108 protein-coding genes, 1 tRNA gene, 3 pseudogenes and 1 riboswitch (1 of these 113 cut by a window edge) are annotated in these 115,343 nt (G+C 40.7%); of the genes and pseudogenes, 59 read left to right on the top strand and 53 right to left on the bottom strand.

Translation table 11 applies throughout. The annotated features are described in order from the left end of the window. A protein-coding gene (gene ribA / locus L0B70_RS06895; protein WP_235141094.1) for a GTP cyclohydrolase II crosses the window boundary here: on the top strand, positions 1 to 583 show its 3' portion. It extends 20 nt beyond the left edge of the window; 583 of the gene's 603 nt are visible here — the last part of the coding sequence; its start codon lies beyond the left edge, outside the window; it ends in the stop codon at positions 581 to 583. 47 nt (positions 584 to 630) lie between these two features. Here the strand turns inward: ribA and deoD are convergent, their stop codons facing one another. Both deoD and L0B70_RS06885 read right to left on the bottom strand, forming a co-directional pair. Further along, positions 631 to 1,338: a purine-nucleoside phosphorylase gene (deoD, locus tag L0B70_RS06890; RefSeq protein ID WP_235141093.1), complete on the bottom strand. Its 708-nt coding sequence runs from the start codon at positions 1,336 to 1,338 to the stop codon at positions 631 to 633. A 134-nt stretch (positions 1,339 to 1,472) separates the two neighbouring features. After that, complete coding sequence (locus tag L0B70_RS06885) at positions 1,473 to 1,985, bottom strand: hypothetical protein (RefSeq protein ID WP_235141092.1); 513 nt, start codon at positions 1,983 to 1,985, stop codon at positions 1,473 to 1,475. Positions 1,986 to 2,097: 112 nt separating this feature from the next. On the opposite strand from L0B70_RS06885, the gene L0B70_RS06880 reads away from it, so the two are divergent. The 3 genes from L0B70_RS06880 to L0B70_RS06870 are packed head-to-tail and all read left to right on the top strand — an operon-like array spanning position 2,098 to position 6,328. Next, positions 2,098 to 3,840: a glycoside hydrolase family 3 protein gene (locus L0B70_RS06880; protein ID WP_235141091.1), complete on the top strand. Its 1,743-nt coding sequence runs from the start codon at positions 2,098 to 2,100 to the stop codon at positions 3,838 to 3,840. A 28-nt stretch (positions 3,841 to 3,868) separates the two neighbouring features. Further along, on the top strand, positions 3,869 to 5,002 hold the full coding sequence (gene bshA, locus L0B70_RS06875; protein WP_235141090.1) for an N-acetyl-alpha-D-glucosaminyl L-malate synthase BshA: 1,134 nt from the start codon (positions 3,869 to 3,871) through the stop codon (positions 5,000 to 5,002). A 60-nt stretch (positions 5,003 to 5,062) separates the two neighbouring features. Then, complete coding sequence (locus L0B70_RS06870; RefSeq protein ID WP_235143536.1) at positions 5,063 to 6,328, top strand: DUF2851 family protein; 1,266 nt, start codon at positions 5,063 to 5,065, stop codon at positions 6,326 to 6,328. A gap of 23 nt (positions 6,329 to 6,351) precedes the next feature. Here L0B70_RS06870 and yajC read toward each other — a convergent pair whose 3' ends face one another. The 3 genes from yajC to nusB are packed head-to-tail and all read right to left on the bottom strand — an operon-like array spanning position 6,352 to position 8,116. Further along, positions 6,352 to 6,705 (bottom strand): preprotein translocase subunit YajC, encoded by a 354-nt coding sequence (gene yajC, locus L0B70_RS06865; RefSeq protein WP_235143535.1) that lies wholly within the window; start codon positions 6,703 to 6,705, stop codon positions 6,352 to 6,354. Between the two features lie 20 nt (positions 6,706 to 6,725). Further along, positions 6,726 to 7,202, bottom strand: coding sequence for a DUF1573 domain-containing protein (locus tag L0B70_RS06860; RefSeq protein WP_235143534.1), 477 nt, complete (start codon positions 7,200 to 7,202; stop codon positions 6,726 to 6,728). Between the two features lie 8 nt (positions 7,203 to 7,210). After that, the gene (nusB, locus tag L0B70_RS06855) at positions 7,211 to 8,116 is read right to left on the bottom strand and encodes a transcription antitermination factor NusB (protein ID WP_235143533.1); all 906 of its coding nucleotides are present in this window, start codon (positions 8,114 to 8,116) and stop codon (positions 7,211 to 7,213) included. 146 nt (positions 8,117 to 8,262) lie between these two features. Between nusB and L0B70_RS06850 the strand changes: the two genes are divergently transcribed. Together L0B70_RS06850 and L0B70_RS06845 are read left to right on the top strand one after the other, a co-directional pair. Beyond that, positions 8,263 to 9,924, top strand: a complete 1,662-nt coding sequence (locus tag L0B70_RS06850) for an ABC transporter ATP-binding protein (RefSeq protein ID WP_235143532.1) — start codon at positions 8,263 to 8,265, stop codon at positions 9,922 to 9,924. A 115-nt stretch (positions 9,925 to 10,039) separates the two neighbouring features. Continuing rightward, the gene (locus L0B70_RS06845) at positions 10,040 to 10,375 is read left to right on the top strand and encodes a DUF3276 family protein (protein ID WP_235143531.1); all 336 of its coding nucleotides are present in this window, start codon (positions 10,040 to 10,042) and stop codon (positions 10,373 to 10,375) included. Between the two features lie 155 nt (positions 10,376 to 10,530). Here L0B70_RS06845 and L0B70_RS06840 read toward each other — a convergent pair. The 19 genes and pseudogenes from L0B70_RS06840 to topA form a co-directional block, all read right to left on the bottom strand. Beyond that, positions 10,531 to 10,604, bottom strand: a tRNA-His gene (locus L0B70_RS06840). A 35-nt stretch (positions 10,605 to 10,639) separates the two neighbouring features. Further along, positions 10,640 to 11,359 carry a bacillithiol biosynthesis deacetylase BshB1 gene (gene bshB1, locus L0B70_RS06835; protein WP_235143530.1) on the bottom strand — a complete coding sequence of 240 codons (720 nt, stop codon included), beginning with the start codon at positions 11,357 to 11,359 and terminating at the stop codon, positions 10,640 to 10,642. Positions 11,360 to 11,613: 254 nt separating this feature from the next. Further along, positions 11,614 to 12,291, bottom strand: coding sequence for a hypothetical protein (locus L0B70_RS06830; protein WP_235143529.1), 678 nt, complete (start codon positions 12,289 to 12,291; stop codon positions 11,614 to 11,616). After that, positions 12,288 to 13,151 carry a dTDP-4-dehydrorhamnose reductase gene (rfbD, locus tag L0B70_RS06825; protein WP_235143528.1) on the bottom strand — a complete coding sequence of 288 codons (864 nt, stop codon included), beginning with the start codon at positions 13,149 to 13,151 and terminating at the stop codon, positions 12,288 to 12,290. The genes L0B70_RS06830 and rfbD overlap by 4 nt, the downstream gene beginning before the upstream one ends. Further along, positions 13,148 to 13,639: a thioesterase family protein gene (locus L0B70_RS06820; RefSeq protein ID WP_235143527.1), complete on the bottom strand. Its 492-nt coding sequence runs from the start codon at positions 13,637 to 13,639 to the stop codon at positions 13,148 to 13,150. The genes rfbD and L0B70_RS06820 overlap by 4 nt, the downstream gene beginning before the upstream one ends. A 62-nt stretch (positions 13,640 to 13,701) precedes the next feature. Then, positions 13,702 to 14,196, bottom strand: a complete 495-nt coding sequence (locus tag L0B70_RS06815) for an OmpH family outer membrane protein (RefSeq protein ID WP_235143526.1) — start codon at positions 14,194 to 14,196, stop codon at positions 13,702 to 13,704. A 32-nt stretch (positions 14,197 to 14,228) separates the two neighbouring features. Next, positions 14,229 to 14,873, bottom strand: a complete 645-nt coding sequence (locus L0B70_RS06810; protein ID WP_235143525.1) for an OmpH family outer membrane protein — start codon at positions 14,871 to 14,873, stop codon at positions 14,229 to 14,231. Between the two features lie 10 nt (positions 14,874 to 14,883). After that, entirely contained in the window at positions 14,884 to 17,421 is a 2,538-nt protein-coding gene (locus L0B70_RS06805; RefSeq protein WP_235143524.1) for an outer membrane protein assembly factor, read from the bottom strand. A gap of 23 nt (positions 17,422 to 17,444) precedes the next feature. Next, the gene (locus L0B70_RS06800; RefSeq protein ID WP_235143523.1) at positions 17,445 to 18,197 is read right to left on the bottom strand and encodes an isoprenyl transferase; all 753 of its coding nucleotides are present in this window, start codon (positions 18,195 to 18,197) and stop codon (positions 17,445 to 17,447) included. Between the two features lies 1 nt (position 18,198). Beyond that, positions 18,199 to 19,116, bottom strand: coding sequence for a DUF6089 family protein (locus tag L0B70_RS06795; RefSeq protein WP_235143522.1), 918 nt, complete (start codon positions 19,114 to 19,116; stop codon positions 18,199 to 18,201). A gap of 159 nt (positions 19,117 to 19,275) precedes the next feature. Further along, on the bottom strand, positions 19,276 to 21,762 hold the full coding sequence (locus L0B70_RS06790) for an exopolysaccharide transport family protein (protein WP_235143521.1): 2,487 nt from the start codon (positions 21,760 to 21,762) through the stop codon (positions 19,276 to 19,278). A gap of 1 nt (position 21,763) precedes the next feature. Continuing rightward, positions 21,764 to 22,612 carry a polysaccharide biosynthesis/export family protein gene (locus tag L0B70_RS06785; protein WP_235143520.1) on the bottom strand — a complete coding sequence of 283 codons (849 nt, stop codon included), beginning with the start codon at positions 22,610 to 22,612 and terminating at the stop codon, positions 21,764 to 21,766. Between the two features lie 35 nt (positions 22,613 to 22,647). Further along, positions 22,648 to 23,766 (bottom strand): glycosyltransferase family 4 protein, encoded by a 1,119-nt coding sequence (locus tag L0B70_RS06780; protein ID WP_235143519.1) that lies wholly within the window; start codon positions 23,764 to 23,766, stop codon positions 22,648 to 22,650. Positions 23,767 to 23,772: 6 nt separating this feature from the next. Continuing rightward, the gene (locus tag L0B70_RS06775; RefSeq protein ID WP_235143518.1) at positions 23,773 to 24,903 is read right to left on the bottom strand and encodes an EpsG family protein; all 1,131 of its coding nucleotides are present in this window, start codon (positions 24,901 to 24,903) and stop codon (positions 23,773 to 23,775) included. 13 nt (positions 24,904 to 24,916) lie between these two features. Further along, a pseudogene (locus L0B70_RS06770) lies at positions 24,917 to 25,905 on the bottom strand (glycosyltransferase family 2 protein). Then, positions 25,898 to 27,463 carry a hypothetical protein gene (locus tag L0B70_RS06765; RefSeq protein WP_235143517.1) on the bottom strand — a complete coding sequence of 522 codons (1,566 nt, stop codon included), beginning with the start codon at positions 27,461 to 27,463 and terminating at the stop codon, positions 25,898 to 25,900. Before L0B70_RS06765 ends, L0B70_RS06770 begins: the two are co-directional and overlap by 8 nt. A 23-nt stretch (positions 27,464 to 27,486) precedes the next feature. Next, positions 27,487 to 28,563: an arginase gene (locus L0B70_RS06760; RefSeq protein WP_235143516.1), complete on the bottom strand. Its 1,077-nt coding sequence runs from the start codon at positions 28,561 to 28,563 to the stop codon at positions 27,487 to 27,489. 109 nt (positions 28,564 to 28,672) lie between these two features. Continuing rightward, positions 28,673 to 31,747 carry a T9SS type A sorting domain-containing protein gene (locus tag L0B70_RS06755; protein ID WP_235143515.1) on the bottom strand — a complete coding sequence of 1,025 codons (3,075 nt, stop codon included), beginning with the start codon at positions 31,745 to 31,747 and terminating at the stop codon, positions 28,673 to 28,675. Positions 31,748 to 32,171: 424 nt separating this feature from the next. Continuing rightward, positions 32,172 to 34,745, bottom strand: a complete 2,574-nt coding sequence (gene topA, locus L0B70_RS06750; RefSeq protein ID WP_235143514.1) for a type I DNA topoisomerase — start codon at positions 34,743 to 34,745, stop codon at positions 32,172 to 32,174. Positions 34,746 to 34,871: 126 nt separating this feature from the next. Between topA and L0B70_RS06745 the strand changes: the two genes are divergently transcribed. The 8 genes from L0B70_RS06745 (at position 34,872) to L0B70_RS06710 (ending at position 42,104) form a co-directional block, all read left to right on the top strand. Then, positions 34,872 to 35,363: a DUF2062 domain-containing protein gene (locus tag L0B70_RS06745; protein WP_235143513.1), complete on the top strand. Its 492-nt coding sequence runs from the start codon at positions 34,872 to 34,874 to the stop codon at positions 35,361 to 35,363. 76 nt (positions 35,364 to 35,439) lie between these two features. Beyond that, positions 35,440 to 36,903: a sensor histidine kinase gene (locus L0B70_RS06740; RefSeq protein ID WP_235143512.1), complete on the top strand. Its 1,464-nt coding sequence runs from the start codon at positions 35,440 to 35,442 to the stop codon at positions 36,901 to 36,903. 78 nt (positions 36,904 to 36,981) lie between these two features. Further along, a complete protein-coding gene (ileS, locus tag L0B70_RS06735) occupies positions 36,982 to 39,849 on the top strand; it encodes an isoleucine--tRNA ligase (RefSeq protein ID WP_235143511.1) in 2,868 nt (955 codons plus the stop codon). Next, entirely contained in the window at positions 39,825 to 40,505 is a 681-nt protein-coding gene (locus tag L0B70_RS06730; RefSeq protein ID WP_235143510.1) for a DUF5915 domain-containing protein, read from the top strand. The genes ileS and L0B70_RS06730 overlap by 25 nt, the downstream gene beginning before the upstream one ends. 38 nt (positions 40,506 to 40,543) lie before the next feature. Continuing rightward, a complete protein-coding gene (locus L0B70_RS06725; protein WP_235143509.1) occupies positions 40,544 to 40,924 on the top strand; it encodes a TraR/DksA C4-type zinc finger protein in 381 nt (126 codons plus the stop codon). Between the two features lie 97 nt (positions 40,925 to 41,021). Further along, positions 41,022 to 41,264: a DUF6576 domain-containing protein gene (locus tag L0B70_RS06720; protein WP_235143508.1), complete on the top strand. Its 243-nt coding sequence runs from the start codon at positions 41,022 to 41,024 to the stop codon at positions 41,262 to 41,264. A 7-nt stretch (positions 41,265 to 41,271) separates the two neighbouring features. Next, entirely contained in the window at positions 41,272 to 41,466 is a 195-nt protein-coding gene (locus L0B70_RS06715) for a DUF2683 family protein (protein WP_235143507.1), read from the top strand. Then, positions 41,466 to 42,104, top strand: coding sequence for a lipoprotein signal peptidase (locus L0B70_RS06710; protein ID WP_235143506.1), 639 nt, complete (start codon positions 41,466 to 41,468; stop codon positions 42,102 to 42,104). The genes L0B70_RS06715 and L0B70_RS06710 overlap by 1 nt, the downstream gene beginning before the upstream one ends. A 98-nt stretch (positions 42,105 to 42,202) precedes the next feature. Here the strand turns inward: L0B70_RS06710 and L0B70_RS06705 are convergent, their stop codons facing one another. Further along, entirely contained in the window at positions 42,203 to 43,462 is a 1,260-nt protein-coding gene (locus L0B70_RS06705; RefSeq protein WP_235143505.1) for a T9SS type A sorting domain-containing protein, read from the bottom strand. 317 nt (positions 43,463 to 43,779) lie between these two features. On the opposite strand from L0B70_RS06705, the gene L0B70_RS06700 reads away from it, so the two are divergent. The 3 genes from L0B70_RS06700 (at position 43,780) to trpS (ending at position 47,434) form a co-directional block, all read left to right on the top strand. Then, complete coding sequence (locus L0B70_RS06700; RefSeq protein WP_235143504.1) at positions 43,780 to 45,261, top strand: AraC family transcriptional regulator; 1,482 nt, start codon at positions 43,780 to 43,782, stop codon at positions 45,259 to 45,261. A 3-nt stretch (positions 45,262 to 45,264) separates the two neighbouring features. Continuing rightward, positions 45,265 to 46,401 carry a tetratricopeptide repeat protein gene (locus L0B70_RS06695; RefSeq protein ID WP_235143503.1) on the top strand — a complete coding sequence of 379 codons (1,137 nt, stop codon included), beginning with the start codon at positions 45,265 to 45,267 and terminating at the stop codon, positions 46,399 to 46,401. Positions 46,402 to 46,465: 64 nt separating this feature from the next. Further along, the gene (trpS, locus tag L0B70_RS06690; RefSeq protein ID WP_235143567.1) at positions 46,466 to 47,434 is read left to right on the top strand and encodes a tryptophan--tRNA ligase; all 969 of its coding nucleotides are present in this window, start codon (positions 46,466 to 46,468) and stop codon (positions 47,432 to 47,434) included. A 68-nt stretch (positions 47,435 to 47,502) separates the two neighbouring features. Here trpS and L0B70_RS06685 read toward each other — a convergent pair whose 3' ends face one another. The 6 genes from L0B70_RS06685 to L0B70_RS06665 all read right to left on the bottom strand — a co-directional run bounded on the left by L0B70_RS06685 (position 47,503) and on the right by L0B70_RS06665 (position 52,168). Further along, the gene (locus tag L0B70_RS06685) at positions 47,503 to 48,198 is read right to left on the bottom strand and encodes a YjjG family noncanonical pyrimidine nucleotidase (RefSeq protein WP_235143502.1); all 696 of its coding nucleotides are present in this window, start codon (positions 48,196 to 48,198) and stop codon (positions 47,503 to 47,505) included. A gap of 27 nt (positions 48,199 to 48,225) precedes the next feature. After that, on the bottom strand, positions 48,226 to 48,360 hold the full coding sequence (locus L0B70_RS13395; protein ID WP_260089234.1) for a hypothetical protein: 135 nt from the start codon (positions 48,358 to 48,360) through the stop codon (positions 48,226 to 48,228). Between the two features lie 49 nt (positions 48,361 to 48,409). Further along, complete coding sequence (locus L0B70_RS06680) at positions 48,410 to 49,000, bottom strand: RNA polymerase sigma factor (protein WP_235143501.1); 591 nt, start codon at positions 48,998 to 49,000, stop codon at positions 48,410 to 48,412. A 178-nt stretch (positions 49,001 to 49,178) separates the two neighbouring features. Next, positions 49,179 to 49,667: a hypothetical protein gene (locus L0B70_RS06675; RefSeq protein ID WP_235143500.1), complete on the bottom strand. Its 489-nt coding sequence runs from the start codon at positions 49,665 to 49,667 to the stop codon at positions 49,179 to 49,181. 80 nt (positions 49,668 to 49,747) lie between these two features. Continuing rightward, the gene (gene metK, locus L0B70_RS06670) at positions 49,748 to 51,028 is read right to left on the bottom strand and encodes a methionine adenosyltransferase (protein ID WP_235143499.1); all 1,281 of its coding nucleotides are present in this window, start codon (positions 51,026 to 51,028) and stop codon (positions 49,748 to 49,750) included. Positions 51,029 to 51,220: 192 nt separating this feature from the next. Next, positions 51,221 to 52,168: a LysR substrate-binding domain-containing protein gene (locus tag L0B70_RS06665; protein WP_235143498.1), complete on the bottom strand. Its 948-nt coding sequence runs from the start codon at positions 52,166 to 52,168 to the stop codon at positions 51,221 to 51,223. Positions 52,169 to 52,291: 123 nt separating this feature from the next. Here L0B70_RS06665 and L0B70_RS06660 point away from each other — a divergent pair, with 123 nt between their 5' ends. The 6 genes from L0B70_RS06660 to L0B70_RS06635 all read left to right on the top strand — a co-directional run bounded on the left by L0B70_RS06660 (position 52,292) and on the right by L0B70_RS06635 (position 57,311). Then, a complete protein-coding gene (locus L0B70_RS06660; RefSeq protein WP_235143497.1) occupies positions 52,292 to 53,791 on the top strand; it encodes a catalase in 1,500 nt (499 codons plus the stop codon). A 93-nt stretch (positions 53,792 to 53,884) separates the two neighbouring features. Next, the gene (locus L0B70_RS06655; protein WP_235143496.1) at positions 53,885 to 54,652 is read left to right on the top strand and encodes an enoyl-CoA hydratase/isomerase family protein; all 768 of its coding nucleotides are present in this window, start codon (positions 53,885 to 53,887) and stop codon (positions 54,650 to 54,652) included. Between the two features lie 92 nt (positions 54,653 to 54,744). Then, a complete protein-coding gene (locus tag L0B70_RS06650) occupies positions 54,745 to 55,134 on the top strand; it encodes a dCMP deaminase family protein (protein ID WP_235143566.1) in 390 nt (129 codons plus the stop codon). Positions 55,135 to 55,149: 15 nt separating this feature from the next. Next, entirely contained in the window at positions 55,150 to 56,055 is a 906-nt protein-coding gene (gene xerD / locus L0B70_RS06645; protein WP_235143565.1) for a site-specific tyrosine recombinase XerD, read from the top strand. Then, the gene (locus L0B70_RS06640) at positions 56,056 to 56,568 is read left to right on the top strand and encodes an NUDIX domain-containing protein (RefSeq protein WP_235143495.1); all 513 of its coding nucleotides are present in this window, start codon (positions 56,056 to 56,058) and stop codon (positions 56,566 to 56,568) included. Positions 56,569 to 56,630: 62 nt separating this feature from the next. Then, positions 56,631 to 57,311 carry an RluA family pseudouridine synthase gene (locus tag L0B70_RS06635; RefSeq protein ID WP_235143564.1) on the top strand — a complete coding sequence of 227 codons (681 nt, stop codon included), beginning with the start codon at positions 56,631 to 56,633 and terminating at the stop codon, positions 57,309 to 57,311. A 47-nt stretch (positions 57,312 to 57,358) separates the two neighbouring features. On the opposite strand, the gene L0B70_RS06630 is transcribed toward L0B70_RS06635, so the two are convergent. Continuing rightward, positions 57,359 to 59,485: a TonB-dependent receptor domain-containing protein gene (locus L0B70_RS06630; RefSeq protein ID WP_235143494.1), complete on the bottom strand. Its 2,127-nt coding sequence runs from the start codon at positions 59,483 to 59,485 to the stop codon at positions 57,359 to 57,361. A 206-nt stretch (positions 59,486 to 59,691) separates the two neighbouring features. Further along, positions 59,692 to 61,968, bottom strand: a complete 2,277-nt coding sequence (locus tag L0B70_RS06625) for an aconitate hydratase (protein ID WP_235143493.1) — start codon at positions 61,966 to 61,968, stop codon at positions 59,692 to 59,694. A 139-nt stretch (positions 61,969 to 62,107) separates the two neighbouring features. On the opposite strand from L0B70_RS06625, the gene L0B70_RS06620 reads away from it, so the two are divergent. The 11 genes from L0B70_RS06620 (at position 62,108) to L0B70_RS06570 (ending at position 72,642) form a co-directional block, all read left to right on the top strand. Further along, on the top strand, positions 62,108 to 62,410 hold the full coding sequence (locus L0B70_RS06620; RefSeq protein WP_235143492.1) for a CD225/dispanin family protein: 303 nt from the start codon (positions 62,108 to 62,110) through the stop codon (positions 62,408 to 62,410). Next, a complete protein-coding gene (locus tag L0B70_RS06615) occupies positions 62,410 to 62,790 on the top strand; it encodes a DUF2752 domain-containing protein (RefSeq protein ID WP_235143491.1) in 381 nt (126 codons plus the stop codon). The genes L0B70_RS06620 and L0B70_RS06615 overlap by 1 nt, the downstream gene beginning before the upstream one ends. 39 nt (positions 62,791 to 62,829) lie before the next feature. Continuing rightward, a complete protein-coding gene (locus L0B70_RS06610; protein WP_235143490.1) occupies positions 62,830 to 63,588 on the top strand; it encodes a WG repeat-containing protein in 759 nt (252 codons plus the stop codon). 23 nt (positions 63,589 to 63,611) lie between these two features. Further along, a riboswitch (TPP riboswitch) is annotated at positions 63,612 to 63,704 on the top strand. A 149-nt stretch (positions 63,705 to 63,853) separates the two neighbouring features. After that, positions 63,854 to 65,911 carry a TonB-dependent receptor gene (locus L0B70_RS06605; protein ID WP_235143489.1) on the top strand — a complete coding sequence of 686 codons (2,058 nt, stop codon included), beginning with the start codon at positions 63,854 to 63,856 and terminating at the stop codon, positions 65,909 to 65,911. 96 nt (positions 65,912 to 66,007) lie between these two features. Continuing rightward, entirely contained in the window at positions 66,008 to 66,772 is a 765-nt protein-coding gene (locus L0B70_RS06600; protein ID WP_235143488.1) for a hypothetical protein, read from the top strand. Continuing rightward, the gene (locus L0B70_RS06595; protein ID WP_235143487.1) at positions 66,739 to 67,254 is read left to right on the top strand and encodes an acyl-CoA thioesterase; all 516 of its coding nucleotides are present in this window, start codon (positions 66,739 to 66,741) and stop codon (positions 67,252 to 67,254) included. Before L0B70_RS06600 ends, L0B70_RS06595 begins: the two co-directional genes overlap by 34 nt. Positions 67,255 to 67,346: 92 nt before the next feature. After that, positions 67,347 to 68,282 carry a 2-hydroxyacid dehydrogenase gene (locus tag L0B70_RS06590; protein WP_235143486.1) on the top strand — a complete coding sequence of 312 codons (936 nt, stop codon included), beginning with the start codon at positions 67,347 to 67,349 and terminating at the stop codon, positions 68,280 to 68,282. An 80-nt stretch (positions 68,283 to 68,362) separates the two neighbouring features. Next, complete coding sequence (locus L0B70_RS06585; protein ID WP_235143485.1) at positions 68,363 to 69,643, top strand: serine hydrolase; 1,281 nt, start codon at positions 68,363 to 68,365, stop codon at positions 69,641 to 69,643. A gap of 28 nt (positions 69,644 to 69,671) precedes the next feature. After that, entirely contained in the window at positions 69,672 to 71,360 is a 1,689-nt protein-coding gene (locus L0B70_RS06580) for an Ig-like domain-containing protein (RefSeq protein ID WP_235143484.1), read from the top strand. Continuing rightward, positions 71,360 to 71,818, top strand: coding sequence for a heme-binding domain-containing protein (locus L0B70_RS06575; protein ID WP_235143483.1), 459 nt, complete (start codon positions 71,360 to 71,362; stop codon positions 71,816 to 71,818). The genes L0B70_RS06580 and L0B70_RS06575 overlap by 1 nt, the downstream gene beginning before the upstream one ends. Before the next feature lie 101 nt (positions 71,819 to 71,919). After that, complete coding sequence (locus L0B70_RS06570) at positions 71,920 to 72,642, top strand: SDR family NAD(P)-dependent oxidoreductase (protein WP_235143482.1); 723 nt, start codon at positions 71,920 to 71,922, stop codon at positions 72,640 to 72,642. Positions 72,643 to 72,729: 87 nt separating this feature from the next. Here L0B70_RS06570 and L0B70_RS06565 read toward each other — a convergent pair whose 3' ends face one another. The 3 genes from L0B70_RS06565 to L0B70_RS06555 form a co-directional block, all read right to left on the bottom strand. After that, positions 72,730 to 73,059, bottom strand: a complete 330-nt coding sequence (locus L0B70_RS06565; protein ID WP_235143481.1) for a hypothetical protein — start codon at positions 73,057 to 73,059, stop codon at positions 72,730 to 72,732. Then, positions 73,059 to 73,874 carry a 3-methyl-2-oxobutanoate hydroxymethyltransferase gene (gene panB, locus L0B70_RS06560; RefSeq protein ID WP_235143480.1) on the bottom strand — a complete coding sequence of 272 codons (816 nt, stop codon included), beginning with the start codon at positions 73,872 to 73,874 and terminating at the stop codon, positions 73,059 to 73,061. Before panB ends, L0B70_RS06565 begins: the two co-directional genes overlap by 1 nt. Before the next feature lie 63 nt (positions 73,875 to 73,937). Then, entirely contained in the window at positions 73,938 to 74,651 is a 714-nt protein-coding gene (locus L0B70_RS06555) for a Crp/Fnr family transcriptional regulator (protein WP_235143479.1), read from the bottom strand. A 90-nt stretch (positions 74,652 to 74,741) separates the two neighbouring features. On the opposite strand from L0B70_RS06555, the gene L0B70_RS06550 reads away from it, so the two are divergent. The 9 genes and pseudogenes from L0B70_RS06550 (at position 74,742) to L0B70_RS06510 (ending at position 84,460) form a co-directional block, all read left to right on the top strand. Further along, positions 74,742 to 77,132, top strand: a complete 2,391-nt coding sequence (locus L0B70_RS06550) for a heavy metal translocating P-type ATPase metal-binding domain-containing protein (RefSeq protein WP_235143563.1) — start codon at positions 74,742 to 74,744, stop codon at positions 77,130 to 77,132. Positions 77,133 to 77,245: 113 nt separating this feature from the next. After that, complete coding sequence (gene ccoS / locus L0B70_RS06545) at positions 77,246 to 77,449, top strand: cbb3-type cytochrome oxidase assembly protein CcoS (protein ID WP_235143478.1); 204 nt, start codon at positions 77,246 to 77,248, stop codon at positions 77,447 to 77,449. 5 nt (positions 77,450 to 77,454) lie between these two features. Beyond that, the gene (gene ccoN, locus L0B70_RS06540) at positions 77,455 to 79,734 is read left to right on the top strand and encodes a cytochrome-c oxidase, cbb3-type subunit I (RefSeq protein ID WP_235143477.1); all 2,280 of its coding nucleotides are present in this window, start codon (positions 77,455 to 77,457) and stop codon (positions 79,732 to 79,734) included. A 17-nt stretch (positions 79,735 to 79,751) separates the two neighbouring features. Then, positions 79,752 to 79,943: a cbb3-type cytochrome c oxidase subunit 3 gene (locus L0B70_RS06535; protein WP_235143476.1), complete on the top strand. Its 192-nt coding sequence runs from the start codon at positions 79,752 to 79,754 to the stop codon at positions 79,941 to 79,943. A 22-nt stretch (positions 79,944 to 79,965) separates the two neighbouring features. Then, positions 79,966 to 80,845, top strand: a pseudogene (locus L0B70_RS06530) (cbb3-type cytochrome c oxidase N-terminal domain-containing protein). 100 nt (positions 80,846 to 80,945) lie between these two features. Beyond that, complete coding sequence (gene ccoG / locus L0B70_RS06525) at positions 80,946 to 82,394, top strand: cytochrome c oxidase accessory protein CcoG (RefSeq protein ID WP_235143475.1); 1,449 nt, start codon at positions 80,946 to 80,948, stop codon at positions 82,392 to 82,394. A gap of 6 nt (positions 82,395 to 82,400) precedes the next feature. After that, complete coding sequence (locus L0B70_RS06520; protein ID WP_235143474.1) at positions 82,401 to 82,856, top strand: FixH family protein; 456 nt, start codon at positions 82,401 to 82,403, stop codon at positions 82,854 to 82,856. After that, on the top strand, positions 82,847 to 83,590 hold the full coding sequence (locus L0B70_RS06515) for a sulfite exporter TauE/SafE family protein (protein WP_235143473.1): 744 nt from the start codon (positions 82,847 to 82,849) through the stop codon (positions 83,588 to 83,590). Before L0B70_RS06520 ends, L0B70_RS06515 begins: the two co-directional genes overlap by 10 nt. 81 nt (positions 83,591 to 83,671) lie before the next feature. Continuing rightward, the gene (locus L0B70_RS06510; RefSeq protein ID WP_235143472.1) at positions 83,672 to 84,460 is read left to right on the top strand and encodes a hypothetical protein; all 789 of its coding nucleotides are present in this window, start codon (positions 83,672 to 83,674) and stop codon (positions 84,458 to 84,460) included. A gap of 47 nt (positions 84,461 to 84,507) precedes the next feature. On the opposite strand, the gene serS is transcribed toward L0B70_RS06510, so the two are convergent. From serS to L0B70_RS06445, 13 genes and pseudogenes are all read right to left on the bottom strand, one after another. Further along, entirely contained in the window at positions 84,508 to 85,776 is a 1,269-nt protein-coding gene (serS, locus tag L0B70_RS06505) for a serine--tRNA ligase (protein WP_235143471.1), read from the bottom strand. A gap of 76 nt (positions 85,777 to 85,852) precedes the next feature. After that, a complete protein-coding gene (locus tag L0B70_RS06500; protein WP_235143470.1) occupies positions 85,853 to 86,350 on the bottom strand; it encodes a hypothetical protein in 498 nt (165 codons plus the stop codon). A gap of 15 nt (positions 86,351 to 86,365) precedes the next feature. Then, a complete protein-coding gene (locus L0B70_RS06495) occupies positions 86,366 to 87,289 on the bottom strand; it encodes a polysaccharide biosynthesis C-terminal domain-containing protein (RefSeq protein WP_235143469.1) in 924 nt (307 codons plus the stop codon). Positions 87,290 to 87,614: 325 nt separating this feature from the next. Next, complete coding sequence (locus L0B70_RS06490; protein ID WP_235143468.1) at positions 87,615 to 89,261, bottom strand: asparagine synthase-related protein; 1,647 nt, start codon at positions 89,259 to 89,261, stop codon at positions 87,615 to 87,617. Positions 89,262 to 89,323: 62 nt separating this feature from the next. Then, the gene (locus L0B70_RS06485; RefSeq protein ID WP_235143467.1) at positions 89,324 to 90,202 is read right to left on the bottom strand and encodes a glycosyltransferase; all 879 of its coding nucleotides are present in this window, start codon (positions 90,200 to 90,202) and stop codon (positions 89,324 to 89,326) included. Positions 90,203 to 90,261: 59 nt separating this feature from the next. Next, positions 90,262 to 90,447 carry a hypothetical protein gene (locus L0B70_RS06480; RefSeq protein ID WP_235143466.1) on the bottom strand — a complete coding sequence of 62 codons (186 nt, stop codon included), beginning with the start codon at positions 90,445 to 90,447 and terminating at the stop codon, positions 90,262 to 90,264. Positions 90,448 to 90,535: 88 nt separating this feature from the next. Further along, positions 90,536 to 91,027 (bottom strand): hypothetical protein, encoded by a 492-nt coding sequence (locus L0B70_RS06475; protein ID WP_235143465.1) that lies wholly within the window; start codon positions 91,025 to 91,027, stop codon positions 90,536 to 90,538. After that, positions 91,017 to 91,181: a hypothetical protein gene (locus tag L0B70_RS06470; RefSeq protein ID WP_235143464.1), complete on the bottom strand. Its 165-nt coding sequence runs from the start codon at positions 91,179 to 91,181 to the stop codon at positions 91,017 to 91,019. Before L0B70_RS06470 ends, L0B70_RS06475 begins: the two co-directional genes overlap by 11 nt. Before the next feature lie 11 nt (positions 91,182 to 91,192). Then, a complete protein-coding gene (locus L0B70_RS06465) occupies positions 91,193 to 91,975 on the bottom strand; it encodes a (Fe-S)-binding protein (protein ID WP_235143463.1) in 783 nt (260 codons plus the stop codon). A gap of 22 nt (positions 91,976 to 91,997) precedes the next feature. After that, on the bottom strand, positions 91,998 to 92,456 hold the full coding sequence (locus L0B70_RS06460; protein ID WP_235143462.1) for a GNAT family N-acetyltransferase: 459 nt from the start codon (positions 92,454 to 92,456) through the stop codon (positions 91,998 to 92,000). 52 nt (positions 92,457 to 92,508) lie between these two features. Beyond that, positions 92,509 to 93,837: pseudogene (locus L0B70_RS06455) on the bottom strand (4Fe-4S dicluster domain-containing protein). Between the two features lie 12 nt (positions 93,838 to 93,849). Then, positions 93,850 to 94,800: an MlaD family protein gene (locus L0B70_RS06450; RefSeq protein WP_235143461.1), complete on the bottom strand. Its 951-nt coding sequence runs from the start codon at positions 94,798 to 94,800 to the stop codon at positions 93,850 to 93,852. Positions 94,801 to 94,928: 128 nt separating this feature from the next. Continuing rightward, a complete protein-coding gene (locus tag L0B70_RS06445; RefSeq protein WP_235143460.1) occupies positions 94,929 to 97,082 on the bottom strand; it encodes a peptidylprolyl isomerase in 2,154 nt (717 codons plus the stop codon). A 235-nt stretch (positions 97,083 to 97,317) separates the two neighbouring features. Here L0B70_RS06445 and lon point away from each other — a divergent pair, with 235 nt between their 5' ends. The 11 genes from lon to L0B70_RS06390 all read left to right on the top strand — a co-directional run bounded on the left by lon (position 97,318) and on the right by L0B70_RS06390 (position 109,335). Further along, on the top strand, positions 97,318 to 99,723 hold the full coding sequence (lon, locus tag L0B70_RS06440; RefSeq protein ID WP_235143459.1) for an endopeptidase La: 2,406 nt from the start codon (positions 97,318 to 97,320) through the stop codon (positions 99,721 to 99,723). A gap of 80 nt (positions 99,724 to 99,803) precedes the next feature. Continuing rightward, complete coding sequence (locus L0B70_RS06435; protein WP_235143458.1) at positions 99,804 to 100,904, top strand: AI-2E family transporter; 1,101 nt, start codon at positions 99,804 to 99,806, stop codon at positions 100,902 to 100,904. 31 nt (positions 100,905 to 100,935) lie between these two features. Next, positions 100,936 to 101,313, top strand: coding sequence for a DoxX family membrane protein (locus L0B70_RS06430; RefSeq protein ID WP_235143457.1), 378 nt, complete (start codon positions 100,936 to 100,938; stop codon positions 101,311 to 101,313). Positions 101,314 to 101,497: 184 nt separating this feature from the next. Then, positions 101,498 to 102,412, top strand: a complete 915-nt coding sequence (locus L0B70_RS06425; protein ID WP_235143456.1) for a DUF4349 domain-containing protein — start codon at positions 101,498 to 101,500, stop codon at positions 102,410 to 102,412. Positions 102,413 to 102,518: 106 nt separating this feature from the next. Continuing rightward, positions 102,519 to 104,159 (top strand): glucose-6-phosphate isomerase, encoded by a 1,641-nt coding sequence (gene pgi / locus L0B70_RS06420; RefSeq protein ID WP_235143455.1) that lies wholly within the window; start codon positions 102,519 to 102,521, stop codon positions 104,157 to 104,159. A 29-nt stretch (positions 104,160 to 104,188) separates the two neighbouring features. Beyond that, positions 104,189 to 105,073, top strand: coding sequence for a bifunctional 5,10-methylenetetrahydrofolate dehydrogenase/5,10-methenyltetrahydrofolate cyclohydrolase (locus L0B70_RS06415; protein ID WP_235143454.1), 885 nt, complete (start codon positions 104,189 to 104,191; stop codon positions 105,071 to 105,073). Beyond that, positions 105,066 to 105,698 carry a 7-carboxy-7-deazaguanine synthase QueE gene (locus L0B70_RS06410; protein ID WP_235143453.1) on the top strand — a complete coding sequence of 211 codons (633 nt, stop codon included), beginning with the start codon at positions 105,066 to 105,068 and terminating at the stop codon, positions 105,696 to 105,698. Before L0B70_RS06415 ends, L0B70_RS06410 begins: the two co-directional genes overlap by 8 nt. A 36-nt stretch (positions 105,699 to 105,734) precedes the next feature. Continuing rightward, positions 105,735 to 107,102: an exopolysaccharide biosynthesis polyprenyl glycosylphosphotransferase gene (locus L0B70_RS06405; RefSeq protein WP_235143452.1), complete on the top strand. Its 1,368-nt coding sequence runs from the start codon at positions 105,735 to 105,737 to the stop codon at positions 107,100 to 107,102. 37 nt (positions 107,103 to 107,139) lie between these two features. Continuing rightward, positions 107,140 to 107,892, top strand: coding sequence for an ABC transporter permease (locus L0B70_RS06400; RefSeq protein WP_235143451.1), 753 nt, complete (start codon positions 107,140 to 107,142; stop codon positions 107,890 to 107,892). Beyond that, a complete protein-coding gene (locus L0B70_RS06395) occupies positions 107,892 to 108,713 on the top strand; it encodes an ABC transporter ATP-binding protein (protein WP_235143450.1) in 822 nt (273 codons plus the stop codon). Before L0B70_RS06400 ends, L0B70_RS06395 begins: the two co-directional genes overlap by 1 nt. Beyond that, the gene (locus L0B70_RS06390) at positions 108,697 to 109,335 is read left to right on the top strand and encodes an outer membrane protein (RefSeq protein ID WP_235143449.1); all 639 of its coding nucleotides are present in this window, start codon (positions 108,697 to 108,699) and stop codon (positions 109,333 to 109,335) included. Before L0B70_RS06395 ends, L0B70_RS06390 begins: the two co-directional genes overlap by 17 nt. 31 nt (positions 109,336 to 109,366) lie before the next feature. Here the strand turns inward: L0B70_RS06390 and L0B70_RS06385 are convergent, their stop codons facing one another. After that, positions 109,367 to 109,690: a hypothetical protein gene (locus L0B70_RS06385; protein WP_235143448.1), complete on the bottom strand. Its 324-nt coding sequence runs from the start codon at positions 109,688 to 109,690 to the stop codon at positions 109,367 to 109,369. A gap of 72 nt (positions 109,691 to 109,762) precedes the next feature. Further along, on the bottom strand, positions 109,763 to 110,572 hold the full coding sequence (locus L0B70_RS06380) for a M48 family metallopeptidase (protein ID WP_235143447.1): 810 nt from the start codon (positions 110,570 to 110,572) through the stop codon (positions 109,763 to 109,765). Positions 110,573 to 110,673: 101 nt separating this feature from the next. On the opposite strand from L0B70_RS06380, the gene L0B70_RS06375 reads away from it, so the two are divergent. Continuing rightward, positions 110,674 to 111,207 (top strand): DUF4251 domain-containing protein, encoded by a 534-nt coding sequence (locus L0B70_RS06375; RefSeq protein ID WP_235143446.1) that lies wholly within the window; start codon positions 110,674 to 110,676, stop codon positions 111,205 to 111,207. Between the two features lies 1 nt (position 111,208). On the opposite strand, the gene meaB is transcribed toward L0B70_RS06375, so the two are convergent. After that, a complete protein-coding gene (gene meaB, locus L0B70_RS06370) occupies positions 111,209 to 112,192 on the bottom strand; it encodes a methylmalonyl Co-A mutase-associated GTPase MeaB (RefSeq protein ID WP_235143445.1) in 984 nt (327 codons plus the stop codon). Positions 112,193 to 112,340: 148 nt separating this feature from the next. Here meaB and L0B70_RS06365 point away from each other — a divergent pair, with 148 nt between their 5' ends. From L0B70_RS06365 to L0B70_RS06350, 4 genes are all read left to right on the top strand, one after another. Then, a complete protein-coding gene (locus L0B70_RS06365) occupies positions 112,341 to 112,655 on the top strand; it encodes a cytochrome C (protein WP_235143444.1) in 315 nt (104 codons plus the stop codon). Positions 112,656 to 112,673: 18 nt separating this feature from the next. After that, positions 112,674 to 113,015 carry a tRNA-binding protein gene (locus tag L0B70_RS06360; RefSeq protein WP_235143443.1) on the top strand — a complete coding sequence of 114 codons (342 nt, stop codon included), beginning with the start codon at positions 112,674 to 112,676 and terminating at the stop codon, positions 113,013 to 113,015. Positions 113,016 to 113,047: 32 nt separating this feature from the next. Then, the gene (locus L0B70_RS06355) at positions 113,048 to 113,743 is read left to right on the top strand and encodes a 3'-5' exonuclease (RefSeq protein ID WP_235143442.1); all 696 of its coding nucleotides are present in this window, start codon (positions 113,048 to 113,050) and stop codon (positions 113,741 to 113,743) included. A gap of 89 nt (positions 113,744 to 113,832) precedes the next feature. Beyond that, the gene (locus L0B70_RS06350; RefSeq protein ID WP_235143441.1) at positions 113,833 to 114,159 is read left to right on the top strand and encodes an SUF system Fe-S cluster assembly protein; all 327 of its coding nucleotides are present in this window, start codon (positions 113,833 to 113,835) and stop codon (positions 114,157 to 114,159) included. 255 nt (positions 114,160 to 114,414) lie between these two features. Here L0B70_RS06350 and L0B70_RS06345 read toward each other — a convergent pair whose 3' ends face one another. Beyond that, positions 114,415 to 115,263: a hydroxymethylglutaryl-CoA lyase gene (locus tag L0B70_RS06345; RefSeq protein ID WP_235143440.1), complete on the bottom strand. Its 849-nt coding sequence runs from the start codon at positions 115,261 to 115,263 to the stop codon at positions 114,415 to 114,417. Between the last annotated feature and the right edge of the window lie 80 nt (positions 115,264 to 115,343).

Raw genomic sequence — 115,343 nt, 5'->3', positions numbered from 1 at the left:
AGCCAATGTTCCTACAGAATATGGTAATTTCCGGATGATAGCCTTCTCTGAAGATGAAAGTGACTGGATGCCGCACATGGCAATCATTGCCGAAAACACCGATTTTTCCCAACCCATCAACGTACGTTTTCATTCCGAATGTATTACCGGTGAGGTATTTCACTCCAAAAAATGCGAGTGCGGTCAACAGTTGGACGCTGCAATGAAATTCATGGAAGAAAATGGCGGAATGATTATTTATCTGCGCCAGGAAGGTCGAAATATCGGCATCATCAACAAATTGAAAGCCTATTCGTTACAGGAAAAAGGGTTCGACACGGTGGAAGCCAACTTAAAACTCGGTCTTCCGGCAGACGACCGCAATTTTACAGTAGCCATCGATATTTTAACGATTTTGGGCGTGGTTAATATTAACCTTCTCACGAACAATCCGGAAAAAATTAAGGTCGTAAAAAACAGCAACATCCATTTGAATAAAAGAATTCCCTTACAAATAAATTCGACGGTTGAAAGTGCCGGCTATTTAAAAGTGAAGAAAGATTATTTTGGTCATCTTTTAGACAAAAACGAAGAAAAACAATAACGCCGGGAATATTTGTGGCGTTATTATCTTCTTAAAAGGCTATTTTTTTAAAAGTTCAGGGCCGTTTCCAGGGCCAGCTCGATCATCGGTTTCAAGGCAGTTTCGCGTTGATCTGCCGAAATATTTTCGTGTGTCGGAATAATATCGGAAACTGTGAGGATGGTCGCAGCATTTTTTCCTAAATACTGAGCATTTGCAAATAAAGCGAAAGCTTCCATCTCCACGGCAGAACAGTTGTATTTTGAGGCAATCGCCGGAATACCGCTTTCTTTTCGGTAAAAAATATCACTCGTGTGAATGTTCGTTGGTTTAATAAGTAAATCTAATTTTCCTGCAGTTTCATTAATCATTTCGAAAGCTTTTCCCTGATGCGCAATCAAATCCCCTTCAATTCCCCACGCATAGTTTGCATATGTAGATTCGCTCGCAGAAAATTCCACGTTTAAAAGATCGAAAACCTTTAGATCTGTGGTATAGGCACCGCAGGTTCCAATCCGGATGATGGTGTCAACATTAAACTCTGTAAAAAGCTCATAGGAGTAAATGCCAATACTTGGAATCCCCATTCCGCTTGCTCCTACCGAAATTTCTTTGCCTTTATACTTCCCTGTAAAATAGAAAATTCCTCTTGTTTGACTTACCAGTTTTACCTCCTCCAAAAAATGGTCGGCAATATATTTTGCGCGCAATGGATCTCCGGGTTGTAAAACCGTTTTAGCAATTTCTCCTTTCTTCGCAGCGATGTGAACACTCATAATTATTTTTTAAAATTGAATTTTAAATGTAAGGAATTCTACACGGAATTAAAATTTTCTGCACATGATTTTCAATTGTAAACAAAAAAAGTCCAGTGATCTTCACTGGACTTTTTTTTGAATATTTTTAAATTCTATAATTTCTTATCAGGAATATTGAAAAATTTAATTACACTGTCGTAATCGCTATAATCCACGTTTGCATTTTTCCCCTGTGACGCAGGAACCAAAACAATTCTAAAGGTTTGATTTGTTAAATACTGATTTGCTTCTTCAGGTGTGATTTCGGTAGCCAAATTAAAATTCGGATCGTCAATTCTGACCTGCACTGTTTGAGAATCGAAGACGAAATTGTAATCGAACTCTCTTCCCGTAGGTAAATTACCCACATTAGGAAGATAAACAGTTTTTGGAATCATTTGCCATGCGTCACTCACTCTTCGGTAAACCAAAACCACATCAGTGGTGTTTATATTTACTCCCTGCTCTATGGCGTAAGAATTTCCGGCATTTAAACTTCCGGTGATATCGGCCATAACTGAGTAAGTATCATTATCCTGCTGAACCACGTCATCATTTCGGTCGTCACAACTTACAGCCCCAAAAGCGAAAATTGCCACCAGCATTAGTGTAAAATATTTTTTCATTTGATAAATTTTTTAAAAGATTAATTGTTTCTGATTATTTCAAGATGTATGCCATTAAATTCAAATCTACAAATTAAAAATTGTATTTTTGTTTTCCCTCATAATTTAGATAATGAAAAACATCAAAAGTCAAATCTCTTTACTCATATTTCTTTTCTTCAGCTTTCATATTTCGGCGCAGTATCAACCCAAGAACTTAAGTAAAGCAGAATTGAAAGACGCCCAAAATTGGGTAGATGCGACTTATAATTCTCTTTCTCAGGATCAAAAGTTAGGGCAACTTTTTATTGTGGCTTTGTACACCAATAAAGGCGAAGATTTCATCGAAAACGTTCGAAATACTGTAGAAAAGGAGCAAATTGGCGGACTGATTTTGATGCAGGATGATGCCGCGAGGGAAATTAATTTGGTGAATGAATTTCAAAGCAAATCCAAGGTTCCTTTAATGATTGGCATGGATGCGGAATGGGGCGTTTTTCAACGCATCGCAACAGCGCATAAATTTCCCTGGGCCATGACTTTGGGAGCCATTCAGGACAAAAATCTAATTTCGGAAATGGCCGCTAAAATTGCGGAGGACTGCAAGCGAATGGGAATAAACTGGGATTTTGCACCCGTTGTAGATGTGAACACCAATCCCGATAATCCCATTATCGGCAACAGGAGTTTCGGGTCCGATGTTTCCAATGTCGTCAGGTCGGCGCTCGCCTATTCCAACGGTTTGCAGGATCACAAAATTTTGGCTGCGATTAAACATTTTCCAGGACACGGCGACACCAACACCGATTCGCACCTCGATTTGCCCGTAGTTTCGCACAATTTAAAAAGACTGAACGACGTTGAGCTTGCACCTTTCAAAGCTTTAATGAATAAAGGGGTTGGTGGTGTAATGGTGGCGCACTTATACGTGCCTGCATTGGAAAATGAAAAAGGCATCCCGGCATCAGTTTCGAAAAGCATTATTACAGGACTTTTAAAAGGAAAACTCGGTTACAAAGGTTTGATAATTACCGATGCTTTAAATATGGGCGCGGTGGCAAAACGCTACAAACCGGGCGAGCTGGATGCGCTTGCTTTTAAGGCCGGAAATGACATCATGTTATTTTCCGAGGGGGTGAAGGAAGGAAAAAGATTGATTCAGGTAGCGCTCGACAAAAAAGAAATTTCGCAAGACCGCGTAGAAGAAAGCGTGAAGAAAATTCTTCTGACCAAATATTTTTTGGGTTTGTCAAAGTATGAACCAAGAAATCCCGAAAACATTAATGAAGACCTCAATAACGATTCTCACAAAATTTTAGCGGAAAACCTCTACAGCCACGCTTTAACCCTATTAAAAGACGATCAAAAGCTTTTGCCTTTAAATTGCGAGGAAACTTATTATTATGTTCCGTTAGAGGAAGCGCCGTACGAGACTTTTTTGGATCACCTGAATTTGAATGCTACCGTTATCATGAAAAAACCTTCAGAAATTACGAGTATTCCGGCAAATTCCAAAGTTATTGTCGGTTTTCATAAAGATAATTCTACGGCCTACAAACCCTACAAAATTTCTTCAGAAAGTAAAAAGGTTCTATCCGCTCTAAGCAAAAACCAAAATATCATTCTGAATGTTTTTGGATCTGCTTATGCCTTGAAAGATGTGGATATTTCTCAGGTTTCCACGGTTTTGGTGTCCTACGAAAATAATGATGATTCGATGAAAGCCACTGCAAATGCCTTGAACGGACAAACGCGGATCTCCGGAAAACTTCCTGTTTTAGTTAATGAAAACTTAAAGGAGGGAATGGGAATCGACTTAAACGTATCTTCACAGGTGGATCTGAAAAAAACAAAAAACAAAACAATAGTTGAGTAATTTCAACTTAAAAAAATATTTATCTCCAATGAAAATCGGAATTCTCTGTTACCCAACCTATGGCGGAAGTGGCATCGTAGCCACAGAACTCGGCATGTCGCTCGCCAACAAAGGTTATGAAGTGCATTTTATCAGTTCGGCGCTTCCTGCGAGACTAGATATTACCAATCCCAATATTTTTTTCCATAAAGTCAATGTTCAAACGTATCCGCTTTTCCAGTATCAACCGTATGATATTGCGCTCTCGTCCATGATTTACCGCGTTGTGAATTTGTATAAATTAGATCTGCTTCATGCCCATTATGCCATTCCCTACGCGTATGCTGCATTTACCGCCAAACAGATGCTGAAAGAGGAAGGAAAAGATATTCCTTTGGTCACAACTCTGCACGGCACCGATATTACATTGGTTGGTCAGCATCCAAGTTACAAACATGCCGTGGAGTTTTCGATTAACCAATCCGATACGATTACGTCGGTTTCCGAAAGTTTAAAAAAAGATACGCTTCAGTTCTTTCATATTAAAAAAGAAATTGAAGTCATTACAAACTTCATCGACAATTCAGAATTTATTAAAAAAGATGCCTGTCAACGAAGACAGTTCGCCAGCCCCGACGAGAAAATTTTAATCCACGTTTCCAACCTCCGACCTGTAAAAAGAGTGGACGAAGTTTTGGAAATCTTTAAAAATGTTCAGAAAAAAATCAACTGTAAGCTTATCATCATTGGCGAAGGACCCGATATGGAGAAAGTGAATCAGTTCCTGGAAGAACACCCCGATCTGATTAACAAAGTTCGCTTGCTCGGAAAGGTTAATGATCTGTACAAAGTTTTGCAACTCTCCGATGTTTTCCTTTTGCCTTCCGAACAGGAGAGTTTCGGTTTGGCAGCGCTCGAAGCCATGGCCGCAGAAACTCCCGTCATCAGCTCCAACGCCGGCGGAATCCCCGAAGTAAATATTCAGGGCGAAACCGGATTTTTAGCTGAAATTGGTAATGTAGAAGCCATGAGCAACTACACCATTAAATTATTAAGCGATGAAAATCTTTTAACAGAGATGAAAAAAAATGCAAAAGAACAGGCATTACGATTCGACCTGAAAAACATTTTACCGCTGTATGAAAAGATGTATGAGAATACGTTGAGTAATTTCAAAAAATAGTGTTTTCACCATCCTAAATGGTTTTTTCCTTTGTTACTTTGTGTAGAAAGGAAAATTACCATGAACGAAAAACTCCTTCAATATCTCTGGAATTTCAAGATTTTTAAAAGTTTTGATTTCCAGGATGTGAACGGAAATCCGGTTGATATTTTGGATTTTGGAAAGTGGAATTTCAACTCCGGCCCGGATTTTCTCTTTGGAAAAATTAAAACCGAAAATTTTACCCTCGCCGGACATATTGAACTTCACGTTAAATCTTCCGATTATATTTTTCACCAGCACTCCGGCAATCCCGAATTCGAAAATTTAATTTTGCATGCGGTTTTCATTCACGATGTGGAGATTGAAGAATTGAATAATAAAGGTATTCCTACGCTAGAACTGAAAGAATACATCGACGAAAGTCTCCTTTGGAAATACGAATCTCTTTTAAAAAATAACCAGTTTATCCCGTGCGCAGGCCTGTTCGAGGCGAAAAAAGTTCCTTTTCAATTCTGGGAAGAAAGCCTGCTGAAAAAACTGGACGAAAAATCCATCCAAATTGACGAATCCTTACGCGAACATCAAAATAATTATGAAGCAGTCCTTTTTCATCAGCTTGCCTATGCTTTTGGGCTGAAAGTGAATGCCGCTATTTTCAAACAAATGGCAGAAAGTCTGGACTTTTCGGTGGTTAATAAAGTCCGCCAATATCAAACACAACTCGAAGCCCTGCTTTTCGGGATGAGCAACTGGTTAGACCACCCAACGGACGGGCAAACTAAGATATGGAAGCGCGACTTCGATTTTTTAAGAGTAAAATATCAACTCAGCAACCTGCGGTTTAATCCAAAATTTTCGCGACTGCGGCCGCCCAATTTCCCAACTTTGCGTCTGTCGCAGCTCGCTGCTTTATATCATTTGAATCAGAATCTGTTTTCGCACCTGATGACGGCAAAAAAGGTTTCCGAAATTTATCGGATTTTCGAAAAGGTAAAAGCCAGTGAATACTGGGATAACCATTTTAATTTCGGTAAAATTTCACCGATAGTAGGCGAAAAATTTCTGACGACAGATTTTGTGGATCTTGTTTTAATCAACGCGGTATTGCCTTTAAAATATACCTATCACAAAAATTTCGACGAAAATACGGCAGATGAGATCATCACTTTTTACCGCAAAATTGCGCCGGAAAAAAACATCATTATTGAGGGTTGGGCCACGCTCGGGGTAAAAGCAGAAAATGCCGCAGATTCTCAGGCACTGCTTTATCATTACAAAAATTTCTGCGAAACGAAAAATTGTTTAAACTGCAGTATCGGTTTTAAACTTTTAAGAAACACCTAAAAAAAGCAACCAAAATGGTTGCTTTATATCGTCTCGCGGCGATTTATTTCTTCTCTTCCACTGGGGATATCCGGGAAACGCTGTTGCGTAAATTCTCTGGAAATGGCAGCTTTTTCAAATTTCAGCTTACCGGAAAGCGTTTCAATTACTACGCCGTCTTCCTGAATCTGGGCAATTCTGCCGTGCATTCCGGAGGTGGTAACTACTCTGCTTCCTACTTTCAGTTCGGATTGAAAGTTTTTTTCCTGTTTCGATTTTTTCATCTGTGGACGAATCATCAGAAAATAAAATCCGACAAACATTAAGCCCATCATCAGCATTGTTGGCATCAACGAACTTTCGGCGCCGGCCGCAGCCTGTAAAAATATTGCTATCATAGTATATTGTAATTATAAAATTAAGGTTGAATGTCTGCAGTAAAGGAGATCACCATTGGGGCTTTTTCCACATTTGCATAAATTTCTGCCTGTTTGTTAACCATTCCGTCGAAACTGGAAGAATCGAATTTTAACGTAATTTTTCCTTTTTGTCCCGGCATAATCGGCTCTTTGGTATAATCCGGCACGGTACAGCCACAGCCCGGTTTCACCTGAGAAATGATAAGTGGATTGGTTCCGGTATTTGTAATTTCGTACGTATGTTCTTTATGATCGCCTTTTTTAATTTTTCCGAATTCAAAATTGGATTCCGAAAGTGCCACCGTTGTTAAAGGTTTCGCCTGCGCTTCCTTCACCATTTCGTCGGGTGACGCAACTACCGGCGCCGTTGCTGCCGTTTCATCGCTTACGATTAACTGATCTGCTTTCTGATCTTTTTTGCAAGCCACTAAGCTTAGCGCTACCACTAAGGGTACGATTTTAAGTAAATTTTTCATAACTATTTCTAATTTCTGTTTAAATCCTTGGTGTATTTATCTAAAATTCCGTTGATGAAAATGTTGGAACGGTCGGAAGAAAATACTTTACAAATCTCGATGTATTCGTTAATAATCACCCGGCCCGGCGTTAAGGGAAAATAATTTAACTCGGAGATGGCAGCGATTAAAATAATTTTATCCAGGAGGGAAATCCTTTCCAAATCCCAGTTGTCTAACATAGAACCAATTTTCTTTTCGGTCTCTTCCCAATGATTAAGGGCTTCTTTTAGCAGCTTGCGTGCAAAATCCCTGTCGTCCTCATCTTTAATCATTTTAATTAAAGTATGGCTTGGTTCGTTTTCTTTCAGAAAACCTATGGTCTTTTGCATCATCGAATTGGCGATATGGTAATCGTCAGCCCAGCTCATTTCCTTTTCTTCCACATGCTCGTGAAAATCATCGTTTTCAGCGATATACCTCAAAAATAATTTTCCAATAAATTTTTGATCATCCTCAAAGGAATATCCGTCCTCCTTCATGAAATCCTGATAGCGTTTTCCCGCCGTCATTCTTTGGAACGTCTTCACCAGCAGTTCATGGTTGATGTCCCATTTTAAATCCTGATGCTTGGAAGTGAAGGAAAGTCTTTCGTCGTTTTCTTCGATCTTCTTCAGAACCTGATTGCCAATAAATTTTTGATTGGGGTTTGAATTTTCTTCGGTTTTAATATATTTATTTTTACCGATCTCCATTTGTTTTTCTGCGAGCGCCTTTAAACCTACGAGAAAATTGAGCTGATAAATGTAAAGATGATAGATTTTCTCGATTTCCGAGAACATATTTTTCTCTAAAATATCGAACTTAATGGGGTTTTGTTGATAAGAATACAACGATCCTACCACTTTTTCGCGAATTTGTCTTCTTCCTAACATTTCAAAGAACTTTTTGTGGGTGCAAAGATAACATTTTTTTAGAACTGACTTCATTTTCAGTGGGCCGGCCTCACAAAAATCACCCGATCAATTTTCATTTTCTTACTTTTGCCTATTCATAATTCAGCAGAAAAGCGAGAAAAAAAATGAACGCACTCAAAACGCTCAATCCCTATTTTTGGAAGCACCGGATCCTTTTATTCTGGGGTTTGCTTTTTATTATAGCGAGTAATTTCTTTAATATTTTCAAGGTACAGTATGTAGGAAAATCCGTGGACGAAATCGCAAAAACAACGAATTTGGGTTTCAACAAACAGGTTTTAATTTACGTGGCCATTATTGTAGGATCTTCTTTGTTAACGGGATTTTTCACCTTCATGATGCGCCAAACCATTATTGTTTCTTCGCGCCGAATAGAGTATGAACTCAAAAATAAAATTTACAGCCATTACCAGGAATTGTCTTTAACGGACTTTAAAAAAACTACAATTGGAGATCTGATGAACCGGCTGAGCGAAGACGTGGTGGCGGTGAGAATGTACCTGGGTCCCGGCGTTATGTATATCGCGAACTTACTTATTTTGCTGGTCATCACCTGCATTTATATGGTTCGGACGGACGTTACGATGACGATTTGGTCCCTTTTGCCCCTGCCCATTTTATCGTACGGAATTTATAAAGTGAGCTCCATCATCAACAAAAAGTCTAAGGTGATGCAGAAAAGTCAATCCGCGATTTCTACGTTTGTGCAGGACAGTTTTTCGGGAATTCGGGTCGTGAAGTTTTTCGCGAAAGAAAAATATATCGAAAATAATTACGGCGCCAAAGTAAAAGATTATCAGGATAAAGCGCTGGATCTGGCAAAAACGGAAGCCTACTTTTTTACGATCATTATTTTTGTGATTGGTCTTTTAAATGTGGTCATTCTTTTTATCGGCGGCACCAAATACATGAACAATGTACTTTCGGTGGGTAAAATCGCAGATTTTTTCCTTTATATCAACATTCTTATTTTCCCTTTTTCCATGTTGGGATGGGTAACATCCATCAATCAACGGGCAGAAGCATCGATGTCGCGAATTAATGAATTTCTTGACATGAAGAGCGACATCATCAACACCAATCACGAAAACTACCCTATAAAAGGAGATATCGAGTTCCGCAATGTCTCATACGTCTATCCGAACACGGGAATAAAAGCCTTGAACAAACTCAGTTTTAAAATAGAAGCCGGAAAATCGCTCGCTATTATGGGTAAAACCGGCAGCGGTAAATCCACTATTGCGCTTTTGCTCTGCCGTCTAATCGACCCTACAGAAGGCGAAATCCTCATCGACGGTAAAAATCTGAAGGACCATAATTTGGTGAACTACCGTAAATTCATCGGCTATATTCCGCAGGAAAGTTTTCTGTTTTCCGACACCATCGAAAACAATATCGGCTTTGCCATTGACAATCCTTCCTTAAAACTGGTTGAAGAATTTGCAATAAAAGCAGATGTTCACAAAAATATTATTGAATTTAAGGAGCGCTACAAGACCATGGTGGGCGAACGCGGCGTTATGCTTTCTGGCGGTCAGAAACAGCGGATCTGCATTGCAAGAGCTTTAATAAAAGAACCGAAAATTCTCATATTTGATGATTCGCTCTCGGCGCTGGATACAGAAACTGAAGATAACATTCTGCAGAACATCGAAAATGAAATTACAAAAAGCAGTTCCATCATCATCACACATCGTGCGAGCAGTGCAAAACGTGCAGATAAAATCCTGAATTTAACAGACGCAGAAAGTCCAGAGTTGGTTTAAAATACCGATTCGATAGTGATAATTCGATTTTATTACCCAAAATGTAAAAATAAATTTTGCAATTAAAAGAAATCTTTTATATTTGTTAAACAAGATTTAAACAAAAACTGCACAAATGAGTGATTACAAGGAACGCCACGAAAACGAAATATTTACAAAGGTTTTGAAAGCAGGAAGAAGAACCTATTTCTTCGACGTGCGCGAGACAAAAGCGGGAGATTATTACCTTACCATCACCGAAAGTAAAAAGAACTTTGGAGAGAATGGAGAAGCTTCTTTCGAGAAACATAAGATTTATCTGTACAAAGAGGATTTTAAGACCTTCGAAGAAATGTTTAAAGAATCCACCGATTTTATCATCAGCCAAAAAGGTGAGGATGTGATTTCCGAAAAACACGATAAAGATTTCAAAACCCGCTCATTTACGATCGAATCGGACGACGAAGTTTAGATAAAAGAAAATTTACAAAAAAGCATTCCAGAATTTACTGGAATGCTTTTTTTTAGTTAGGTTTGATTTTGCTTAAATCAAAAGGCTTAAAGAAGTAATTTCATTTACATCATTTAAACAAAAAACGCATTGAAAATCAATGCGTTTTAACTTTGGGTGGATGATGGGTCTCGAACCCACGACCTTCGGTACCACAAACCGACGTTCTAACCAACTGAACTACAACCACCGTTTGAGAGTGCAAATATAGTATTTTTACAAATATTACAAAATTATTCCGTCGAAATTTTTAAAAGCCAACAACTTTTCTGTCGTAAATCCCTCTGCAAAGGCTACACCAGACAATCGGCCTAAGTCCTGAGCACGGTAAGTAAGGCTTTCCAGGAAATCTTTGGTAGCGATTGGCGTCATCGGTTCCTCAGAATTGGGATCGTAAAACTGTGTTTTATAGGCCAAACATGCTTCAATCTTTTTTTCCATAAAGTCGGAGATGTCGATTACGAAATCGGGCGTTATATTTTTCCACTGAATATAATGAAAAACGTGCTTGGGGCGCCAGGGCTGTTGATTTTTGCCCTCTCCAACCGTTTCTATTTTCACAAGTCCTGAAAGGAAACATGCATCGGAAACCAATTTAGACGCTTTTGCATGATCCGGATGGCGGTCATCGATGGCATTGGCTAAAACAATTTCGGGCTGATATTTCCGGATGATTTTTACGATCTGCATTTGATATTCTTCGGAATTCTGTAAAAAGCCGTCTTTCATCTTTAAATTTTCCCGCGCAGAAAGTCCCAGTATTTTTGAAGCGTTTGCGGCTTCTTCTGCCCGCGTAAAATTGGTGCCGCGCGTTCCAAGTTCGCCCTGCGTAAGATCCACGACAGCGACCGTTTTTCCCGCGCTGATGAGTTTGGCAAGGGTGCCGCCACAGCCGAGTTCTACATCATCGGGATGTGCGCCGATGGCTAAAATATCTATTTTCATAAATCAAAGGTACAAAATTGCGAAGATTTACCGGGATGTTTTGGGGCGCGAGCGAAGCGAGCGCCGACCAGCCTAAAAGTAAAGCCTGTACGAAAAATCGGTGGAAGAAAAAACTTCGCCCCATTCCAGCCCCGATGGGAGCATCTGTCTGAGCTCTTTTTGGGATTCCCGCGAAGCCGGGAATCCCAAAAAAGCGAGTGCGGACAGCGGGTGGTTCCCTCGCAGAAGAAACGTGTTAACTTGCTTCAAAGAATTTACTTTACTTCTTCGTAAATGGTGGTTAAAAACTGTCCGTACGACTGCTCTAAACGCGTAATATCGCCGGACTTGAGGTTAATCCCGGCACTTCCGTAAGGATTGGAGTTGACCGAAAAGGCGGAAAACTGAAAATATTGCACGGGTTGATTTTCCTGAGCGGCCAGCTCGACGGATGATCCGAATATTTTTTTCGTGGAAATGGTGTAAATTTCGCCGCCGGAAAGTTTTCTTTTGGCAAAAGTTCGGGGGGCGAAAACGATATTTTCTTTATTGACGGCGATCGTCTGCTTTTTATACGGCGAAGAAATAAGATAGATAACATTGTCTTCTTTGGGAAAGTGGCCGGCTTCCACAAAGTATAAATTGAATTTATAATGCGCGTAATCGAACTTCGAAAGACTTCCGTCTACCGTTTCGAAAGGTTGATAGGAGAAAGCATTGGCGCCTATTTCCTTGGCTTTTTTGTAAATCATTCCAAACATTTTAACGTCATCGTCGGAAAAGCCCTGAACTTCCAGTTCGCCCAAATATTCGGCAGACGTCGTTTCGGCGTTTATCTTATATAAAACTTTGTCGGAATTGGTATGTGATTTCACCACTTTATTTAGCACGACGTTTTGCGCAAAAAAAATCTGCGCGAAAAGCAAAAGGGTAAAACCTGTTATTTTTTTCATGATTTGTTGAGTATTTCAATGCATTCCTCCAGAGAGTTTTGCCAGTATTTCGGCTCTATTCCGTAGGTTTCCTCTATTTTGTCCAGCGCCATGGTGCTACGTTTTGGGCGGCGCGCCGGCGTCGGGTATTCGGCCGTCGTGATGTCCTTAAGTTTAATTTTAGAACCGGATAATTCGGCAATTTTCTGCGCAAATTCGAACCACGTTGCTTCGGGATAGTTCGAGAAATGGAAAATCCCGTACGTTTTTTGTTTTTTTTGCATGATTGTCATCACGGCTTCTGCAAGATCATTGGCGTTGGTGGGTTGCCCATACTGATCGGCAACAATACCCATTTCGTCTTTCACCGAAAATAAATGCAGCATGGTTTTTACAAAGTTTTTATTAAACTCTGAATACAGCCAGGAGGTTCGCAGAACAATCGTTTTAGGATTTAAATCTAAAGCAAGTTCCTCCCCCTTCCGTTTTGAAGCTCCATAAACACCTTGTGGATCTGTAAAATCGTCTTCAGAATAGGAAAGGTTGGTTTCGCCATCGAAAACATAATCGGTGGAAATATGAACGAAAGTACAGTTATTTTCTGCCGCTGCTTCTGCTAAGTTCGCAACGCCGTCTGCATTGACGGCAAAAGCTTTTTCCGGCTCTGTTTCCGCCAAATCTACGGCGGTATAGGCGGCTGCATTCACGCAATAATCCGGCTGGAAATCATAAAAATACGTTGAAACCTGCTCTGCACTGGTAATATCCAAGACTGCAGAATCGGTGAACTCGATCTCAAAACGGTCGTCGTAATCGGCCGCAATTTTCCGGAAACAGTTGCCGAGTTGTCCGTTTGCGCCAATAATTAATATCTTCTTCATATTCTGGTGGCTGATTTGTTATTTCTGCGAAAATGCAACACTCTGCTCTGGAAATCTTTTTCTTCTAAATCTACCAAAAACTTCCGAAACAGATCTTTGGTTTCTTCCGGCTGAGAAGCCGAGGCGCGGGTTTTCATATTAAAATAAATCACGGTGAGCCACAAAATACTGTGAATTGTTTTTCCGTCTTCGCTCTTCATCAAAATTTCCACCTTAGAAATGCGGTCTCCAAGCTCGATAGTTTTGCTCGTAATAACGACCTTCGCATTGTACCGAACTTCTTTTAAATAGGCAATTTCGTTCTGCACGGTAATCCAGGTACAGCCGGTTATGCGTGTATATTCTTCGTAGGTAAAACCATAGCCGTTTTCTACATGGTCTTCTCGGGCGTTTAGCATATATTCCAGATATTTTACGTTATTGAGATGCCCAATAGGATCGCAATCACTGAAGCGTACTTTTACTACTGATGAGATTTCTTTTTCCATTTTACAAAATTAAAAAAACCATCCCGAATGGTCGGGATGGTTTTGTTTATAGAAATTAATTCCTAAAGACCTAATTCTTTTTTTACCAACGGCGTCGCATCTGGACCTCCTTTGTAAATTAATGCCGTAGAATCGATAACGAATTCGTATCCGTTTGCTTTTGCTACTTTGGATACGGCATTGTTTAGTTTTTCGATAATGGGCTTAACAGCTGCGTCTCTTCTTTGAGACAAATCGTTTTGCGCGGTTTGTTGAAGCTGCTGCAGGTTTTGTTGTTTTTTTTGCAATTCAGCTTCTTTGGCTGTTCTTTGTGCTTCTGTCATTTTAGCGCCATCGGCCTGGTATTGCTGAACTTCTTTTTGAAAACTTTCGGCTTGCTTATTAAGCTCGTCACCTTTGGTTTTGCTGAAAGTATCTAGTTCTGTGGTCATTTTCTTAGTTTCCGGCATTGCAGCTAAAACTGCTTCATAATCCATGGAAGCAACTTTCTGAGCATTTGCAACTCCTACGGTTACAAACATCATTACTGCTGCAAATAATACACTTAATTTTTTCATAATAAGGGATAAATTGATTTATTGTTTTAAATTTATTTCGTTGTCTTTCTGGCCTGTTCCATCGCTTTTCCTCCGCGCGAGTCCTGCAGTGCTTTCGCTTTTTCGGTTCGCATCTCGTCCGAACTTCGGGCGGGTCTATTTGGAGATTCTGTACGTTTATTTACCGAATTTTTCAGCAGCAAATCTAAGACTTTATCGGTATAATCATATCTTTTTTCCAGAAAAATTACACTAATGTTGTTGCTTTTATCAAGAATGATGCCTAAGCTGTTTTTCTCAGATACCGTCTTAATGGCGTTCCAAATTTGGTCCTGAAAAGGTTTGGTTAAATTCGACCGCGCATTATTGATCTCGCCCAGAGAACCAAAACGGTTATTGATCATTGTCTTGATCTTCTTATCTAAATCATCAACTTCTTTTTGACGCTGTTTCAACTGATCGCCTACCAAAAGAACTCTTTCATTTTCCAAAAGCAGTTTCTTTTTGTCGAACTCCGACTGCAACGTTTGAATTTCGGTTTGCCAGTTTGTGATCTGAGCATTTAAACGGTCTTCGGCATCTTTGTACTGCGGAAGCTTGCTCAAAATATAATTAGTATCCACCACTCCAATCTTCTGCGCGCTTAAAAGTCCCGCAAAAAGAATAAAAAGTGCTGAAAATAATTTAAACTTTTTCATCTTTATTTTGTTATAATGATTGGTTCATCAGGAAGTGGGTTTTCCATCCTGCAGGTTCTGTACCCTGAATTGTTTTATCAAACCCGTACGCAAAATCAAATCCAATTAATCCAAAAGCACCCATGTAAACACGAATTCCAACTCCGGCAGCCCTTTTCAACTGAAAAGGATTATAACTTCCGAACGAGTTCCAGGCGTTACCACCTTCGAGAAAGGTGAGGGCATAAATTTTTGCCGTTTGGTTCATGGAGATTGGATATCTCATTTCCAGAGCGAATCTGTTATAAATTGTTGCTCCACCGTACGGCGTTACATCTTCGGCAGCGCCACCCGTGGAGGAAGAGTTTTCATATCCTCTTAGTGGAACCAGTTCTCGTCCGTCGTACCGTCCGCCAATCAAACCTGTTCCACCTACATAAAATCTTTCAAATGGCGGCGCACCCAATTCTTTGTTGTAGCCATCCAGGAATCCCATTTCGGCAGTACTTCTCAATACCAATTTGCCGACTACAGTATTGTAAACATCGGCTTTTAATTTAACTTTATAAAATTCGAGCAGTTTGTATTTCTCTACCGGCGCCAATGTAGAATAATCTTTTTTGTTGAAAAGAGAGTAAGGCGGCGTGAACTTCACAGTGGCTTCCAAATTAGAACCCTGAGTTGGGAAGATAGGATCCAAACCGGCAGAATTTCTACTTAAACCGACATTAAAACTAAAGTTTTTCGCAGATCCGTTATATTCGGTTGTATTTCCGAACTGAAAAGGATAATTGTTAAAGTCGTAGCTCTGGAACTGAATTCCGGTATAAAGAGAGAAATAATCATCCGGCCATCTCAATTGTCTGTTCAATCCTGCACTTGCGGAGAAAATATTTAATTTCTGAGTCGCGCCGAACTGATCGGTGTATCGCACCAAAGATTGATTTACACTTACGGAAAGTGCTGTGGGTTTCGTACCAAACAACCAGGGCTCTGTGAAGGAAATTCCATAATTCTGGAAGTATTGCCCAGCCTGCGCCTGAATGGAAAGCGTTTGCCCATCTCCTTGCGGAACCGGTTTGAAATCTTTAAACTTCAAAAAGTTGCTTAGGGAGAAATTATTAAAGGTTAATCCTAAAGTTCCGATAAACGAACCGCCACCATAACCAGCCTGAAGCTGCACCTGTGAAGATCCTTTTTCCACTAAAGTCCAGTGAATATCTACGGTGTTATCCTGCGAATTCGGTACAATGTTTTGCCCCACCTGTTGTGGATCAAAAAATGACATTCCGGCTAAATCAAAGTAAGTTCTTTTGATGTCGCTTTTCGCGAATAAACTGCCGGGCTTTGTACGCAAAGACCGAAGAATTACGTGGTCATGGGTAGTCGTGTTTCCACTCCAGGTTACACGGTTCCAGGTCGCTTTTTCGCCTTCGTTGATTCTGATTTCCAAATTGATGGAATCGCCAACCACCGATTTTTCAATGGGTGTAACATTGGAGAAAAGGTAACCATTGTTCATGTAGATGGATTTCAAGTCGGAATCATCTTCTTTTCCGCCATCTTCGCCTACTTTTTTGTTGAAGCCTACTGCATCGTAAATATCGCCGGTTTTATAACCTAGAATTTTCTGCAGATATTCCGTAGAAAAAGCCGAATTACCTAAAATGGTAATGTCACCGATATAGTATTTCTTTCCTTCATTCAGTTTAACGTTAATTTCAAAATCGTTTTTTGGATTTCTCCAAACTGAATCTGAAACAATGGTCGCATCCCGAAATCCGAGGGATCGGTAATAGTTGATCAGGTTTTCTTTGTCGTCGTTATATTTTTCTTCGATGAATTTGGACGGTTTTAAAATCCCTTTAATTCCGAAGCTTTTTTGTCTCGTGTCTTTAAAGGCTTTTTTCCGCAGCTTCGAATCGGTAACGCTTTCATTACCTTCAAATTCAATATGACTGATCTTAATTTTCTTGCCTTTATCTACATTAATGGTCCAGTCTACGAGGTTCGGATCCTGCGCGTTCACTTTATCCTGAATGGTAATTTTCGCATCGGAAAAACCTTTTTTGTAATATTCTTTCGGAATATTGGTTTTCAGCGTCGAAACTAAATTCTCGGTGATTTTGGTTCCGGGTTTTAAGTTGTTGTCTTTCGCCAGCTTTTCGCTTTTGGATTTTCCAATGCCTTTTCCGGTAAATTTCACTTCACCCAATTCCTTTAAATCCTGCAAATTAAAACGCAAAACAATTTGATCGCCTTCTATACTTTGAATGTAGACTTCCACTTCCGAAAACGACTGGGTTTCCCAAAGTTTTTTAATAGCGTTGCTGATCTTTTGACCGGGAATTTCAACGCTCTCATTTTTATTTAAACCGGTAAATCTTAAGATTTGAGCGGGGGTATATTTTTTTACACCATCTACAACAATGTCTTTTAGGATATAAGTTCCGGCTTCGTTTTGTGCGTAAACCGGGGAATTTTCCTGATTATTTTGCTCGGGGGTAATTTGACCATAGAAATGTGCCGAAGCCACAAACATGATGATGGGTAAGAATTTAAACTTCATTTTTATCTTGCTAACTTTTCTTTTTATATATTTTCGTCGAGCTGTTCACTGGTTTTGCCAAAGCGTCTTTCTTTGTTCTGATAATCGTAGAGGCACTTAAATAAATCCTCTCTGCCGAAATCCGGCCAAAGTATATCCAAAAACTGCAACTCCGAATAGGCAATCTGCCAAAGCAGAAAATTACTGATGCGCACCTCGCCGCTTGTTCGGATAAGCAGATCTACGGGTGGAAAATCTTTCGTATAAAGATGATCTTCAAAAACTTTTTCGTTAATATCTTCTTCCTGAAGTTCGCCGGATTTTACTTTTGCGCTAATTTGCTTTACGGCATTCAAAATTTCATTCTGAGAACCGTAGCTCAAGGCCAAAATTAAATTTCCGCGTGTATTGTTCTTCGTAATGTCTACCAAATGAAGCATTTGATGGCGCACGAGTTCCGGTAACTTCTCTACATCTCCAATCACATGCATGCGTAAACCTTTGGAGAAAATTTCTTCCGCCTCCAAAAGTAAGGTTTCAGAAATAAGACTCATCAAGGTACTCACTTCATCGTTCGGACGCTTCCAGTTCTCGGAGGAAAAAGTGTAAAGGGTTAAGTAGGGAATATGAATTTCGTTACAGGCATTTACGACCTCACGAACGGCTTTGATGGCATTTTTGTGGCCAAAAGTTCTTTCTTCACCGCGGGATTTTGCCCATCTTCCGTTCCCATCCATAATGATGGCAACATGTTTCGGAAGCTGATCCAAATTTAATTTATCTTTTATCGACTGCATTTTACTGTCCACAATAACAAGGTGGTCTACCGAATGAGTATGAAAGCCCCAGTGTTACTGAGTTTACCCAATCTTTTGAATTAATATTTCCGATCTGTCGGTTTTCTAAAAAGGCTTTTGCGCGTGCCTCTGCAACTTCTCTGTAAGGGCTTTCCTGCAAAATAGATTTTGTGGTGCCGGCCACAACAATGTCTTTATTGTAGGTTTGCTTGACGCTTTTATCATCAATAACACTGTAATCAATGGAATCTGAGAAAGTTGGCCGAAACATAAACTCACCGAAAAGTGCCCAGTTATAATTAAATTTATATTTCAAACCCACTCCAAAAGGGATGGCCACGGCAAGTTGTTTTCCGCTGACGTAAGTTTCAGTTGTTTCAAAATCCTGGCCGTTGGTTGGCGCAAGCGCATTACCACCCCCATCTCTTTTAAAATCGTTTACGAAATTCACCTTCGTCGTATTGGCAAGCAAACCGCCAATTCCACCAAATATATAAGGACTCAACAAGCCTTTCTGCTCATCATTCACTGGGAAAAAATTATATTCGAAAATCAAATCTGCTTCGATGATGGAATTGGTTCCCCAAAGCCTGCGGTTTCTTCTGTACGTTTCTTTCGCTACGGCGTCGATAAACTGAATATGGCTGTATCCAACGTTTAAGCGAACCGTTTGGTATGGATTAAAATTCATTCTGTACAGGGCGCCCAGATAAAACGGAATCCCGTAGTCTGCGATATTTCTTAACACCGGTTTTTGTAAAACGTAATTGGTTCTACCAATATCTCCTATCAAATTACTCATACCCATCTGCACCCCTATTTCGTGCCGCTGTCCTTTGTAGGAAACCGAAATAAAAAGAAACGCGAGCAAGGAATAAATAATCTTCTTTTGCATGAATGACTGGACCTCAATTTTCATAAATAATTTTGCAAATATAAAACATTTTTACTTTAAGGAAATTCTTAATTTTTAGTTAAATAACCTCAAAAAAGCATAATTTTTTGAATTAAAAACGGTAATAAAATCTTTTTATGATTCCATTAAAAATAAAACCCTCCTTTGCGGGGGTTTTATTTTTTAATTTTTTCCGAAAACTTTTCTGAGTTTATTTCTAATCTTTATAAAGACCGGTTCCTGATAATTTTTATCTTCATCAAAATAACCGTAACCGTAGCCGTAGCCGTATCCATAGCCATAACCGTATCCCTGTTGCACTTGGAAATCGTTGTACACCAACCCAAGATTCTGCACCTCGCGGTTATGGTATTTTTCGGTAATCATCTTCAACATATATTTTTCTGTGTATTCATGGCGAACTACGTAGATACTTGCCGCAGCATATTTCATCAGTTCGAAGGAATCAGCAACCAATCCGACGGGCGGCGAATCGATGATTATGAAATCATAAATCTCCTTTAAATCTTTTATAAACTGAATATTCTTTTCGCTCATCAACAATTCCGACGGATTTGGTGGAATGGGACCCGACGTGGCTACGTGCAGATTTGGAATTCGGGTGGTGTTGATAATGTTTTCCATTTCAACTTCTCCCGTTAGAAAATTCGAGATTCCGTATTTATTATCAATTTTAAAATCTCCGAAAATTTTGGGCTTCCGCAAATCCATTCCCAGCAAGATCGTTTTTTTACCGCTTAAACCTAAAACCGACGCTATATTAATGGAAACATACGTTTTTCCTTCGCCACCTACTGAGGAGGTTACCAAAATAACTTTCGACTGATCATCTTCTTTGTGAAGAAATCGCAGATTAGCCCGAATCCCACGAAAAGCCTCAGAAATGGAAGATCTCGGCTGCTCCAAAACAGTTAAATTATTATCATGCGTATTTTTGCCAACCACGCCCAGTAGGGGGATTTTGGTCGCCTGCAGCAATTCTTTAATGTTTCTGATTCTGCTGTCCAGAACTTCGGAAATCGCTAAAATTAAAAGTGGCAAAAGCAACAAACCGCCGATAATGGAATATTTTGTTTTCTGCACATCCGGTGCGATAGGAGCCTGGCCTAGATTTTTCGCGGGGTCGATGACCGTGATGTCCGACTTATTGGTGGCAACCCGAATTTGCGTTTCGTTCTGTTTGGAAAGCAGGCTGTTGTAAGTGGCTTCAATCATATTGTAGCCGCGTTCTGCATCCAAATACCTGCGTTCTTTTTCGGGATAGGAAACCAAATCGCCACTTTCGCCCGCGATTTGATGATCGATTTTTGTAATCTCATTAACGTAGGTCGTATAATAATTTCGAAGGGAACCTGTTGAATTTCCACGGGCTTCGTTAATCAGGCGGTTGATCTCCAGCATGGGTTCGGAGTTCGGGGTGTAAATTAAGGCGAGTTCTCTCCGTTTTATGTAAAGTGCTTTCAGTTCCGAAACCGTGGCAGTAAACTCGCCATCTTCGATGCCGGCTGAATTCATGCTAATCATGCGGTCTAAATTCTGAGACGCAAGAGTATTTTTAATATTGTTCAGCGAGTTGATTTTCGTGATGATATCCGCTTTTCGGCTCTCCAGATCTTTAATTCTCTGCAGGGACTTTTCGTCGCGGTCCTTAATGTCGTATAACCCTTCGGAAACTTTCATATGATTTAAAACCGCGGCGCTGGAATCTAATTTTTTTCGGATTGAAGCCAGATTTTCGAAGAGGTAATTTTCGGTGTTTTTATCAACGGTATTTCGGTCGATCAATCTTTTTTTCTGCAGTTCATCAACGGAGGTATTGAGGAAGTTAACCGTTCCATTCAGATTGTAACCGCTCTTACTGATGATCATGATGGTGTTGATCTCCTTATCGAAATCAACCCCAATACTCGACACCAAACTGTTCACGGTCTGATTAACGGTGGAAAGCGTGAGGATAATGTTATCCAGCTTGATGGGTGTATTTTGAGGATTTTTGCGAAGTTTAAATTTTAAATTAGGAGAAACATACCATTCGTCCACCGAAATAATTTTGTTCACTGGCCGGTTATAGTTGGGGACTATCGTATAATTTTCCGTTACATAAGAATAAAGCGAAGTGGTTTGGCCTTCTTCCGGCAGAATTACTTCATAGCGGCTTCCGCCTTTCGGGATGAGCGTGATCGCATAATCCACCTGCTGCGGATGCGCGCGATCGATCTCTAAAAAAATCGGAGAATCATACTTATCAAGATACGTCTGTTTAATGAGGCCTTTCGTAGCATAATTCACATATAAATCGAGCTGATTCACCAAATATTCGTTATGAGATCGGGAAAGAAGCATTTTCTTTAGATAAATTCCGTCCTGATTGCCGTTTTGCCCCCAAATAAAATTGATGGACTGGTTCGGCGTAAAATAGCTCGCCGTATTGTTCGAGATGCTTAATGATAAATTGGAAGCGTAAATTCTCTGTGCGTAATATTTGCTGTAAACCCAGGAAATGCCGTACCCCAAAGTAGCCATCAGCACAAACCAATACCAGTTTTTAAGGATCCTGCGGAGGAAATTTTCGAAATCGAAAAAGGCAAAAGAACCTGCTTTGTCATTTTGCTCTGAAGATTTGGACGTGTTTTCTTTTGCCGGAATCATCTTAGAGTCTTGTTAAAATTAAGAAAATTGATAAGGCAGTTGTAAGCACGGAAACTCCTGTAGTAAGCGTTTGCACGGGATCTTTACCCAAACCGTTCAGGTTTTTCGCCCGTGTGTTCAGAAAAATTTCATCACCATTTTGCACCCAATAATAAGGAGAATTCATAACGTCTTCGCGGGTGAGATCGATCTTTGCAATTTTAATTCCTTCCGGCAGTTTGCGGTGAATTACGATATTGGTACGGTCTACCGTTCGGTTTAAACCTCCGTTCATCGCGAAAGCTTCTGTAATGGTTAAGGTGTTTTTGTGGGCTTTCTTCTCGCCGCTTATTTCTACGGTTTCTACATCGCCTAAGAGGTAATACGTGATTCCATCGGTGTTGAGCCGAACTTCAGATTTGCCTTCCAAAAAATTTTCGTTCACGCGGTTTTGAATTTCCTGCGTAACATCTTCAATGGTTCGTCCTTCCGCCTTCACAAAGCCAATGCCCATGATGTTGATGTCGCCTTTGGAGTCAACTTTTAGCCCGTTAAAATAAAAATTGGAGTTTCCACCCTGCTGGCCGGTGGTGCTTGCTGAGGAACTCACTGCCCCGGTGTTCGCTCCTTCTTTGGGCGCGTTGAGCGCGGAATAAAACTGTGCGGCGTCGCCTTTCGGAGTGGTCACGATATTCAGGTTCAGCATGTCGTTCCTTGTAATTCGGTAAACCGGAATATTGTAAGGAACCAAACCTTCCTCATTGATGACCAGATTTTCGTTGGGTTGCATATATCGCACATCTTTCGTGGATGTACAGGAACTTAGGACCAGCGATAAGATTAAAAAAAGTAGAATTTTATATATTTTCATCAGTTTTAGTGTGGATTTACAAAAATAACAAATAATTAATTAGCTTTCTTTCTTGTTAAAAAAATAACTTTTGGAATGTAGGCACCAATAAATCCCAAGACGATGATCACCAAAAGTAAAACATTTACATTAATGTGCCGCAGGTAAAAAGCTACGCCGACAATAAATAAATAGTACAAAATAATATAAAATGTAGACCGGCGATGGGTTAAACCCAACTCTAAAAGCGAGTGATGGATATGATTTTTATCTGCGATAAACGGAGATTTGCCCGTGGATAAACGAATAATGATCACATTTAAAGTATCAATTATTGGAAGAATAAGGATGGCGATGGCGATGGCCGGCGCGGATTGCAGATAATACCTCGGCACTTCCGGAAGTTGCTTATCGATGAAAATATCAATAAAGCATATCGCCGTAAAAGCTAATAAAAACCCCAGAATCATAGATCCGGTGTCGCCCATAAAAACTTTATTGGTGCGGTAACTGGAAAGATTATAGTAAAGAAAGCCGACCACGGAACCGATAATCACGCCGGAAAGCACAACCAAAGGATAATTATATTCGCCCAACCGGAAATAACTGATGCCAAACAGCGCACTGCAGATAATGGAATATCCGCCTGCCAAACCGTCGATACCGTCAATCAGATTGAAAGCATTAATTAAAACGATAAACGTGAAAATACTGATCATCACGCTGAAGAAATACGACAGTTCATACACAGCGAAAACGCCGAAAAAACTACGGATTCGCACATCCGACCCAATAACGATTAAAGCGGTTACCACGATTTGAGCCAGCAGTTTTTTGTAGGCACGCATGATCACAATATCGTCCATCACACCAATGTAGAGCAGGATCACCAGAGAAGCAAATAAAAATTTGTACAGATCGAAAAGTTCAAACGCAAAAATCGACGCACAGACCGCAAGCGAATAAAAGATGGCTATTCCGCCTAAATTGGGGATTTTCCGAAGATGCGAACTTCGCGTCCCGGGCTCATCCATCAAGTTCTTTCGTTTGGAAATTTTCACGATGGTGGGAATCGACAAAAAGGTGAGCAAAAAGGAACACAGCACTCCCAGCCCAAGTTTCAAATAAAAAACAGGAAGGCCAATTGTTGCAAGAATGTCTTTAAGTTCGTTCATTTATAATTACCAGAGTGCGTTATCATATCTCTCGGTTGTAAAGCCGCCACGATGCCCGTTTCCACTGCCAAAGTAAAAAAACATGGCAATAAAGTAAGTCATAAAACCTACATATAAAATTTGCCTGGTGCGGTCTTTCACGGCATAAACCAGATTGCTCAGGCAAAACATCGTCACAAAAAACATATACGCCCCGGGCAGGCGAACTGCAAAAATTTCGTTCGACCGGAAGAAGTAAAACATCGCCATGCCAAAAACGGCAAGATTCCGCATGTATTCATACCACCAAACTTCTTCGCACCCTTTTTTATCGTACCGAATTAAAATAAAGATAAAAATTATTTTCACAATATCATTCAAACCCGTTTCAACCTGAGTACCGTAATACCGGTCATCCAAATAACCGGTATAGGCACCCGAAATATCCTGCGGCGAAATTGAACTGAAGAACGAGCCGCCCAGCCGGTAAAGTTCGAAAGGCGAAGACAAAACCGCAACCACTAAAATCCAGAATATCCGTTTACTGCTTAGAGGAATTTTCACCAGCCAGTACGCGGGAAGAAAAACGATAGCGGTTTTATGAAAACCCAGGGCGATGTAAATGCACAGCAGAAATAAAGGCAGATTTCGGTCTTTGATAAATTTAAAGGAAGCCACGCACACCGCAATACCCAAACCCTGCCGCATCTGCCCGGAATCCTCAAAAAACATAATAGGCATAAAGTAAAACAGTAAAGCCAAAGACGGAAAAGCAACATTGCTGTAAATGGCACTGAACTTTAACGACACTGCAATCACCGCCATCACCAAGGTAACAATGTAAAAAGGCAGACCAAAATCGAAAACCAGTTTGTTAATCAGAACAAACAGCCATTCGATCTCCTCCGTATTGGGACGAAATAGCGCTTTATCGAAAACATCACCATACGTCGTATAAATGGCGAAACCGGAAAAAAGCATCCTGTAAATCGGATAATCCGCGCCCACATCGATCCGAAAACCGACGGCTATAATAATTAAAACCGCGGCAATCCACACAAAAATGCTTTGCTTTTTCTCTAACCGAAAAATCTCCCAGTAACTCGCAAAGGCAAGAAAGAGAAAAATCACAATAAAAATGGGGTGGAGAACCGGCATTGGTTAATGGATGTTAAACTAATTTCCGCAACAGCTTCTCCTGCCTTAAGAAATAAAGTAAGTAATAAATTTTTTTTCTTAAAGACAAAGATAGAAGATAATTCTTTCCAAAGCGTTGATACCCTATAATTTCTGAACGTGATATCTTCTTTTTTTGATGAATTTTTGCAGCTCTTCCGACATTTCGGCATACACTTTTTCATCTTTTACAAAAGCCAGATAAGCCAAAAACGAATAGATCCCTTCTAAAATCTGAAAGTTTTTGAACTCGGCCTTTTTTGTAGAATAAACGGAGCTTTTGAACGCAACCTCCACATCCTCAACAGCCTGCAAAATATCCAGACCTTTCTCCGTGTGTGTTTTGGAGAGAGAATCTTTCCGTTCCAAATATTGATAATGAAAATTTTGGGTTTGGGCGATCGTAGCCGAAGCCAAAACCAACTGCGGAATAAGCTGAATATCTTCAAAATGAACGCCTTTTTTAAACCGTTTATTTTGAAATAAATCTTTCCGGAAAATCTTATTGCAGGCAAAATAGCTGATATCCGAAAACACTGAAAAATGTGTTGCAAGATCAATTTTTTCCGGCATATTTGGAATTTGAGTGAGCTTTTGCGTTACATTTCCGCCTTCGTTCACTTTTTGAAGATTGCAGATTACGATCTCTGCAGCATGTTTTATTGCGAGCTTGTACATATCTTCGAACATGGTTGGCGAAACAAAATCGTCACTGTCGACAAATCCTAGAAATTCGCCGCGCGCCCACTCTAACCCAAAATTCCGCGCATCGCTCAAACCGCCGTTTTCTTTCGTAAACGCTTTAATTATTAAAGGAAAACGCTCTTGAAATTCCTCTATAATTATTTGAGATTCATCCGTGCTGCCATCATTAACGACTAAAATTTCAATATCCTGCAACGTTTGATGCACCAAGGAATCTAAACATTTCCGCAGATATTTCCCGACATTAAATACAGGAACAATAATAGAAACTTTAATCATTTGGTGATAATTTGCGCAACCGTTTATAAAGATAATAATCTTTTCCGATGGGCCGTATTTTATAAATACACCGCAATATTTTTGGCGCATTATTGTGAATTTTCGCGATCGGATACGCTTTTATGAGTTTATATTCGTGCGCAAATTCAGATGCATCCTCAGGTTTTAAACGGTAGAAACTGCTTTCGGTCCCGGGTTTCTGGGCGATGGTTAAAATATAATCGGGTTGAAATCTCTTCACCGAATTGCGCCACCAAAACTGATCGTCTTTCAGCATTTCTTCCGTAATTTTTTTGCTCACCAGCCCAACCTCATCGTACGTAAAAAGATTCGTGTAAAAAGGAATAATTCCTGCGGGCTCCAGTAAAACAGACTGTTTCATGGAAACGTGATCACTGTTAATATCTGCCGCGATCTGCATCCGTTGGCGCTCTTCCATGTACCCAATGGTGTAGGACTGCAAAAGTTGAAAGGCGTACAAAGCCAAAACACCCAGAAAAACCGCCGGAATTAAAAGTTTGCATTTTAATTTAACAAAATCCAGAACATAGAACAGAATAATTACAAACATAAAAACCCGCGGAAGCCAGTAATACCAATCGAAATAAGCTTGAAACCACGCAAAAACTGTAATTTTTAATAAAGCAAATGCCAACATTGCCAGTAAAATCCATCTTGTTTTATACGGAACCCGCCTGTGGTCTTTGTAAACTTTAAAAACAGAAAAACCCAAAAGCATTAAGAATGCGACAAAAAGAAGCAGCGTGTAAACCGAATATTTTTTGATGAGTCCGCCGTAGTACGCCCACTGATAAAGGAAATGAGAAAAACTGTTGTTCTGAATCAGATTTTTATAGGCAATTTTTTTAGCCGTAATCGTGTGGTTTACCAGTTCTCCAAAGTAAAAATAGTTGAAAGAAACAACGCTGATCACTCCTGCAATGCCACCTAAAATAAAAAATAAATTTATTTTTTTCCGAATAATGACATCGGCTGCAAAGAAAACTCCCAAAAAGATCACCGTGTCCATCCGCGTCCACAGCATTAAGACCGGAAAGAGAAAATAAGCCCAGTTTTTTCCTTTGAAAATACCAAAATAAATAAGGCCGCTGTACAGAAAAAACAGAATCCCATACTCCATGCCGAGGCCCGAGGCGGTAAGTGCGGGTGGAAGCATGTTCAGGAAAATCACGAAAAAACCGCGTTTAAAAAGATCCGTCGGGAAGAGAATTTTGCCAAGCCAGAAAGAGCCGACCGCAAAAAGAACTCCGCTAAAAATAAGCAGCGGACCTATAAAATTTTCGTCGAAAATCAGTTGAAAAAAAGCCGAAACCAGGACATAAAGATGCGTGGTCGACGCGGAAATGCGCTCGTTTCCATTGAAGCCGATGACGCCATAATTCAGTAGATTACGCGCAACACGCCACGTGATAAAAGAATCTTCCTGAATGTTTTTGGTTAAAAACAAAGGCAACTTCAATATCGCCGTGATACCGATCAACAAAAAGGGATTATTAAAAATTTTAGATAAAGCGCTTTTCATCGTCAGGTTCGGCATCTAATTTATTTAACGGAAGAAAATCAGTTTCTTAAAAAGCGTGGATTCAAAAAGCCTTTTTTGGCTTCATCGTATTCCCACTTCGCGCACGGAATTAAATTCTGCACCTTTTCGTCTTCGCCAAAATACCACAGATTGCTGAACGTGTCGCGTTTAAAAGCATATTGTCCGTCGTCGATCATCACCCAAAATGTTTCATAAGACCGTTCCAAAGGATGGGATTTTTGAATATTGATGCCTTCGAGCAAATGCCAAATCATCTGCGCCAAAAGCTGGTGGTTCAAAAATTCTGCAGAATTGGCGTTGAAATTAAAGATTCCTACGGATTTCAGGTTTTCGCTAAGGCCGGTTTCCTTCATGTATGCGCAAATTTCCCTTTTGTTTAGACCGTTCACTTGTGGGTTGGCCGAAAAACCATCGCCCAAACTTTCGACTGCATCGCAATTTACAGTTACCAAATCCGCGCGCCGAAAATAGGGTTCGGTTTTTTCCGTAGAATTCATCATTTCCGCCAGGCGGAGCACATCAAATTCAACTTCCTTCATCAGTTTCACGGAGTCCATCTCGTTTAGATGTTTCTGATAGCCGAGATGATGATAATTTTTGATGCTGAATTCCTTCGAACTTAAAATTTTTGACAGGAAGTTTTTTTCCGTGATTTCATTCGTATCATTCAACAAGGAAATAATATTGGAAACCTGCGTATAATTTATATTCTTCTGATGAAAGTTTAAGGCTGAAAAGAGCGAAAAAGCCAAATCGTTACTGCCGCCAACCACCACCGGAATGGAATTTTTCGAGTGACACATCGAAAGAATTTCCTGCAAAATATAGTGCGTATCGCCATGCGATTTCCCCGAAATTAAATCGCCCAGATCACAAACCGGCACCTCGAAATCCAGTTTTGAAAGCTTATAGAGTTCCTGACGAACCCTTTTGAAATCGAGGATTTCTGCCGCGCCATTTTCCAAACCGCGGTAATCGAAGCAGAAGATCAAAACAATTCCATCTTCGGGAATTTCTGTGGATATTAAATTTCCAAGTTGCCATTTTTCGGTTTTAAAATCTTTGGGCGGAAGTAGAATTTCGTCGATATTCATTGCGGTGTAATGAAGGTTTTATGGTTATTAGAAGAAAAAACAATCTCAACAAAAGTAACAAAAAAAGCACAACCTTAACGATTGTGCTTTTTTTCAAGTCAATATAATTCTAGTGTTTGATGAGTTTCCTGGAAACGATGGAACCATCGTTCATAAAAATTTTCAAAATGTAAATCCCTTTCTGAACTGTAGTAGCATCTACCCGTCCGTTTTGCACTGTGCCTCTCAAAACCAACTTTCCGCTGAAATCGTAAATTTCATAATTCTTCGAATTCGGATTGTTGATGGAGAATTCATCTTTAAAAGGATTCGGATATACTTTTAGCTCATTATTTTGGGCTTGACTTATAACTTGATCTCCCTCTGTTCCCAAAACAATATCGGGATTATTTTTAGTGACAGGAACTCCTAACAGGCGGCGCTCATCTTTGGCGCAACGAACACTCATCCCGGCCTGCGGATAAACACCGGTTCCGGTCTGCATTTTGTCACCCTGAAACTGCATGGCTAAAGCAAAGCCGGTATTCATATCGGCGAGCGAAGCGGTCCAAACGCCGGAGCGTTCTAAGCCCACATTTTTGCCACCGAGTTCGCCTCTGATCCCATCGCGTGGAAAATTTCCGATATTAAAGGTTGGGTTTTCAAATTTCCAGCCATTAGTGGATTCAACCGAGCCGCCATAAAAACTGGCAATATCGTGCCACTGATCCTGAATAACGCCGGGTTTTCCGTAGGCATCTGCATGATAACCGTTGTACCAGGGTGAATTCCCTTTAGATCCTGTGTAAAGATTGGTGAAAGAAACATCGGGAACCCGCCATCCTTCCGGACAAGGATCAAATGGTGATTTTTTATCGCCATGTCCCCATCGGTCGCCGGCCTGCCCTCTCTCATCTGAAACCCAATCATTAACTTTCGTCAGATCGTTGGCGTAATGGTTTCCGCCATCATATAGCATTCCCTGCTTATCATGATAAAGAAAAGTTAAGGGGTTTGCGATAGAGGAAATAATGTTTTCCTGAATTTTCTTGTACGAAATACTGTTCGTGGAGCCGTACGTTTGATAAGGCTTGGTGTACTTCGAAATATACTGCGAGGCATCAATACCGTCATACGCAGGCGAACTTCCTTTAACAAAAACCGACGGAGAAAATGTGCTTACAAAGGATGGAATAGGGTCTTTTCTTCCCCACTGGTAATGAAGTCCATTAGCGTAACCCGATGCAATGTCGCTTTTTTGAGCCCCAAGATTTCTATCCATAAAAACCGTTTGTAAAGCCGGCATTTTGCTGGAGGTGGGATTAATGAAATTGAAATCTGCAGGAATTGCTTCTTCTGTGGCGTAGGTAACTGTATTTACCGTTGGATCTTCGTCTGCGGCCCAAATATGCCAGCTCCAAAGTGCGGGACTGTCCTCCGCGTTACTGTTATGAAGAGAAATAACTGCATTTCCTTTTTTTTGCGGATTAATTTGCACCTCAATGGTGGACAGTCGGGCGTCGATTGGATTATTAGCCAATACCAAATCTGAAATTAATTCTTCATTTGAAGACCACAACACTTTCGCCATCAAATTATCTGCGTTTGCCGATTCGTGGTCGGTTAACAATTGGTTGTAGACCGAAAATGCTTTGCGCACGGGAATTGATAAATGTGTTTCATCCACAACAATGTAAGAGTTCGGATCGTCAAGACCTTCTTTAAAATTATCTTCTTGATTTTTAAAGTATTCCGTTGCAAAATCACCGATAAGCGCAAGATTAGGATCGCGCATACACTTTACGGCATTTCCGGATCTTGTCGGGTTTGTTTGATTGTTATAAATGGCATGAAGACCTACACTTGTGTTTGTTCGCACGGGATCTGAAACCATGGAAAAAAGTCGGGCACCATCGTAAGCAAAGGTGGCACTCCACAAACCGCCGTTGGCGGAATTATCCTGAAACGTAATTCCTACCGGCGCGTTGGGTGCAGCTGAATTTGGATAATAAACATAGCCGCCTGAAACGGGCAATAATCCTAAATTTCTTTCGCCGCCGTTGGAATTGGTGAAATCCATGCCGAGACCGGGATAAATTTTAATACCGTCTAACATCGGATTAGGAGTGTTCGGATAAAACTCTCTGTATTCGGCCGCGCTGTCGTCATTAAAACCATTGTTCTTTCTGCCGAAAAAAGCTAAATTATTGTTCTGAGTTTCTCTGCCGTAATAGGACGGGACGCGCCATCCGTTCGGGCACGGGTCTAATTCAGACTTTAATTCATAGGAAAGGCTTTCGTTTTTGAGTGTGGTATTGGAACTGTTTCCGTTGCTGTTTCCTCCTTTCGCGTTATCGGACCATAAATCCCAGGTCATGTAATTGGGGCTTGCTCCCGGTACTTTGTATCTGCTGCTGGAAAACCAGTTGCCTCCGGCGTCGGTATTGATGATATAAGTGAGCGGATTTTTGACGGCAAACTGCATATTTTTTTCAATTTCGTCAAAAGGCCTTACCTGAACCGGGATCGTATTTACAGGATCAATTTCTTTATGTCTTAAAATGCCGACCTCGCCGGTAATGGCATAGAAATCCGCATCTTTATAAACCAAGGGTGGGAAGGGATCTTTTCGGCCCCATTCGTACATCAGCCCACCGGACTTCTGCCATTGGTTTCCCAAAAATGTATTGCTTGTGGCACCCAGGTTTCTATCCATATATTGAACAATAATCGGGTTTCCATTCAGGTCGGTTTCGGTACCTTGGCTGTAAACAACACCGTCTTCAGGATTGTCGGTTACCCAAATATGCCAGCTCCAGTAAATGGTTTCATTAACCTTAAAAGCAACAACGGCGTTTCCTTTGCCTTTGCCTTTATTAATTTCAACGCGGATTTTGGACTGGGAAGCCTCTGCGCCGGGAACGATACTTACTTTTTTGATCATTCCGGGGACATCCTGCCAGTAGACCGAAGCACTTTGTACGCCGGCGGGGATTGGATTTGAAGCACCATTGGATTTCAAATATTCGTATTGGGACCACATTTCATAGGCTTTTACTACGGGAATATCGAGTCCGCCGTATCCTTGGGCATTCGCCGCATCCAAATCGTAAATATAACTATTGGGAGCCTTCGCGTTATTCGTCGTTTGCGAATACGCTGCATTTGCTAAAAAGCAAAAGAAGAACAAATGAATCTTTATCATAGAAAAAAAAATTTACAATTTTTACTGTAATTTTTTTTAACATCGTTGTTTTGTGTTGGCTTTATCCATTCATTTGTGATGTCGCAAATATATAAATTTATCCTTATGAACAAAACAATAGTTTTAAAAATATGATAAAAATTAGGTGTTATATATTGTTAATACGTTACAAATACTCCATTTACACCGTATAACTATCTTATATTCAAGACATAAGATAAAATTTAGACTATATAAATCAGAAACTTTTACGGAAAAATATTTCGATATTAAAGCGAACATTAACAGAAAATTAAGGAGGAAGGTGGAGTTTTGTTTTAGAAACCATTAAAAGCAGGGTTTTGCGAAATAATTTCCTCCCAAAAAAAACAAAAAAGATCCGGAAGATTTACATCTTCCGGATCATCAAAATTGGTTATAAATTCTATTTCTTTTTCGCCACCCCTTTTTTCGCAGCTGCCTTTTTTACGGGTGTTTTTTTAGCAGCAGCTTTTTTCGTCGGCGCTTTTTTCGGCTTTTCTTTAAATGCATTTTTATCCTGCGCGGTAATCCACTTTTTCACTTCTTCCAACGAAACATCTGCCAGCTCTTCCGCGGTAAATTTTTCGTCTTTCCCGTTTTTTGGAATTTTAAAAATATTTTTTCCAAATTTTACGATGGGACCCCAACGTGCATTTTCGATGGAAATCTTTTCGCTTTCCCATTGCTGAATGTAGCGGTTAGCTTCTTTTTCCAGCTTCGCTTCAATTAACTCGTTGATGTCGTTTTGAGAGAGATTATCGAAATCATATCGTTTCGGCACATTAATAAAAATAGACTGATACTTTATGAAAGGACCAAATCTTCCCCTGCCTTTTGTTACCGGCTCGCCTTTATACGTCGCTATTGGCGCGTCTGCAATTTTCTTTTCGTTGATGATCTCTTCGGCTCTTTCCTGCGTGATGGAAAGCGGATCTTCCCCTCTTGGTATGCTGATGAAGGTTTCGCCCCATTTCACATACGGTCCAAATCTCCCAACACCGATGGTTACACTTTGTCCTTCGACCTCTTTCAGATCGAACGGAATTTTAAACAGTTCCAAAGCTTCCTCTAAAGTTAAGGTTGCGATGTTTTGAGAGGCCATTAAGCTTGCAAAAACGGGTTTTTCTTCATCGTCCTGCTCTCCGATCTGCACCATAGGACCAAACCTTCCGATCCTCGCCATTACATTTTTACCAGTTTTTGGATCTACGCCTAAAATTCTTTCCCCGTTTGCGCGGTCGGCATTTTCTTCAACATCTTCGATCTTTGGGTGGAAATCTTTATAAAACCCTTGCAAAACGTCTTTCCATTTTTCGCCGCCGTTGGCAATATTATCGAAATCGGCTTCTACTTTCGCCGTAAAACCATAATCCAGAATTTCTGCAAAGTTCTGCGTGAGGAAATCATTCACCACTTCGCCGATGTCGGTTGGAACAAATTTATTTTTATCGCCGCCAAATTTTTCTACCAAAACCTCTTTTTTAAGGCCACTTTTACCGAGCGTCATTTTCATGAATTCTCTTTCCTGCGGAATAATTTCTTTCTTATCCACATACTCCCGGTTTTGAATCGTTTGAATAGTTGGCGCATACGTTGACGGCCGGCCGATACCTAATTCTTCAAGTTTTTTTACCAAACCGGCTTCTGTATATCTTGCAGAAGGACGCGTAAATTTCTGCGTCGCTTCAATTTTTTTATAGTCCAAAGCTTCGCCTACCGCAACTTTCGGTAAAAGTTTTTCGTTGTTTTCTTCGTCCTCATCTTCTGCTTTAATAATTCCATAAGCTTTTAAGAAACCATCAAAAACAATTACTTCGCCCTGCGCTTCAAAATGCTGCGGAAGTTTTTGATTACCAATTTCGATAACTGTTTTCTCAATTTTAGCATTCGCCATTTGCGAGGCCAGGGTTCTTTTATAAATAAGTTGATAGAGTTTGTTCAACTGCGCGTCGCCGACGTTTTTCAAAGAAAAATCGGTAGGGCGGATCGCTTCGTGAGCTTCCTGCGCGGAGGCAGATTTTGTGGTATAATTTCGTGGCTTGGAATATTCTTCGCCAAATTCAGAAATAATCTGAGCTTTCGCGCCGTTAATCGCTTCCTGTGAAAGATTCACGGAGTCGGTTCGCATATAGGTAATGAAACCTTCTTCATATAATCTTTGCGCCACGCGCATCGTTCCGGTTACGCCATAACCCAAACGGTTACTGGCTTCCTGCTGTAAAGTTGAGGTGGTAAACGGCGCAGAAGCGGTGCGCGTTCCGGGCTTTGTTTCTACATTCAGGACTTTAAAGTCGGTGTCTTTGGAAAGATTTAAAAAATCTTCTGCGTCTTTTTCTTGTACAAAATCCTTTTTCAGTTTTGCCGAAATCTCCTGTTCGTTACTATTTAAGAAAACACCTTCAATTTTATAAGATGACTTTGGACTAAAACCTCTAATTTCCAATTCTCTTTCTACCACTAATCGAACGGCAACGGATTGAACCCGGCCGGCGGAAAGGCCGGTTTTAACTTTTTTCCAAAGCACGGGCGACATTTCGAAACCGACCACTCGGTCTAAAATTCTTCGCGCCTGTTGGGCATCGACCAGATTCTGATCAATTTTCCTTGGATTTTCGATGGCTTTTAAAATGGCATTCTTTGTAATTTCGTGGAAGACGATACGTTTTGTATTGTCGTCGTTCAGTTTTAATTCCTGCGCCAAATGCCAGGCAATCGCTTCACCCTCGCGATCCTCATCCGAAGCCAGCCAAATCATATCGGCCTTTTTCACGGCGGCTTTCAGTTCGGTAACGAGTTTCTTTTTATCGGCAGAAACTTCGTAGTCCGGCGTGAAGGTCTGCAAGTCGATCCCCATTCCTTTTTTTGGCAAATCCCGGATATGACCGAAACTGGATTTCACCTCGAAATCCTTTCCCAAATACTTCTGAATAGTTTTTGCTTTTGCAGGTGATTCTACGATCACTAAATTTTTTGACATCCTCGAAATTTTTGCAAAAGTAGAAGTTTTTTTTTAATACTGCGCTTTTCGCATTATTTTACTCCTTAATATAATACCGAATTTTAAGATTTTAAACTCTTATCTTTGGAATAAAGAAGAAACGATTTGGAAAATTTCATTCAAAACACCGTTCAAAGTCAAAAAGTGTTCTACCGTTATTTCCGGAAAAAAGGATTTAAAAGATTTTTAAAAGAAAACATTCTGGAGACCGACGGAAGCAACGAAGTAAAGGCAAAATCGATCGCTTTGGGCGTTTTTGTCGGCCTAACGCCCCTCTGGGGCTTCCACACGGTAATCATTATTTTTTTAGCTTCTTTTTTTAAACTCAACAAAGCATTGTCTTATATGAGTACGCAAGTGAGTTTTCCGGCTTTCATTCCGTTTATTATTTTTCTCTCCATGCTTTTGGGAGCTCCGTTTGCGGGCGGCGTAACGAATTTCGAAAATCAGACTTTAGATACCAGTCTTGTTAAAAATAATCTTATTCAATACGTAATTGGCAGTTTAATTTTGGCAATTGTTTCGTCCCTTGTTTTGGGCCTTGTTTCATATTTTATCTTTCAGCAGGCTCATTCAAAAGCGAAAGAAGAAAAATAGATTGCTTTATTGCGAACATAATAGAATAAAGTTCTTATAAATACTATATTTTTGTAGATAAATAAACACATTTCTGATGTTTGCGTCATTTCGTACCATTATTGAGCGGGACACGTACGACAGTATTTTGTACGCTGTGAGCGGCGGCTTAATCACATTGTCGGCTTATCACCTGGCGATGTTTTTTCAGAACCGCGACAAATCTTACCTGCTCTACAGTTCCTATACTTTTTTCTCGCTTTTAGCTTATCTGCCCATGGTGGAAACGGGATTTCTGAAGGATGTAAACGATTTTTTCGGATTCGATGCGGCCTCAAAAAAATTCTTCACCATTGTTTATAACTGCATTTATTTTTTCTTCTTCACCCAGTTTTTAAGCGTAAAAAACACGAACAAAACTTGGTATCGTGTAATCACCATGCCGGTTCTGGTAATGCTGATCGCGGCGATTTTTAGTTTTCTGCTCCTGCGCGTCAGCAATATTGAATTCTTTTTTTCCGGGTTTAATAAAGTTTTCATTTTTGCAATCGCTATACAAACCATCATCTCCTTTTATATTTTGATGAGGCTGAAGAGCAAACTGAAATATTATATTTTGGTTGGCGGCGTCGTTCTGTTTATCTGTTCTGTTATCGGCGAAAGATTTGTTCGGGAGTTGCCCTGGATTAACATCAGCCGAAAAATGGGCGATTTTATCTTTTTCATGGGATTTTTTGTGGAAAACTTAGCGTTTTCTTTTGCGCTGGGCCATTGGCAACGAAACAATTTTCTCGAAAAATCTTCCTTCCATCAAAACTTTATTGCGGAGATGAAGAAAAATGATGTATTAAAAGACAGCATGAATTTGGAAAACCAGAAACGCCTCCGCATCGAAAATGAGAAAATGAGATACCTGCAGGAAATCTCCGACCTAAAACTTTCCGTCCTCCAAAGTCAAATGAATCCGCATTTTATTTTTAATGCTTTAAACTCCATCAAATTTTATATTCTGCAAAACGAACCGGAAATCGCAGCCGGATATTTAACCAAATTTTCAAAAATCATCCGGACCATTCTCGTTGCAACCTCCACGAAAGAATTCACCTTAGAACAGGAACTGCACACACTTCAGGTTTATATGGATATTGAAAATCTGCGTTTTAATAATTCAATTGCATTTACAATCAACGTTGCGCCCGAAATAGATTCCCAAAAGATTAAACTGCCGCCCATGGTTTTACAGCCCTTTATCGAAAATGCCATTCTGCACGGCGTTTCCTCTGTGGAAGACAAAAAAATTAAGCTCGAGATATTTCTCAACTCGCACGGGGTCGAAATTCAAATCATTGATAACGGAATCGGTAGAAGCAAAGCCGGCAACGCAAAACCCAAAAACAAAAGCCGACCCTCAATGGGTACCAATATCGCCAATGGAATGCTAAAAAATTATTTCGGTGCTGATGCTTATCTCATTACTTACCACGACCTGTACGAAGACGACAAACCGCTTGGCACCATGGTGGTTTTGCAAATTCCTGTACCCGAAAAATCCCTGCGCTGAACGCGTAAAAATTCCACTAAAATTCCTTATATTCGCAAACTTAATAAAAAAGGATAATTCTTTTTGAACTGACTGACAATGAAGAAGTTTAACGAATATAAAAATCTCGATTTAACCGCGGTTGCCGAGAATATAACGCAATTCTGGGCTCAGAATGAAACTTTTAAAAAATCTGTAGAAATACGCGAAGGAAAACCCGAATATGTTTTTTACGAAGGTCCGCCTTCGGCAAACGGAATGCCCGGCATTCACCACGTTATGGCGAGAGCTTTGAAAGATATTTTTTGCCGCTACCAAACGCAGCAGGGAAAGCAGGTTTTCCGCAAAGCAGGTTGGGACACGCACGGATTACCAATTGAATTAGGCGTAGAAAAAGAACTCGGCATTACAAAAGAAGATATTGGGAAGAAAATTTCTGTCGAAGATTATAATCAGGCTTGCCGTAACGCCGTGATGCGCTACACCGACGTCTGGAATGACCTGACGGAGAAAATCGGTTATTGGGTTGATCTTGAAGATCCGTACGTTACGTACGAACCAAAATACATGGAAACTGTTTGGTGGCTTTTAAAGCAACTCTACACAAAAAATTTGCTCTACAAAGGCTACACCATTCAGCCTTATTCGCCCGCTGCAGGCACGGGTTTGTCTTCCCACGAGCTCAATCAGCCGGGAACGTACCGTGATGTTTCGGACACGACGGTTGTTGCGCAATTTAAACTGAAAAAAGCGCCTGAAAATGCAGGCAAAATATGGCAAGAACTATCAGCAATTGCTTATCCTGAAGCCAAAATTGACAGTGCGGAAATCTCAGAAAACACTTGCGGCGGCGCACTTCATTGGGCAGAATTCGACGCTGAGCAACCTCAAAACAACGTTTATTTTCTTGCCTGGACGACAACGCCCTGGACTTTACCTTCGAACACGGCTTTAGCGGTGGGCAGAGATATCGAATATGTTTTGGTGAAAACCTTCAACCAATACACCTTCGAGCCCATTTACATCGTTTTGGCGAGAGTTCTTTTGGAGAAAAATTTCGGTAAAAAATATTTTGCCGCAACGGATGAGGATTTCGTAAACTACAAAGCCGACGATAAAAATATTCCGTATCAAATTGTAAAAGAATTTACGGGCGCAGATTTAGCGGGGACCGAATACGAACAGTTAATTCCGTGGTTTTCACCAGCAGAAAATGCAGACAAAGCTTTCCGCGTTATCATTGGCGATTTTGTTACCACAGAAGACGGAACCGGAATCGTTCACATTGCGCCGACGTTTGGTGCCGATGATGCTCGCGTAGGTAAGGAAAACGGAATTCCGCCAATGTTGATCAAAGATGAAAACGAAAATCTTGTTCCGTTGGTTGATTTGCAGGGGAAATTTTTGGAAGGTGCAAACGTCCCGGAAATTTTCGCCGGAAAATACATCAAAAACGAATATTACGACGAAGGAACTGCTCCCGAAAAATCCTGGGACGTCGAACTGGCGATTCTTTTAAAGACAGAAAACAAAGCCTTCAAAGTAGAAAAATACGTCCATAGTTATCCGCACTGTTGGCGAACCGACAAACCGGTTTTATATTATCCGCTGGATTCCTGGTTTGTAAAAATGACCGCAGTGAAAAACCGCTTGGTAGAACTGAATGAAAACATCAACTGGAAACCAAAATCTACGGGTGAAGGACGCTTTGCAAACTGGCTGGAAAACGTGAACGACTGGAATCTTTCGCGCTCCAGATATTGGGGAATTCCGTTGCCGATCTGGCGTACGGAAGATTTGAAAGAAGAAATCATCATCGGTTCCGTAGAAGAACTGATGAACGAAATTCAGAAATCGATGGCGGCAGGTTTCATGACAAAAAATCCTTTCGATGGTTTTGAAAGTGGAAATATGTCCGAAGAAAATTATGCAAAAATCGATTTGCACAAAAATATTGTAGACGAAATAATCCTCGTTTCAGCCGCCGGAAAACCGATGACCAGAGAAACCGATCTGATCGATGTTTGGTTCGATTCCGGCTCCATGCCGTATGCGCAGCTGCATTATCCGTTTGAAAACAAGGAAATGATCGACGGGAGAAAAGCCTTTCCCGCAGATTTTATTGCGGAAGGAGTCGACCAAACGCGCGGCTGGTTTTATACGCTTCATGCAATCGGAACGGCAGTTTTCGATTCGGTGGCGTACAAAAACGTTATGTCGAACGGTTTGGTTTTGGATAAAAACGGCCAGAAAATGTCCAAACGGTTGGGTAATGCGGTAGATCCGTTTACAACTTTAGATAAATACGGTCCCGATGCGACGCGCTGGTACATGATCTCCAACGCCAATCCGTGGGAAAATTTAAAGTTTGACTTGGAAGGAATTGATGAAGTACGCAGAAAATTCTTCGGAACTTTATACAATACCTACTCGTTTTTTGCTTTGTATGCGAATGTTGACGGTTTTAACTATTCCGAAAAAGACATCGAAAACCGGCCGGAAATCGACCGTTGGGTTTTATCCGAACTGAATTTACTGGTGAAAGACGTAACCGAGTTTTATAACGATTACGAACCCACGAAAGTGGCACGAGCCATCAATAATTTCGTGAACGATAATTTAAGCAATTGGTACGTAAGGCTTTGCCGAAGAAGATTTTGGAAAGGAGATTATTCTGATGATAAAATTTCTGCCTATCAAACTTTATATACGTGTCTGGAAACGATCGCGAAAATTTCTGCGCCAATTGCGCCTTTTTTCATGGATCAACTTTATCAGGATCTGAACAAAATTACAGGCAAAAATTCCGCGGAATCCATTCACTTAACGGATTTCCCGGTGGCAGACGAAAATCTGATTGATGAGGATCTTGTAGAAAAAACACATTTGGCGCAACAGATTACCTCGATGGTGTTTTCTTTAAGAAAAAAGAAAATATCCGCGTGCGTCAACCGCTTCAAAAGGTAATGATTCCGGTGATGGACGCGAAAACAAAAACGCAGATCTTAGCGGTTTCAGATTTGATTAAGCAGGAAGTTAATGTAAAGGAACTTCAGCTCATCAATGCGGACGAAGCTTCGCACCTCATTGTAAAACAGATCAAACCGAATTTCAAAACTTTAGGTTCCCGACTTGGAAAAGATATGAAAACCGTAGGCGGCGCCATTGCCAACTTGAGCGCGGACCAGATTTCGACCTTAGAAAAGGACGGAAAAATGGAGATTCAGGGTTACGAAATTTCTTTGGATGATGTTGATATTTTCACAAAAGATATTCCCGGCTGGACCGTAGCAAACGAAGGTAAAATGACGGTTGCGCTGGATTTGACTTTAACTGAAGAACTAAAAGCGGAAGGAATTGCAAGAGAGTTTATCAACAGAATTCAAAATTTAAGAAAAGACAGCGGTTTCGACTTAACTGACAGAATTTCAATTGAATTGGAGGCCAATTCGCCCTTTGAAACGGAATTACTCAACAATAGCACATATATTTCAGAAGAAGTGTTGTCAGATAAAATAGAAATTGTAAATTCACTTTCAAATTTTGAGGAAATCGAAATTGATGAGAAAAAATTTAACGTAAACATTAAAAAAATGGCAATTATTGGGAAAGAGATCAAATAAAAAATCCCTTTAATTTTCAAATTAACTAAGAAACAACTATGGACGAAGGAAGACAAAGATACAGCGACAGCGATCTGGTAGAGTTCAAAGAATTAATCCAGGCAAAAATAGAAAAAGCAGAACGGGATTTGATGCTCATCCGGGAAAGCTTCATCAACGACCAAAACAATGGTACCGACGATACGTCGCCTACTTTCAAAGCGTTTGAAGAAGGCGCTGAGACACTGAGCAAAGAACAGAATGCTATTTTGGCCGGACGCCAGGAAAAATTTGTGCGCGATCTGAAAAACGCGCTGGTCCGCATTCAAAACAAAACCTACGGCATCTGCAGGGTAACGGGCAAACTCATCGGGAAAGACCGTTTACGGGCGGTGCCACACGCCACCCTGAGCATTGAAGCAAAAAATATGCAGCGGTAAAAGGATCCCGCTGAACAGAATGATGTACAAAGTATCGTGTGTTTCTAACTGTAGAATGCATTGTACTTTGTACTTTTTACATTAACAAAAATTCAACATGACGTTTGTTTACGTTTTACTTGCCGTGGCGGTGATTTTTATTTACTTTTTTCGGAAAGACATCAAAGAAAAAATTATTCCCAACAAAGAAAAAAATTATACGATAGACGACCGATTCAATTCGGACAGGAAAGACCGGGAAAAAGAGATCGACCGCCTCCTGAGTAAAATGGGAGAAAACGGGGTAAAAGATCTCTCCCGCGAAGACCAAAAACGCCTCGACGAACTTTCTAAAAAATAATATAAAAATGGAATCACTTATAGTTCATCCCAAAAATCAAATGGAACTTAACGCGTTAAAAGACGTGATGAAAGACATGGGAATCCGGTACGAAAAATTTCACACCAGAAACACGAAAACGCAACCTTTTTTAACCAAAAACACCGTTAAAAAGGACAAACCTGCGAGAAATTTTAAAGACAAACCAAAGACGGATCTGTAATGAAGAAAATAGCATTAATTACCTTCATCATTCTTTTGATCGATCAGATTTCTAAATTTTATATTAAAACCCACTTTAATTTAGGCGAAAGCATTTCGGTTTTTCCGGGTTTCAAGCTGACTTTTGTCGAAAATCCGGGAATGGCTTATGGCTTTCACTTCGGCGGATTGCTCGGAAAATATTTCCTCGTAATTGTCCGTGTATTTTTAATTGGCGGAATGGTGTACCTTTTCAGCAAATGGCTGAAAGAAGGGGCGAGTAACTATTTACTTATTCCGATGTCGATGATTTTTGCCGGCGCGATCGGTAATTTGATCGACGGCATGTTCTATGGAATGCTTTTCGACAGCGGAACCGTGTACGACGAAAGCATCGGAAGATGGATCGAGTACGGCGGAATCTCGAAGGTAGTTTCCCTCGGAAGTGGTTATTCTACCTTTATGAAGGGCTGCGTGGTCGATATGCTGCATTTTCCGTTGGTCGATTGGTATGTTCCGGAAAGCTGGCCTTTGCTCGGCGGGAAACATATTGAATTTTTCAAATATATTTTCAATGTCGCGGATGCTGCCATAACGGTGGGTGCGGCGCTTTTATTGATCTTCCGAAAAAAAGCTTTTCCGCACGGTCTGGATTTTTAAATTAAGAATTTCCATTAAGTCATTCTGTGACTTTTACCTATTAAAATATCCGTCAAAAAAAATTGACGGATATTCTTTTGGTTTGAATTAAACAACGCTTATTTCTTCCGCATTTTAATGCTTTCAGCGGAAGTTGCAGTTTTCATTTTCACCACGTAAGTGCCTTTAGTTAAGGTTGAAACATTCAGTCCGTCTTTAGAGATTTTCGCAGTCGAAAGAACTTTTTGCCCCGCCATATTGTAGATTTCCACTCCTGTAATTTTCTCGGCGTTTGTAATCTGCAAAACATTTCCCACCGGATTTGGGTAGATTTTAGTTTTGCTTATGGCCACATCTTTTGTCGCTAATACTGCGGACAGATCGATCACAAAACCTTGGTAATCATTGTCAATTCTACCGATTCCTACAATATATTTTCCGTTCGGCGAAATAGCCATCGGCAGGGCAAACGTCATTCCCAGATCATCTAATCCCAGACTCGTAACGTATTCGTTAAGATTAATCCTCCCCTTTTCCTGGTTCCAGATGAAACCTTCGCCGCTCAGTGCACCGGTGCCCCACTCCCGAAAAAATCCGATTACAGTCTTTCCATCATCGGAGATGGCGCTGGCACCTCCTTCGTACATGGGATTGTCATGAATAAATTCTGTATAGCCAGTGGTTTCATTCCAAATATAAGGACGCTCAAGATTAGTTCCAACCATGGTTTTACCATCTGGTGTCATATTCGCAACCTCACCCACCAAATCTCCATTATTATCTTTAATATACGTTTGTACACCATCTTTCCAGTAGACCCCGAAACGGTCGCCATAATCATCATCCTGCCAACCGGCAACGATTGTTCCGTCATCCGAAATTGCATTTGCCCGCGAACTGCTGCCGGAAACTGTGCTTCCGATAGTAACAAAGCCTGTAGTCTGTGACCACTTTACGGCATTACCCAAATAACTTTCCAAAAGTCCTAATCCAACCACGGTGGATCCATCGCTTGTCATTCCCCAGGCAGAACTTTCGGATCCGGCAGATATTGTTCCCAAATAAGTCCAGGTTTGAGTAGTGGTATCGTATCGCGCCATTTCGTCTACGCCCGTATTGGGATTAGTCATGGTTCCGGACACATACCGCCCGTCCGATGAAACGTTTGTCATTCCCGACGCCTGCCCGCTTTGAATTTCGCCCAAACTTATTGTGCCGCTATTTACCGTCCACAAAACGTGAGAACCACCCAAACTTCCTACTGCTACGCCATTATTCGATACGTCTTTCATAAATACCAAACTTCCGGTGTCATAAACCTGTGCCTGGCTCAAGCCCAATCCTAAGAAAAAGAGCGCTGCCGTGTAAAAATTTTTCATACTAAATAAATTTGTTTTTAAGTTGAGTTAAAACTAAACTAAAATGCCGCTCTGTTTCCGCGAAGCAGTTGCAGAATTCATGAATTTCCCAAATACTGAATCTTTAACAAACTCATTTAAAGCTATTTAAAAAAACTGCCGTTATTAATTTTAGTCCGTTGAAACTGGTTATTTAATGAATTTTTACTTATAAAAAGTATTTTCTGTTACTGATTTATCACTAAATTCGGCGCTGAAATAATTTAATTCGTTTTAAAAATGAGTAGTTTTGTTTGATGTACAATTTCCCGAAAATATTCTTCATCTTTTTCGCCAGTATGACATTTGTATCGGCCCAAAGCCGCCCGGATTTCGACCTGCGTGTGGAGAACAGCTTTGCGAAACTCTACGAAAATCCGGACGTGGCCATTCACGCTGCGAAAGAAATCAGAAATGAGAATCATCCACTTGTCGTAAAGGATATTTTGGCAAAGGCTTATCTACTGAAAGGTGATTATGTAGAATCTGTGCGCACCGCTTTCGAAAATTTGGATCTGCCGCATTCGGATGAGCATCTCCTCAGAAATTTGATGATCGCACGGGAATTTTACCACCTGAATCTTTACGAGCAGACCTCGAAAATTATTACGCCGCTTCTTTCCGAAAAAAAGATGTCTAAAATTGCCGGGAATAACGACGATCTCTACGCACAACTCTTTCAATTGCAGGCGAAAAATTACATCGCGCTGAAACAACTGAACCTAGCCGAAAAAAGTCTTTCAAAAAGTTCCAACCTTGCTACGAAGGCCGGAAATTCCGCCGATTTAATTTTAAAGGAAAATGATCTGCTTACGGTCGCCATCCTTTCGGAAAAAGGCCACAGGAAAGAAGCCAAAAAAGCAGCAGACAAGCTTTTAAACAGTTTGGAAAATTTACCGCGTGCGGTTTATCTCCGTTCCGCGACGGAACAGTTTCGTGGCAGATTATTTTTTGAAGAACAGCAGTACGAAAAAGCCATTCAGTGTTTAAAGCGCGCGCTGGCACCTCTGGAAAACACCGCTTACGAACCTTTAAAAAATGGAATTTACGCCGACCTGACGAAAAATTATCTGGTTATCAAAAAAGACCATGAATACGATTTTTACAAGAATAAACTCGACGAAAGTTCTAAACTACTCACCGAAAATAAAAAAGAAGCACGTCGCGAACTCATTCAGCTGAACACCGAATTTACTGCAGAAAATACCAAATTAACTGCACAGAAAAAGAAAATGCAATTCTTCTATCTAGCGGGCACCGCACTACCTTTTTTGTGCGCCGCTGGATTTCTGTATGCAAGAGAAGTGCAGAAAGCCACGGTATTGGCGCGGCAGATTAAATTTTTTCGCTCCATCAACATTCCGCAAACGGTAAGACGGCCTGAAATCAAGGAAAAAGATGCATCGAAAAAAGCCTTGCTTATTCCGAAGGAAACCGAAAAAGAAATTTTGGATAAACTGGAGCAGTTCGAAGAATCTAAAAATTATCTGGATAACAATATGTCGTTGGCGAATTTATCTGCGCAGTTAGGCACTAATACGAAGTATCTGTCGGAAATCATTAATAAATATAAAGATAAAAACTTCAACACCTACATTAACGAACTGCGTGTTAAACACGTTATCCAGCTTCTCGCCACGGACCGCAGCTATCTGCAGTACAAAATAAGTTACATTGCGGAGATCGGAGGTTTCACCAGTCACAGCGCGTTTACGAACGTTTTTAAAACAATCACCGGCATGTCTCCGCAGGAATATATGCAGACTTTAAGAAATTCCTAAACGATGAAAGTATTAAGATTGTCCTTTCTGATTTTTGTTTTTTGGTCTGTTGCCTTTGCAGCGCAAAAAGACAAGGATTCCCTCATCAACCGGGCAAAAGTAATTATTTATGAACGGCCCGACGAAACCATTTCGATCGCGCTGAAGTTACTGAAAGAGGAAAACAAGGTGGATCAGGTGGCGCATCTTTACATGCTGATTTCCAACGCCTATATCGCCAAAAGAAATAACGACAGCTCTCTTTTCTACATTCTGAAGGCGACGAGCCTCATCAACAAAGAAGCGTTGCCCACCACCAAAATAAAAATCCTGAACTCCGTCGCAGTGCAGTACCAACAAATGGAACTGTATGATAAAGCGCTGGAAACACTGGACCAATCCTTGGTGTTGACCGAAAAACTAGCTCCTATGGACAAAGACCGCATTTTCAATGCCGGTTTTAATTATGCGGTGCGCGGCATGATTTACAGAAATCAGTCGAACCCCGATCTGGCCCTGGAAAAGTTTAAAATGGCGGCGGCTAATTTTGAAAAATTGAAGCTGGACAAAAATTCTGCGGCCAATTTGAGCATCATTTATTACAATATCGGCTATTGCTATATCGATTTGTTGCAGCTCCGGAAGTCTTCTGAATATTTTAATAAATCAGAAAAATTTGCGAAAATCGGAAAGGCAAACAGTTTGGAAGCGTATGCGCTGAAAGGTCTGGGAGAAACCTTATTTCTCACCCAAAATTATACGGAATCGCTTCAGAAGCTTTACAAAGCGGAAGAAATGGCTTTGCCCGTGGGAGATCTGGTTTTGAACGAAGGACTTTACCAACTTTTAGCCAACAACAATTTGGCGCTTAATGATTTTGAAAAATTTCAGGCCTATAACGGTAAATATCTCGCTGTTAAAAAAAATCTGGAGCAGAACGAATTAAAATCGCTGAACCGCTATTTGAATACCCAACAACTTGAAGAGCAGCAAAAAATCAGCGCGGTTACAAAACGATTTGAACTTTACGAAGGACTGATGGGAATTTTAACGCTGCTTTTCGGCGGTTTTTTAGGAAAGGGCTTTTATGATATCCGAAAACGAAATCGCCGCCAACGAAAACTTATCGAAACCCTTACCAGCGCGAAAAAAGTTCTTTAAAGGCAGAACAGAAGGTTGGCAAAGCGCCATTTCTTTTGTATTTTTGTCGAAATCAGATTATACCATGTCCAGAATACTTACCGGAATACAGGCCACAGGAACACCGCACCTGGGAAATTTACTCGGCGCAATTATTCCCGCTATTGAACTCTCCAAAAAGCCGGAAAATGAATCGTTTTTATTTATAGCCAATCTGCACTCTTTAACTTTGATTAAAGATGCGAAGACGCTTAAACAAAATACATACGAAACAGCTGCTGCCTGGCTTGCATGTGGGTTGGATACGGAGAAAACGTTTTTTTACAGACAGAGCGATATTCCCGAAACCTGCGAACTTACCTGGTATCTGGATTGTTTTTTTCCGTATCAAAGATTAACACTGGCGCACTCTTTTAAGGACAAATCTGATCGTTTACAGGATGTGAATGCGGGTTTATTCAATTATCCTATTTTGATGGCGGCCGATATTTTACTGTACAACGCGGAGATCGTTCCCGTAGGCAAAGACCAGCTTCAACATCTGGAAATTACCAGAGACGTTGCCGAAAAATTTAACCGGCAAATGGGCGATGTTTTTGTGCTGCCAAGCGCAGAATTACAGGAGGAAACCAAATATGTTCCCGGTACCGACGGGAAAAAAATGTCGAAATCCATTGGGAACATTATCAATATTTTTCTATCCGAAAAAGAGGTAAAAAAACAGGTGATGAGCATTGAAACGGATTCGAAGTCTTTGGAAGACCCAAAAGATCCGGAAACCGACAAAGTTTTTGCCATCTATCAGCTCATTGCAACGCCGGAACAAACCGAAGAACTGCGCGCGAAATATCTCGCCGGAAATTTCGGGTACGGACATGCAAAAACCGAATTGTTGCATTTAATTTTAACGCGGTTTGCGAAAGAAAGAGAACTCTTTAATTATTACATGAACAATCTGCCGGAACTGGAAGAAAAGCTGCAGCAAGGTGCCGCTAAAACCAAAATCATCGCAAGAAATACAATAAGCAGAGTTCGCGAAAGTTTGGGCGTTTAGATTCTAAATTTTACAAGTAATTTGCCACGAATACACCGTATAAAGAAGTGAATTCGTGGCAATTTTATTTACAGAATATTTTTCAACTCGATCAATTTTTTAATTACGGTTACCTCATCGGCCTCGAAATTATCATTAAAAACATCGAAGAAAATTACTTTTAAGCCGAAAGATTTACCGCCTTCCACATCCGCGATCCAGTCGTCGCCTATCATCATGGACTCTTCTTTCTTTGCGCCGGCTTTATTTAAAGCATACGCGTAAATTTCGGGTTTGGGCTTACGAATGTTGATCTCATCAGCACTCGTAATGGTTTTGAAATAGTTTTTAATTCCGGAAAGTTCACATTTTCGAAACGTAACTTCTTTAAAACCGTTGGAAAGAATATGCAGGTGATAGGGTTTTTCGGAGAGATACTCCAAAATCTCAAAAGCACCTTCAACCAGATCGTTGTAATTGAGGATCTCATCCAGAAAATTATCTTCGAAGGTTTGCGCAAGGTCGAAATCATCAATTCCAAAAAAGAGAAAAGTATCGTGAAAGCGGTGCCTCCGGAGATATTCTTTATCAATTTCGCCGTCCCGGATCTGTTCCCAAAGCCGTTCGTTGATGGTAAAATATTCGGTGTGGAATTCCTCGAAACCGAGGTTGTATTTGTGGGAAACATCTTCTCTTTTAAAAATTTCTTTCAAAGTGAGATAAGCATTTCTGCGATGGTCCCAAAGGGTATTGTCGAGGTCAAAAAAAATGTGCTGAATTTTCATACAGCACAAATTTAAATAAAATTAAGGTCAATTCTGGGAAACAATCTGATTTTTACTCCGGGTTTTCAAAACAGTGATGCTTCTGGAATAGCTCAACAGAAAATCGATCGTTTGTCTTTTTGGTATCAAAAGGTTTTTGTTTAAAGTGTCATTTTTTTTCATAGGCGAAATATTTTATTTCCCTAAAAACGCAACTTTTTTTGAATTATTATTAACGTGTTAAAATAATCTGATGCTCGTTCATTATTTTTCTTAGATTAATAAGGGCGTACCGCACTCTGCCGAGCGTTGTATTGATGCTGGTATCGGTTTGATCCGCAATTTCCTTAAAACTTAAACCGTCGAAAAAACGCAGTTTAATGACTTCCTGCTGATTTTCGGGCAAGAAAACCAACATTTTCATTAAATCATCCTGTATTTGTTGACTTATTAATCGCTCTTCTATATTTTCTTCTTTTTCGGAAATAAGATCGAAGATGGAGAATTCGTCATTATCATACGTAGTTTCGGAAACTTTGATGTGTTTTGATTTTAGACGGAAATGGTCGATGATAAGATTATAGGCAATCCTTTTTGCCCACAGGATAAATTTGCCTTCTTCATTGTAGCGCCCTTCTTTTAAGGTTACAATAATTTTCATAAAAGTATCCTGAAAAATATCGTTGGCTAAATCTTCATCCATCAATTTATAGAAAATGAAAGAAAAAAGATCTTTTTGGTGTCTTTGAATAAGAATTGGCAGCGTTCTTTCGTTACCATTCCTGTACTCCGAGATCAACCAGCTATCGGTTTGTGTAGTCATAATTCACTTCTTTATTTCATCCGAGGCCCTAAACCAAAAGGTTTATTCGGATTTTTAGATTTCAGTTTAAAAAAAGAAGTAAAATTTTATCTCGATAGCTTGTTTTTAGTTGAGTTGGTAAAAGTAATAAAAAAGTTAATACTGTGTTAAAATTTTTTAAATATTTAAAGAAAAATTGTTATTTCGCTAAATCATGCAAGAGAACAAGCGGAATATTAACAGTAAAATTAATATTGAGGCCTTTTAATTCTTTTCCATTAATACCTTGTTTATCAAGGGAAAAAGCATAACCTCCCGTCAAATCGATGATACCGAAGAGGGAAGCACCAACTTTCGGCGCAACATATTTTGTTGTGACTTCTGCGCCGGCCAGAAAATAATAGGCGTGATAAAGATCAACATTCCGTTCGAAATTAATAAGAACGTCACCCTGAACCTTTGGCATAATGGCAAAATCGCTGTTCGCCACACCCAATAAGGCCGAAGCTCCAACCCGGTAAATAAGGTCGTCGGTATTCAGAAAAAGCAATCTTCCGCCGATCTCGCCGAAACTTTGATTTTGATAAACGTATCCCGCATGAACGATCTTGTGCATGGTTAGCTGTGCTTTTGCAAAATTCGCGGACAACATCATTAAAAAAACTGAAAAAATGAAAATTTTCTTCATAAGGAATTTTTGTTCTGCGGTAAAGTTAAAAAAAACTGCTTTATCATTTTTGGATAAAGCAGTTTAAATTATTTTAAAAATTAGAGGTCAAATTCTTTCTTAATTTCATCAACCTTGTCAAGTTTTTCCCAGGTAAAAAACTCCAGATCTTTGATCACCAGGTCTTCACCATTTGCTTTTCGAAAGGTCTTGTCGGCAATATAAGGCTCTCTTCCCATGTGCCCGTAAGACGCCGTTTCCTGATAGATGGGATTTCGAAGTTTTAAATTCTGTTCGATGGCGTACGGCCTTAAATCAAATATTTTCTGCACTCTTTCTGCCAGTTCGCCGTCATTCAAACCGAGTTTGGACGTGCCGTAGGTGTTGATGTATAGACCGCAAGGCTCTGCTACGCCGATGGCGTACGAAACCTGTACCAAAATTTCCTCGGCAACTCCGGCTGCCACTAAGTTTTTCGCCATGTGACGAACCGCATATGCTGCGCTTCGGTCTACCTTCGACGGGTCTTTACCCGAAAACGCTCCACCACCGTGGGCGCCCTTTCCGCCGTAGGTATCAACGATGATCTTTCTTCCCGTTAAACCGGTATCGCCGTGTGGACCTCCAATGACAAACTTTCCTGTGGGATTAACGTGGTATTTGATCTGGTCGTTGAAAAGGTTTTGAATACCCTGTTTTTGTTTTGCTTTTACTTTCGGAATTAAAATCTCAATAATATCTTTTCGGATTTTCGCCAGCATGGCTTCGTCGCTTCCAAATTCGTCGTGCTGGGTTGAAACTACAATAGAATCGATTCTTACCGGCTTGTGATCATCGGAATATTCAATTGTAACCTGAGATTTTGCATCTGGACGAAGATACTGGATGGCATCGTTTTCCCGTCTCAAAACAGCCAATTCTTTTAAAATGGTATGCGCTAAATCGAGTGCCAAAGGCATATAATTTTCTGTTTCGTTGGTCGCGTAACCAAACATCATTCCCTGATCGCCGGCGCCCTGGCTGTTGGCTTTGGAATCAAAATCATCATTCTCCGAATTCCGGTCCACGCCCTGGTTGATGTCTGAAGACTGTTCGTGAATGGCAGAAATGACGCCGCAGGAATCTCCCGCAAACATGTATTCTCCTTTCGTATAGCCAATCCCGTTAATTACTTTTCGGGCAATATCCTGCACATCCAGATAAGCGGTGGATTTAACTTCACCGGCCAAAACCACCTGTCCTGTGGTCACCAAAGTTTCGCAAGCCACTTTCGAATTGGGATCGTTGGCCAGAAAATTATCGATGAGGGCATCGGAAATCTGATCTGCAACTTTATCCGGATGTCCTTCAGAAACCGACTCAGACGTAAATAAATATGACATATTTCTTTTGTTTTTTAAAAAATTAATTTTTAAAGAAAAAGGGAAGTGATTACAAAAGAAACTAAAATAGAAATTCTGTTTTAGCATTTTTTTGAGAGGTTGCAATCAGTTCAAATTTTTCCTCGCGAAGTTATTCGGTTGCAAATTTAAAGAGTATTTACCGAACCGCAAAATTTACGCAGGTAATAAAAATCATTGCGGTTTAATGCTTTCGAAGTCCTCCGGAAGCTTATTATAATTTAATTTTTCTTTCAAAGAATTTTTGATGGAAGTCGCCATTTCACTTAAAATCTTCTGTTTATACGTGGGCTTGTAGTAAATTAAACTGATCTCGCGGAAGGGGAAAGGCTTACGGAACCTCGAAATTTTATTTTTTTGAATTTCTGAAAGTTGCGGAATCGCCAGTTCGGGCAAAATTGTAATTCCGCCCACTTTATCCACCATTTGAATTAAAGTGTTGATGTTGGACGCTAAAAACTCCAGGTTTTTGGGCTTTAGGGAGTTTTCTTTTAAATTACAAATGTTCTCAAACTGCGTTTTCAAACAGTTTCCTTCTTCTAAAAGCCAAACTTTGTTTGTATCGATCTCTTCCGGAATTACAAAGGAATCTTTTTTAGAATCAATGTCGGAGGAATAAATCATGAGTTCTTCATTAAAAAGAAAATCCTGATAAAACTCACTTGCTGCATCGTAAGGCGTGGAAATTATCCCGGCATCGAGTTCGCCCGATTTCAGCGATTTTATAATGTTATCAGTGGTCATTTCCTTCACATTCAGCTCAATTTTCGGATTTTCCTTTAAAAAATCAAAAATCTCCGACGGCAATATAAAACTCGACACAGTGGGAATAATACCAAGGTTAAGTTTGCCGGCCAAAACATTGTTAAGAAGCGAGGCTTTATTCTTGAGTTCATTTACGGCGTCGATCACTGTTTTGGCTTCCTCGATAATCTGCACTCCAATATCGGTTGTACGGATAGGATGTGTAGTTCGGTCGAAAATCTTCACGTCGAGCTCATCCTCAAATTTTTGTATCATCGCGCTCAGTGTTGGCTGCGTAATGAAACAGGCCTGCGCGGCTTTACCGAAATGTTTATATTTGTTAACGGCGATTAAATACTCCAGTTGCTGAATGTTCATAAATTAATTTTATCTATACAAATATACTATGTTATATTTATACTATGTTATATTGATTTTCGTTTGCTTAGCGTGGTAATTCACTTCCGAAATCCGTAAATTTGTACCGTAAAACTTACTTCAATGCCCAATAAAAAACTCACTTCCGGCTCCGGCGCACCCTATTTCGACCATCAGGATTCCCAAACGGTGGGACCACGAGGTCCGGTTTTATTACAGGACTTTATTTTACAGGAAAATTTAGCACATTTTGTACGGGAAAGAATTCCCGAAAGAATTGTACACGCAAAAGGCAGCGGTGCCTACGGAAAGTTCACTGTAACGCACGATATTTCCAAATACACCAAAGCAAAACTGTTTTCAAAAGTTGGAAATGAATGCCGAATGTTCGCCCGTTTTTCTACAGTGGGCGGCGAAAAAGGCAGTGCAGATACAGAAAGAGATCCGCGCGGCTTTGCGCTGAAATTTTATACGGAAGACGGCAACTGGGATCTGGTTGGCAATAACACGCCCGTCTTTTTTATTAAAGACGCCAAAAAATTTCCAGATTTTATCCATACCCAAAAAAGAGTTCCAAAAACAAATTTGAAGAGCGCGACCATGATGTGGGATTTTTGGAGTTTCAATCCCGAATCGCTTCATCAGGTTTTAGTTTTAATGTCGGATCGAGGTACGCCGCATGGCTACAGACATATGCACGGATTTGGTTCCCACACCTACTCCATGATCAACGATAGTAACGAGCGTGTTTGGGTTAAATTCCATTTCCGGACCCAACAGGGAATAAAAAATTTCACCCAAGAAGATGCAGTGAAAATGAAGGGTGAAAATCCCGATTTTGCACAGGAAGATTTGGTAGAAGCCATCGAAAAAGGAAACTTTCCGAAATGGACGCTTTTTATTCAGGTAATGACGGAAGAACAGGCAAAAGAATTTCGCTGGAATCCTTTCGACGTAACGAAAGTTTGGTTTCATGAGGAATTTCCTTTAATTGAAGTCGGCGAAATGGAACTGAATGAAATTCCGAAAAACTTCTTTGCACATGTAGAACAGGCTGCTTTTTCGCCCGCCAATTTAATTTCCGGCATCAGTTTTTCCCCCGACAAAATGTTGCAGGGCAGATTATTTTCTTATCCAGATGCGCAGCGCTACCGCGTGGGCGTGAACGCACATCTTTTGGAAGTTAACCGGTGCCCTTTCGAAGTCAATAATTATCAGCGGGACGGAGCAATGGCAGATTCGCGCAACTACGAAGATGCCCCAAATTATTTTCCAAACAGTTTCGATGATATTCAGCCCGATGCCACCTACAAAAATTTGGAATACGATTTAGACAGTACCAATGTGGCGCACTTTAACCGTAATGAAAACGATGACGATCATTACACGCAACCTGGTCTGCTCTTCACGAAAGCCATGAATCAGGAGCAGCGAGAGCATCTTATTCAAAACATCGTTACTTCCATGAGAGGGATTTCGGGGCCGAAAAAAGACGAGATCATCAACCGCCAGCTTTGCCATTTCTTTCGCGCCAATATCGAACTTGGAATGAAAATCGCGATGGGTCTTCAGGTAAATATTGACGGGAACATGATGACGCACTCGTTAAGCACTGAGTTTTAGAACGCTGTCACACATTTTTCCCGCGCCACAGCCGAACCTTTTCGGAGTCAGAAAAAAACAGTACTTTGCATCTTTAAAATTTTAATTTCAAAAATGAATTACGATAATATCATTCTCCAAATCGAAGAAAAAACTGCGGTAATTACTATCAACAGACCGGAAAGTTTGAATGCGCTGAATGCCGCAACGATTCGGGAACTGAGCGAGGCTTTTGGAGAACTGGATTCCAACAAAGAAATCAGGGTCGTCATCTTAACCGGAAGCGGCGAAAAATCTTTCGTTGCGGGCGCCGACATCAAAGAATTTTCCGACTTTGGAACTCAGGCTGCGGAGGAATTATCGCGAAACGGCCAAAACATTCTCTTCAACAAAATAGAAAATCTAAGCAAACCCGTAATAGCAGCCGTTAATGGCTTTGCTCTGGGCGGCGGTTTGGAACTTGCCATGGCGTGCCACATCCGATATGCGTCGGAGAACGCTAAACTGGGCTTACCGGAAGTGACTTTAGGACTAATTCCGGGTTACGGCGGCACCCAAAGGTTGCCAAAACTGGTTGGTAAAGGTTTGGCCAACGAACTCATATTTTCTGCAAAAATGATTTCGGCGCAACGAGCAAAAGAAATCGGCTTGGTGAACGAGGTTTTTAGTTTAGAAGAACTTTTGCCACAAACAAAGGCATTGGCTGCGCTAATTTCGCGCAACTCGCCAATGGGCATTTCAAAAGCAATTATCGCTGTGAACGAATTTGATAAAACAAGCGGTTACGAGACCGAAATAAAATCTTTCGGCGAACTGTTCGAAATGAAAGACAAGAAAGAGGGAGTTTTGGCATTTCTGGAAAAAAGAAAACCGAACTTTTAGGCCGAATTCTTCTCGCAGCAACTTTTAAAGCAAAATAATTAGAAAAATAGTAGATTTTGGAACCAACTAAATTCGACAAAGCTTACCTTAAAATGGCAATGGAATGGGCAAAGTTGTCTTATTGCAAAAGAAAAAAGGTTGGAGCGCTCATTGTAAAAGACCGAATGATCATTTCCGACGGCTATAACGGCACTCCTTCCGGATTCGACAACTGCTGCGAAGATGAAACAGGGAAAACGCAATGGTTTGTTTTGCACGCAGAGGCCAACGCTATCCTGAAATTGGCAGGTTCTACACAGTCTGCAAAAGATGCAACACTGTATTTAACTTTATCTCCGTGCAAAGAATGCAGCAAACTTGTTTTACAGGCCGGGATAAAAAAAGTGGTTTATGTAGACGAATATTCCGACAATGACGGAATAGATTTTCTAAAAAATCACGGCATTGTTCTCCTGAAAATATCGAAAGAAGAACTGCTATAAAAATTAAAGAAGATGATCACTTGGGATGAAAAAATAAAAGATTTTGAAAATTTCCTGAAATTTGAGAGAAATTTTTCAGACAATACACTTGACGCTTATTTAAGAGACATCCGAAAACTTCGCGATTATGCAGAATTCGATCTGTCCAATACCGGTCCTCTTCAAATTACCTACGAAAATATTCAGGAATATCTTTTTCAGCTTTCGAAGAAAAAATTCAGCGAGCGCTCCCAGGCCCGATGGATTTCCTCCATCAAATCTTTCTTTAAATATCTTTTAGAAGATGAAGTTCGCACCGATAATCCCGCCGCTTTGCTGGAAGGTCCCAAATTAGGCCTTTACCTCCCCGATACCTTAAGTTTCGAAGATGTGGAACGAATCATCAAAGCCATCGATATAGCCACCGATTTGGGACAAAGAAACCAGTGCATGATTGAAGTCTTATACGGCTGCGGCCTGCGCGTTTCCGAACTCATCGATCTGAAAATTTCCAATATTAATTTTAAAGAATCTTATTTAAAAGTGGAAGGTAAAGGTGATAAAACACGTTTTGTTCCCTTAGCCGTCTATACTTCTTCGCTTATTAGAGATTACATTAACAACATTCGCTCTAAATATAAAATAAATAAAAAATGCGAAGATATTTTGTTTTTGAACAGCCGCGGCTCCGCCATGTCCCGCGTTATTGTCTTTATTATTATTAAAGAACTCACTGAGAAAGCTGGCATCAACAAGAAAATCTCGCCTCACACCTTCCGTCATTCCTTCGCAACGCATCTTTTACAAAACGGTGCGGATCTGCGGTACATTCAGGAAATGTTGGGCCATTCGAGCATCACAACGACCGAAATCTACACCCATTTAAAAAACGAAGAATTGCGTGACGTCATTCTTAACTACCATCCGCGAAATAAAGTTTAAATGGAATTTCTGAAATTTTGTCCAAAATGCGGGCACGAAACTTTACAATGGGACGGCGAAAAAATGTGGTCCTGCTCCCACTGCGATTACGTTCTCTTTCATAATGTCGCCGGAGCTGTTGCGGTATTGATAAAATTTAAGGATGAATTTCTCTTCACACGCAGAAATCAGGAACCGAAAAAAGGAAAACTGGATCTGCCCGGCGGATTTGTAGATCCGAAAGAAAGCGCCGAAGAAACTTGCGTGCGCGAGCTTTTTGAAGAAATGAAAATTGAGGTGCCGATTTCCGACTTGAAATATCTAGCCAGTTTACCAAACACGTACGAATACAAAAACATTCTGTACAACACTTTAGATCTTTTTTACGAATACGAAGTTTCAGAAAAATTCGACGTTGAAATGGAGGTTTCGGAGATTTCTGAAACCATTTGGCTTAAAAAAGAGGATCTTAACCTGGAGGATCTGGCTTTCGATTCGCAGCGACTTTTTCTGAAGAACTATCTCCGGGCCTGAGAAAACTTTTCCAATCAAAATTGTTGATCTTTTTACCGTAAATTTGTCGTCGGTAAAAATCCATTATGCAGGAACAAATCGTTTTCGAAGACAACCATCTTTTGGTCATCAATAAAAAAGCCGGGCAGCTCGTTCAGGGCGATAAAACCGGCGATCTTTCTTTGCTCGATCTGCTTAAAGATTTTATTAAAGTTCGAGATCACAAACCCGGAAACGTTTTCTTAGGCCTCGTTCACCGCATCGACCGCCCGACTTCCGGTCTCGTAATTTATGCAAAAACGTCGAAAGCACTTTCACGTTTAACGCAGATGGTGAAGAACCGCGACATTAAAAAAACCTATTGGGCCGTGGTGCCGAAAGTAGAAATTCCGCACGCGCAACGCCTTATCCATTACCTTCAAAAAAACGAAAAGAATAACAAATCCACTGTTTTCCCAAAAGTGACGGACGGCGCGAAAGAAGCCATTCTCAATTACGAAATCATCAAAACCTTAGATAATTTTCAGTTGCTGGAAGTGGATCTGGAAACCGGCCGGCATCATCAGATTCGGGCACAGTTGGCAAAGATTGGCGCACCGATTAAAGGCGACTTAAAATATGGCTCGCCGCGCTCCAATCCCGACGGCGGCATTCACCTTCACGCCAGAAAATTAGAATTTATCCATCCGGTGACGAATGAAAAGACAATAATTGTGGCGAAAGTTCCGCAGAACGATGTGATATGGCAGGCTTGCGAAGATTAATGTTCGCTAAAAAACCACAGATTTCTGAACGGTTATTTTAGCAAAATCTACTGGCCCGGAATTAAACCCGCGTCTTCCTTCTTCTCTTTATCCAACAAATTGGGATCTATCTTCGCATTTTTATTCTTCGTCGGAATCTTATAATTGACAGAAATACCAAATTTCCGCGAGTCGTTTTTGCTGGACAAATACACATTCGGCACGGCGGAAACCGAATGAAGCGCCGTTTCCTGCGTATTGAAAACATCATCCGCGAAGAGCGAAATGTTCAGTCTTTCGTCCATGAATTTTTTGGAAATGTTCACGTTTAAAGAATTGCTGAAAGGTTTATCTGCCACGAAATAATAGTAATTTCCGTTCGGCGTCAGATAATTGTAATTCGCAACAAATGTGATGTCTTTCGGCAATATAATCTGCGCCATAAAGTTGAAAACCCAAAAACCTTTTGTACTGATATCCGGCAATTCGTGCAGTTGATAAGCAGAATAAATGTACACAAAATTCAGTTTATCGGGATTCATGTCGAACTTCATCAGCTCTTTCAACGGCGTATTGAAAATGGCGAACGGAATGGGAAATCCTACATTGAAGTTATGGATCTTCAGTTCCGAAACATTGTCCTGCGAATTGCTGATGACATCGCGCTCGCGGCTGATCTTCTGTACGACCTGGTTTTTCGCGACACTCACGTTATATCCGATAAAAACATAATCGACGGCACTTAATTTCGCTTCGAAATTATCAAAAATAGTGGGCTGCAGATTGGGATTTCCGGAAGACTGAGAATTGGGTCCGGAAAACGTGGTGTTATTCGGATTTAAGACGGAAATACTCGGCAAAGAAATTTTCTTGTTATAATTCAACGCAAAATAAACCTGTTTCGCAAAATTATACTGCAAACTCGCGTTGGGGAAAAATTTAAACTTTTTAAAATCCGTTAAAGCTTCATAGCGGTTATTGCGGTAATTGTAGGTTGTGCCGGAAATATCGTAATCTTCCGCGCGCGTTCCGAGGATAAAATCCATCTTTTTCAACGTCGCCTTAAATTCCAGATAAGCGGCGGCATTTAATTTTTGATAGTCTAAGTTAAGCGAATTAAAACTCGCCGTTTTGTAATTTTGTTTTTCATAAAGACCACCGAAACTCACTTTCCCCTCATCCAAAATTTTTAAAGGTTGAGAATAATCAACCTTGAAATTAGACACGCGCATCACTGAGGAATTATCGAGAACATTTTGCGCCTGCGCCGCATTTTGCTGATCGAACTGCGAATCGGCCTGGGAATACGACGCTTTGAAATCCAGTTTCTGCGCCTTATCATTAAATTTTTTCTGATACATTAAAACCGCATCGTTCCTGTAATTTTCGGAATCGCTATACGAATTTTGAGTATATGGATTTCCCTCGTAGATTCCGGAACTTGCATTATTGGTATCGCCGCCATTTTTATAAAAATCATAATTCAACAGCAACCGGTCGAGACCAAGATCGATTGTGACAGCTGTTTTCGCAAAAATTCCGCGGTTTATTCGGTCTGAGTTGATGAAGGCCAGATTATCCTGATTCGAGTCCATCAAACTTTCGCGGTAATTTTGTCCAGCGTTGATCTGCCAGCCAAAATATTTGTTTCTTGCGTTTAAATTGATGGAATTTCCGGTTCTGCTGCGGAATTTATCGTCATTTGTAAAGCTGTAGTTGCCGGAATAGGTTGCGGTTAAATATTTTTTTGAATTTTTGTTCGTGATGATGTTCATGATGGCGCCGCCGGAAGTTGCGGGAAATTCCGCGCCGGGCTGCGTGATGATCTCAATTCGTTCCACAGAATTTGCAGGCATACCTTCCAAAAAAGAATTCAGTTCATTGCTCGAAATATTAAGCGGTCTTCCGTCCATATAAACCGCGAGCTGCTTGCCCTGATACAGCATTCCCGCCACATCGGAAACAATGAGGCCGGGTAATTTTTTCATACCTTCCATCACCGTTCCGGAATTTAAACTGGGCTGTTCAGAGAAATCGAAGATGGTACGGTCTGCTTTCTGCTCGACGGCCTTTTTAGTTTTCGTAATAACAACACCTTCAATTTGTTTTTCTTTCGTGTTAGAGGTGGATTTTTCCTGGGAAAAGTAGAATTGCGAACAGAACAATGCAATAACTGCAGCAGATATTTTGGTCATAAATTTTAATGTAAGTAATAAGACACCGCAAAGAGGGATTTGTTACAGGGCTTGCCGATAAATGTTCCGCCTAAATTAGATCGTCACATTCCCTTAACTCGTGTTATAAAAAAGTTCATCTTAGGCTTGAGCTTCTTTTCAGACAAATCAGCGAAAAAAAACCGCCCAGTTTCCAGGGCGGTTATCATTATTATTTTTATATACAGTTATGCATTTCTTGCCGCTTCGGCAGCGATTAGATTTAATGCTGAACCTGCTTTGTACCAGTCTATTTGCTGTGTATTGTACGTATGATTTGTTAAGATAATATCTTTTGTGCCGTCGGAATGCACTAACTCTAAAGTCAATTGTTTCCCGGGTGCAAACTGATCTAAATCTAAGAAATTAACGACGTCATCTTCCTGAAATTTGTTGTAGTCTTCTTCGTTCGCGAAGGTCAGGCCTAACATTCCTTGCTTTTTCAGATTCGTTTCGTGAATTCTGGCAAAAGATTTTACCAAAACGGCTTTTACACCAAGATGTCGGGGCTCCATCGCAGCATGTTCTCGGGAGGAACCTTCACCATAATTTTGATCTCCAACAACGATGGTTGGAATTCCCGCTGCTTTGTACGCTCTTGCAACATCCGGAACCGCACCGTATTCTCCCGTTAGAAGATTTTTCACGGTATTCGTTTCCATATTGTACGCGTTGATGGCACCAATCAACATATTGTTCGAAATATTATCCAAATGCCCACGGTATTTCAACCAGGGTCCTGCCATCGAAATATGGTCGGTGGTACATTTTCCGAAAGCTTTAATCAAAACTTTTGCGCCGGTAATATTTTGTCCGTTCCAGGCGTCAAAAGGAGTTAACAACTGAAGGCGGTCTGACGTCGGATTCACATTAACGGGAACTGAAGAACCATCTACAGACGGCGCCTGATAACCGTTGTCGTCTACAGCGAAACCTTTTGGCGGCAATTCCATTCCCACAGGTTCGTTCAATCTTACTTCCTCGCCGTTTTGATTGGTTAAAGTATCGGTAATCGGATTAAAATCTAATCTCCCCGAAATTGCAACCGCAGCCACCATTTCCGGCGAGGCGACAAAAGCATGGGTGTTTGGATTTCCGTCGGCTCTTTTCGCAAAATTTCTGTTGAAGGAGTGAATGATGGAGTTTTTCTCCCCTTTTTCGGATCCTTCTCTGTCCCATTGTCCGATACAAGGACCACAGGCATTGGTAAAAATTCTGGCGGATTCAAATTTTCTGAAAGAATCTAAGAAACCGTCGCGTTCTGCGGTAAATTTAACCTGCTCCGAACCCGGGTTAATCCCTAAGATTGCTTTTGGCTTCACGCCTTTGGCGAAAGCATCGTCCACAATAGAGGCCGCTCTGGACAAATCTTCGTAGGAAGAGTTCGTACAAGAGCCGATCAAGGCCCATTCGACTTCAATTGGCCAACCGTTTGCCAAGGCTTTATCGTGAAATTCCGCAACCGGTGTAGCCAAATCCGGCGTGAAAGGTCCGTTTAAGTGCGGTGTTAATTCATCCAGATTAATTTCGATAACCTGATCGAAATAAAGTCCCGGATTTTCATATACTTCCGGATCACCTGTTAAATGCTCAGCGATTTGATCTGCAGCGTCAACAACATCCTGTCTTCCGGTTGCTGATAAATATCTTCTCATGGAATCATCATACCCGAAAGTTGAAGTGGTTGCTCCAATTTCTGCACCCATATTACAAATGGTTCCTTTTCCTGTGGCAGAAAGCGAGAGCGCACCATCGCCGAAATATTCTACGATACAGCCCGTTCCGCCTTTTACGGTTAAGATTCCCGCCACTTTCAGAATAATATCTTTCGCGGCCGTCCAGCCGTTTAATCTTCCTGTTAATTTAATACCGATGAGTTTCGGCATTTTAAGTTCCCAAGCCATTCCGGCCATCACATCCACGGCATCTGCACCGCCGACACCAATAGCAACCATTCCCAAACCACCGGCATTTACCGTGTGAGAGTCGGTTCCGATCATCATTCCGCCCGGAAATGCATAATTTTCGAGAACCACCTGGTGAATAATTCCGGCGCCCGGCTTCCAAAAACCGATGCCGTATTTATCGCAAACAGAACTTAAAAAATTAAAAACTTCAGAGTTTTTATTGATCCCTTCCTGTAAATCTGCTTCTGCCCCAACTCTCGCCTGGATCAGGTGATCGGCGTGCGCAGTTGAAGGTACGGCTACTTTTGCTTTACCGGCCTGCATAAATTGCAACAGCGCCATTTGAGCGGTTGCATCCTGCATTGCAACGCGATCCGGAGCGAAATCTACATAAGAATTTCCTCTTTCATACGCTTGCGATGCATTGCCTTCCCAAAGATGGGTGTAAAGAATTTTTTCTGAGAGTGTAAGAGGTTTCCCTACGGCTTCACGTGCTTTTGCAACTTTCTCCGGGTAAAGCTCATACACTTTTTTAATCATATCAAGGTCAAAAGTCATATCGATATATTTTTTTTGAATATTTAAAGGAACTCAAAATTACGAAATTTTTAAGTGTTAGCTCGTCTTAAATCATTTAGAATTAGAATAAATATGATATTGATGATCTATTTTTTACTAATTTTATAAAAATTTAGCCATGGAAACTCCCAATCCTGCTTTAAATCCGAATCAAAATCCAAATGCCATTCCGCCGAAAAACTGGCTTGTAGAATCCATTCTGGTCACGATTTTCTGTTGTCAGATTTTAGGAATCATCAGTATTGTGTACGCCGCCAGCGTAGAGTCGAAATTCTATCGCGGCGACATTGCCGGCGCGGAAAGTGCCTCAAATACAGCGAAAACTTTGGTCATGGTAAGCGTCGCCTGCGGTCTCCTGACGATTGTTGCCATCGGAATAATGGCAACGCTCGGCGTTTTTGCAGGATTTTACAACCGGTAATGGGGCGCAAAAACAGCAATCTTCTATATTCGGTTTTCATCATCGCTTTTGGCGGCGGTCTGCTTTTTTACTATTTCTATAATCCAAACTCGGATTCTTTTTTAATTCGGTGCCCTTTCAAAACATTCACTCATCTGGACTGTCCCGGATGTGGCAGCCAAAGGGCGCTACACTCCCTGCTGCACGGTGAATTCCGGCAGGCATTTTCTTATAATCCTCTTTTTATTGCAGCCATTCCGTATGTATTTACGGGGGTTTTGTTCGAGTGGTTTGGTTTAAAATATTCCTTTCCCAAGATCCGCAAAATCCTGTTTGGCCGCTGGGCAATTTACCTGATTGCCTTCCTCGTTATTTTCTTCTTCATCTTTAGGAATATTTAAATTCCTATTTTTGGCAAAAATTTTGCAAAAAAGAAGCCCATGAAGTATGTTCTCGTTTTATTTTTCTCAAGCCTTTCCTTTTCCCTAGCTGCTCAAAAAAAAACTGTTCAGAAAAAATTTATTGCTCCTAAAACCAATGTTTTGAAGCAGACTGCTCCTAAACCGAATCCTGACCTAATTAAAATTAATGATTCCGTTGCGGCGTTAATTCCCCAGAAGATCGACGGAAAGTTTGGATACATCAATCAAAATGGCAAAGTGATCATCAAACATGAATACAGCAATGTCGGCTTTTTTACGGAAGACTGTAACCTTTTGCATTCGCATAATGATAAAGTGCGAAAATATGGCACCGACAAATATGCTTCGGTAAGGCTCAACGGCCTGGATTTCCGAATTAACGAAGCCGGTAAACGCGTTTATCTCTTCAAAGCAGAGGACCTGGGAAAATGCCCTTCAGAATTCAAAGCCCAGCTTTTTCATGGTTATATCTTAAATGATGCTTACGGAATTATCGAAGATTCAAAATTCGAAAATCCGGGAGATTACCGGCAGTTTACTATTTATCCGCAATATAACTATCTTCATATTATGGAAGGCGACGACCTGAAAAACCCGATGATCGTGGCGGTTCAAAACAACCGGTTTGGTGTTATCGACATTCACAATAAAGTCATCATTCCGTTTGAATACAGCGACATTAAAAGAAACTACAGCTGGAAGCTCGCGCGTCTTTTTGAAGTTACGAAAGACGGAAAAAATTATTATTATATAGATGCCGATAACAAAAGATATTAGAAAATATTTTGTAATATTGCGCTCAGAAATTAAAGGGGTGCCGTGAAAAGCTGAGATTATACCCAATGAACCTGGAACAGATAATGCTGTTTAGGGAAATTAAAATAAGGATGGATAAGGACTAATCATCAGGATTATTACTTTTTGTCGATTGCTTATTACTAATCAAATTCGCCCCTTTTATTCAATTAATCTTAAAAATTAAAAGAATGAAAGGATTTATTTTTTTGGACTGCTCGCTGGTCCCTTCTATTTTGCCCAGTCTGTGCAGGATACCTTAAAAACTCAGGAAATTGAAAGCGTCAATTTCACAAAACGGCTGCCGGTCTCGAAAGAGATTATCAACGTCGAAAAAGACCTCAACCAAAAAAATCTCGGTCAGGATTTACCTATTTTGCTGAAAAACCAAATGTCGGTCATCTCCACTTCTGATGCCGGAAACGGTGTGGGTTATACGGGATTTAGAATTCGTGGCGTGGGCGGAACCGCGATCAATGTCATGTTAAACGGCGTTCCGTACAATGATTCAGAATCACAGGGAACCTTCTTTGTAAATGTTGGTGATCTGACGAGTTCCGCTTCTCAAATCGTCATTCAGCGTGGTGTAGGAACTTCTTCCAATGGCGTGTCTGCTTTTGGAGCCAGTGTAAATGTACTTACCAAAAATCCCGAGGAAAAATTTTATGTACAATCCGATAATTCCTACGGGTCTTTTAATACGTATAAATATTCGGCAGAAATTGGCAGCGGAAAATTTTGGAAAGATCGGTTATCCGTGATGGGACGATACACCAAAATTCATTCTGATGGTTATATCGACCGCGCTTTTTCAGATTTAAATTCTTATAATTTTACCGCACTTTTTGAAGAGAATAAAACCAAGATACGTTTGATGGCCTTTGGTGGAAAAGAAAAAACCTATCAAGCCTGGACGGGTGTGGACAAAGCGACGTGGGAAACCAGGCCGAAATACAATTTTTCCGGTGCAATTTACGATGCAAACTTTGAAAACATTGTCGGGTTTTATGAGAACGAAACCGATAACTACAGACAGAATCATTATCAGCTTTTATGGGAACAGCAACTCAACACGCGCTGGAATCTGGAAACCACGCTTCATTACACGAAGGGAAAGGGTTTCTATGATAATTACAAACAGGATGCGAAATTCTCAAAATACAATTTACCAAACTTAGAAGTTAATAATCAACTTGTTAAAAGGACAGATTTCATCCGCAAAAAATGGCTGAATAACGATTTTTACGGCGGTGTTTCTACTCTTTATGGAAAGTTTGAAAACCTCGACCTGAATTTCGGACTCGTTGCAAATAGATATTTTGGTAAACATTTTGGAAATGTAACCGGCGTTTATTTTCCGGAAATTTTCGAACATGAATATTATAGAAATAACGGCACAAAAACCGAATTTGCTGGTTTTGCAAAAGCGATTATTAAAGTAAACCGGTTCGAATTTTATGGCGATGCTCAAGTCAGAAATATTCATTACGACACTGAAATCATTCAGCAAGGTGATGACGAAGGCGTGCAACTTGACAGAACCTGGTCATTTTTTAATCCGAAAGTGGGTTTTAACTATAAAATAAGTTCCGGAAAATTATTTCTATCCTACGCACATGCGCACCGCGAACCTAACCGCGACGATCTTTTTGCAAACCCCGACATTCAGCCGGAAAAACTGCACGATTTCGAAGCAGGTTTGGAAAAAACTTTCGGTGCAGTCTCCTTAACGACCAATCTTTATTATATGAATTACGTGAATCAGCTCGTTCTGAATGGGCAGATCAACGACATTGGCGAATTCATCCGCATCAATTCGGGGAAAAGTTATCGACTGGGCGTGGAAGTTGGCGCCTTGGCAAAACTTTCGGACCAGTGGAATGTTTCGGGAAATTTAACGTTGAGCAAAAACGAAAACCGAGATTTTAAGAACGAAACTGCAGACGGAATTCAAAATCTTGGCAACACGCCAATTTCGTTTTCGCCGGAAGTTATTGCGAACGCCTTAATTAATTACAATCCTACAACAAATTTTAGTTTAGGACTTCAAAACCAATATGTTGGAAGCCAGTATTTGGACAACACGAATACGGAAAGTTTAAAACTGGCGGATTATTTCCTAACCGATTTAAATGCGAGATACACTTTAAAACTCAAAAGAACCGAAGTCGATTTCAAATTATTGGTCAACAATATATTTAATAAAAAGTATGTGAACAATGGCTTTGTCGACGAGCAAAATCCTTTTTATTTTTCGCAGGCCGGAACGAACTTTTTGTTTGGAATGAGTTTTAAATTTCAATAATTTACAATACGCGTTCGCGACGAGGTTAAAGACTGCTTTTTAAGCGGTCTTTTTTAGTTTGATTAAATGCCTTAAAAAACATAAATTTGCCACCATATGAATTTTCCTCTCCTTCTTCTCGAATTTCTGAAAAAACAGGGCAGTGTTTCTGTTCCGGGTTTTGGGGATTTTTACTTAAAAAATGCCAACGCTGTAGTCGACGAAGTGGAAAAAAGCATTCTTCCGCCCGGCAATGAAGTGGCATTCCGAACTGATGCAACGCGGGAAGGAAGCGAATTTATTCAATTTATTGCCCAACAGAAAAACGGGTCTGAAATCGACGCCGAAAACGAGATTAAAAAACAGGTTAATTTTTGGAACTCCACGCTGGAAAAAGAAGGGAAACTCGCCGTCGATCATTTAGGAACTTTTTTTCTGGACGACAGCAAATTACACTTTCGCGGACTTAGAACCGAAAATCTTTCGCCGGATTTCTACGGTTTGGAAGAAATTACGATCGCGGAAATTAAAAACACCAAACTGACGGCTGCGCCTCATAAAAATTCTTACCGATTAAGCAAATCGGTATACTGGCTCATTCCGCTGCTGCTCGGGATTGCAACTCTAACCTATTTTGGTATTACCCAGCCCGAAACCATTTTTGGGAAAAAATCTTTCGAAGACGGTTTGACTGAAAAGCTTGTACCAGAAGTTACGAAAGATACTTTAAAAGTGGATTCCGCCACTATTACAAATCCGGTTTTGGATTCGTTACGCGAGAATTCTATAAAAAACGCAACTGTTCCTCCTGTTAAAAAGTGGAGCTCAAAAAAATATTCAAAATCTAAATGGAAAAAACCAAGAAAGCCTCAGAATCGTTAACAATAATGACGAATATCGTTCTGCCGAACGAAACCAATTCTTTAAGAAATCTTTTCGGCGGCGAACTTTTAGGGAAAATGGACCGGTGTGCTTCCATTTCGGCCGCAAGACATTGCGAAAGACGCGTAGTAACCGCTTCTGTAAATCATGTTTCCTTCGATCATCCCATCCCGGAAGGCGGAATTGTGGTTTTAGAATCCAAAGTTTCGCGGGCATTTTCGACGTCGATGGAAATTTACGTGGATGTGTGGTTGGACGATCCGATTAATCAGAAAAAAATCCACACCAATTCCGGGATTTACACTTTTGTGGCGGTAGACGAATTTAACCGTCCGATTCCTATTCCGAAAATGGTTCCGGAAACAGAGGAAGAAGTAACGAGATTCGATGCCGCGCTGCGACGGAAAGAGCTGTCGTTAATCCTTTCGGGGAGAATGAAAGCCGCAGATTCTGTGGAACTGAAAAAATTGTTTGCCTCTTAATCAAACAAGAATCACACAAACACACGCTGGTAACTCTAAATATTCCTGCAATCATTTTTGTATCAGTGTTTTAAACAATGAAGCGTTAGAAAATGAAAATCCTTCTCCTCGATAAAAACCATCCGCTCATTACAGAACAGCTTTCGGCGAAAGGATTTTTGCTGGATGAAGATTTCTCTTCGCCTTATAATGAGGTTTTAAAAAAGATCGCGAATTACGACGGCATTATCGTTCGAAGCCGCATTCCCCTCGATCGCAATTTTATCGAACACGCAAAAAATTTAAAATTCATCGCACGCGTTGGCGCCGGTATGGAAAATATCGATGTTGAATTTGCGCAAAAGTCCGGTATCAAACTCATCAGTTCCCCGGAAGGCAACCGCGATTCCGTTGCAGAACATGTTGTCGGCATGCTTTTAATTTTAATGAACCGACTTTTTATCGCTTCCAACGAAGTGAAAAAGGGGATCTGGAATCGCGAAGAAAACCGCGGCGACGAACTTCTCGGGAAAACGTTCGGAATTATCGGTTACGGAAACATGGGGAAAGCGGTGGCGAAAAGGCTTTCCGGTTTCGGTGTGAAGGTGGTCTTTCATGATCTTCTTCCCGATCTTTCCGATGAATTTGCCACGCAGGTCTCCCTCGAAACACTACAGAATGAAGCCGATATATTAAGCCTGCATCTTCCCATCACACCGGAAACACATTATTTAGTGGACGCGGAATTTATTTCGAAAATGAAAAAAGACTTTTACTTCGTCAATACCGCGCGGGGTAATAATGTAAAAACTTTCGATTTGGTTTCCGCCTTAAAGTCGGGCAAAATAAAAGGCGCCTGTCTGGATGTTTTGGAATTTGAAAAAGCATCTTTCGAAAATCTGGAAGTTGAAAACGAAGATTTAAATTATCTTTTGGCTTCCGAAAAAGCAATCGTAACGCCACATATCGCAGGCTGGACCATTCAAAGCAAAGAAAAACTGGCGCAGGTGATCGTGGAAAAAATCCTGCGTGACTTTTCTCAGTCTTAACAAATCTTTATGATTTCGATCTTCCACAATTTTTCGAAATTCCCTTATATTGCGGAAATTTTTAGCCCAAAAAACGCTTAATGAAATTTTTACTCCGCACGTTCTTTCTTCTTATTTTGAGTTTCACTTTGTTTTCCTGCAAAAAAGACCAAACAATTGACGAAGAACTCAAAACCGCTCTTCCCAATTACGGAAACATCGATCTGGACAACATTTTCAACCGAAAAGACAACCATTTGGACAATAAGGATTCCATCGTTTCCGCGATCGACAATTATTACAAAAACGTCTGGGAAAAAGGTGATTTATGGGGCGGATTTTTAGTCGCGAAAGGCGATAAAATTCTTTATGAAGGCTATCGCGGCTATGCCCAGGGAGACAGTCAGCAACCCATCAACGATACCATGGCTTTGCATGTGGCTTCCATTTCCAAAACACTCACGGCCATGGCCACGCTGAAATTAGTTGAAGCCGGAAAATTGAAACTGGACGATCCTTTGACCCAATATTTTCCAAAATTTCCCTACCCGAAAGTGACGGTTTTCACCCTTTTATCCCAACGAAGCGGCTTGCCAAAATACGAATATCTGATTGAAAAAATTACGCCCGCACCGCCGGAAATGAGTCAGAAATATTTGAGCAATCAGGATATTTTGAATCTGTTGATCCAATATAAACCCGAACTGGCGCGCGAAACCGACACGGGTTTTATGTATTGCAACACCAATTATGCGCTCCTGGCATTGCTCATCGAAAAAGTAACAAAAACTCCGTTTCCCGAGGCGATGCAGCAAATTATTTTTCGTCCCCTGGCCATGAAAAACACTTATATTTTTAAAGAAAAAGATACGGTAACGGCGGCAAAATCTTTTTTCCAACGTGGCCCCAAAGTTTATCCGTACGACCGTTTGGATCTTATTTATGGGGATAAAAATGTGTATACCACGCCGCGAGATCTCCTGAACTTTTCGAAAGCGATGTTTGCGAAAAATTTTCTGCGGAGCGATCTGCAGGAGCAGGTGTTCGCGCCGCACAGTAACGAAAGACCCGGCGTCAATAACTACGGACTCGGTTTTCGCATGAAGATATTTGACGAAAACTCAAAGTTGACCTATCATAACGGGTGGTGGCACGGCACAAATTCGGTTTTCGCCCATCTCTTAAAATCGAATGTTACCATTATCGCAATCGGCAATAAATATTCCAGCCGTGTGTATTCGGCCCTCGCGCTTTCGGGACTTTTTGAGAATTTTCCGTACGAAAGGGAGAAGTTCCGAAAAGAGATGGAAAAAACTGACTCTTCAAAAAACGGCTCAGGCGCCGACACTCTGCAAAAAGCCAACGATTCTTACAGTGAATAATTTTCTTAATTTTGTTTAAAATTCATCAATGAAGAAAATTATTTTTCTTTTTCTCTTTACGGCGCTTTTATTTTCCTGCGCGCGCGTTGGATCGCCGGTTGGCGGGGCCAAAGACACCATTCCTCCACAGGTGGTAAGTACAAATATCGACACCACCCGCGTAAATGTTCCACGCGACATTAAACAACTTCGAATCGATTTTGATGAATACATTACGTTGAGAGATATTAATAAACAGTTGATCATTTCGCCGCCGCTCAAGAAAATGACGAAGATCATTCCCTCCGGGATGGCCAACAAATACCTTCTGATCCAGTGGGAGGACACGTTGCAGGCAAACACGACTTATAATTTTAATTTTGGAAATGCCATTGTAGACAATAACGAAAGCAATCCGCTTCAATATTACAATTTTGCTTTTTCGACGGGCGATAAAATTGATCAGCTCTACATCAGCGGTGAACTGAAAAGTCCCATCGCCGATAAAAAAGCGGAGGAAACAAATCTGGTTGTCGGTCTTTTTCAGGAAAAAGATTCGATGGATTACCGCCAAAAACCGTATTACATTACGAAAGCAGACCCGGATGGTTACTTCGAACTGAACTATCTGTCGCCGGGCGAATACCGGATTTTAGCTTTTGAAGACACCAATGAAAATTCTGTTTTCGACGCCGGAAAAGAAAAAGTAGGTTTCCAGAAAGATAAAATTACCCTGGATAAAAGTATTTCGGGGTTAAACATTAATCTTTTCCCCTCCAGAAAACCTTTGAAATATGTGGAAATGAAGGAAACTCCAGGCGGCGTTCTGATGACCTTTGAAGGCAATCCACAGGAGGTGAAGGTGCTTTCGCTGAATGAAAAACTACAGGATTATAAAGTAACGCAGGCACCGAAATCCGACTCCATTAATATTTGGTTTGATGCAAAAAAGCTGAACTTAGGAACTGAGACGAGTGAAAATTTGAAATTCAGTTATGATGATGGCATTAAACAGGACACCGTGTCGCTTTTCTATCGGTATAATGCAAAAAACGAAATGACCCTTACAAATGCGAAAGGAAATTTACTCGCGCCCAACCGTGATTTTACTATAGAATCTAATTATTTTATCGATAAAATTCAACCCGAAAAATGGTCTTTGGTTTCCGACAGTATTCAGCAGGACTTTACGGCGCAGATTTCGGCGAAAAATCCCTACGAAATCCATATTCAATCCAACTTTAAAGAAGGTAATAAATATTCTTTAACGGTGCCAAAAGAAAGTGTTTCTTCCTTTTACGACTCGACTTTAAAATCCTACCGCTTCGATTTTGAAAGCGACAAAACCGAAAATTACGGAACTTTATTTTTAACCCTGGAAAACGCACCAACACAGAAATTCTGGTTTCAACTCCTCAATGATGGTGGCAGCGTTGTTTACTCGAGATACAGTACCGAAAATACCATTGTGTTCAAATCTCTCAAACCCGGCAAATATCAACCGCGAATTCTGGTCGACAACAACGAAAACGGAATTTGGGATTCTGCAGATTTTGGAACGCAAACTTTTGCGGAAGACGTGTATGTTTTTTCTAAAACCATCGAAATTCGTCCCTTGTGGGAAATCCGTGAAACCTGGAATCTTAAGCCCGATGCGGAAAGTTCGGCAACGGGCGCGACGTCCTCGGAAGTATTACAAGTACCGCCAACTTCGGCAGAAGTGCCTAAAAAACCCTGATGAAAACTCTGAAAACAATCCTTTACTGGTTCCTGATTTTAATTGCAGTGATCCAGTTTATTCCGGTGAACCGAATTAATAAACCCATTGATCAAAAAGTAAATTTCATTACCGTTTTTGGAACGCCCGCGAATGTTCAGGCTATTTTAAGGAAAGGCTGTTACGACTGCCACACCACCGAAACTGTTTATCCGGACTACGCCTATGTGGCGCCCATTTCGTGGACTATTAAAAATCATGTGAATGAGGGCAGAGAACATCTCAATTTGTCGGACTGGGGAAACCTAAATAAAGATCTCAAGAAAAACATGCTCGAAAACTCCGTGAAATCGGTGAAGGATTATTCGATGCCTCTGCCGGCGTACATTACCAAACATCCAAAAGCCAACCTGACGAAAGCAGAAAGGACTTTGCTGGCGAATTATTTTGAGGAGATCCTGTTATCGGGGAAATATTAAATTCCAAAAAAACACCGTTCGTCTTCCACTTAAAAACCGAGAAATTATAATTTTCAGGTCCTTTCATTGCGCTTGCTTTTATTAATCCGTATTTTAGTGAGATGAAAAAAGCGATTGTAATTGGCGGAACTTCGGGAATTGGGTACGAGCTCGCCAAAATTCTTCTTTCAAATAATTACAAAGTTTGCATCACAGGAATTGAGAACGATTTTATAAACGACCTGAAAAATTCTGCACAAAAAAATCTGGAAGTTCAGTATTTGGATTGTCTGGAAAATAATCCCTCCCAAAAAATAAGGGAGTTTACAGAACAGCTGGGTGGTTTGGATTTGCTCGTGCTGAGCGCCGGCATCGGAAATCTAAACAGAAACCGCGGTTTTACGGCAGAAAATAATGCCAACAAATTAAATGTGTTGGCTTTTACCGAAATTGCTGATTACAGTTACAGATTCTTTGAAAACAAAGGTGACGGACATTTTATCGCGATTACCTCCGTCTCGGGACATTTCGGGAGCTGCGTTGCACCGGCGTACCACGCGGCAAAATCTTACCAGATGGTTTATCTGGAAGGTTTAAGGCAAAAAGCAAGGCGAGCCAGATGCCAGAAAAAATCAGTTTATGTAACCGATATCAGACCCGGTTTTGTCGCTACACGCATGACGCAGGGAAAAAAAATGTTCTGGGCATCATCTCCCGAAAAAGCCGGACGCCAAATCTATAAAGTCATCAAAAATAAAGAAGAATACGCGTATGTAACCAAGCGATGGTCTATGATCGCCTTTATTTTGAAAGTCTTACCAAAATGGGTTCGGGTACGGTTTTAACTTAAAAAAAATAGGAAGTTCTCATTTGGAACTTCCCATGTCATTTTTTTGTAGGGCTGTTAAACTTCTTTAAATTCGGTAACGAATTTATCTTCGCACCACTTTCGGTCGGTTAAAGATTGAAAGAATTACTCCCGCAAAAAGCCCGATGGTTTTAATCACTGCAAACTGCGAATCCGTTGGTAAAAAGGCACCGATTACACACAAAGCGGCAGCGACGTACATAGGATAAAGTAATTTTTTATTTGATAAAGTGGGTGCCTGGAAAAAGAAACTCGCCCCAATTAAAACATAAAAAAGTTTGTTGTACAGTAAGTCGTTGATCTCCGGTGAAAATAAATTAAAAAATCCTACCACGAGACAGAGCAGCGCGGCGATGGATAAAATTCCTTGAATGGTTTGGGTGTTGGTTTGCATTAATAACTTTCTGTTTGGTTAGGGAAATCGGCGGATTTTACATCTTTCACGTATTGTGAAACTGCGCCCGTAATTTCGGTATATAAATCGAGATATCGTCTTAAGAATTTTGGAGAGAAATCTTTGTTCATGCCTACCATATCGTGGTAAACAAGAACCTGCCCGTCGCAGTCGGGTCCGGCGCCAATTCCGATGGTTGGAATGGAAATGCTTTCGGAAACCTGTTTCGCCAAAGCCGCCGGAATTTTTTCTAAAACCACCGCAAAACATCCTAAATCCTGAAGCAACTTAGCATCTTTCAGTAATTTGTCGGCTTCCTCGTCTTCTTTTGCGCGAACGCGGTAAGTTCCGAACTGGTAAATAGACTGCGGTGTTAAACCCAAATGTCCCATTACCGGAATCCCGGCGTTTACGATCTTTTTGATGGATTTTTCAACTTCGCGGCCACCTTCGAGTTTAATGGCGTGCGCCTCGGATTCTTTCATAATCCTTACCGCAGATTCCAGCGCTTTTTCGGGGTTAGACTGGTAACTTCCGAAAGGCAGATCTACCACAACCAAAGCGCGATCCACGCCGCGAACGACGCACTGCGCATGGTAAATCATGTGATCCAGCGTAATGGGCAACGTGGTTTCGAACCCTGCCATCACATTGGACGCAGAATCTCCCACCAAAATGGCATCAACGCCACCTGCGTCGACCATTTTTGCCATGGTATAATCATATGCCGTAAGCATGGTGATCTTTTCTTTGTCGAATTTCATTTTTCGCAAAGTTTCGGTGGTTATTTTTTTTATTTCAGAATGTACAGACATAGGTTTTTATTGGGTGATGGGTAATAAATGTTGGGTGAGTGATGATGGATGATGGATCATCAATTATGGAAGCACGTGTCCAAGTTTTCGAAGCTTTTCGTGGTGAACGATCTTGATGTTGCGTCCTTCCACTTCGATCAAACCATCCTGTTTGAATTCCGAAATTAAGCGGATCGCACTTTCGGTTGCTGTTCCGATAATATTGGCGATTTCTTCCCGAGTTAAGGAAATTTTAATGAAACCTTCGGGATCGGTGCCGAGTTTTTGTTCCAGTAAAAGTAATATTTCCGCCAGCCTTTCGCGAACGGTTTTCTGGGCGAGGAAGGTTACCGTGTTAGAAGATTCGCCCAACTCGAAAGCGATCTTTTGCAACATGACGAAGGACAGTTTGGGATCGACTTCCAGAAGATGCAGAAAAATGTCCGCCGGTAAAAAAGTTGCTTCAACTTCCGTCATCGCTTCTCCTTTCGCCTGCAAATTTTCGCCGCAAAGTAAAGAACGGTAGCCGATTAAATCGCCTTCTTTAATAAAACGCAGGATTTGTTCCTTTCCGTAAACACCTTGTTTAGACAGTTTTGCCGTTCCTTTTTTTATAAAAAAAACGCCTTTTGGGGTGTCGCCATCCTCGAAGATGGTTTCGCCTTTATTAAAATGCAGGCTTTGGAGAGCGGCAAGGTACTTTTGAAAATCATCCGCGGAAAGCGTAACTTTGAAGGAATCTTCGTTAAAAACTTTCTGCAAACTTTCTTCGATCAAGTTTTGTTTTTCTAAGGACATTATTTATGACATTTATCAGCAAAAATAGCGTATTTAAAACCTTAACACAAATTTATTTGTTATAATTTTGCTGGTTGAATGCCAGGAAAAGTGTCGGAAAATTGTTATCATTGCGGTCAGATTATAGCCAAAGAGCGAATTTCGTTCGATGAGAAAATATTTTGTTGCAACGGGTGCAAATCGGTTTTTGAAATACTGAATATCAATAATTTAGGTAATTTCTATGAGTTGAACAAACGCTCCGGAATTCGGCCTAATGAGGACAACATTTCGCAGTTCGATTATCTCGACACGCCGGAAATTTTCAATAACGTTACCGATTTCTCCGAAGGCAATACCAGTCTAGTTACTTTTAAAATCCCTGTCATCCACTGTTCTTCCTGCATCTGGCTTTTGGAAAGTCTGCACACGCTGAATGAAAACATTAATTATTCCCAAGTCAATTTTACGCGGAAAAATGTACAGATTTCCTTCAATCACAACGAACTGAAGTTAAGCGATCTCGCCAAATTTCTTACAAATCTGGGTTATAAACCCGTGATTAACCTGGAGACCGCCGATAAGAAAGAAGAAACTTTCGACAAAACCCTGGTCATAAAACTCGCGATTGCGGGATTTGCGTTTGGGAACGGCATGTTCTTTTCCTATCCCGAATATGCCGCCGATATCATGGGAACAACCGATTATTATTGGGAGAATTACAAGCATCTCTTCCGCTTTATCATGTTTTTACTCGCGACGCCCGTGGTTTTCTATTCCGCTTCGGATTATTTTAAATCTGCCTGGTTTGGTTCAAAAAATAAGATCGTGAATATCGACGTTCCGATTGTTCTTGGAATTTTAATGCTTTATGGCAGAAGCATTTATGAGGTTTTAACCAATTACGGTGCCGGCTATTTCGATACTTTGTGCGGCCTTTTATTCTTCATGCTTTTGGGCAAACTTTTCCAGAAAAGAACCTACAGCGCGCTTTCTTACGACCGCGATTACAAATCTTTCTATCCCATTGCGGTTACAAAAGTCGACTTCGCGGGAAAACAGGAAAACATTTTACTTTCAGATCTCAGAATTGGCGACCGAATTATGGTCCGAAACCAGGAAATTATTCCGGTGGATGCGATTTTAATTAACGGCGAAGGAAATATCGACAACAGTTTTATCACGGGCGAAAGTGCTTCGATCCCAAAAAAAGCGGGCGACAAGATTTTTGCGGGTGGAAAACAGGTTGGTTCTGCCCTGGAACTAGAAGTTATTAAAACGGTGAACCAAAGCTATTTAACGCAGCTGTGGAACAAAGAAGCCTTTAAAAAATACGAAACCGGACTTGATACTCTGACGAACGAAATCTCAAAATATTTCACCTTTATTATTTTAGGAATTACACTGATTGCGGGAATTTACTGGGCTCAAATCGACTTCGAGAAAATGTTTCAGGTGGTCGCAGCAATTTTAATTATTGCCTGTCCGTGCGCCTTGGCATTGTCTGCACCCTTTACTTTCGGTCACGTTATGCGGATTTTGGGACGAAACAAATTCTATGTAAAAGATACCTTAACCATCGAAAAGATCTCCAAAATTGATACTTTGGTTTTCGATAAAACAGGCACTATTACACACCATAAAAAATCGAACATCAATTTTGAAGGTAATGAGATGGCGGAATTCGATTTGAAAAACATCAAAAGTCTCCTCAAAAATTCCAATCATCCCTTATCGAAATCGCTGTACGAATTTTTAGCAATGGAAGATGAATATTTTCCGGTAGAAAACTTCCGGGAAATCCCCGGTAAAGGCTACGAAGCCGAAGTGCGCGGAAACCTTTACAGGATCGGCTCGGCGAAACTGGTTGGCTTGGATTCGAAAAATCTGGAGACTGCAGTTCACATCAGTAGAAACGAAGTTTATTTAGGAAAATATATTTTCGAAAATGAGTACCGCGAAGATCTCAATGCCCTTTTCAAAACCCTTTCCGACCATAAAATTCATATTTTAAGCGGCGATAATTCTTCCGAAGAACTGAAATTGAGAGCAATGATTCCAAATGTTACCGGGATGGCTTTTAACCAAAGCCCCGAAGACAAACTGAATTATATTAAGCATTTACAGGACGCAAACCAAAAGGTGGCCATGTTTGGCGATGGCTTAAATGATGCCGGCGCTTTAAAACAAAGCAACGTTGGCATTGCCGTGGCGGATGATACGAACTCATTCACGCCTTCGTCCGATGTCATCATGTCCGGGGAAAAATTGGTCGGTTTCGAAAAATATTTAAAATTTTGCAAAGATGCGATGAGCATTGTGAAAATAACCTTCGCCATCAGCTTTATGTACAACATCATTGGACTCAGTTTCGCGGTTACGGGGCACATGTCGCCGCTGTTTGCCGCCATTTTGATGCCGATCAGTTCGATCAGTGTTGTGGCTTTTACCTCGGTGGCGACGTGGTGGAGAAGTGCTAAATATTTCAAAATCAATAATTAAGATATTTTACTCTTATTTAGACCTATTTCAAATTAACGTTGTTTAACATTTAATGATGAATATCATATTTTTTTGGTAAATTTGGGTCAATTTTATAATAAATTTGCACAGACATGGATATACTGTATTTAATGATTCTCTGCAGCGTTTTATTAGCTGTTGTTTTTCTGGTCATTTTTATAGTAAGTGCAAGAAGCGGCCAGTTCGAAGACGACGAATCTCCGGCAGTCCGCATCCTTTTGGACTCGGAAATCATTAAAGAAAAAGCCGAGACAGAAAAAAAAACCGATATACATTCAGAAGAAAAAAGTGATTAATTTATATGGAAACACAAAAGTTTAGTTATGACAACAGTATTGTGCGCGCGTTTCTCTACGCAACCGTAGTCTTCGGGCTTGTAGGGTTTTTGCTGGGGCTTACTGCTGCGTTGATGCTATTTTATCCCGAACTTCCTGAATTTTTCTTTGGAACAGACGATGCAACCATTGCCAGTTTGCGAAGCGGAAATTTACAGGGTCTTATTAACACCCACGGCGCATTTGGTTTCGGCCGAATCCGGATGCTGCATACCAGTGCGGTAATTTTCGCATTCGTTTGTAACGGATTTTTTGCCGGAGCGTACTACTCCTTGCAAAGACTCCTGAAAACAAGGATGTACAGCGATACGCTTTCGTGGATTCACTTCTGGGGATGGCAACTGATGATTGTTGCGGTTGTTATTACTTTTTTAATGGGGATCAACACCTCAAAAGAATATGCAGAACACGAATGGCCAATTGATATCTTAATCACTGTTGTCTGGGTTATTTTCGGAATTAATATGATCGGAACAATCTTCATCCGGAGAGTCCGACACCTTTATGTCGCCATTTGGTTCTACCTTGGAACCTGGGTTGCTATCGCTATGCTTCACATTTTCAACAACCTGGAAGTTCCTTTGAGTTTCACAGGATGGAAATCTTACTCCGCGTACGCAGGGGTAAAAGATGCATTGGTGCAATGGTGGTACGGTCACAATGCCGTAGCGTTTGTATTAACGACACCAGTTTTAGGTTTGATGTACTACTTCTTACCAAAAGCTGCAGACCGACCGGTATTTTCTTATAAATTGTCGATTATTCACTTTTGGTCCTTAATATTCGTCTACATTTGGGCAGGACCTCACCATTTACAATATACCGCGATTCCAGGCTGGGCACAGGCTTTAGCTACCGGCTTCTCCATTATGCTCATCGCACCATCTTGGGGTGGAATGCTAAACGGACTTCTGACCTTGAGAGGAGCGTGGGATAAAGTGCGGGAAAATCCGGTATTGAAATTCTTTGTTGTAGCAGTTACCTGTTATGGAATGGCGACGTTCGAAGGACCTTTATTGGCAACAAAAACTTTAAATAAAATTGGTCACTACACCGACTGGGTGATTGGTCACGTTCATATTGGCGCTTTAGGATGGAATGGTTTTATGACCTTCGGGATGATTTATTACCTTCTTCCAATCATGTGGAGAACCAAACTTTGGTCTGTGAAATTAGCCAACTGGCATTTCTGGCTGGGTACTTTAGGAATTATTTTCTATGCAGTTCCCCTCTACATCGCCGGCTTTACACAAGGATTGATGTGGAAACAGTTTAATCCAGACGGAACCTTACTTTACAAAAACTGGTTGGATACGGTTACTGCGATTATTCCTTACTACCAAATGAGATTTGTTGGAGGTTTATTATACATTTCCGGAGCAATCCTAATGTGTGTGAACGTTGTAGCAACGGTAAGAAACGGATCCTTCCAAAAAAATGTTCCTGCAGAAGCCCCACCTTTGGCAGTAACCACGAAAAAAAGAAAAGAAGGAGAAGGTTTCCACCTTTGGCTGGAAAGAACTCCGATTTTACTAACCGTATTATCCTTTGTGGCAGTAGCAATTGGTGGATTTGTAGAAATCGTTCCTACGCTTACCATTAAAGAGAATGTACCAACCATCGCCGCGGTGAAACCTTATTCGCCACTGGAGCTGGAAGGAAGGGATTTATACATTCGTGAAGGTTGTAATGCCTGTCATAGCCAGATGATCCGACCATTCCGGGATGAAATTGTAAGATTTAACGGGAAAAACGGGCAGTATTCAAAAGCGGGCGAATTCATCTATGACCGTCCATTCCTTTGGGGATCTAAAAGAACCGGACCCGATTTGCACCGGGAAGGCGGTAAAAACCCAAGTTCATGGCATTACAAACACATGCTGAATCCAAGAGTAACTTCTGCGGGTTCCATTATGCCAAGATATCCATGGTTAATTGCACGGGATCTGGACCGAAGCCAAATGGTCGACAAGATCAAACTGATGAAAAATACGTTTGATGTTCCGTATACACAGGCTCAAATTGATTCTGCTGATACGTGGGCCGACAATCAGGCCAGTTTTATCGTAAAACAGATTTATGCTGAAGCGGCCGATGTGAAACAGGCTTACACGGAAAGAAAAGCTCAGGAAGGTGCTAATTTTACGCCACTTGAGAAAAAAGAAATCATCGCCCTGATTGCATACTTGCAAAGACTTGGAACGGATATTAAAACAACGGAAATTCAAACGGCAAGTACTAACTAAATTAAAATAATAAAGTTATGATACCTCAAAATGTTAAAGATATTTTAGCGAATGGCGAGAATGTTGGTTTACTGCAAACATTATCGATGATCTTTTTTCTTATCTTTTTTTTAGGAATCGTAATATGGGTTTTCTCCCGCTCGAAAAAACATTATGAAGAAGAGGCAAATGCGCCGTTGGAAGATGATATCGACGACCGAAACCTGTAATTTTATATAAAAACTATTTAAAATGAAACAAAGAACTCCCGTTTACGTAACGATTGCCATAATACTTGTGATTCTTTTCATTCTGTATTATATGTTTGTTCAAAGTACTGCTTTTATCGGTTCGCCTTATTTCTGGGGAACACTGGTGATCAGTGGGATTTTGGTGCTCATCCACAGTACCATCGGCGATTTAATCGAGAATGAAAAATTCAAAAGTTTAACCGATGAGGAAAAAGCAGCTTATCTGCAGTCCAAAAGCACGCCTTATTTTAAAGGACTTTATGAATCTGCTTTCAAAAAGCAAACAGAAAGTACCGAAAAAGACATCCTTATCGATCACGGGTTCGATGGAATTATGGAGCTGGACAATCAGTTGCCGAAATGGTGGCTGGGTCTGTTCTATTTTGGTGTTGCTTACTGCGCCATTTATATGGCTTCTTATTTCCTGACAGATTTTGCCCATCAGGGAGTCGAATATGATGCAGAGTACAAAGCGCAAACAGCCAGTATCGCAAAATGGATGGAAGAAACTCCGCCACCCACGATTGAGAACGCAGTCTATTCTCCGGATAATATTGCCGCTGGTGAGGAAGTATTTAAAACCAACTGCGTATCCTGCCACAGTGAAGGCGGAAAAGGAGGTATTGGTCCGAACCTTACCGATAACGAGTGGATAAATCAGCCGGAAAAAACATTGTTCAAAAATGTCTTCCATATGGTTGAAGAAGGTTCACCAAATAATCCTGCCATGCAGGCCTGGGGAAAAAAACGGGGTTCTTACAGGTTTTGATATTCAAAACGTTGCAGCCTATGTTTATCACATCAATCAGGAAAAACAACCCATTACTCCAGCTCAAGGCGGCGCTGCTCCACAAGGAACACCAGCCAAATGGGAAAAGTAACTCAATAAAAAAAACAATATACTCTGAAAACATAATTCATTATCTTTACGAAAAGAAGATAGTGAATTATGTTTTTTTTTAATATATAGCAAGATAAAAAATGTCGCAAGATCACAATTACAGAGGCGGACAGGGACAAGTGGTAGAGCCGGAAACTTTCAGAGATTCTGTGGGAACCATGGACGATACGGGGAAACGAAGATGGGTCTTCCCACGAAAACCTAAAGGCCGCTACACCAACTACCGGACTTTAGTCGCTTATTTTCTCCTGGCTTTATTTTTCACAATGCCTTTCCTGAAGCTTAATGGAAACCCATTTCTTCTCATCAACGTCGTAGAAAGACATTTCTATATTTTCGGACAACCGTTTTATCCGCAGGATTTCTTTATTTTGGCACTCGGGGCCATCACTTCCATCGTATTTATTATTCTCTTCACCGTAGTTTTCGGCCGTATTTTTTGTGGATGGATTTGCCCGCAGACCATTTTTCTGGAGATGGTTTTCCGCAAGATCGATTATTTAATTGAAGGCGACCGAAACAAGCAAATGAAACTGGACCGGCAGGAATGGAACACAGAAAAGATTTGGAAACGGACTTTGAAGTGGTCGGTTTTTATGATTATCTCCCTCATCATCACCCACTGGATGTTTATGTACATTGTGGGTTACAACGAGGTGTTTGACATGATTAAAGAAGGTCCCTTCACCAACTTTTCCAGTTTTCTCGTCATGATTATTTTCACGGCGGCATTCTATTTCACTTTTGCTTGGTTTAGAGAGCAGGTTTGTACTTTGGTTTGCCCCTACGGCAGATTGCAGGGTGTTTTAATAGACAAGCAAACCATTAATGTTTATTATGATTTTAAACGTGGAGAAAACCGTTCAAAATGGCGAAAAGGCGAAGACCGAAAAGCCAACGGAAAAGGCGACTGTATCGACTGTAACCAGTGCGTTGTCGTTTGCCCTACAGGAATTGATATCCGCGACGGACAGCAGCTGGAATGCGTAAACTGTACGGCCTGTATCGACGCGTGTGATGAAGTAATGGTGAAAACCGGGCTTCCACCCGGTCTCATTCGGTATGCAACAGAGGACGAAATAGAAAAAGAATTGCCATTTACCTACACCAACCGAACCAAAGCGTATACCGTAGTTCTTTTGTTGATGGTGGGCTTTTTAGGATTTCTTTTGTATAACAGAGGCGATGTGGAGGCAAAGTTTATCAAACCTGCAGGATCTTCCTTCTTCGTACGGGATGCGAAAATTACAAATACCTACAGCTATACTTTTTTAAATAAAAGAAATAAAGATGCTATTATTACGATTAAAGTACTGGAGCCGCAACACGCCGAAGTAACTTTAAGTGAATCCAATAAAATAAAAATTAAGAAAGGCGAAATCACGAAAGGAACGGTCAATATCAGTTTCCCGGAGAGTGAAATCAAACTCTCCAAGCAGAATATCAGCATCGGTATTTATGACGATAAGGGAGAACTTTTAGATACTTTCAAAACGTATTTCGAAGGACCTTTCAAACTTCAATTTTAAAAGAAAATGTTCAAAAAATTTACATGGGGACACGGGATTGCTCTGGCACTCGGTTCTTTCATCGCCTTCATCTTATTCATGATTTTAATTTTCCCGAATGGGCAGCAAGGTGCTGAACTCGTTACAGATCATTATTACAGTGAAGAACTGCAATATCAGGACGTGATCGATGCAAAAAAGAATGCAGATTTACTTCCGGAAAAACCCGCTTTTGCACAACGCGCGCAGGGAATTACCATTACCTTCCCGAAGAGCATTCATCCGGATCAGTCGAAGATCGATTTCGATATGTTCCGAACCAATGATGCGAACCTCGACGTTAAAAAATCCATGGGTCTGGACGGTAAAAGTTCTTTTGAAATCCCGGCCAAGGTACTTGCCGCTGGTTCTTACACTTTAAAATTAAAATGGAAAGCCAATAAAAAACCGTATCAGCTCGATTACGACGTGCAATGGAAATAACACTCATTTTTTCAGCCCTGGCTTTAGGATTTGCATCCGGATTTCACTGCATCGGGATGTGCGGCCCCATTGCGCTCTCTTTGGGTTTAACCAAAAAGCAGGCAACCAACTATTATCTTCAGAATTTAACCTACCAATTCGGTCGGATTGCAACCTACTCTTTTTTAGGTGCGGTTTTGGGCATCGTGGGCAAAGGTTTCGAAATGGCTGGTTTTCAACAGTATTTAACGGTTGGTGTCGGGATTCTTTTAATATTAATGGCGGTTTTTTCCTTTGGTGGCAAAGATTTCGCGTCTAAAATTCCGTTCTTATCTCAATTTTTACTGAAGGTTAAAATGAATTTGGGCCGGCTCTTACAAAAAGCCGATTACCGGTCCCGCTTCAGTACCGGAATTTTAAACGGATTTTTGCCCTGCGGAATGGTTTACATGGCTTTAACCGCAAGTTTAGCGTCGGGCGGCATTTGGCAAAGCGCCGTTTTCATGTCGTTATTTGGTTTGGGAACACTGCCCTTCATGTTTGCCGTGGTGCTTTTAGGAAACTTAATGACCACCGCTTTCCGCATTAAAATTTTAAAATTCGTGCCTGTTATGATGATCATTTTAGGAGGCCTTTTTATTCTTCGCGGCTTGGAGATCGGTATTCCTTACATCTCCCCGAAAAAAGAAGCTTTACAGGTTCATCATAACGATTCCAAAGAACATCAGAACGGCAATCATGCAACCTGCCATTAACTACCTCATTTTAAATCATCAAATTTTTCAACTTTAACTTTGGTCTTTTAACTGCATCAAAACAAGGTTAAAAATAAACAGATGATCAAAAAATTCAGCCTTTGGCTGCTTCTCGCCATTTTCGGATTGCAGTCCTGTGCCGTGAACACGGAAACCACTTATTTTAAAGATGCTGCAACCAGCATGGAATCGAACATTTTACTCGATAAAAGCATGCTCGGAATGATGAATATGATGGGTAACAAAACAGAATTTCTGAGCCAGTCGAAAGAGTTCAGAAATCTTTCCACAGATTGGAAAAGTTTGTACGACCTTCAAAAAGATGGTAAGATAACCCTGAACAAAGATTCCGTTCAGGTATTGAAAAAATTATTCCTGAAACTAAACAAGGATAAAGGCGAAGTTTATGGACTTTCTTTAAAATATGACAAACTATTGCCGGATGAAATCACGAGCCTCTTTTCTCAAAGCAAACAGCTCAAAAACCTTCCGCTTCAAAACGCTGCCACCTGGAACGGCACTGTTTTAACCATCGATACCGATAAATTTAATAATGTCGAATATTTAAGCGAAATCGCAAAAAACACACAGGACAAGAAAAATACGAAACCGGTCACCAAAAGTGATTCTCTGGAAGTATATGGCCGCGAAATGGCGCAGGGAATGCTCGGGATGATGAAAATGTTTAATATGAATTTCACGAGCACGATGAAGTTTCAAAAACCCATCAAAAGCATCGTGGGGAAACATGATTTCGTGAAACAGATCGATAACAAAACCATTCAGATTACTGTTCGGAGCAACGATCTTTTGGATAAGGGAGCAACGTTAACCAACAAAGACCGGCAGATAACGGTCATCACCGAATAAAGCAAAAACCACCGAAATCGGTGGTCTTTTATTTTCTAAAGAATTATCTAACTGATTAAATCAAACTTTGCATATTCTGCGATTTTCGCCGGAATTTTAATTCCCTCCGCGGTTTGATTATTTTCCAAAAGTGCGGCCATAATCCGCGGTAAAGCCATCGCAGAACCATTTAAGGTATGAACCAGTTGGGTTTTGCCTTCACTTTTAAACCTGCATTTCAAACGGGTTGCCTGAAAGGTTTCGAAATTCGAAACGGAAGAAACTTCCAGCCACTTTTCCTGCGCGGCACTCCAGACCTCGAAATCATACGTCATCGCGGCCGCAAATCCTGTATCGCCACCACATAGACGCAAGACCCGGAACGGAAGTCCGAGATCAACCAAAATCGATTTTACATGTTCCACCATGCCTTCCAAAGCGGCGTAGGAGTTTTCGGGTTTTTCGAGACGCACGATTTCTACCTTTTCAAATTGATGCAATCTGTTTAAACCACGAACATGAGCGCCGTAGCTTCCGGCCTCGCGGCGATAGCACTGTGAAAAAGCGGTGTTTTTAAGGGGCAGATCTTTCTCGTCCAACAAAACATCACGGTACAAATTTGTTACGGGAACTTCGGCGGTTGGAATCAGAAATAATTTATCTTCATTAATGTAATACATTTGTCCCTCTTTATCGGGCAACTGACCGGTTCCGTAGCCGGAAGCTTCATTCACTACATGCGGCGGATTAACTTCCAGATAGCCGGCGTCGACATTTTTATCCAGAAAATACTGAACTAAAGCTCGCTGCAATCTCGCACCCTTACCGAAATACACGGGAAAGCCCGCGCCTGCTATTTTAACGCCGAGTTCAAAATCGATCAGATTATATTTTTTTGCCAGTTCCCAATGTGGAATTGCACCTTCGCCCAAACCTGCCACATCATGAGACTGGTAAATAATTTCGTTTTCCTCGGCGGTAGTCCCGGCTTTCACCTTTTCGTACGGAATATTCGGCAGGAGATAAAGGATTTCCAAAAGCTGCGCTTCAGATTCTTTCAGTTTTTGCTGAAGCTCCTGGGATTTTTCTTTGTAGTCGGCGGTTTTGGATTTTGCGGCTTCGGCTTCCTCTCTTTTACCTTCTTTCATCAAAACTCCAATTTCTTTGGATATTTTGTTCATTTCCGCCAAATTCGAATCAAGTTCAAACTGATATTTTTTCCGGTCATCATCAGAGGAAATGGCTTTATCAACCAAATCTATCTGTTTGAAACCTCTTTTTCCTAAACCTTCTAAAACGCGCTCTGTATTTTCGCGTAAAAATTGAACCTGTAACATATAGAGTGGACTATTTTAGTTCAAAAATTCCGCATGCAGAACCTTTAAACAGTGATTATAAATGCAAATTTAACGATTATTTCGTGATTTTCACGATATTGGGCTGGCCCTGAACTTTGGTAAAATATAAAATATTATTATACCAAATTTTAGAAACCTCAAACACGTCCGGCGTCGAACTGTACTGAATTACCATTGTATCATTGGAAATCGCATTGGTAGAGTCGTTTACCTTCTTTGTCAGCGCCAGGGCAATTCTGGATTCGTACGTTTTCGAATCGCCTGCAGAATCGATTGCGATTCGTTTCGCACCTGCGAGATATTCCAAATAAGTAACCGTGTCCGCATCTTTTTTCGTACTGAAACTTACCGGCGCATTATCCGTTAAACCATTAATATCATTCCACGAAATGGTGGTGTAAGATCCCGGAATTTTATTATTCAGCATATCCTGCCCGGCAGAATCGATGTACAGATTGAGGACCTGATCAATTTGCTGCACATTTATTTCATCATTTCTGCAGGAAAGAAACGCAAAAAAAGCAAGCGTCATTACAAAAAATACATTTTTCATGAAGACAAAGATAATTTATTTTAAATCTTTAACATAGCGGTAAAAAGCATACATCAAGAGCGCTCCACCGAGAAACATGCTTAAACTTAAACTCAGAGCCATGCCTTTGATTCCAAATTTGGGAACGAGGGAAAAGGCAAAACCCGGCAGCAGTAAAAGGGTTAGAAAAGAAACCAAGGTATTCAATTTCATTTTGCCCACGGCCGAGAGCAGGTTTCCATACAAATTCCGAAAAAGCATATTAAGGCAGAAACCACCCAGTAAAATAAGGAAGGGCAAAGAATTGCCGGCATATTTTTCACTAAAAAAAACATGAAGAATCTCCTTTTTTAGGAGCAGACCCACTGCAAATATCAATAAAACCACAGGAATAAAAACTTTGTAATAATTGGCGATGTAGTTTTTTAAAAATATTTTGTTTTTATAATTTTTAGCCAGCAGCGGAAAATCGCTCTGCATGAAGGTCAGGGCCAGAAAGGTGATATTCGCGGGAATTAAAATGGCGACTTTGTAATTCGCTACCGCACTTTCATTCATCAAAAAACTCAGGAGTAAAACGTCGGCGGAAAAAAGCGTGTCCGAAAGTAAAGCGGTGCCCGAGGCGTGCAGGCCGTAACTCCAGATTTCTTTTTTGCTAAATCTAAAATGCTCACCAACCGAACTGTAATGTTCTTTTTTGAACCAAAACAAAGCGAGAAAAGGCGTAAAAGCGATCGCGATTAAATAGCCTTTGAGGCCAAAAAAGTACGACAGCATCAACAGAAGCAATACCCCGGAAATGTTCACGACGTTTGTTATTTTCGCAAAACCGCTGTTGTTACCAAATATTCGGTATTCGGACTGAATATGATTCAAAAAATAGAAACCGACCAGCCGAATCGTGAAGAAAAGAAAAATATAAAAAATGTCTTCATACTTCGAAACATAAAAAAAACTCACCCCTAAAAAGATGAGGCTCAGCAAGACCTGATAAAAAAAACCCTGCAGTAAGAGGTGTTTCGAAAGCGATTTTTTTCTGCCACATCAGCGGTGATGGCGCCAAAACGCAACAAACTTTGCTGACTGCCAAAGCCGCTGAATGGTGCTGCAATAGCGAAAACGGACGCAACAATACTAATCATCCCAAATTCACTTTCGGGTAATATTCGGATGATGAACAAGGATCCGAGAAAAGCACAAATTTTTGCACTTAACAGAGAAAGGAAAATGTGTTGACCTTTGTTATTAAAAAAATTCTGTAAAAATTCCTGCAGACTTTTCACCTTTAAAAATAAAGTTTAAAGATTGATAAAATGTTGATTGCTTTCGATTTCAAGGAGAAACTATCCGTTTGAAAAAGCGCAGAAACATCCTTTGAAAGCTCCGGATAGTTTTCAAGACGATAAATATTTTCCCCGAAATATTTTTGATAGCAGTTTTGAATTTCGACATCCCGGTCAAAATAAAACTGATATGGATACATGCTGGATTTCTGTGGCGTTTTCAGAACTCGTTCATTTAAAATTTTAAAGCTGCGTTTCAGAACCTGATCGCCAAAATTGGTTTTCCACGGCGCGTTGGGTTTCATCAAAGTTCTTTCCCAGCGGTAATTGGTCGCTTCTTTACAGTGCTTATTAATCCATTCAATATAAAAGCGGTGGTTGAATTTCCATTCTTCGGGCAGGGAAATGGCCAGTTGCAAAAAATCCTTCGTCATAAAAGGCGACGTTTGATAGCGCTTTTGCTGCAATACGTGCGCGCCTAAAACCGTTCGGTTGTACGCCACATTTCGGAGTAGAAAAAGTTCTTCGGTCTCATATTTCTGCAAAATTTCATTTAAAGAATTTTGAACTTTTGGTAAAAAGGCAGGACTTTCTACAATTTTAAAATAATTCGGTTTTTTTCGGCGCGGTTCTGTATTAAAACCGCCCAAAACACCGTCGCCAATCTGTCCGCTGTGAAAAAGAGCGAAATTTTCATACCTCATATTTGCAACGGCGTGCTGAACATGAATTCCGCCCGTGTACAAAACCATTCCCTCCGAAATTTCCGTGAGTTCATCGATTTGCTTCAAAAATTTTCCACCATCCAGAGGAATAAACTCATAATGAAGCTGATGATCTTCCGCGATTTTTGCGGAAATGGTATGATCGTAATAGTCGGACTGCGAAAAACACAGGGCATTGCCCGGTCTGATATCGTTTTTAAGCGCATACATCAGGGCAACACGACTGTCGAGACCGCCACTTAGAAGGGCGAGATGATCCGTGCCCAGTTCCGTATCTTTTTTGTACTCCATTAAAACAGAATCCGAAAAAATCTCATGAACACGGTCAATCGCCGCATGTTTACCGCCTTTAAAAAATTCGGTGTCAGAAAGGGTGAAATAGGTTTTTTCCGCCAGTTCCATTGATGCAGGTTTAATTTCCAAATAATGCCCGTCGAGAAGTTTGCGAATTTTTTGGATAGGTGTTTTATCTTCCGGCAGATTGGTAAAACATAAAAGCTGGTACAGCGACTCAAGATCCGGCTGCGTTTTAATTTTCCTTTCCTTTACAATATTATTCAACCGAATTAAACTCGTGTCGATAAAAATCTGATCCTCAAATTTGCCGTAAAACACTCTTTGCGTCGACGTAATATTGGTAAAAACAAATAATTTATTTTGAATTTTATCCCAGATAAACCCGCGGAATTCGCCTTCGAAAAGCCTGATGAGGCCTTCTTTTTTTAAAGTATAAAGTTCACGAAACAACGTTTCAAAATCTTTTAAAGCATATTCTTTTAATAATTTTGATTTATTGAGTAAAACGCCTTCGAACAGAAAATCGAACCGGTCCGACTGCAAATAGAAATCATCGTATTCATTCGAGAGGAACGATTGTATTTTGGTGTGCTGCGCGGAAACGATGATGGAAAACCCCTTTTTCATAGTATGGCTCGACTGGTATATTTTAAAAGTTTAAATTACGTATAATTCAGGGAAAACAGAGGCTATCGACTTAAAATCTGCCTATAAATCTGATCAAATTTTTTGGCGATAATCTGCATAGAGTAACGGTCTTCAACAAATTGATGTAATTGCTCCGGCGCTTCAAAAGAAATTTTATTTTGAAGAACCTTCTTCATCGCTGCAAATAATTCTTCATCGGAATTGGAAATTAATATCCCGTTGTTAAAACCGATTATTTCCGGAATTCCACCCACCTTCGTGGCAATCGCGGGGGTTCCGCTCGCAAGAGATTCCAATAAAACGCAGGGAAAATTTTCGTAATCGCTGAACAGAATAAAACAATTGCTGTTTCGCATTTTCTGCGCAACTTTAGGCAGTGGAAGCGTCGAAAAAGTTTTGATGAAGTTTTCGGCGTTCCTCCGATGAATGAGCTTTTCTAAACTTTCAACGTCACCATCACCACCAATATGCAGCTCGAAATCCGGAAATTCTTTGCGGAGACGCAAGGCAGCCATTATAATTTTCTGCGGATTTTTAAGCGGGACAAGATTGGAAATATGCAAAAACACAAACTTTTCAGGTCTTTCCGATTTAGCCTGAAATAAATTGGTATCCACCACATTCTCAATGACCTGAAACCTGCTGTTAAGTCCTAATCGCTTTAAATCATTTAAAAGATAATGACTTACGGGCAAAACGAACGCAGCATGTTTCGCAATAAATTTCGCTACAAAAAGGTGGAATTTGGGAAGTTTATTTTTATTGATATTTAAAAATCCCGACCAGTGCTCGCTGACGATAAACGGAATGTGAAATTTCATCTTCAGATAAACCGCAAAAATCATGGGTTTCTGCATGATATTGGCATGAACCAAATCTGGCTTCTGCATGTATGAAAAGCCTTTTTTGTAGGAATTCATTCTGCGGATAAAATTGAGCAGCGGACTGCGAGTTTTTTTGTAATAAACGACCAATGTTTTTATGCCGTTAATCGTCCGGCGGTCGAAAAAATAGATTTTTTTTGGTGCGGATCGCCGATGGCGTGAAGGACTTCCACCTCATGCAACAAAGCAACTGCTTCGGCGTGGCGCTGCACAAAATTACCGTTCGTGGGTTCTATTTTACTGGGAAACCAGGAGGAAATAAAGAGAATTTTGTACCGCATGCTTTTTATGTGAAACAAAAATAGGCAATTATTTCAGCCAAAAAAAGTCCGGACAGTTCCGGACTTTTAAAGTATAATTTCGCGTGTATCAATCGACATAAATTCCGGCCCAGCTTCTCTTCAAAGGAAGTAAAAAATCGCTGAGAAAAGCAACGTACTGGTTCTTGGAAAAATCGAAGACCTGTATATCCTGGCTGATGGTGCCCTCTTTTAAACCTTTTCTAAAATCCTGTAATTTCAACGTTTTGGTTTCGCCATTCTCCACAAAACTGGCTTTCATGCGGTCGAATAAACTGAGTTGATAGTCCTGATCAATTTCGCGCATTACACCGCCCAGGGCATCGATAGAACATCCGGATGCAGCTTCTTTCTCCTCATCAACGCAAACGACGATAAACTGATTTCTTTCAATCTTAAAAGAGGACGAAAGTGGTTTTCCGTGTGCAGCCCAAGTAGCCAAAAAATCGTATAACTTTTCTGTAATAACTTTGCTTTCTTTTGGCGTGAAGGGTCGTGAAGCCGGATAAATAATTACCCGATAATCATTGGTCTCTACTATTGTTGATTCTTCAATTTTCATTTTTTTTCACTTTTTTAAGTTCGAGAAATCCTAAGACCACCATGAGGATGCTTGCGCCGGCACTCCAGAAATTTATTTTCTGCGTATCGAAATCGGAAGACCAGATGTTCAAAATAAACAGTAAGGCTCCGGCAACGATAAGAAAGTAAAGCATGTTTTTTCTCATTATAAATCGTCGGCTTCTGCTAAAAGTTCGGCAATATCTTTCACCGCTACTTCCGTATTGTTAAAATGTTTTACGCCATCGGTTATCATCGTATTGCAGAAAGGACAACCCGTGGCGATGATGTTGGGCTTTTCGCTTAAAGCTTCTTCTGTTCTTTCGACGTTGATGTCTTTATTGCCGGGTTCCGGTTCTTTAAACATTTGCGCACCGCCGGCACCACAGCATAATCCGTTGGATTTGCAGCGTTTCATTTCGACGAGTTCGGCATCCAATTTTTCTAAAAGCTGGCGGGGCGCTTCATACTCGCCATTCCCTCTCCCTAAATAACACGGATCGTGAAAGGTGATTTTTTTTCCTTTAAATGTTCCGCCTTCAATTTTCAGACGTCCTTCCTCCATTAGTTTGCGAAGGAACTGCGTATGGTGCATAACCTCGTAATTTCCGCCTAATCCGGGATATTCATTTTTAAGAATATTAAAGCAATGCGGACAGGTGGTTACAATTTTCTTAACGCCGTACCCGTTTAGGATTTCGATGTTGGTTAAGGCCATCATCTGGAAAACAAATTCGTTTCCGGCGCGTTTTGCAGGATCTCCGTTGCAGGATTCCTCTTTGCCAAGCACCGCAAATTCTATCCCGACTTTATTTAAGATTTTGCAGAACGCTTTCGTGATCTTTTTTGCACGGTCGTCGAAACTTCCGGCGCAACCCACGAAAAATAAAACTTCGGGTGCTTTTCCTTCAGCAGCATATTCTGCCATTGTTTTTATGGTGAAATCCATGTTAGATTATCAATTTTAAATTTTATTTTAAATGTTTTACCATTTTAATATCACATCGTGCGTACTCCGATTTTCCAACGGGAATTTCTTTGAAGCCGAATTTGTTATAGAGATTAATGGCAGCCTTCAACGACGTACTGGAATACAAAATTAAGTCGTCGGCCCCCATCTTTCTGGCTTCATCAATGCAGTGCTGCATCAGCAGGTTACCGTAGCCCTTGCCTTTGGAGTCTTCTATTACAGCCATTTTAGTAAATTCCAATTCTCCGAGGTCATTGTACATTAAAGCGAAAGTTCCGATGGCTCTGCCGTCTTCAAGCAGGAAAAAGATCTCACCACCTTTCTCTAAAATATACTTTTCCGGATTCGAGAGCACTTCTGCATCATAAGGTTCAACAACGAAATACTTTTCTAACCAGGCGGTATTGAGGTTTTTAAAATCCTGTGCGTACTTTGGTTCGTATGAAATAATTTCTGCCATTGTTTGATAAAAAATTCAGTTTGAATGAGCGTATGTAGAAAGGTTTATATATTTATTCGTTCGCCCAATTGAGACGGTCGGCCTGATTATAAGCCCACGGCGCCGCATTGTTTTCCACATTGGCCATCATCACGTTCAGTTCGCTGGGTGCGGAAGATTGTTCCATAACCAAAAAACGACGCATATCAACAATAATAGAAAGCGGATCGATGAGGACCGGACAAGCTTCAACACACGCGTTACAAGTGGTACAGGCCCAAAGTTCTTCTCTTAATATATGATCGTCGAGTAATTTTTTACCGTCGTCTACAAACTTTCCGTTTTTATTGATGTTTTTACCTACTTCTTCAATTCGGTCTCGGAATATCCATCATGATTTTCCGTGGGGACAGTTTTTTGCCCGTGATATTTGCAGGACAAACCGCGGTACAGCGGCCACATTCCGTGCAGGAATAGGCGTTAAGCAATTGAACCTGATTCAGATCGAAAATATCGCTCGCGCCAAATTTATCGGGAACTGCGTTCGGATCTGCTTCCGGCGCAGCGGCGTACGGATCAGCATTCGGATCCATCATTAATTTGATTTCTGCGGTAACGGAATCTAAATTGTTGAACTGTCCTTTCGGTTTTAAGTTGGCAAACCAAGTGTTCGGAAAAGCCAAAATAATGTGTAAGTGTTTGGAATAATAAAGATAATTCATGAAGAACAAAATCCCTAAAATATGAAACCACCAGGCGCCTCTCTCAATAAATTCTAAAGTTCCCACGCTAAAATTCTGAAAAATCGGTCCCATTAAATTTACAGAGATGGGAAAACTGCCATGCGCCGCAAAAACTCCCTTTTGCTGCAAAACCCAATCGGACGCGTTCATGGTGAAGAAAGCCATCATCAAAGCAAATTCAATGACCAAAATCCAGTTGGCATCGTTTTTCGGCCAGCCGAAAAGTTCTTTCATCTGAAATCTCCTGATGCCGTAAAAATTACGACGGATAAAGAAAAGAACTACTGCGATAACGACCAAAACTGCTAAAACCTCTAAAGTTGCAGTGAAAAAGCTGTAAAAACTTTCTCCAAAAATGGCCGCCAAAAAGCGGTGCGTACCGAAAATACCATCAACCACTATTTCGAGCAATTCAAAATTGATAATAATAAAACCGACGTAAACTAAAATGTGCAAAAACCCTGCAACAGGACGTTTCACCATTTTACTCTGCCCCAGAGCGACCTTCCCCATGGTTTTCCAACGAAGCGCAGGATTGTCGGTGCGGTCGATTTCCTTCCCAAGGCGTATGTTCCGGTAGATTTCTTTAAAGCTTTTAAAAAAAGTCCAAACCCTGCGAGAAGGGCAATAAAGAAGATAATATTGTCAATATATTGCATATTGCAAAAGTTTTAGTCTTTTATATTCTTCCCAAAAACGGAAAAGTTGAGGTAGCGTTTTGGATTAGCTTTTAAATCTTCAATTAGTTTATTGAGATTGTCGGAAGCTGTGTTTAAATTATTGTAAAGCTGTTCGTCTTTCGTCAGTTTACCCAAACTTCCTTCGCCATTTTGAACGCCGGAGATCACGCCGTTTAATTTATCGGCAGTGATGCTGAGCTTATCAATGGTATTATTGAGTTTCTCAACGTCGACCTCATCGGCAACGCGGCCGTACTTATCGATGGCTGTTTTTGCGCTGATGGTCGCAAGATTGGCATTATCTAACATTTTTTGAATTCGCGGATCGTTGTTCGCCAATAAGGCATTTGTTTGGCGCGAAGTTCCCTCGAAAGACGCCACGGTTCTGTTTAGGTTAAGCAACAGATTTCGGATTTCGGCTTTGTTTTGATCGTTTAAAATTGCATTTGCATTGTTCGTTAAAGAATCTACCCTTCTCAACACAATTTGAAGTTGATCTTTTACGGGACCCACTTGCGAAGAAATATTATTCAACATCGACAAAGTGAAGGCGCCCTTCAGCGTATCGCCGTCTTTCGCCATCGGCTGACCATAGGCCAAATTGATACGCATCTCTTTGCCGGACATCAATCCGGGCTCGAAAATCTCCAAAGTAGAACGTTTTGAAAATTCGAAATTGTCGTCAACCGTTACGGTTACGACGAAATGAATCTTTCCGTCCGCTTCGGTAAGCGGAATAATCTTATCAACCTGCCCAACCTTTAATCCATTGATGGATACGGGATTAGAGGCTTCAAGACCTTCAACATTATCAAATTTTGCGTAAAAAACATTATCGGTAGTGAAAAGGCTTTTGCCCTTCATAAACTGGAATAATATTACAAATCCTATTATCGCTAAAAGGGCGATTAATCCTGCCTTTATTTCCTTTGTGAACTTCACTTTTCTGTAATTTTTAAGGAACAAATATAATACATTTTAAATAAACATCCACTTATTATGTAAAGTCCGGACACACAGAAAGCGACCGTTTGAAGTCGCTTTCTGTGTATATAAACCTGTGTTTTCAATTATTGCTGTTGTGCAGCTTTATTGTAAACTTCTATGCGGTAATCTTTAATATTGGCATTATCCTGAAGACTCTTCAGTAAAAACTGTCCGAACTGCTGTGCATTTTGGCCGGCGATCGACTGTGTAACCTGTTTGATGTCTCCCGGTTGTTTGTTGATGGTTTCAGATTTTTTCACCAAAACGTAAACGCCCGTCATTCCTTCAACAGGATTTGAAAGTTTTCCTTTCGCTACTCCAAATGCAGCGCCGGCAACTCTTGGCTCCATAGCACCTCCAACTTGTGGACTCAGCATATTCACCTGTGCAGACTGTTTGGTACCGCCGAATAATTTCACGATCTGATCTAAACTTGTTGCTTTTGCGGCAGCAATTTTATCTGAGATCTGTTTTGCGATCATTTTGTTTTTGATGATGGGCTCAATTTGGTCTCTAACAGCTTCCGGATCGGCGCTCCCCGTATCCTGTACACCGTTTAAGAAAGCAACAATACGGTCACCAGTTCCATCAACGGTAAAAATATCGGTATCTCCTTTTTCGCGTTTTTTATCAAAAGCCCAAGCGATAATTTCTTCATCTTTATCCGTACCTAACCCCGGTAACTGACCCTGAAAACGGCCAATTTCTTTTGGATTGGAAAACTGATAATTGTTTTTCTTGGCTACATTAGAAAAATCGTTGAAAGATTTCCCCTGAACCTGCTGAATAAACTTGGTTGCTTTGGTGTAAACTTCGTTTTCTGTTTTATCAGAAGGCTTCACAGCTTTTACCAGATTGGCTACTTTATAAGTCATGGCGCCGGATTTTTTATCTTCAATGTTGATGACGTGATATCCGAACTGCGTTTCAACAACTGCTGTTGCACCTTTTCCGTTATTTGCCAGGAAGCTTAGATATTCCGGTACAAATGGTGTTGCCGGAGTAGTCCAACCCACGCTTCCACCCTGTGCGGCAGAACCCGGATCAGATGAATATTTTAAAAGTTCCACAAACTTAGAAGGATCAGCCTTAACCACCGTGTTGATGGAATCTGCAAGTTTTTTCGCTTCTTCTTTCGTTCTTGTCGCAGTTCCTGCCGCCTGATTTCCTTTGTAAGAAACCAAAATATGACGGGATAATGTAGAATCTGAAGGTTTTTTATCTAAAATTTTAGAAACAACATAAAAATTCTGTTCTTTATAAGGACCGAATGTAGTTCCAATACTTGCAGCAGCTACCTTATCTTTTATGGCTACCGGCAATTGACTTGCAGAGAAATATTGCGGATTAAAAGGCATATCGGAATTTAAAGCCACAAACATAGAGTCGTTTGTCGTGTTTTGGAAATTTTCCTTTCCGCCACTCACTTCGCTTCCTTCAGCGAATAACTTGTTGATTTCTTTTTGCGCCGTAGCGTCATCTTCAGAACTTGGTGCTGCCGGGAAATAAACCAAACCGACATTACGGCTTGCATCTCTTTTAAACATTACCGGATGCTTCTTAATATAATCTGTTAAATCCTGCGAGGTAATTTTCACGGGATTTTTTTGAGCGTATGCTGCGTAATCCACCTTCACAAAATCGATATCGGCAACCTGATCTCTTTGCTTCATCATTTCTTCAGCTTCTTTTTTGCTCACGGTGATGCCTGTAGAAACGTTTGCGAATAGCTGACGCGCCATCATTCTGTATTGCATCGCTTTTCTCGTCTTCAGCCAGTTGTTGTACATTTCTACATTTCCGCTGGTTTGAAGTTCTTCGATCTGCTTTTTAATTTCCTGAACCTTGAAATTTCCCTTTGCATCAAAGTTTTCTTTGTTTTGCGCAAACATAGGATCGAACTGAATCTGATTCCAAAACATGTCTTCTGTTAAAGTAAGTCCCATTTTATCGAACTGCTGCTCAATTAATTTAGACTGTACGACCATTTGCCATGCCTGTTCTTCCAGTCCTTTGGCTGGTTGACCTTGCTGCTGGGCTTGTTGTTGAAGCAGAAAAAGCTGGTCATCGAAATCTTCTTTTGTAATTTCGTCACCGTTCACTTTTCCGTAAACACCTGGTTTTGCACCAAATAATTTCTCTAAACTATCGGGATTTACGACGAACGCCAACATCGCAATTGCGATAATTCCCATCAAAAGCCAGGGTCTGTTTCTAATCTCTCCTAAAACTGCCATTTTTTGTATAATTTTATCAGTGTGCGAAAATACACATTTTTAAGAGATTGAGAAAAATTTTGAAGGTTTAAAAAAGAATTTTTAAGTATAGTGCCAATTTTGTCTAAATTTTTCCGTGGCATAGTGCTTGCGAAATTAAAAAGACCTTTTTATTGAAAGGACTTTTAAAGCAAATCCTGGGATTTGTTAAGTAACTAATTAAATTAAATGACAATTTGTCATTCCAAAAAGTATTATGACAGAATTTGAAGATATTGCTTTCGACGAAATTATGGAAGATGGGTTTAGTGTTGTGACCGAAGAAATTAATATTTCTGATATTTTAGACGACTCGAAAAACAGCGATCAGGAAACGTATCCAATTTTGCCGGTGCGCAATATGGTCATGTTCCCAAAAGTGGTCATTCCTATTACGGCAGGCCGCGAAATGTCCATTCAACTTTTAGAGGAAGCACACAAAAACAATGAGTTTATCGGGATTGTAAGCCAAAATAATTCGGCGATCGAAAACCCGACGGAAGAAGATCTCTATCAGATCGGTACTTTGGCGAAAATCATCAAGATTATTAAACTTCCGGAAGGAAATGTGACGGCAATCACCAGAGGATTTCAAAGGTTTAAAATAAAAAACTTCACCGCTTCCAAACCTTATTTTAAAGCCGAAATTACGAAACTTAGAGAGGTGAACTCGAAAAAAACCGAGGAATACAACGCTCTTTTAGAAAACATTAAAGCTTTGGCTTTGCAAATTATCGAACTGGATCCGAATATTCCGAACGCAGCCAACTTTGCAATAAAGAATATGAACGATCCGGAAGATTTGCTCAATTTTATCTGTACGAATGCGAATTTCCCCTACTCCGACAAACAAAAACTTTTGGAGGAAAAAAGCCTGATGATCCGGGCGCAAAAGTGTTACGAACTGATGCACGACGATTTTCGCAAACTTGAATTGCGCAATCAAATTCATCTGAAAACCAATAAGGAATTAGATAAAAGCCAGCGCGAATACTTCCTGAATCAGCAGATGCGCACCATTCAGGATGAATTGGGCGGCGGTCCCGAATCTGATGTGGAGGAACTTTTAGAAAAAGCAAAAAAAATAAAGTGGAACGAAGAAGTTGACGACCATTTTAAAAAAGAAATTAACCGTCTTCAGCGCCAAAACCCGAATTCTCCGGATTATAACGTGCAGCGAAATTATCTCGATTTCTTCACCGATTTGCCGTGGGAGAAATATTCGAAAGATATTTTCGACATCCGCAAAGCCGAAAAAGTTTTGGACAAAGCACATTTTGGGTTAGAAGATATCAAGAAAAGAATTTTGGAGCACATGGCGGTTCTGAAACTGAAAAACAACATGAAATCCCCAATTCTGTGTTTGGTAGGCCCGCCGGGAGTCGGTAAAACGTCGCTCGGAAAATCGGTTGCGGATGCGTTGGGAAGAAAATATGTGCGACTTTCTTTGGGTGGTCTGCATGACGAATCCGAAATCCGCGGCCACCGGAAAACCTATATCGGTGCGATGGCGGGCCGAATTCTGCAGTCCATCAAAAAAGCCGGAACCTCCAATCCTGTGATCGTTTTAGACGAGATCGACAAGATCGCCACCGGAATTCACGGCGATCCAAGTTCCGCCTTACTGGAAGTTTTGGATCCGGAACAGAACAATTCTTTCTACGACAACTTCCTCGAAATGGGCTACGATCTGTCGAAAGTGATGTTCATCGCGACGGCAAACTCGCTTTCAACCGTGCAGAGACCGCTTCTAGACCGCATGGAAGTCATCGAAATCGCGGGCTATACGCTGGAAGAAAAGGTAGAGATCGCAAAAAGACATTTAATTAAAAAACAGCAGGAGGAAAATGGTTTGGACGCAAAATCTTTCAAACTTGGAAATCCGGAGCTTAAACATATCGTCGATGCACATACGTCGGAAAGTGGCGTTCGTGGATTAGAAAAGCAGATCGCTTCCGTTGCGAGATGGATTGCTTTGCAAACTGCCATGGAGAAAACTTACAACCCGAAAATTTCCGTCGAAAAGATAGACGAAATTTTAGGCATTCCACGCATGAAAAACTTATCCGAAATCACGAGCGTTCCCGGCGTTGTTACCGGTTTGGCGTGGACGTCTGTGGGTGGCGACATCCTGTTCATCGAAAGTATTTTGAGCGAAGGAAAAGGAACGCTTACGATGACGGGAAACCTCGGAAATGTAATGAAAGAATCCGCGACCATCGCGCTGGAATACATCAAAGCAAAACATACGGAACTCGGGATTAATTCGGAAGATATTCAGAAAAACAACATCCACGTCCACGTTCCGGAAGGCGCTACGCCTAAAGACGGCCCGTCTGCCGGAATCGCCATGCTGACCTCCATCGTTTCCAGTTTCAAAAACAAAAAAGTAAAATCGCACCTCGCCATGACGGGTGAAATTACATTGCGCGGAAAAGTGCTCCCTGTGGGTGGCATCAAAGAAAAATTACTCGCCGCCGCCCGCGCCGGAATAAAAGAAATTATTTTGTGCGAAGCCAACCGAAAAGATGTGGAAGAAATTAAAAAAGATTATCTGAAAATGCTGAAGGTCCACTATGTGAGCCGCATGAGCGAAGTCATCGATCTGGCGCTCGAAAGATAAAGTTTAGAAAACGTTTCAATTAGTTGGAACGTTTTTCTTTTTAAAAAACATTTTTATTGTTACTTTGTTTGATGAAAGAAATGAAGCTTCCGTTTGTGCTGCGTCTCGCGCTGATTCTTGTGAGCATTTTGGCTTTAGGCTATTTGGCAAAAGTGGGCAAAGGCGTACTGGCGCCCCTTTTTTTTGCTTTTCTGATGGCGCTTTTATTTCTTCCGTTCGCTAATTATTTGGAACGGAAATTTAAGTTTTCCCGCACCATTTCTACCTTTTCTTCACTACTGGTGATGATGGTTTTCCTGTCTGCACTTATCTATTTTTTCACCACGCAACTCAGTGATTTTGCGAGCGATTTTCCCGTGCTGAAAACACAGGTTTCAAAATCATTTAACGACCTGCAGATTTGGGTTTCGAAAACTTTTCACGTAAACTTCGAGAAGCAGATGAGTTATATCGATCAGGGATTGGAAAACCTGCTCTCCTCGACGGGAATTATTTTAGGTTTCACCGTAGCAATGTTTTCGTCGACGATGGCATTTTTTATTTTCAGTGCTTTGTTTTTTATTTTTCTTTTAAATTACCGCCGAATATTATATACTTTCATTACTTCCGTCTTTCATCAAAAACATTTTTCGAAAGTAAACGAGGCCATATTAGAAATTCAAAAAATTATAAAGGAATATATTTCCGGACTACTCATTCAAATTTTAATCGTGAGTGTCCTCACAACCATTTTGCTCTCGGTTTTGGGCGTAAAATATGCCATTTTGTTGGGTATTTTAACCGGTTTGCTCAACGTTATTCCTTACATTGGAATTTTGTTTTCCGCTGCAATTGCTTGTCTTATTTCCTTCGCAACCGGCGGAAATCACACGCTTTTCGTTCTTTTCGGCTTTATCGCCATTCATGCGGTAGATGCCAATATTACGCTCCCTTTGGTCGTGGGTTCGAAGGTTAAAATTAATGCCCTTTTCACGTTTATCGGTCTTTTGATCGGCGAAGAATTGTGGGGAATTTCGGGGATGTTTCTGAGTATTCCTTTCCTCGCCATTTTAAAAATTATTTTCGAGAGAATTGAAGGGTTGGAGCCTTGGGGAAAACTGCTTGGCGAAGAAAGCAGGCTGAACCGAACGCGCAGAAAATATAAAATCACGAAAAAAATTATTTTAGAGGAAAAAGAATAATATTAAATTTGATTTACCAAAAACTTAAATCATGAAAATTCTTAAAACACTTCTCTTCACGTTGTTTGCTTTGATGTTCATCAACGCAGGTCTCGACAAATTTCTACATTACATGCCAGTGCCGGAGTTGCCGGAAGAAACGCAAAAAGTCTTCAGCGCGATAATGCAAATACCGTGGTTATTGCCTTTAGTTGGCGCGATGGAATTAACCGGTGGTCTTCTGGCTCTTTTTCCGAGAACCAGAACAATAGGCGCGCTGGTATTATTTCCTGTAATGATCGGTATTTTAGCCCAAAACTTTACGGTTTCGCCGGGAATACAGGGAATCGCCATCGCCGTAATTCTGTTTTTAATCTTGCTTTGGATCCTGTTTGATAACAAACATAAACTTCGCGCGATCTTCAGTTAGCATAAAACTTCTTTAAATTAAATAGAATCTTTTTCTCCGGAAGAAGATTTTTCTGTTTTACAAAATACTGCCAATCAAATATTTAGCAGGAATTAAATCTTTACAAAAACAATAAAAGCCTTTTACAAACTTTACAAAAATTTCACGCGGACATTTGATTTAATTAATCCAAAAAATTTCCGTTATGAAAACAACATTTTCCCACACCGCGATTGTTTTGATCATGTTTACCTGCTTCGCCGCCTGTGAAAAATCCGGCACCGCAGAAACCGCGAACAGTGTAAGTATTGCTGATGAAAATTCTCCCGCCGCAACCAACGACAGCATTTCATCGGTGGCAACGATGGCTGTGAAAGACAAACAGTTCATAAAATCCGCCGAAGTTAGCATGGAAGTCAAAGATGTGTACGACGCTACGGTTTACATTGAAAAATCTTTAAAAGATTTGGGCGGGTTTGTTACGTCGAGCGACCTGAATTCACAGATTTTGTCGGAAGAAACGCTTGCAATCTCTGATGAAAATGCCATAATAGTTCGGAAATTTCAAACCGAAAACACAATGCAGGTCCGCGTTCCTACGGAAAAATTAGGCGACCTCCTGCTTTTGATCAACAATAAAAAAGTGTTTCTCACTTTGCGGTCGATTCTGGCGGAAGATGTTACTTCAAACATCAAACTGGCGGAACTCGAAGCGAAACGAAATTCAAAAAGTGCTGGGAATATTGAGAAGTTACACCTCGATAAAGGAAAGGTAAAGATGTCGGATGATAACGAGCAGGAAGGCAACTATCAAAAAATAAGCGCTTTCGACATGCAAGATCAACTTAAATACAGCAACATCGACATTTACCTGAAAGAACCGCAACTTCGCCTCGCAGAAATTCCGGTTTCGAATACGAAAAACAGGGACGATCAGTATCAAAACAATTTCAATTACGAGGCAAAAAATGCCGTGTCGGAAGGATTTTATTTGATTCAAAGTATCATTTTAGGCATGCTGAAAATCTGGCCGCTCATCATCATCGGTGGATTCATTTTTTATATTCTCCGAAAACGAAAAACCCTGGGCAAGTTCGAGAACCCAACTTCACCCCAGTAAAGGAAAGTCCTTGAAATTCAACCTCTGGAATTTTTTCGGAGGTTTTATTTTTCCGTAAATTTGCGCCTTGATCAATACCCTTTTTAAGGTTAAAAAATTAAAAAATATGTTGCCGAAAATAAATCCTATCCAAACCGATGCCTGGAAAGCACTCAACGAGCATTTTGCGCAAAACGATTTTGAACTTCGAACCCTTTTTGAATATAATCCCGAGCGTTTCAAGCAATTTTCGGTTCAGCGCGAAAACTATCTTTTCGATTATTCCAAAAATCTCATCGATGGAAGAACGTTTGATCTTTTGCAAAATTTAGCCGAAGAATGCGGGGTAAAAACTGCAATCGAAAAAATGTTCACCGGAGACATCATCAACGAAACCGAGGGCCGAGCGGTTTTGCACACGGCTTTACGGGATTTTTCGGATCAGGAAATTTTGGTGGACGGCGAAAATATTAAACCCGCGATCCGGAAAGTTTTAAACCAAATGAAAAACTTCTCCGAAAAAATTATTTCCGGCGAACACAAAGGTTTTTCGGGCAAAGAAATCACAGATGTGGTGAACATCGGCATTGGCGGCTCCGATTTGGGACCCGTGATGGTGTGTTCCGCGTTGAAACATTTCAAAACACGTCTGGAAGTCCATTTTGTTTCCAATGTAGACGGCAATCATATCGCAGAAACTTTAAAAGATCTGAATCCTGAAACTACGCTTTTCATTATCGCTTCCAAAACTTTTACCACGCAGGAAACCATGACCAATGCAGCCTCTGCAAAAGACTGGTTTTTAAAAGCTGGTAAACAGGAAGATGTGGCGAAACATTTCGTCGCGCTTTCTACCAATACCGACGCGGTGAAAGATTTCGGGATTGCAGAAGAAAATATTTTTGAATTCTGGGATTGGGTCGGCGGAAGATATTCGCTTTGGAGTGCGATCGGCCTGAGCATCGTTCTCTTCGTAGGTTATGATCATTTCGAGCAGTTGCTGAAAGGCGCGAATGAAACAGATATTCATTTCCGTACCGCCGATTTTAAAGAAAATGTGCCGGTTTTGATGGCGCTGTCGGGCATTTGGTACCGCAATTTTTTTGATGCCGGAACGTACGCCATTCTTCCCTACTCTCAATATTTAGATCGTTTCCCGGCGTATTTACAACAGGGCGATATGGAAAGCAACGGCAAATGCGTGGATCGAAACGGTAATTTTGTTGAATATGAAACTGGCCCAATTATTTGGGGCGAACCCGGAACAAACGGGCAGCACGCTTTTTATCAGTTAATTCACCAGGGAACAGAATTAATTCCCGCCGATTTCATCGCTTACGCAAAATCTTTGAATAAAGTTTCGGATCATCAGGAAAAACTTATGGCAAACTTTTTTGCGCAAACCGAAGCGCTGGCTTTCGGAAAAACAGAAGAAGAAGCCAGAGCAGACCTGAAAAAATCTGGCAAATCGGAAGAAGAGATCGAGCGGTTGGTTAATTACAAAGTCTTTCACGGCAACACGCCGACAAACTCGTTGTTATTTAATGAATTAAGTCCGTTTTCTTTAGGTCAGCTGATTGCGCTGTATGAACACAAAATTTTCGTGCAGGGCGTCATCTGGAATATTTTCAGTTTCGATCAGTTCGGCGTGGAGTTAGGAAAAGTACTGGCCGGCAAAATTCTTTCCGAGATTAAAAGCAACGAAACAATCGCTTCCCACGATTCTTCAACCAATGGTTTGATGAATTATTTTAAAGAGAAAAAGTAAATCCCAAATAAATCTAAAGTAAAAGTAAAATGGCAAAAATTCTCGATGGATTGAAGGTTTCGAAAGAAATTAAACAGGAGATCCGCGCTGATGTTGATAAAATTGTGGCAGGAAAAAGACGTCCGCCACATTTGGTCGCAATTCTTGTGGGAAACAACGGCGCGAGCATGACTTATGTGAATAACAAAATTAAAGACTGCAAAGAAGTCGGCTTCAAATCTTCTCTTGTTAAATTTTCGAGCACGGTTTCGGAGGCGGAACTTTTAGAAAAAATCGACGAGCTAAACAAATCAAAAGACATCGACGGTTTCATCGTGCAGCTGCCTTTACCAAAACAGATCGACCAGGAGAAAATTATTATGGCCATCGATCCTCGAAAAGACGTAGATGGTTTTCACCCGGAAAATTTCGGTAAAATGGCGCTGGAAATGGACACTTTTTTACCTGCAACGCCGTTTGGAATTTTAACGCTTTTGGAACGCTATCAAATCGATACGAAAGGAAAACACTGCGTGATCATCGGCAGAAGCCGCATTGTCGGAAGACCCATGAGTATTTTGATGGGAAGAAAAGACTTTCCGGGGAATTCTACCGTAACTTTGACGCATTCCTACACCCCTCATATTGAAGAGTTTACAAGAAACGCCGATATTGTGATTACGGCTTTGGGCGATCCGAACTTTCTGAAAGGAGATATGATTAAAAAAGGAGCCATCGTAATCGACGTCGGAATTACGCGCGTTGAAGACAACACCGAAAAAGGCTATAAACTGATGGGCGACGTTGATTTCGAAAGCTGTAAAGACAAAGCCGAAGCCATTACGCCGGTTCCCGGCGGCGTGGGACCTATGACGCGGGCAATGTTGCTCAAAAACACCATTTTGGCGTATAAAACGTCTGTATATAATGATTAAAGAAGAAGAAAATATTTTATTGAAAGAAGGTAAAATGCTCCCTGTGATGGAGCATTTTTACACCATTCAGGGCGAAGGTGCCCATACCGGAAAAGCGGCGTATTTCATCCGCCTGGGAGGCTGCGATGTGGGCTGCCACTGGTGCGATGTGAAAGAAAGCTGGGATCCGAATCTCCATCCTTTGATGTCGGCGCAGGAAATTGCAGAAACCGCAGCCCGCCACTGCAAAACCGTGGTCTTAACCGGCGGCGAACCGCTGATGTGGAACTTAACTTTTCTCACGGAAAAGCTGAAAGGACTGGGTTGCGACATTCATATCGAAACATCCGGCGCCTACGAAATGAGCGGCGTTTTAGACTGGATTACGCTTTCCCCAAAGAAAACCGGTTTACCCAAAGACGCCATTTATTCTCAGGCAAGCGAGTTGAAAATGATTATCTTCAACAATAACGATTTTAAATTCGCGGAAGAACAGGCAGCAAAAGTTTCGGAAAACTGCAGACTTTATCTGCAAAGCGAATGGAGCAAACGCGACGAAATGTATCCGAAAATTACCGACTTCATTATGGCAAATCCCAAATGGCTGGCCTCGGTGCAAACGCATAAATATTTGAATATTCCGTAAATTACGTTAAATTTACTTTTTATATAACCAGCTTTTATGCAAAAACTTCGATATTCCAGATATTTCAAAGCGATCTTTATTTTGCTTGATGTTTTGGTAATAGCCGGAGTATTTTTGTTTTTCTTCCTCAGAAATAACGAATTCAGTTACGAACAGGAAATCTGGGAACAGAACGGTCTTTCGATCATCCTGCTGACCTTTTTTTGGATTTTGTTAAGTGGCCGCACGAAATTATATTCCGTTGCTCGAAATTTAACTTACACCATTTACCTGGAACGCCTTGTAACGCATATTTTCATCTTTATTTTTGGCGTTATTCTGCTCGCGAAGGTGAGCAATAATAATTTTCTGAAACAGGACCGGTTTCTTATCGCCGTTTTTCTTTTTCTGTTGCTTTTTGTCGTGAAATCGCTGGTGTTTTTTACCTTGAAATATTTAAGAACGCTTGGTATAAATTATAGAAACATTATGTTTTTGAGTGAAGATTCCTCAACGGAGTTGCTGAAAACAATTTTAACGGAAAGAAAAGATTACGGCTTCCGCATCTTTGAATACCCGGCAGAACAACTCTTCAATACAGAAAAACTAATCGAATTCTGGAAAGACAACGGAATTCACACCATGTACCTTTCTTCGCACCGGTTTGAAAAGGATGAAGAGCAGGAAATCTACCGCCATGCCGAGCTGAACAAAGTTCGCATCTCCCTAATTCCGAGCATCGTAAAAAATAATTTTTTCAAATATGATTTGGGATATATCGAGATGCAGCCCGTCCTGGTACCGGCCAAATTTCCTTTGGATTATTTTACCAATATTACCATTAAAAGAACGATAGATCTTTTATTTGCGATTTTGATTCTTGTGTTTATCTGTTCCTGGCTTTTCCCTGTTGTGGCCATTCTCATTAAACTTAACAGCAAAGGGCCGGTTTTCTTTTTACAGAAACGCTATGGCTTCCACGATCACGTTTTTAGCTGCATAAAATTTCGCACCATGTGTGTTAATGATGAATGTACGAAGCAGACGACAACCGAAAATGACAAAAGAATTACGAAAATCGGCAGATTTCTAAGAAAAACGAGTTTAGACGAGATGCCGCAGTTTCTGAATGTCCTCAAAGGCGAGATGTCTGTAGTTGGTCCGCGACCGCATATGCTTCTTGTGGATGATTTTTACAAACTGAAAATAGGTCGGTATTCAGTTCGAAGTCTTGTAAAACCTGGTATTACGGGGCTTGCACAGGTAAACGGCCTTCGCGGGGATTCCGGTAACATGGATATTAAAATGCAGAAAAGAATTCTGGCTGACGCCTTTTACGTTAAAAACTGGAGTTTAAGCCTGGATTTCATCATCATTTTCAAAACAATTTTTTTAGTGATTGGCGGCGATAAAAATGCCAATTAAAAAAATTTAGAAAAAAATAAAACACTAATTTAGCAGAATGTTAAAAAGACTCTTTAGCGAGATAGGAGCATATTTTATCTTACTATCCAAGACGATGAAGAGACCGCAAAAGCGATCGGTCTTCGGAAAGTTATTTATGCGCGAAATTTACGATTTGGGCGTTAATTCCTTTGGACTCGTATTGTTCACCTCTACATTTGTTGGCGCTGTTGTGGCTATACAAATGTACAATAACTTCAGTGCCTCTTCATTCCCCATCCCCAACTCCTTTATCGGATATGCCACTAAAGTGGTTTTGATTTTGGAATTTGCCCCGACCATCATCTCCGTAATTTTGGCGGGAAAAGTCGGTTCGTACATTGCTTCCAGTATTGGGACCATGCGCGTGACCGAACAGATCGACGCATTGGATATTATGGGTGTAAATTCGCCCAATTTTTTAATTCTGCCGAAAATTTTGGCCAGCGTTATCTTCAATCCTCTGCTCATCGCCATCAGTATTGTTTTTGGTATTTGGGGCGGCTACCTTGCCGGAATCGCCACCGGAAGTTGGAGTAAAGCAGATTACATTACGGGAATCCAAATGTATATGCCGCAACATTTTATCTGGTACGCTTTTTTTAAAACGGCAGCTTTTGCCTTTTTAATAGCGACAATTCCGGCATATTTTGGCTACAATGTAAAAGGTGGCTCTTTGGAAGTAGGTCGCGCCAGTACGCAGGCTGTGGTTTGGACGATTGTTGCCATCATTATCATGAACTTAATATTAACGCAAATGTTCCTTAGCTAATGATTGAAGTAAAAGATTTAAAGAAAAGTTTCGACAGCTCTGTAGAAGTGCTCAAAGGAATTACGACAACCTTCGAAACGGGCAAGGTGAATCTCATCATTGGACAAAGTGGGTCCGGGAAAACCGTTTTCCTGAAAAGTTTGCTGAACGTTTATCAGCCGACCTCCGGCGAAATTCTGTTTGACGGCAGAGACATCAACAAAATGTCGCGCGACGAAAAGCAGCAGTTGCGTGCTGAGATTGGCACTGTATTTCAGGGCAGCGCACTTTTCGATTCGATGACGGTAGAAGAAAATATTACGTTTCCACTGGATATGTTTACAAACCTTTCTTTCCGCGAAAAGAAAAGAAGAGCGTTTGAAGTCATCGGGAGGGTTCATTTAGAAAAAGCAAACCGGAAATATCCGTCTGAAATTTCGGGAGGAATGCAGAAGAGAGTCGCCATCGCGCGGGCAATTGTGAATAATCCAAAGTATCTGTTTTGCGATGAGCCAAACTCCGGGCTCGATCCGTATACCTCTAATATTATTGATGATTTGCTTCTGGAAATCACCAAAGAATACAATACGACAACCATCATCAACTCGCATGATATGAACTCCGTAATGACGATCGGAGAAAAGATTCTCTACTTGCGTATGGGAATTAAGGAATGGGAAGGCAGCAAAGACATCCTGATTAATGCAGGCAATAAAAACCTCATCGATTTCGTTTATTCTTCAGAATTATTTAAAGAGCTACGGGAATATTTCCTGGAAACGAATAAGACCTCAATTGAAAATATTATTACAAAACCCCATCCTAATGAAGAAAATTCTTAGTATCATTTTAGTTTCCACCGCTATTGGTGCATCTGCTCAAATTTCATTCGCGGCAAAAGCCAACGTATTAATCCCGACAAGTTCGGCGACGTGGCAGAATTTCAAAACGGGAATTTCCAATGCAGTGGAACAAAAAGGAAAAAACATTACAGGTTTTAATGCCGGTTTATCGATGAAAATCGACGTTCCTTCTGCGCTGTATGTGATGCCGGAAATTTACTATACTAATTTCAGTAATGAAGTTACGCTTTCGAATGACACTACTGCAGAATCTACTACGATAAAAGCAAAAACAAGCCGTGTTGACGTTCCTGTTTTATTGGGATACAATCTTCTTGGAGATATGTTGAGCGCGTACGTGGGACCTGTCGCCAGTTTTAATCTTTCCAAAGATGATAATTTCGACAGTTTCGCGCAAAAAGTAAATGCGAAAGATTTTACTGTAGGTTACCAAATTGGCGCGCAGAGTGAAATTAAAAAACTGATCATTTCGGCAAAATACGAAGGCGCTTTTTCGAAAGACCAACGTAAATTTGTGAATACAGTTGCAGGATCCAATCAGCAAATTAAATATGACAACCGCACAAGTTTGTTTATGGTTGGCTTAGGGTACAAATTCTAAACAAAATCAATCCAAACGAAAATCCTCAGCACTAATAGTCCTGAGGATTTTTATTTTCGTCCTGTACATAAGTTACAGTCTGCTGTTTTGCCAATGCTGCGGCCTGAATTTCCAGGTCTTCTTTTTCTTTCCGAAGCTGTTTTAATTCTCTCCTTTTCTCCTCTGCTCTTAGGGAGGAGCCTTTACTTACATAACCCACAATTCCGCCCAAAATAAGACCGATTCCGATGCCTGCTAAAATTCCCATTAAGTTAATAGGTTCAAATAGTTTTACCGCGGAAAATTCCGGTAACATATAGTACAGCAAAAATGCCAGCCCAAGCAGTAAAAAACCAATAAATGTTAAATTTTTCATCCTTTTTAATTTAAAAACCTTCCCAAATTTAAGAAAATTAAAGGAAGGTTTTTTGTTTTATATCGAATTGAGCTAGATTTTACCGCCTGCTACTCTGTAATATTCCAGCGCCTTCGGCATATCTTTTTCCAAATCCGCTCGTCTGCTTGCAGGACTTGGGTGCGTTGAAAGGAATTCCGGCGGTTTATTGCCGGTAGAGGAGGCTTCCATTCTCTGCCAGAAAGGTTGGGCTTCTCTAGGATCATATCCTGCCATGGACATTAGATATAATCCCATTTCGTCGGCCTCTAATTCCTGACTTCTACCGTATTTAAGTAAGGCAACCTGTGCTCCGATTGGATAAACCTGCTGGAAAATTCCGGCCATTTGTCCGTTCGAAATCGTACTTCCCAAAATGGCGCCGCCATATTGTGCGACCATTGCCTGAGAAATTCGTTCGTTACCGTGACCGGCAAGGGCGTGTGATATTTCATGTCCTAAAACAACTGCTAAACCTGTATCATTTTTCGTAATGGGCAAAATACCAGTATAAACAGCTACTTTTCCGCCCGGCATACACCATGCATTCACCTGTTTATCGTCGATAAGATTAAATTCCCATTGATAATTCGTAAGATCGCCTTCCCGTCCTATACTTCTATAATAATTATTGGCTGCATTTTTAATTCGAAGACCTACATTCTGTATGCTTTTTGCGGCAGTTGTTCCTTTAACTACTTTTGCTTTAGACAGCGTCTCTCTGTACTGCTGAAGCGCCATTGCAGAAATTTCCTGATTGTTAGCCAGTTGAAGTGAAGATCTGCCCGTAATAGGATTCGTTGTACACGATATCATTGCGAACGATATTGCAGCGGCTCCTATTATCTTATTGATATTTTTCATAGCTCTAAAATTTACATTTCTCTTCCTTAATCAATTTTTATTCCAAATACTTTAAAGCCTTATGCAATAGCATAATTATTGCATTACCTTCAAAAAAAGTAATGAAAAATATATTTAAAATTATAAGCACAGGAATCATGATGGTTTTGATGAATTCCTGCACCTCCCAAAGTTCCATCGCGCCCGCGCATGTTTCGGAACTGTTAAATAAAGGAGAATTCACCTTCATGGCGGAAAGGGCCAATCCCACTTCTTCCGATGTTGTAAACATTATGAATTCCCTTCCAACTTCCACCTCTTCGCAAATATTGAATTTGGATTACGGGTATACCATGGAACTCAAAAAAAACGAATTAACCTTAACTCTGCCTTATTTCGGACGAATGTACACTCCGAATTACGACAACACTAAAAATTCTTATCGTTTAACTTCAAAAGATTTCACAATCGCCCATTCGAGCGGTAAGAAAGGCAGTACGCTTTACACCATCCTCCCGAAAGACCAGCAAAACATCCGCAGGATTATGTTGGATGTTTATAAGAATGGAAAAGCCTATCTTTCTATTGATGCGAATGACAGACAGGGAATTTCATACGATGGATATATTATGGAGAATGTGGTGGCAAAGAAATAAATTATTTCTTCAGTAGTTTCTCAACGAAAATTTTTGCTTCTGTACTTGGATTGGATTTCAGGTCGGAAGCATTTTTTTTGTGGTGTTTGTAGTACTTTTCGAGCGATTTTTCCTGCTTCGTCACTTGCAAAATATATTCCTGAACCCAATACTCGAACCGCTTTTCAGCCTGGTGTTTTCTTACCGCTTCAAATGTTTCGTTCCTGATTTTAAGTTGAATAAATTCGTCAATTTTTTCATAAACCTCCGCGAGACCCTTTTTATTTAAGGCAGAACCTAAAACCACGGGAACCTTCCAGCTTTTTTCTTTTGAAGGCAAAAAGTGCAGCGCGCGCATCAATTCGACCTTCGTATTTTTTGCTTTAATCTGGTTTTCGTCTTCTACTTTATTAATAAAAATTACATCAACCATTTCCATAATCCCGCGTTTAATGCCCTGCAGTTCATCACCACCGCCGATAATTTTTAAGAATACAAATACATCGGTAATATCGGCGACCAAAACTTCACTTTGCCCCACGCCCACGGTTTCGATCAGTATAAAATCGTAACCGGCAGCTTCGCAAACGAGCAGGGTTTCAAATGTTGCATTGGCGATCCCACCTAAGAATCCGGAGGTTGGTGAAGGCCGGATAAAAGCATTTTGCTCTTTCGCGAGTTCTTCCATTCGGGTTTTGTCTCCTAAAATAGAGCCTTTGTTGAGAGACGAACTCGGATCAATAGCCAAAACTGCCACTTTCTTTCCCTTCTCTAAGGCTAATTTTCCGAAACTTTCGATAAAGGTAGATTTTCCGGCGCCCGGCACGCCCGTAATACCGATTCGCACCGAACTTCCGGTAAATGGCATGATTTCTTTTAAAAGTTCTTCCGCTTCCTTCCGGTGTTCCGGCTTTTTACTTTCAATCAGGGTAATGGCTTTCCCGAGCAGACGTTTATCGCCGGATCTTATTCCGTTTATGAGGTCGGGGATCGAAAGAGTTTCCATAAATTCAAAAATACAAATCTTTTTACGAACCAATTTGTTTTGAAAGCTTCTGCTTTAATTTTTTTCCAGGCAAAAGTCAGCTACCACGCCAAAATTTCGTTCTAAAAGAAATTTACTTATTTTTGGTTAAACTTAAGCAGAAAAAAGCATGAACAAAGACCTTCCAAAAAACCTAAACACTCCAATACTAAATCTATTCGTCCTAACCGCTGTGTTATTTTTTGCCTCCTGCACCCCGAAAACTGCAGTTGCAAAAGGGACAAAGTTGCATACGGCAGAGCAACTCGCGCTGGGTAAAACAATTTTTGAAAATTCCTGTGCGAAATGCCACGATTTACCTGACCCTACAAAACATTCTGCGCAGGACTGGGTGGGAATTATGAACTGGATGGCACCAAAAGCAAAACTGAGCGAGGAACAGCACGATACCGTGTATAATTACGTGGTTTCGGTAAAAAACTAACTGAGCAAATTAAAACCCATGATAAAACCTGAAATATCCTGGCAGGATTTTGAGAAAATCGATATGAGGAGTGGCACGGTCATTTCGGTTTCCGATTTTCCGGCGGCTCGCAATCCTTCCTATCAACTGGAAATTGATTTCGGCGAGTTAGGCGTTAAAAAATCTTCCGCGCAGATCACTGAACTGTATCAGAAAGAAGATCTACTCGGCGCTCAGATCGTGGCAGTGGTGAACTTCCCGAAAAAACAAATCGCCAATTTTATGAGCGAATGTTTAATTTTAGGGATTTACGGGAACGATAAAGACATTACGCTTCTTACACCAAATTTACCCGTGGAAAATGGTTTTCGGGTGGGTTAAATTTTTAAAGCCAAATTTTAAAAAACATCAATATGCTTCAAAATATACCATTAGAAAAAGTGCTTTTTCTCGATATCGAAACGGTGCCGCAATTCGGCAACTGGGACGAAGTAGAGGAACCCACGCAAAAACTTTGGGATAAAAAGACGCGCACCCAGCGAAAAGAAGATTTTACTGCGCAGGAATTCTACACCGAAAGAGGTGGGATTATGGCAGAATTTGGGCGAATCATTTGCATCTCTGTAGGAATCATCGAAAAGAGTGAAAAACTGATGATCAAAAGCTTTTATGGCGATGATGAAAAAAAACTTCTGGAAGAATTTGGAGAAATTTTTAACCGCCCCAAACTTCGTGATGTCATCCTCTGTGCGCACAACGGGAAGGAATTCGATTTTCCCTGGATTGCGCGCCGGTATCTAATTAACGGTCTGCAACCACCTTTGCCTTTCCAAATGTTTGGTAAAAAACCCTGGGAAATTCCGCATCTGGATACGATGGAACTTTGGAAATTCGGTGATTACAAATCTTTTGTTTCTTTGGAATTACTGGCGCACGTCTTCGGAATTCCCACGCCAAAGGATGATATCGACGGATCAATGGTAGCATCGATTTATCATATAGAAAAAGACTTATTTAGAATTGTTCAATATTGTGAAAAAGATGTCTTAACTTTGGCCAACGTTTTCCGGCGCATGCGTCAGGAAGATTTACTTCAAAAAAGTGACTAGAAAAAACGATCTTAAAAATAAGGTTCTACATGCCAGATTGCACATCATTAAGGCATTTGGACTTTAAAAAAGATCACCAATTTTAAATTATGGCATACAGCGACGACCAAATTGCCGACATCGGCGAAAATATTATAAAAGCATTAAAAACAGTTTACGATCCGGAGATTCCCGTAGATATCTATGAACTTGGATTAATTTACGATGTTCAGATTTCCGATGAAGGTGCGGTGAAGGTGATTATGACTTTAACAACACCGAACTGTCCTGTAGCAGAAAGTTTGCCCGCCGAAGTTCGCGAAAAAGTAACTACCGTCGAAAACGTGAAAGAAGTTGATCTGGAACTCACCTTTGAACCTGCCTGGAACAAAGATATGATGAGCGAAGAGGCGCGCTTCGAATTAGGAATGTTCTAAAAAATCTTCAGCATTTCGTATCGTGTAGTCAAACCGAACATCTCCTTGGACCAAAATCCGTAATCGGAGCAAAAAATTGAACGCGGTTTAAACAATAATTTTCTTCTTGATTAATTTCTCTTGGAGCGAGCGATACAGTATCGCCGCGATTTTTGTGGTTGCGCGACAGGTTAATGTTTCAGCACTATTCTTTGCTGTGCCTGAAACGGTTGCGCAAGTCAGATCAAATAGAGTTATAAACTTCTGTAAGTGTTCTTAAAAATGGAAAATGTCTTTCGCGCGATTAAAAGCGCTCTCGAAATGGAGTAAATTAAGAGAATGATCGATTTTTTTCACCGCCATAAAATTTATTACCTGCTCCGTCGGCATATTTCCCACCAAATCATCCTTCGCCATGGGACAACCACCAATTCCCTTAATCGCCGAGTCGAAACGTCGGCAACCACTGTCATACGCCGCTTTTAATTTTGAGTAGGAATCTTCGTAGCGGTTATGAAAATGCGCACCAAAATCGATATTGGGATATTTGGCGGGAATTTTTTCGAACAGAAGCTGAATCTGCTCCAGGCTTCCGGTTCCTACAGTATCGGAAAGCAAAATGTTTTTGACACCAATATCATCAAACCGTTTCGCCCAAAAATCGACGTCCTCCCACTTCCACATTTCGCCGTACGGATTTCCAAAGGCCATGGAAAAGTAAATGTTTAATACCCTTCCGTCGCTGTTTAAAAGATCATTAATTTTTTGAATATCTTTAAATGCTTCCTCCTGACTCTTGTTTGTATTCCGGTGCTGAAAAGTTTCGGAAATGGAAAAAGGGAATCCCAGGATATCCACCTGCTGATGCTCCAAGGCTTTTTGCGCACCGCGATAATTGGCCACAATCACCGAGAGTTTTGTCTTCGAAATGCTTTTGTCGATCTCATCGAGAACTTTGCCCGAATCTGCCATCTGCGGAATTGATTTCGGCGAAACAAAGCTGCCGCAATCGAGCACATCGAAACCCACTGCCATTAATGAATTAATGTAGTCGATCTTCGTGGTGGTGGGAATAAATTCGCCCCAACCCTGCATGGCATCCCGCGGACATTCTGTTAAAAGCATTTTCTGATTTTGATTTTATCAAATATAACAAAACTTTAAAAAAAGAAGGAAAACGATAACCCATTCGTTTTCATTAATTT

It is taken from the genome of Kaistella sp. 97-N-M2 (assembly GCF_021513235.1).
Lineage (GTDB): Bacteria > Bacteroidota > Bacteroidia > Flavobacteriales > Weeksellaceae > Kaistella.
The sequence above is the reverse complement of the archived record's forward strand: the minus strand, read 5'-3'. Positions and strand labels throughout refer to the sequence as shown.

Coding starts and splice junctions, on each gene's coding strand:
- panB (WP_235143480.1), bottom strand. CDS start 73,874: ATGTCTGTACATTCTGAAATAAAAAAAATAACCACCGAAACTTTGCGA.
- L0B70_RS06565 (WP_235143481.1), bottom strand. CDS start 73,059: ATGCAAACCAACACCCAAACCATTCAAGGAATTTTATCCATCGCCGCG.
- L0B70_RS06755 (WP_235143515.1), bottom strand. CDS start 31,747: ATGATAAAGATTCATTTGTTCTTCTTTTGCTTTTTAGCAAATGCAGCG.
- L0B70_RS06685 (WP_235143502.1), bottom strand. CDS start 48,198: ATGAAAATTCAGCACATTTTTTTTGACCTCGACAATACCCTTTGGGAC.
- L0B70_RS06610 (WP_235143490.1), top strand. CDS start 62,830: ATGAAGTATGTTCTCGTTTTATTTTTCTCAAGCCTTTCCTTTTCCCTA.
- L0B70_RS06640 (WP_235143495.1), top strand. CDS start 56,056: ATGGAATTTCTGAAATTTTGTCCAAAATGCGGGCACGAAACTTTACAA.
- L0B70_RS06345 (WP_235143440.1), bottom strand. CDS start 115,263: ATGCTTTTAACAGAATGTCCGCGGGATGCCATGCAGGGTTGGGGCGAA.
- L0B70_RS06515 (WP_235143473.1), top strand. CDS start 82,847: ATGGAAATAACACTCATTTTTTCAGCCCTGGCTTTAGGATTTGCATCC.
- L0B70_RS06790 (WP_235143521.1), bottom strand. CDS start 21,762: ATGATTCCGGCAAAAGAAAACACGTCCAAATCTTCAGAGCAAAATGAC.
- L0B70_RS06575 (WP_235143483.1), top strand. CDS start 71,360: ATGAAAACTCTGAAAACAATCCTTTACTGGTTCCTGATTTTAATTGCA.
- L0B70_RS06810 (WP_235143525.1), bottom strand. CDS start 14,873: ATGAAAAAGTTTAAATTATTTTCAGCACTTTTTATTCTTTTTGCGGGA.
- L0B70_RS06765 (WP_235143517.1), bottom strand. CDS start 27,463: ATGCCGAACCTGACGATGAAAAGCGCTTTATCTAAAATTTTTAATAAT.
- nusB (WP_235143533.1), bottom strand. CDS start 8,116: ATGTTAGGAAGAAGACAAATTCGCGAAAAAGTGGTAGGATCGTTGTAT.
- L0B70_RS06710 (WP_235143506.1), top strand. CDS start 41,466: ATGAAGAAAATAGCATTAATTACCTTCATCATTCTTTTGATCGATCAG.
- topA (WP_235143514.1), bottom strand. CDS start 34,745: ATGTCAAAAAATTTAGTGATCGTAGAATCACCTGCAAAAGCAAAAACT.
- L0B70_RS06700 (WP_235143504.1), top strand. CDS start 43,780: ATGACATTTGTATCGGCCCAAAGCCGCCCGGATTTCGACCTGCGTGTG.
- L0B70_RS06725 (WP_235143509.1), top strand. CDS start 40,544: ATGGACGAAGGAAGACAAAGATACAGCGACAGCGATCTGGTAGAGTTC.
- L0B70_RS06620 (WP_235143492.1), top strand. CDS start 62,108: ATGGAAACTCCCAATCCTGCTTTAAATCCGAATCAAAATCCAAATGCC.
- lon (WP_235143459.1), top strand. CDS start 97,318: ATGACAGAATTTGAAGATATTGCTTTCGACGAAATTATGGAAGATGGG.
- yajC (WP_235143535.1), bottom strand. CDS start 6,705: ATGATAGCAATATTTTTACAGGCTGCGGCCGGCGCCGAAAGTTCGTTG.
- L0B70_RS06350 (WP_235143441.1), top strand. CDS start 113,833: ATGGCATACAGCGACGACCAAATTGCCGACATCGGCGAAAATATTATA.
- L0B70_RS06815 (WP_235143526.1), bottom strand. CDS start 14,196: ATGAAAAAATTAAGTGTATTATTTGCAGCAGTAATGATGTTTGTAACC.
- L0B70_RS06355 (WP_235143442.1), top strand. CDS start 113,048: ATGCTTCAAAATATACCATTAGAAAAAGTGCTTTTTCTCGATATCGAA.
- L0B70_RS06715 (WP_235143507.1), top strand. CDS start 41,272: ATGGAATCACTTATAGTTCATCCCAAAAATCAAATGGAACTTAACGCG.
- metK (WP_235143499.1), bottom strand. CDS start 51,028: ATGTCATATTTATTTACGTCTGAGTCGGTTTCTGAAGGACATCCGGAT.
- L0B70_RS06800 (WP_235143523.1), bottom strand. CDS start 18,197: ATGCAGTCGATAAAAGATAAATTAAATTTGGATCAGCTTCCGAAACAT.
- L0B70_RS06395 (WP_235143450.1), top strand. CDS start 107,892: ATGATTGAAGTAAAAGATTTAAAGAAAAGTTTCGACAGCTCTGTAGAA.
- L0B70_RS06390 (WP_235143449.1), top strand. CDS start 108,697: ATGAAGAAAATTCTTAGTATCATTTTAGTTTCCACCGCTATTGGTGCA.
- L0B70_RS06870 (WP_235143536.1), top strand. CDS start 5,063: ATGAACGAAAAACTCCTTCAATATCTCTGGAATTTCAAGATTTTTAAA.
- L0B70_RS06500 (WP_235143470.1), bottom strand. CDS start 86,350: ATGAAAAATGTATTTTTTGTAATGACGCTTGCTTTTTTTGCGTTTCTT.
- L0B70_RS13395 (WP_260089234.1), bottom strand. CDS start 48,360: ATGAAAAAAAATGACACTTTAAACAAAAACCTTTTGATACCAAAAAGA.
- L0B70_RS06470 (WP_235143464.1), bottom strand. CDS start 91,181: ATGCTTTACTTTCTTATCGTTGCCGGAGCCTTACTGTTTATTTTGAAC.
- L0B70_RS06830 (WP_235143529.1), bottom strand. CDS start 12,291: ATGAAAAAAATAACAGGTTTTACCCTTTTGCTTTTCGCGCAGATTTTT.
- ccoS (WP_235143478.1), top strand. CDS start 77,246: ATGGATATACTGTATTTAATGATTCTCTGCAGCGTTTTATTAGCTGTT.
- rfbD (WP_235143528.1), bottom strand. CDS start 13,151: ATGAAGAAGATATTAATTATTGGCGCAAACGGACAACTCGGCAACTGT.
- L0B70_RS06490 (WP_235143468.1), bottom strand. CDS start 89,261: ATGAAAAAGGGGTTTTCCATCATCGTTTCCGCGCAGCACACCAAAATA.
- L0B70_RS06820 (WP_235143527.1), bottom strand. CDS start 13,639: ATGGAAAAAGAAATCTCATCAGTAGTAAAAGTACGCTTCAGTGATTGC.
- L0B70_RS06705 (WP_235143505.1), bottom strand. CDS start 43,462: ATGAAAAATTTTTACACGGCAGCGCTCTTTTTCTTAGGATTGGGCTTG.
- trpS (WP_235143567.1), top strand. CDS start 46,466: ATGTCCAGAATACTTACCGGAATACAGGCCACAGGAACACCGCACCTG.
- L0B70_RS06410 (WP_235143453.1), top strand. CDS start 105,066: ATGATTAAAGAAGAAGAAAATATTTTATTGAAAGAAGGTAAAATGCTC.
- L0B70_RS06630 (WP_235143494.1), bottom strand. CDS start 59,485: ATGACCAAAATATCTGCTGCAGTTATTGCATTGTTCTGTTCGCAATTC.
- serS (WP_235143471.1), bottom strand. CDS start 85,776: ATGTTACAGGTTCAATTTTTACGCGAAAATACAGAGCGCGTTTTAGAA.
- L0B70_RS06400 (WP_235143451.1), top strand. CDS start 107,140: ATGTTAAAAAGACTCTTTAGCGAGATAGGAGCATATTTTATCTTACTA.
- L0B70_RS06795 (WP_235143522.1), bottom strand. CDS start 19,116: ATGAAAATTGAGGTCCAGTCATTCATGCAAAAGAAGATTATTTATTCC.
- L0B70_RS06435 (WP_235143458.1), top strand. CDS start 99,804: ATGAAGCTTCCGTTTGTGCTGCGTCTCGCGCTGATTCTTGTGAGCATT.
- L0B70_RS06680 (WP_235143501.1), bottom strand. CDS start 49,000: ATGACTACACAAACCGATAGCTGGTTGATCTCGGAGTACAGGAATGGT.
- L0B70_RS06375 (WP_235143446.1), top strand. CDS start 110,674: ATGAAAAATATATTTAAAATTATAAGCACAGGAATCATGATGGTTTTG.
- L0B70_RS06585 (WP_235143485.1), top strand. CDS start 68,363: ATGAAATTTTTACTCCGCACGTTCTTTCTTCTTATTTTGAGTTTCACT.
- ileS (WP_235143511.1), top strand. CDS start 36,982: ATGAAGAAGTTTAACGAATATAAAAATCTCGATTTAACCGCGGTTGCC.
- L0B70_RS06475 (WP_235143465.1), bottom strand. CDS start 91,027: ATGAAAATTGAAGAATCAACAATAGTAGAGACCAATGATTATCGGGTA.
- L0B70_RS06885 (WP_235141092.1), bottom strand. CDS start 1,985: ATGAAAAAATATTTTACACTAATGCTGGTGGCAATTTTCGCTTTTGGG.
- L0B70_RS06570 (WP_235143482.1), top strand. CDS start 71,920: ATGAAAAAAGCGATTGTAATTGGCGGAACTTCGGGAATTGGGTACGAG.
- L0B70_RS06805 (WP_235143524.1), bottom strand. CDS start 17,421: ATGAAGTTTAAATTCTTACCCATCATCATGTTTGTGGCTTCGGCACAT.
- pgi (WP_235143455.1), top strand. CDS start 102,519: ATGTTGCCGAAAATAAATCCTATCCAAACCGATGCCTGGAAAGCACTC.
- L0B70_RS06385 (WP_235143448.1), bottom strand. CDS start 109,690: ATGAAAAATTTAACATTTATTGGTTTTTTACTGCTTGGGCTGGCATTT.
- bshB1 (WP_235143530.1), bottom strand. CDS start 11,359: ATGAAAATAGATATTTTAGCCATCGGCGCACATCCCGATGATGTAGAA.
- L0B70_RS06655 (WP_235143496.1), top strand. CDS start 53,885: ATGAATTACGATAATATCATTCTCCAAATCGAAGAAAAAACTGCGGTA.
- L0B70_RS06360 (WP_235143443.1), top strand. CDS start 112,674: ATGATAAAACCTGAAATATCCTGGCAGGATTTTGAGAAAATCGATATG.
- L0B70_RS06415 (WP_235143454.1), top strand. CDS start 104,189: ATGGCAAAAATTCTCGATGGATTGAAGGTTTCGAAAGAAATTAAACAG.
- L0B70_RS06760 (WP_235143516.1), bottom strand. CDS start 28,563: ATGAATATCGACGAAATTCTACTTCCGCCCAAAGATTTTAAAACCGAA.
- L0B70_RS06445 (WP_235143460.1), bottom strand. CDS start 97,082: ATGGCAGTTTTAGGAGAGATTAGAAACAGACCCTGGCTTTTGATGGGA.
- L0B70_RS06780 (WP_235143519.1), bottom strand. CDS start 23,766: ATGAACGAACTTAAAGACATTCTTGCAACAATTGGCCTTCCTGTTTTT.
- L0B70_RS06675 (WP_235143500.1), bottom strand. CDS start 49,667: ATGAAGAAAATTTTCATTTTTTCAGTTTTTTTAATGATGTTGTCCGCG.
- L0B70_RS06625 (WP_235143493.1), bottom strand. CDS start 61,968: ATGACTTTTGACCTTGATATGATTAAAAAAGTGTATGAGCTTTACCCG.
- L0B70_RS06430 (WP_235143457.1), top strand. CDS start 100,936: ATGAAAATTCTTAAAACACTTCTCTTCACGTTGTTTGCTTTGATGTTC.
- L0B70_RS06480 (WP_235143466.1), bottom strand. CDS start 90,447: ATGCGGTACAAAATTCTCTTTATTTCCTCCTGGTTTCCCAGTAAAATA.
- L0B70_RS06590 (WP_235143486.1), top strand. CDS start 67,347: ATGAAAATCCTTCTCCTCGATAAAAACCATCCGCTCATTACAGAACAG.
- L0B70_RS06880 (WP_235141091.1), top strand. CDS start 2,098: ATGAAAAACATCAAAAGTCAAATCTCTTTACTCATATTTCTTTTCTTC.
- deoD (WP_235141093.1), bottom strand. CDS start 1,338: ATGAGTGTTCACATCGCTGCGAAGAAAGGAGAAATTGCTAAAACGGTT.
- L0B70_RS06535 (WP_235143476.1), top strand. CDS start 79,752: ATGATACCTCAAAATGTTAAAGATATTTTAGCGAATGGCGAGAATGTT.
- L0B70_RS06580 (WP_235143484.1), top strand. CDS start 69,672: ATGAAGAAAATTATTTTTCTTTTTCTCTTTACGGCGCTTTTATTTTCC.
- L0B70_RS06510 (WP_235143472.1), top strand. CDS start 83,672: ATGATCAAAAAATTCAGCCTTTGGCTGCTTCTCGCCATTTTCGGATTG.
- L0B70_RS06660 (WP_235143497.1), top strand. CDS start 52,292: ATGCCCAATAAAAAACTCACTTCCGGCTCCGGCGCACCCTATTTCGAC.
- L0B70_RS06615 (WP_235143491.1), top strand. CDS start 62,410: ATGGGGCGCAAAAACAGCAATCTTCTATATTCGGTTTTCATCATCGCT.
- L0B70_RS06785 (WP_235143520.1), bottom strand. CDS start 22,612: ATGAAAATATATAAAATTCTACTTTTTTTAATCTTATCGCTGGTCCTA.
- L0B70_RS06485 (WP_235143467.1), bottom strand. CDS start 90,202: ATGAATTCCTACAAAAAAGGCTTTTCATACATGCAGAAGCCAGATTTG.
- L0B70_RS06860 (WP_235143534.1), bottom strand. CDS start 7,202: ATGAAAAATTTACTTAAAATCGTACCCTTAGTGGTAGCGCTAAGCTTA.
- L0B70_RS06850 (WP_235143532.1), top strand. CDS start 8,263: ATGAACGCACTCAAAACGCTCAATCCCTATTTTTGGAAGCACCGGATC.
- L0B70_RS06600 (WP_235143488.1), top strand. CDS start 66,008: ATGAATTTTCCTCTCCTTCTTCTCGAATTTCTGAAAAAACAGGGCAGT.
- L0B70_RS06740 (WP_235143512.1), top strand. CDS start 35,440: ATGTTTGCGTCATTTCGTACCATTATTGAGCGGGACACGTACGACAGT.
- L0B70_RS06405 (WP_235143452.1), top strand. CDS start 105,735: ATGCAAAAACTTCGATATTCCAGATATTTCAAAGCGATCTTTATTTTG.
- L0B70_RS06460 (WP_235143462.1), bottom strand. CDS start 92,456: ATGGCAGAAATTATTTCATACGAACCAAAGTACGCACAGGATTTTAAA.
- L0B70_RS06650 (WP_235143566.1), top strand. CDS start 54,745: ATGGCAATGGAATGGGCAAAGTTGTCTTATTGCAAAAGAAAAAAGGTT.
- L0B70_RS06380 (WP_235143447.1), bottom strand. CDS start 110,572: ATGAAAAATATCAATAAGATAATAGGAGCCGCTGCAATATCGTTCGCA.
- meaB (WP_235143445.1), bottom strand. CDS start 112,192: ATGGAAACTCTTTCGATCCCCGACCTCATAAACGGAATAAGATCCGGC.
- L0B70_RS06775 (WP_235143518.1), bottom strand. CDS start 24,903: ATGCCGGTTCTCCACCCCATTTTTATTGTGATTTTTCTCTTTCTTGCC.
- L0B70_RS06845 (WP_235143531.1), top strand. CDS start 10,040: ATGAGTGATTACAAGGAACGCCACGAAAACGAAATATTTACAAAGGTT.
- bshA (WP_235141090.1), top strand. CDS start 3,869: ATGAAAATCGGAATTCTCTGTTACCCAACCTATGGCGGAAGTGGCATC.
- L0B70_RS06665 (WP_235143498.1), bottom strand. CDS start 52,168: ATGAACATTCAGCAACTGGAGTATTTAATCGCCGTTAACAAATATAAA.
- L0B70_RS06720 (WP_235143508.1), top strand. CDS start 41,022: ATGACGTTTGTTTACGTTTTACTTGCCGTGGCGGTGATTTTTATTTAC.
- ccoG (WP_235143475.1), top strand. CDS start 80,946: ATGTCGCAAGATCACAATTACAGAGGCGGACAGGGACAAGTGGTAGAG.
- ccoN (WP_235143477.1), top strand. CDS start 77,455: ATGGAAACACAAAAGTTTAGTTATGACAACAGTATTGTGCGCGCGTTT.
- L0B70_RS06595 (WP_235143487.1), top strand. CDS start 66,739: ATGGAAAAAACCAAGAAAGCCTCAGAATCGTTAACAATAATGACGAAT.
- L0B70_RS06425 (WP_235143456.1), top strand. CDS start 101,498: ATGAAAACAACATTTTCCCACACCGCGATTGTTTTGATCATGTTTACC.
- L0B70_RS06695 (WP_235143503.1), top strand. CDS start 45,265: ATGAAAGTATTAAGATTGTCCTTTCTGATTTTTGTTTTTTGGTCTGTT.
- L0B70_RS06555 (WP_235143479.1), bottom strand. CDS start 74,651: ATGTCCTTAGAAAAACAAAACTTGATCGAAGAAAGTTTGCAGAAAGTT.
- L0B70_RS06520 (WP_235143474.1), top strand. CDS start 82,401: ATGTTCAAAAAATTTACATGGGGACACGGGATTGCTCTGGCACTCGGT.
- L0B70_RS06465 (WP_235143463.1), bottom strand. CDS start 91,975: ATGGATTTCACCATAAAAACAATGGCAGAATATGCTGCTGAAGGAAAA.
- L0B70_RS06365 (WP_235143444.1), top strand. CDS start 112,341: ATGAACAAAGACCTTCCAAAAAACCTAAACACTCCAATACTAAATCTA.